This is a genomic window from Mesorhizobium sp. BR1-1-15 (assembly GCF_020165475.1).
Lineage (GTDB): Bacteria > Pseudomonadota > Alphaproteobacteria > Rhizobiales > Rhizobiaceae > Mesorhizobium.
This window is the reverse complement of sequence record NZ_JAIUIF010000005.1, coordinates 1-113,793: the sequence shown is the minus strand read 5'-3', so window position 1 is coordinate 113,793 and position 113,793 is coordinate 1. Positions and strand designations below refer to the sequence as shown.

Sequence of the window (113,793 nt, the reverse complement as noted above, 5' to 3'; positions counted from 1 at the left end):
CGCTCTACCTACAACTGCGCAAAAGCATTGAGGATGCCGTCAATCGCGGCCTGATCGGGCCCGGCGACGCGCTGCCTTCCGAGCGCGACATCGCCATCAAGGCCGATATTTCGCGCGTCACCGTGCGTAAGGCGGTGCAGGACCTCGTCAAGGGCGGCATCCTGGTCCAGCGCCACGGCTCCGGCACCTTCGTGGCGCCGCGCATGGAGCGGGTCGAGCAGTCGCTGTCGCGGCTGACCTCCTTCACCGAGGACATGGCGCGGCGTGGCATGGTTGTGCGCTCGGCCTGGCTCGACCGCGGCCTTTACGCGCCCTCGCCCGACGAGATGATGGTGCTCGGCCTTTCGTCGAACGAACTGGTGGCGCGCGTGGCGCGCCTGCGCATCGCCAACGACACGCCGCTGGCGATCGAGCGCGCCTCGCTGTCGGCCAGCGTGCTGCCGGACCCCGCTGGAATTGGCTCCTCGCTCTACGCAGCCCTGGAATTGACCGGCAACAGGCCGGTGCGCGCGGTGCAGCGCATCTCGGCCGCCAATCTCGGCGACGGCGACGCGCGCCTGCTCGAAGTGCCGCCGGGCATTGCCGGCCTGCACATCGAGCGTATTTCCTATCTGGCGAGCGGCAAGGTGATCGAGTTCACCCGCTCCATCTACAGGGGCGACGCTTATGATTTCGTCGCCGAACTGCGGCTGACAGGGCCGAGCGAAGAGGGCCGACCATGACGACCGAGCCGAACAAATCGACGGAGCCGACCCATATGCGGCGCGAGATCGAGGAGATCCCGCAAGCCGTCGCCCGCCTGCTCGACGGTTCCGGTGCCGTACTTTCCGAAGCCGGCCGCGGCATTCGCGAGCGCGACCCGCATTTCGTCGTCACCGTGGCGCGCGGCTCGTCCGACCATGCCGCTACTTTCATGAAATACGCGGTCGAACTCACCGCCGGTCTTGCGGTGGCTTCGGTCGGCCCTTCCATCGCTTCGATCTATGGCCGCAAGCTCAGGCTCGGCGGCTCCGCGTGCCTGGCCATCTCGCAGTCGGGCAAGAGCCCCGACATCGTCGCCATGGCCGAAACCGCACGGGCAGGTGGCGCGCTGACCATCGCCGTCACCAACACCGCCGATTCACCGCTGGCGCGCGCCTCGGACCATGCGATCGACATCCTGGCCGGGCCCGAGCGCAGCGTCGCGGCGACCAAGACCTTCGTCAATTCCGCCGTCGCCGGCCTTGCTCTGATGGCGCATTCCACCGGCGACGAAGCGCTTCTCAAGGCGCTTGCCCGCTTGCCCGAGCATTTCGGCAAGGCGATCGCTTGCGACTGGATGAGCGTGCTCGTCGAAACGATCGAAAAGCAGAAGTCGCTGTTCATCCTCGGCCGCGGCCCATCCGCGGCGATGGCTAACGAAGCGGCGCTGAAATTCAAGGAAACCTGCGGCATGCATGCCGAGGCCTACAGTGCTGCCGAAGTCATGCATGGCCCGCTGGCGCTGATCGGCCCCGATTTTCCGGTGCTGGCCCTGGCCGCGCGCGACGCATCCGAACCGTCCGTGGCCGAAGCCGCCGACAGCCTGGCGGCCAAGGGGGCGCCGGTCTTCGTCACCTCGATGCTGGCGAACAAGGCCACACGCCTGCCGCATGTCGCCACCGGCCATCCACTGACCGATCCGCTGACGCTGATCGTGTCCTTCTACGTGTTCGTCGAGGCCCTTGCGCGCCACCGCGGCCTCGACCCGGATACGCCGCGCAACCTTCGCAAGGTGACGGAGACCGTATGAGCGACCGTTTCGCCCTGACTGGCGCCCGTATCTTCGACGGCGACGACTGGCATGACGGTCATGCCCTCGTCGTGCGCGACAGCCTGGTCGAGGCCATCCTGCCCACCGGCGCGCTTGCCGCGGATATGCGCCGCGTCGACACCGGCGGCGGCATGCTGACGCCGGGCTTCGTCGACATCCAGGTCAATGGCGGCGGCGGCGTCATGCTCAACGATCACCCCGATGTCGCCTCGATCGAGACCATCTGCCGGGCGCATGCGCCGTTCGGCACCACGGCGCTGCTGCCGACGCTGATCACCGATACGGCTGATATCACCGCCGCGGCGATTGCCGCCGGCGAGGCGTCGGCACTGCGGAAAGTGCCGGGGTTCCTCGGACTGCATCTGGAAGGTCCGCATCTGTCGATCGCCCGCAAGGGCGCGCATGACCCGGCGCTGATCCGGCCGATGACGGACAAGGACGAGGCGATGCTGATCGCGGCGCGAGGCAAGCTCCCGGTGCTGCTCACCACGATCGCACCCGAATCCGTCGAGGCGGCCCGCGTGACGGCCTTGGCCAAGGCCGGCATCATCGTCAGCCTCGGCCATTCCGACACCGGCTACGCCACGGCCAAAGCCTTCGCCGAGGCCGGCGCCAGCGTGGTCACGCATCTGTTCAATGCCATGAGCCAGATCGGCAACCGGGAGCCGGGACTGGCGGGCGCCGCCATCGACATCGGCGGCCTGTCCGCGGGACTGATCGCCGACGGCATCCATGTCGATCCCGCCACCATCGCAATAGCGCTGCGGGCCAAAGAGGGGCCGGGCAGGATCGTGCTGGTCACCGACGCCATGGCGACGATCGGCACCGACATGACCTCCTTCACGCTCAACGGCCGCACCATCTACCGCAAGGACGGCAGCCTGCGGCTTGCCGATGGAACGCTGGCCGGCGCGGATCTCGACATGATCTCGGCTGTGCGTTTCACCCATCGCAGCGTGGGCGTGGAGCTTTCCGAGGCCTTGCGCATGGCCTCTCTCTATCCGGCGCAGGCGATCGGCCAGTCGCACCGGCTCGGCCGCTTCGCCAAGGGCACCGCCGCCGACATCGTTGCGCTTTCAGACGATCTCGACATCAAAAGGGTCTGGATCGGCGGCGACAAGGTTTTTTCGACCAGCGCCGGCGGGCAACGGTGAAAGCCGGCAATGCCTGACGTCGATTGCGTCGTCGCCGGAGCCGGCGTCGTCGGGCTCGCCATCGCCAGGGCGCTCGCCCTGTCGGGCCGCGAAGTGCTGGTGGTCGAAAAGGCCGCTTCGATCGGCACCGTCACCAGTTCGCGCAATTCGGAAGTCGTTCATGCCGGGCTCTATTACGCGCCCGGAAGCCTGAAGGCGCGTTTCTGCGTCGAAGGACGCGAACGGCTCTATACCTATTGCCGCGAGCGCGGCATCGGCCATCGACGCACCGGCAAGCTGATCGTCGCCGTCGGACCAGGCCAACTGCCTCGGCTCAATGCAATCCGGGCCAATGCGGAACAATGCGGCGTCGACGACCTCGATTTGCTGACCGCCGCGCAAGCAGAAAGCCTCGAACCGGCGCTGAGCTGCGCCGGGGCGCTGCTGTCGCCGTCGACGGGCATCGTCGACAGCCGGGGGCTGATGCTGTCGCTGCGCGGCGACGCGGAGGCGGCCGGTGCGTCGTTCGCCTTCCTGACCGCCGTCGCAGCGGCGACGGTCGAGGCCGACGGGATTCGTATCACCACGCGCGATGGCGACGGCGAGACGTTCGCGTTGAAAGCCGGCGCTTTCGTAAATGCCGCAGGGCTCGACGCGCAGGCGCTGGCCGGTAGCATCGAAGGGTTCCCGCCAGAGCTCGTGCCGCCGCTCTGGCTGGCGCGCGGCAACTACTTTTCGCTTTCGGACCGCTCGCCATTCTCGCGGCTGATCTATCCAGTGCCGGTCAATGGCGGCCTGGGCGTGCACCTGACCCTCGACCTCGGCGGCAGCGCCCGCTTCGGCCCTGACGTCGAATGGATCGGCCAGGCGGACTATACGGTCGATCCCGGCCGCAGCACGGTCTTCTATGACGAGATCCGGCGCTATTGGCCGGATCTGAGGGACGGCGCCCTGCTGCCGGCCTATGCCGGGATCAGGCCGAAACTGTCGGGCCCGAACCAGCCGGCGGCCGACTTCATGGTGCAGGGGCCGGCCGACCACGGCGCGGGCCGGATCGTCAACCTGTTCGGCATAGAGAGCCCGGGCCTGACGGCAAGCCTGGCGCTGGCCGAGCATGTCGTCGGTCTCTTGTTCCCCCGATAGTGCCCAGGCGACCGCACGAAACTGTCGCGATGCCTCCCGTCCAAACAAGCGGGATGAGGTATCCTTGCCTGGATCGACTTAGCTGGCGGGACTGCTTATGGAAAAAAGGTCCTTGTAGGTATCGCGCAGCAGATTCTTCTGCACCTTGCCCATGGTGTTGCGCGGCAATTCGTCGACGAAGACCACGCGCTTGGGATGCTTGTATTTCGCTACGCGCGCGGCAATGGCATTGAGTATCTCAGCAGCGGTGACGGTCGAAGCCGGCAAGCGAACCACGACGGCCGTTACGCCTTCGCCGAAATCGGGATGGGCAACGCCGATGACGGCACTTTCCAGGACGCCGTCAAGCGCGTCGATCTCGCTCTCGAGCTCCTTGGGATAGATGTTGTAGCCGCCCGAGATGATCAGGTCCTTGCCGCGGCCGACGATGTGGACATAACCGTCGGGGTCGATCATGCCGAGATCGCCCGTGATGAAGAAGCCGTCGGCGCGGAATTCCGCTTTGGTCTTTTCCGGCATGCGCCAGTAGCCGGAGAAGACATTCGGCCCCTTGACCTCGATCATGCCGACCTCGCTTTGGGCAAGCGGCCTGCCAGTGTCGGGGTCGGCGATGCGCAACGACACGCCGGGCAAGGGAAAGCCGACGGTGCCGGCGCGGCGCTCGCCATCATAGGGGTTCGAGGTGTTCATGTTGGTCTCGGTCATGCCGTAGCGCTCGAGAATGGCGTGGCCTGTGCGCTCGCGCCAGGCCCTGTGCGTCTCGGCCAGCAGCGGCGCCGAGCCGGAAACGAACAGGCGGATGTTTCTTGCCGCCTCGCGGGTCAGCCCGTCCTGCTGCAAGAGCCGGACATAGAAGGTCGGCACGCCCATCAGCGCCGTGGCGTCCGGCAAGAGCGCGACGACGCGCCCTGCGTCGAATTTCTGCTCGAACAGCATCGAGGCGCCGGCCATCAGGATGACGTTGGTGGCGACGAACAGCCCATGGGTGTGGAAGATGGGCAGTGCGTGGATCAGCACATCGTCCGATGTGAAGCGCCAATAGCCGACCAGCACGCGCGCATTCGAGGCGAGGTTCTCGTGGCTGAGCATGGCCCCTTTCGAGCGGCCGGTCGTTCCCGACGTGTAGAGGATCGCCGCAAGATCGTCGGGACCGCGCGCCACGTCGTGGAAGTCGGGCGATTGCCGCGACGCCTGGTCCGCCAGCGATCCTTCGCCCTTGCCGTCGAGGGTGGCGGCAAGGGCTCCGCATTTTTGCGCCAGGGCTTCGATGTCGGCTGCCCGTGCCGGATCGCAGACGACCAGCCGGGGCTCGGCGTCGCCGAAGAAATAGGCGAGTTCGGCCAGCGTATAGGCGGTGTTGAGCGGCAGGAAGACGGCGCCGGCACGCAGGCAGGCGAGGTACAGCAGCATAGCTTCCGGGCTCTTCTCGACCTGCACCGCGACCCGGTCGCCGGGCTCGACGCCAAGTTGCAAAAGCGCGTGCGCCAGTTGCGCCGAGCGCGCCAGCATGTCGCCATAGGTCAGCACGCGGCCGTCATCCGTTCGCATCAACAGGCGTCCGGGCTTCGGCATCCGGGACCGGAAAATGTCGAACAGATGATTGCTCATGAGGTCTTCCTGCGTCTGGCGGCCAAAGGCATGCATCCGACGGAGCCGGGCCTGTCTTCCGGTTCGGCCGCTTGCACGGCGCCAGACTGTTGGTGGTTCTTGCCGACCCGTCAAGCCCGCAAGGGCGGCTCCACGCGGCCGCCATGATCATGTCGCCGGCGAAAAGCGGAAGGCCTCGGCGGTGGGGGGCAAAGGCTTGGGGCGCGATGCGGCGCTACCGTGGGGTGCGCTCGGCCCTGGCGCTGGCCGGCTCTGATGCTTCGACCTGCTTGAAGCGCTCCATGCACATGGCTGCCGTCAGGCGATAGTGATTGAGCAGGGCTTCGACCGCGGCGTCGGCATTACCGTCCAGCGCATTTTCCGCGATCAGGCGGTGCTCCGCAAAATCGTCGCGCTGGATGCCTTCGCCGTTACTGGCCATTCGGCGGTAGCGGTAGGCGTGATCGGAAAGCTGGTCGCAAAACCCCACCAGCCATCGCGACCGGCAGGCCGAGATCAGCGCACGGTGGAAAGTGCGGTGCAGTCTCTCCCAGTCCGGATTGAGCGACGACAGATCCGTTGGCATGAGACGTGAGGTGCGCCCCAACCGATGCAACGCCAGAACCAGCTGTTCTTCCCATTCGGCGGTGCGGTGGGCGATGGATTCGCGAAGCGCCCGTTCCTCGAGCCAGCAACGGGTACGCGTCAATTCCTCGAGCTCTGCCGCGCTGACCGGCATGATGAAGAAGCCTCGCTGGTCATGCCGACCGAGAAGCCCTTCCGAGGCCAGGCGATTGAGAGCCTCACGAACCGGGGAAGCGCCGGCGCCATATTTGGAAACAACCCACTCAACCCGCAGCTTGCTCTCGGTTTCAAAGGCGCCCCGCAGAAGATCGGCACGGAGTTGATGATAGACGGTGCTGGCGAGCGTACTCTTCGAGCCTGTGCCGTCGTCATTCAGATTGGCAGCTGCGTATGTCAAAATCGGCTCCTTGTCCCCAAATCTTGTCCTGGGCAATTCGAGTCCGAGAAACAGTTCCCTTTCCGTACACGTACCCTACCGCGCGCGCCTCGACGCGCTCAAGCGGGAGATCGCGTCATTGTACTTTAGAACAAAGAAATATGCACGATCCTATATCTGGTCGAACGAAATCGTGTTCGGCTACAACCGGCGGAAATTTAACGTGTTTATATGCAGGATCACCTGTTCTTCCGTGCCTCCGCGCGAACCTCTTTTCCGTCGCGCGCAAAAGACACCGAACAGTGGGACCGAATCAGGCCTTTTATCCTGCCCATGGCTTTTGTCGCGGGGCCAGCCGCAGCGAAGCGCGCAGTGCAGGCCCCCGGGGTTGACCACGTGGGGAGATCCTGGCCTCCATCGGTTCCTTGTGCGGTGCTTTTAGCCGGCTGCCTTGTCGGCCGCCGTCCTGATCGCCCCGATATTTGCCCGGTACGCTTCCACGCTGCCGCCCTTGAAGATGGCGGCGCCGGCCACCAGCACATCGGCGCCGGCGGCGGTCACCAGCGGCGCGGTTTCGGGCGACACGCCGCCGTCGATCTCGATGCGGATCGGCCGGCCGCCGATCAGCGCCTTGACCCGCCTCACCTTGTCGACGATTGCCGGAATGAAGGCCTGGCCCCCGAAACCCGGGTTGACGGTCATGATCAGGATCAGGTCGAGCCTGTCGAGCACGTATTCGATCGCACTTTCCGGCGTTGCCGGATTGAGCGAAACGCCGGCCTTCTTGCCGAGATTCCTGATCGTCTGCAACGAGCGGTCGAGATGCGGCCCGGCCTCAGCATGCACCGTCATGCCGTCGCAACCGGCCTCGGCGAAGGCGGCCAGATAGGGATCGGCCGGCGCAATCATCAAATGGCAGTCGAAGAAAGCCTTGGTGCGATCGCGGATCGCCTTGATCACCGGCGGGCCGAAGGTGATGTTGGGGACGAAATGGCCGTCCATCACATCGAGATGGATCCAGTCGGCGCCGGCTGCCGTAACGGCTTCGACCTCGTCGCCCAGCTTCGAAAAGTCCGAAGCCAGCACCGAAGGTGCGATCAAGGTTTTTTTCGTCATGATGACGGGGCCTTTCCGAGCGCCTTTTTCATCTGATCACTGCCTAAAGCGCAGCCGCTGACTTGTCGAGGGTGCGAGCTTGGCGGTTCCACAGCTGGGGTAGTGCGGCGTCCTCTTCGTGTTGCAGCTTCAGCCTGCCCGGCCACGAAGAACCCCGCCGGATTGCTCCGGCGGGGCTTCCGATGTGCCTTCAGGCGATGGTTACTGCTGCTGGAGATTCAGGATTCTGTTTGGAGCCGTATCCTGCTGCTGTTCGGACTGCGGCCTGCGCCGTGGCAGAACCTGCTGCAGCAGCATGCCCGGGTTGAGTTCCAGCGAGGGCTGCCCGCGCACCGGCCTGCAGTTTGGATAACGGCCGATCATGCCTTCCGGGCAACGCCGCCTGAAGATCGGCTGGCACTGGCCGTTGACCATTTGCGAGCCCGGCGCGCATTCGCTCTCTTGCCTGGACCGGCGGCATGCGCCGTCGATCACCCGGGTTCCACGCGGACAGACACACTCGCCGCGCTTGTTGTGGATCTGGCCGCGAATGTCGCACTGCTCCACATCGGGCTGCTTGCGCCGGCACACTCCATTGCGCAGCTCGGTCCCCCTCGGGCAGACGCAGTCGCCGTCCGCGCCGTGGACCTGGCCACGGATGGTGCACTGCTCGGGCTTCGGCCTGTCGCGTACGCAGGCGTTGGCATCCCGATCGAGATGCGTGCCCTTGGGGCAGGTGCAGCCATCGCCGTTCGATGTCGGCACCGATCCCGGTATCGCGCAGCCCGGCCTGGATGTCTTGACGCAGGCGCCATTCTCCAGCTCGGTCCCGCGCGGACAGACGCAGCGTCCATCCTCTGTGCGGACCTGGCCCTCGAGCAGCACGCAACGCTTTGGCTCCTTCGGCGGGATGATGACGCCGCCGGACGAGCACTGGCCGTTGCGATAGGTGGTGCCTTGCGGGCAGACGCACCGGCCGGCGTCGTTCATGACGAAGCCTGCCGAGCATTCCTTCTTCGTCTCATGGCTGATGGCGAAGGGATGGCAGGCATAGGCCTTGCCGCGATCGGCTTGGGTGTTGGCCTGGTCGCGGGAAAGCACATCGCCCCCGCCCTGCACCCGCGTATGGGGAGAAAGCACGCCGACGCAGTTCTGGCCGTTGACGCTGCCTTGCAGATTGGCCAGGCGGCTGTCGTCGGGGATGACCACGGTAACCTTGTGGACACGGCTTTCGCCGGCGCCAAGCGTCAGGTCGGCGATGCAGGATGCAGGCAAGGCCGCCGGTTCCGGCGAGCAGCCGAAGGGCGGCTCGATCGAGGTGATCGCGACGCCTTCCAGCCGGCCGAGGCCTTCGACGCCGATCGCATCGCCGATGCGGACCGGGCCGGAAAATTCCGCCGGGCCGTCGTTGGTGATGGTGATCTCGAACGAGCAGGGTTCTCCGGGCCGGCACTCGCGGTCGCCGGTCTTCTCGACGCGGATGGACGAGACCCCGCCGCCCTTGGCGCAGGCCCGGCCGACCGGATGGACGACGTCCTCGCCCTGCGCCGGGCCGTAGGAGCCTCGCGCGCAATTCTCGAACTCGCCGTTGGCCGAAACCGTCACGTCGAAGTGCCTGCTGGTTCCGGGTGTCATGACGGCGCCTGGAATCTGGCACGCCAGCGTGTCGGCCGGAACCGGCCCGCATGCCCATTCCGCGCCGTCTGATGTGACGGTCTGGATCTGGACGGGCGCGCCGCCCGACACCAAAGTGGCGGCATCGTTGACCCGCACCGGACCGGTGGGGGCAGCCGTGCCGGCATTGCTGACGGTGATGCGGCAGGAGACGAAAGCGGCACCCGCCAGCGAACCGCCGCATGTCTTGGTGATACGCAGGACAGGCTGGCCGCCATTGGGACGAGGAATGCGTTGCTTGGCGCAGGCCCGGTTGTTGGTGAGGTCGGTTTCGCCGGGGATCGGTTTCACCTCGGCGCAATTCTCGACCGTGTCCGACCGGTAGCCGGCCGGCACCACCGCCTTGACGACGATCGCCGTCAAAGCGCCCGGCGGCAGCGAGATGCCGGCATTGTCGCAACGGAACTGGCCGGGCCCGTTCGGACCGCATGTCCAGGGTGGGCTCGGGCCAAAGGTCGAGGAGGCCGGCGCGCCGCTGGGATAGGTGTCGACCACGGTCAGCGGCCCGTTATAGGTCGAGGTGCCGTTGTTGATGATGTCGATGACGAAGCTGCACACGCCATCGGCGGTGCAGGCTTCCGCGCGGGTACGCTTTTTCAGGATCAGGTCGGCCTTCTTCTCGACCGGCGGCCGGCAGTCGCGATCGCGATCGCCACGCCGGCAGATCGGGATCGAGGCGCAGCCACGGTCGTTGGCCTGGCTGCCGAACAGCGGCTTGCCGCTGGCGGCATAGTTATAGGCGGCACAGTTGCGCAAGCTGCTGCCTTGCCAGCCGCCAGCCGGCTTGAAGCCGAACTCCAGGTCGATGAAAGCCCCCGGATTGAGCGTGGTCACCGGATGGGTGCACGTCATCGGGGTGGCGCCGGGCACACAGATCCAGGGCGGATTGGGTCCCGAATCGAGCGTCGAGCCCGCCGGCAGCGTCACCTCGTCGAGCACGATCTTGCCGTTATAGGGCGCGTCGCCGACATTGGTGACCCGGATGCTGAAGTCGCAGCCGCCGCCCATGGTGCAGCGCGTGACATCGGCGCGTTTCTCGACCTTCAGGTCCGGTTCCCTGTCCTTGGGCGGACATCTCTGGTCGCGCGGGATGACGATGTCGATGGTCTGCGTGCAGCAGAGCCCCCAACCCTCTTTCGGCCCGGCATAGATCTCGATGCCGGTGACGACGAGGTGGATGACGTCGCCGGGCGAGGCGCCGACGATCTTCCAGTTCAGCACACCGCCGCCGGCCGGCACCTTCTGTGTGTCGGGGACGATGGTGATGCCTGGCGTGGCGGTCGAAAGCTGCACCCACTTGCCGCCCATCTCGGGACCGACAGGCATATGGTAGATGAACGCGCCGCCGCCGGGCACGCAGTCGACCGTGCCGCGCTCCACCTTGAAGCATTCCTTGCCCGGAGGCGGCGGTGGCGGCGGATTGCACTTGGTCAGGTCGATCCGCATCGAGGTCTTTTCGCCGGTGAGAAAATTGCCGTCGTCCGGCTTGCCCGGATCCTGTGAGGGAATGATGGTTCCCGTGCCGGTGCCGACGGTGACTTTGACCAGGCCCTGATTGTCGACCGTCGCCGGCGCGGGGAACGCCGCGTGGTCGATCCTGGCGGTGATACGGAAAGTGATGACGCGTTCGCCCGGTGCGCCCGAGCCGTCGAGATCGGAAGCGGAAATCCGGAAATCCGAAACCGTTGCCGTGTCGTTGGGGCCGGCCGAATTGCTGATGACGGCGCCAGGCAGAGGTCCGCCCGACGCATCGGTGCCGTCACCGGAGACCTGCATGTCGACGATTTGCAAGCCATGCGGGAGCTGGTCCTTGAAGTCGAGCCGGGCCCTCTGCAGCGAAGCCGACAGCCCCGGACTGGAGAAGGCTTGCGGGGCGCCGCGCAGGCCGAAGCTCAACGTGTAGAAGACATAGTCGCAGCTTCGCTGGCCGCCGGTCTTGGTGAAGAACGGCACGGCTCGTCCGGGCTCCGGATTGATGATGCGCAGATTGTCGAGCTTGAATTCCTTATCCGGGCTGGCGGCCTGGACGGTCTTGGCCGGAGCCGTGTCTTCGGCAAGTGCCGGCAGCGCCGGCAGCATGGCGACCGCGATACCGGCCGCCACCAGCCAGCGCGCAGCGCGCCTGGCAAAAGACAGGCGCCTCGTGTTCTTGACCGTTGCCTTGTCGGCGACGCCAAGCAGGGAGAGTGCGAGATTGTTCATCGTCCCCTCCTCAACGGTCGCAGCTGACGGCTGGCGTTCTGAGCGGCAAGGTCATCTTGCAGCAAGGGTAGTAGCCGCCCTTGTCCTTGTCGGACTTCCTGTAGAAGCAGAGTCCGACATCGACCGTGTCGCCCGGATCGTGGCCGGTGATGCCGATCGTGTATGGCTTGCCAGGCACATGCGACATGGGCGAGGTCACCCCGACGCCTGGCGTCCTGGATTGGGCTTTGATCGAATCGCCCCCGAGGCCGGCATGGTCATGGAGATAAAGGTCCGCCTCGAGCCCGCGCGGTGTGCAGAAATACCTGACATCGTCGACATCGAGACAAGGGGGCAGGTTGCCGGGCGGTTGGAAGTCCGGCGGATAGAACGGTGGCAGATAGCCGCCCGGGATTTCCTCATAATAGCCGGCGCGGCCCTCGCAGGGATGCCAGACGGCGACGTCGCCGACATGGCCTTCCACTTCCGGGTCCTCGAAATAGCCGTCGAAGTCGACGAACCGGGAGCCGAAAGGCGGCACATTGGCCGGCTTGACCAGCTCCCTGGGCGTGATCTGCACGCCATGCACGGCGAGCGGCCCGCCAGCGGCGAGCCGCTCGGCAAGAGCCGGATTGTCGCGCAATTTATCGCCGGTGTTGACCAGCGTCCGGGTGCAGGCCGACGTGTCGAGATCGCCCTCGGCGTCGTAGCCATATTGCAGGTCCAGCCCGCCGGCCGACTGCCTGAAACCTTGCGGGAAGCCGACGGCATATTCCTGCGGCGCTTCCACCCAGACCGACTCCGTTGCCGGATCGTCCGGGTTTTCGCTGAAGTAGCGGATGACCTCGCCCTTGCCGGAATCGGCGAGCTGGCTGTAGTCGTAGCGGTTCTCGACCGGGCCGCGCTGGGCCAGGTACATGAAGCCGCTATCGTCGAAGGCGATGTCGGTGACGGCGTAGTCCTTGTCGGCCTTGACCGTCAGCTCCCAACGGGGATCGCCGGCGAAGCGGCCATCGCGGGCAATGCCCACCGACCAGATCTCGGCCTTCTCGCCGACGGAATAATAGAGCCGGCCGCCATGATAGGCGACGGCCCAGACACGGCGCTCGTCCTGGGTGTAGCCCCAGGTCTCGGGGTCTTCCGTGTCGAAGGCCGCGCCCTGTATGTCCATGACGGCGCCATCGTCGGCGACCGGAGCCAGGCCATGCGCCGGGCGCCCGGCGACGCCATGGTCGAACGTGTCGACCAGCGCGCCATTGGGGTCGATGCGATGGATCAGACCGGTATCGAGGTCGGAGGCGAAGACCTGGTGGTGGATGGGGTCGAAGGTGAGATTTCCGATGCCGGGCCCGCTGTTGGTGTCGATGTCGGCGAATTTGGCGACCTGGCCGGTGATGCCGTCGACCTTCCAGATGGTGCCCGGCCCGCCGCCGTTCTCGGTGCCGAACTGGCCCTCCATGAAGGCAGCGCCTGCCATGCCGCGGCGCTGCCGCTCCGGACGCCCGTCATCGTCGGCGTCAGGCGTGACGATGCGGATGCCGTGCAGCGAGGTGGCGCCGGCATAGAGATTGGGAATGCCTGACGGGACGCCACCGCGCATGCCGTCATCATAGGTGAGGCCGAACACCTGGCCGATCTGGCCTGATGTCACCTCGAAAGGCGGCGGCGTGTAGACGAGCTGGCCGGAGGCCGGCCCGCCCAGGCTTGAAACGTCGAAAACGCGCAAGGTGGCGCGCGCCGTGTCGATGAAGGTCTCGTCAATCGGATCGACGCCGGGCGGCAGGCCCCCCTTTTCGGAATCTGAAGAGTCGAAATCGGGAATGACGGTGCCGGAAAATCCGGTGACCGCCATCGAGCCGGGATAGATGATCCGGGTTTCCTGCGCCCGCGCGGGGCCGCCAAGCCACAGGCCGGCGATCAGCGCCAGGACAAGAAAGGCGCTGGCGGCCTTCGCCACGCCGCCCAAACGGCCGGCACGAGAGGGCGCGAACCGGCGGTGATCGCGAGACATGGAACTCCCCCCGAAGTCTAACGGAGAACCAACCGATCCTGCCGCGCAAACCAGCGCAAGGCGCGGCGTTCCAGCACGTTCGTCCCCGATCGAATTGTCTGCTTTCCTCATAATTACGATACGCCTGCTCCTGTGCAGGGTCAACGGAACCAGCGGAAAGCCAAGCGCATCGACCCTGTCGCGAAGACGATGGTCGCGCCGAGCTCCTGTTGGTCGGGGAGGCCATGGCGTCCCTGGGGTGCTGGTCATGGTGGCTCCCTTTCCCGTGGCCGCATCATGCGGCGCCTGAGCGTCAGTCGCACGCGGAGGCGGAAAGGTTCACTGTGGGGCCCGGCTATTCTTTCAGACGCCGCGAAGCGGGCGGACGCGATGCCTCGGGCGCAGGCGTAATCGGGCCGTTTCGCCATCCGCTGTCGAGGATGGTGGAAGCCTTGCGCAGAATGCTTGCGCCCGATGCCGCCTGTTCTTATATACGCGCCAAGCCGTCCAGCGCCGCAACAGCGGTTGCCGAACGGGATTTCTTGTGAACAGGGGCTTTCGTCGGAACGCCTTACGGGTCCTGAGAGCCTGCTTAGCGGAGAGACTAGAAAAATGGCAAAAGTAATCGGTATCGATCTCGGCACCACCAACTCCTGCATCGCCATCATGGACGGCAAGGAGCCGAAGGTGATCGAGAATGCGGAAGGCGCGCGCACGACGCCTTCCATCGTCGCCATCTCGGGCGACGGCGAACGTCTCGTCGGCCAGCCGGCCAAGCGCCAGGCGGTCACCAATCCTGAAAACACCATCTTCGCGGTCAAGCGCCTGATCGGCCGCCGCTATGACGATCCGGTGACGGAAAAGGACAAGAAGCTTGTCCCCTACAAGATCGTCAAGGGCGACAATGGCGATGCCTGGGTCGAGGCCGGCGGCAAGAAGCAGTCGCCCAGCCAGATCTCGGCCATGATCCTGCAGAAGATGAAGGAAACGGCGGAAGCCTATCTCGGCGAGAAGGTCGAGAAGGCGGTCATCACCGTTCCCGCCTATTTCAATGACGCCCAGCGCCAGGCGACCAAGGACGCCGGCAAGATCGCCGGCCTCGAAGTGCTGCGCATCATCAACGAGCCGACCGCGGCTGCCCTCGCCTACGGCCTCGACAAGAAGGACGGCAAGACCATCGCCGTCTATGACCTTGGCGGCGGCACGTTCGACATTTCGGTGCTCGAGATCGGTGACGGCGTGTTCGAGGTGAAGTCGACCAATGGCGACACCTTCCTCGGCGGCGAGGATTTCGACATGCGCCTGGTCGAATATCTGGCGGCCGAGTTCAAGAAGGAACAGGGCATCGACCTGAAGAACGACAAGCTTGCCTTGCAGCGCCTCAAGGAGGCTGCCGAGAAGGCCAAGATCGAGCTGTCGTCGACGACGCAGACCGAGATCAACCTGCCCTTCATCACCGCCGACGCCACCGGGCCCAAGCACCTGACGCTGAAGCTGACGCGCGCCAAGTTCGAAAGCCTGGTCGAAGACCTCGTCCAGCGCACCATCGATCCGTGCAAGGCGGCGCTCAAGGATGCCGGCCTGAAGGCTGGCGAGATCGACGAAGTGGTGCTGGTCGGCGGCATGACCCGCATGCCCAAGATCCAGGAGATCGTGAAGCAGTTCTTCGGCAAGGAGCCGCACAAGGGCGTCAACCCCGATGAGGTCGTCGCACTCGGCGCCGCCATCCAGGCCGGCGTGCTGCAGGGCGATGTCAAGGACGTGCTGCTGCTCGACGTGACCCCGCTGTCGCTCGGCATCGAGACGCTGGGCGGCGTGTTCACCCGGCTGATCGAGCGCAACACGACGATCCCGACGAAGAAGAGCCAGGTGTTCTCGACGGCTGAGGATTCGCAGTCGGCCGTGACCATCCGGGTCTTCCAGGGCGAGCGCGAAATGGCCGCCGACAACAAGGCGCTCGGCCAGTTCGACCTGGTCGGCATTCCGCCGGCCCCGCGCGGCGTGCCGCAGATCGAGGTCACCTTCGACATCGACGCCAACGGCATCGTCAATGTTTCGGCCAAGGACAAGGGCACCGGCAAGGAGCACCAGATCCGCATCCAGGCCTCGGGTGGCCTTTCGGACGCCGACATCGAGAAGATGGTGAAGGATGCCGAAGCCAATGCCGACGCCGACAAGAAGCGGCGCGCGCTGGTCGAGGCCCGCAACCAGGCCGAGGCGCTGGTGCATTCCTCGGAGAAGTCGCTGAAGGAATATGGCGACAAGGTCTCGGAAGCCGACCGCACGGCGATATCGGACGCGATCGCGGCGCTGAAGACCGCTACCGAGGGTGACGACGCAGCGGAAATCGAAGCCAAGAGCCAAGCGCTCGCGGAGGCTTCGATGAAGCTCGGCCAGGCCATGTACGAGGCCTCGCAGAAGGAAGCGGCGGAAGCCGATGCCAAGGCGGACGCCGCCAAGGACTCGGATGTGGTCGATGCCGATTTCGAGGAAATCGACGAGGACGACGACAAGAAGAAGTCGGCCTGAACCGGCTGACGGCAAGATAAAGCGGAAAGCCCGGCGCAAAGCCGGGCTTTTTTGCAACCCTGGCAGAAAAAGTGCGGAAAAAATCGTCGAAAAGCACGAACAGCTCCGCACCGGCCCTAGCATCCGGGCTGCGCCGATCCTAAATCGTGGCAACGTGCCGGCAAACGACGCAACACTGCATGAAGACGTTGAGCATCCGGACAGCGGGAAAAAATGAAAGCTGATTTCTACGAAACGCTGGGCGTGCACAAGGGTGCCGACGACAAGGAACTGAAGAGCGCTTTCCGCAAGCTCGCCATGCAGTTCCACCCCGACCGCAATCCGGGCGACCATGCCTGCGAGCACAAGTTCAAGGAAATCAACGAAGCCTACGAGACGCTGAAGGATCCGCAGAAGCGCGCGGCCTATGACCGTTTCGGTCACGCGGCCTTCGAGCAGGGCGGCATGAACGGCGGCGCACACGGCTTCGGCGCCGGCGGCTTCGCCGACATTTTCGAGGACATTTTCGGCGACATGATGGGTGGCCGCCAGCGCCGCTCTTCCGGCGGCCGCGAGCGCGGCGCCGACCTGCGCTACAACATGGAAATCTCACTGGAAGAGGCGTTTGCCGGCAAGACCGCGCAGATCCGCGTGCCGGCCTCGATCTCCTGTTCGGAATGTTCGGGAACCGGCGCCAAGCCCGGAACCCAGCCGGTCACGTGCTCGATGTGCAACGGCCACGGCAAGGTGCGCGCCACGCAAGGCTTCTTCTCCATCGAGCGCACCTGCCCGCAATGCCAGGGCCGCGGCCAGACGATCAAAGATCCGTGCCCGAAATGCGCCGGCCAGGGCCGCGTCACCGAGGAGCGGTCGCTGTCGGTCAACATCCCAGCCGGCATCGAGGACGGCACCCGCATCCGGCTTGCCAATGAGGGCGAAGCCGGCTTGCGCGGCGGGCCGTCGGGCGACCTCTACATCTTCCTCGCAGTCAAGCCGCACGAATTCTTCCAGCGCGACGGCGCCGACCTCTACTGCAAGGTGCCGATCTCGATGACGACTGCCGCCCTTGGCGGCTCGTTCGAGGTGACGACGCTGGACGGAACGCAGACCAAGGTGAAGGTGCCGGAGGGCACCCAGAACGGCCGCCAGTTCCGCCTCAAGGGCAAGGGCATGCCGGTGCTGCGCCAGCCCAATGTCGGCGACCTCTACATCCAGACGGCGGTCGAGACGCCGCAGAACCTGTCGCGCCGCCAACGCGAGCTGCTGGAGGAATTCGAACAGCTCTCCTCACAGGACAATTCCCCCCAGTCGAGCGGCTTTTTCGCCCGCATGAAGGACTTTTTCGAGTCGTTCGGCGAGCGTTGATCGACGGCCTGTGCGCGTGTGGCTTGCCTTGCCGGTGTCGGCGCTGCGCCTCACCTGCCGGGCGGCCGACACGCGCCGTGAAAACCGCAGTAGGCGCGCATTTTTAGACGCGACGAAAACTATCTTATCCACGACATAGGCATGACCCTGCCTTGCCTTGGGCGGCTTAGGTGTTAAGTAGCTCTCAGGGGAGCGCTGAGGAGAGCTTGCATGACACGTGGTCCGGGACTGCGGAAGGCGCTTGCCGAAAAGTTCGATGACGAGCTGAAGTTCTTCAAGGGCTGGATCGACAAGCCGAAGACGGTCGGCTCGATCGTGCCGACCAGCTCCATCACCGCCCGCAAGATGGCTTCGATCGTCGACCCGAAGTCCGGTCTGCCGGTGCTCGAGGTCGGGCCCGGCACCGGCGTCATCACCCGCGCCATCCTGGCCCAGGGCGTGAGGCCTGAAAACCTTTACGCGGTCGAATATTCCACCGACTTCGTGCGCCATCTGCGCCGGCTCTACCCCGGCGTCAACGTCATTGAGGGCGACGCCTTCAATCTCAACGCCACGCTTGGCGACAAGAGCGGGATGATGTTCGATTCGGTGGTCTCGGGCGTGCCGCTGCTCAACTTCCCGGTCGCCCAGCGCATCGCCTATATCGAAAGCCTGCTCGACCGCATTCCGGCCGGCCGCCCGATCGTGCAGCTGACCTACGGCCCGATGTCGCCGATCCCGCCCGGCCGCGGCGACTACACGGTCAAGCATTTCGACTTCATCATCCGCAACATCCCGCCGACGCAGCTGTGGATCTACCGGCGCGAGGCGCATTAGGGATTGCGAAGCCGACCGCGAATGTCTTCGAAAGTCGTCATCCTGCGGCTTGTCCCGAGGATCTGCCGCATAGCGGTATCAGATGCGGTGGGCATTGGGACGAAAATGTCTGACTTGGATGCGTTGGCAGATCCTCGGGGCAAGCCCGAGGATGACGCTTTGTCTGATCTGCATTGATTTGAGCGGGCTCTGGCTGTACCTGTCCGGGAACAAGGTTGGCCAATGGCAGTGATCCCAAAAATCCTCGTCTTTGCCGGCTCGGTCCGGGCCGGGGCCTTCAGTGGCAGGACCGCCGACGTGGCGCAGAAGGAACTTGCGGTGCAAGGCGCCGAGGTCACTCGCATCTCGCTTGGCGACTATCCCTTGCCGATCATGGATGAGGATCTGGAGAAGGAAAAAGGCGTTCCCGAAAACGCCCTGAAACTTGCCCGGATGATCATTGCCCATGACGGGCTGCTGATCGCCACGCCCGAGTATAACGGCTCCATTCCGCCGCTGCTCAAGAACACGATCGACTGGGTGAGCCGGGTGCGCAGGGATGGCGGCCGTGCGGTGAGGCCGTTTGCCGGCAAGGTCGCCGGCCTTAGTTCGTCTTCCAGCGGACACTTCGCCGGGATACGCTGCATCAATCATCTGCGCGCCGTGCTGGTGCGTTGCCAGATGGAGGTGGTGACGCCGGAATGCTCGGTGCCGGAAGGCGGCAACGCCTTCGACGAGGACGGGCGTTTCAAGGACGAACGACTGCACCGAACCATGGAGCACCTATGCCGCACGCTGATCGAAACCTCGCGCATGCTGTCGACCCGGGTCGAGCCGTGATCGCCAACGCCATGCAGACCGACACAATGCGCGAAAGGCTGATCGTCGGCCTCGACGTGCCGAGCTTGAAAGAGGCCGAGAAGGCGGTACGCGAACTCGATGGCGTCGTCTCCTTCTACAAGATCGGCTACCAGCTCGCCTTCGCCGGCGGGCTCGATTTCGCCAGGGAGCTCGCCAGCGCGGGCAAGAAGATCTTTCTCGACATGAAGCTGCTCGACATCGACAACACTGTGGCCAAGGGGGTCGAGAACATCGTCAAGATGGGCATGACCATGCTGACGCTGCATGCCTACCCGAAGACCATGCGGGCGGCGGTCGAGGCGGCGAGAGGCAGCGAGCTTTGCCTGCTTGCCGTCACCGTGCTGACCTCGATGGACGAACAGGACGTGATCGACGCGGGCTACGAATACGACCCGCACACGCTGGTGCTGCGGCGCGCGGAACAGGCGCTGCATGCCGGCATGGGCGGCATCGTCTGCTCGGCCGCGGAAACAGAGGCGGTGCGCCGCATCGTCGGGCCCGACATGGCGGTGGTAACGCCAGGCATACGCCCCGCCGGCAGCGACCATGGCGACCAGAAGCGCGTGATGACGCCGGCGGATGCCATCCGCAGCGGCTCCAGCCATCTGGTCGTCGGGCGCCCGATCGTCGCCGCGGCGGACAGACGCGCGGCGGCTGAAGCCATCCTCGACGAAATGCGCTCGGCATAATTTCCAACGAACGGCTTCGGAGAAGAAGGATGCCCAAGGGATACTGGATCGCCCGCGTCGATGTGCGCGACGCGGAAGGCTACAAGGATTATGTCGCCGCCGCCAAGCCGGCCTTCGAGCGCTTCGGCGCGAAATTCCTGGCGCGCGGCGGCGAGCATGAGAAGGCAGAAGGGGCCGGCCGCGCGCGCAACGTCGTCATCGAGTTCGAGACGCTTGCCGCCGCGCATGACTGCTACCATTCACCTGAATACCAGCGCGCCGCCGCCATTCGCCAGAAGGTCGCCGACGGCGAGATCGTGCTGGTCGAGGGCGTCTGAGGCTATCCCGGCCGGCATCAGTGCCGGCCGCGGCCTTTGCACGAGTCCTGAGGTTCACATCCCGCAGCCTGGCCCAGCAGGCGGCGCCCCGACCGGTTGTCTTTGAGCGACAACCGGCACAGTCGTTCGACAACGGCCACGACATGGCTGACGCATAATCCCTTTAGCAATCGCGTCCGAACAGCCCTTACACGGGGGTAATTTTGATGCCGGCCGATCGCGGGTTGACATGCAGGTATTTACCTGCATATTATGGCTTCACATCAGAGTGAACCCGATGGACGCGGACAAGGTTTTCAAGGCGCTGGGCGACCCGACACGCAGAAGGCTGCTTGATCTTCTGTGCGAGAAGAACGGGCAGACGCTGGGCCAGCTTTGCGAACATCTCGATATGGCCAGGCAATCCGCCACCCAACACATCGACCTGCTGGAGGCGGCCAATCTGGTGAGCACGGTCAAACGCGGCCGCGAGAAGCTGCATTTCATCAATCCCGTGCCGCTGCACGAGGTCTACGAGCGCTGGGTGCGCAAATTCGAACGCCAGCGGCTCAGCCTGCTGCATGACCTGAAACAGGAACTCGAAGGAGAAGACAAATGACCGCAGAGACGACCAGCTTTGTCTACGTGACCTACATCCGCTCGACGCCGCAAAAAGTGTTCGAGGCCATAACCAGGCCCGACATCGCACGGCGTTACTGGGGCCATGAGAACGTCTCGGACTGGAAGGCGGGATCGAAATGGGAACATATCCGCGCCAATGACGAGCGCACCGTCGAACTGGTCGGCAAGGTCGTCGAGATCTCGCCGCCGACCCGTCTCGTGATGACCTGGGCAAACGCTTCGCAGGCCGACGATGCGTCGAAACACAGCCGGGTGACGTTCGCCATCGAGGAATACGACACGATGGTGCGGCTGACCGTCAGCCATGACGAACTCGAAGCCGGCAGCGGCATGGCGAAGGGCGTCAGCCAGGGATGGCCGGCGGTGCTGTCCAGCATGAAATCCTTCCTGGAGACCGGCAGCGGCATCGATATTTTCGCCAAGCCGAAATCGGCTTGACCAGCAAATCCGACTGCGGGAAAACGACAATGACCAAACACTATAGCGGCGGATGCGCATGCGGTGCGATCCGCTATGAAACGAGCAGCGAGCCCATCTTCGAAAACCACTGCCAATGCCACGAATGCCAGAAGCGAAGCGGCACGGGCCACAGCTCCTACCTGACTTTCCCCCGGCGAGCCGATGTGATCATCACGGGCGAAGCGAGCACCTGGCGGGTGGCGGGCGACAGCGGCAACGAGAAGATCCATGCCTTCTGCCCGACCTGTGGAACACCGGTCTACCTGACGCAGGTCGCAATGCCGGAATTAATAGCGGTCCACGCGACCAGCCTTGACGATCCCGGCCAGTTCAATCCGCAGGTGGTCACATATGCCATCCGCGGCCGTGCCTGGGACAGGATAGATCCTTCCTTGCAGACATTCGAGCGAATGCCGCAGGGATAGCGTACGGCAGGCAATCTTGCCGCGCTTTAACGGGTCATCCGGTTCGCGGCGGTTTCGGCCATGGCGTCGGCAAGCCCCAAGCCCCATTGAGACCGGCAATAGGCGCGGAAATCGAAGCAAGGCAGGCCGGGGCAGACCTCGAACTCGATGAGGTGAACCGTGTCGTCGGGCTCGATCCGGAGATCGATGGAAAACACGTCGCGCAGGCCGATCCCGCTCATCAGCCGCTCGGCGATGGCGCGGACTTTTGCATCGGCGACCGGCTGGCTTTCGGCGACCGGAAGCAGAAGCGGCTCGGCGTAGTTGCCCGCCGCCTTCGCCGCCTCGCCGGTCTCGCCGTAAAGCGCCAGGCTGTCTTCCATGGTCTGGAAATCGCCGCCGGACTCGACGAAGGCGACGCCGAGCGCTTCGACGCCGGCGTCCGGCCTCAGGCCCAGGAAACTGGCGCGCGCGTTGCGGCCGCCGACATAGGGCTGGACGACGACGTCGTCGCGATAGGCGGTGAAAACACGCCGGCTAAGCTCCAGCGCGTGGTCGAGATCGCCGCAGCGCGAATCCGGCCAGATGCCGATCTTGGCGCCGAGCCGGTTCGGCTTGACGAACCAGCCGGCGGCGGAAACCGGCGGCTCGGCCAGCCATTGTCCGTTGCGCGCCAGGCCGGCCCGCGGCACAGGCAGGCCGAGCGCGCCGAGCACGGCGCCGGAGCGGAACTTGTCCTGGCAGAGCGCGAACAGCGAGTCCTCGGCGCCGATCGCCTTCAGGCCGTTCAGCCTGGCAAGCGCAGGCGCCGCGCCGCCCCGGAAATAGGCGATGCCGTCGGTCAGCGTCCAGACCAGCGTGGCGGCCGGATCGGCCTTGGCGAGCATATCGGCGGCATCGTCCAGCTCCACCGCCGCGAAGCCGAGATCGCGCCGTTTGAAGGCAGAAGCGAGCGCGTCGAACTCATGCGCGAGATCGGTCGATTGCGCCAGGTAAGAAGCGATTTCGGCGGCACGCTCCGGCGCGTGGCCATCGGCGAGGAGCCGCTCGAGGCAGGCCTTTTCCGGCTCATGGACGAGGATCAGCCTGGGGCTGGACATGATATGATTCCCAGTGATGCAATTCCACACCATCGCATGGCGAAGACGCCAGGCTTTCGCGAAACCGACGCGGGCCGGACGCCTGCGTGACAGCCGGCCGAATGATCCCGTCAGACGCGGTGCATCGGGGTACCGAGTCTCGCGTCAGGCCGAGCCGAAAAGGCCGGCATCACCTGAATATAGAGATGCCCTAGGCGATCAGCACGCGGGGCTCGAAGCGGCCATTGACCTCGATGTCGAGGAGGAAGGTCATGCCGGCCTGCGGGTCGAGATGGCGCTGCTTGTCGTCCTTGCCGTGCCATGCCGAGGTAACCGCCAGCCGGCTGGCGTTCTTGCCGACAAAGGCCGGGCAGGAAGGCTGCGTCACCGGCATGGCGATCGTGCGCACCAGCTTGCCGTCCGGGGCGTAGCCCTTAACCACCTTGCCGCCCCAGACGGCATTCCACAGGATGCCGTCGCGGTCGAGCACGGAGCCGTCGACGAAGCCCTTGGCCGACCGGTGATCAACGAACACTTTCGGCTCGCCCGCCGGCAGGCCGGTCGCCGGATCGCAAGCGACACGCATCAACAGGCCGGTCGAGGTGTCGGTGTAATAAGCGAGCGCGCCGTCCGCGGAAAAACAGATCGAGTTCGACACGGTGATGTCGGAGAACAGCTTGCGCAATTCGCCCTTGAAGAACCAGTAGATCGCGCCGGCGTCCTTCTCCTCGCTTTTGCCCATCGTGCCGGTCCAAAGGGCGCCGCAGGGATGGACGCGGGAATCGTTGGAACGGGTGACCGGATTGTCGGCCTCGACAGGCGTGTGCAGCGTCATCCTGCCGGTGGCGACGTCGCGGACAAAAAGCCCGGTTTCGGTGGCGATCAGCTGGCGTTTGTCGTCGATGATGGCGATAGCGCTGGCCATCCGGCCAAGCTCGTGCACCTGGGTCGCGCCGCCGGACAGGCGCTTTTCCAGGAGATGGCCCTTGACGATGTCGAACCAATAGAGCGTGTCGGTGGCGGGGTCGTAGCTCGGCCCCTCGCCGAGCTGGCAGACATGGTCGGAAAAAACCGAAACGATTGCTTCGCTCATCCTGCGTCTCCGCCGAACACCGCGTCCCAGGCCGTCACCGCCGCCTGGGCCCGCGCGGCCACGTCGTCGACGCTCATGCCCGGCTTGAACAGGCTGGAGCCGAGGCCGAAGACCGTCACGCCCACTGCCTTGTAGCCGGCAAAGTCCTTCTCCGAGACGCCGCCGACCGCGCCGATCAATGTCGAAGCCGGCAGCACCGCGCGGATGGCGGAAATGCCCGACGCGCCGAGCACGCTGGCCGGGAAGAATTTCAGCGCCGAGGCGCCGAGCCGGATCGCCAGGAAGGCCTCGGTGGGCGTGAACACGCCGGGCATGGTGACCATGCCGTATTGCAGCGCGCGTTCCATCACCTCGGCATCGATGTTGGGACTGACCAGCAGCCGGCCGCCGGCTTCGTGCAAGCCATCGACATCGGCCGGCGTCAGCACCGTGCCGGCGCCGACCAGCGCGGCCGGCGGCAGCGCCTTGAGGATGGCGGCGATGGACGCGAACGGATCGGGTGAATTGAGCGGCACCTCGATCGCCTCGATGCCGGCATCGAAGACCGCCTGGCCGATCGCCACCGCCTCGGCAGGCTTGAGGCCGCGCAGGATGGCGACCAGCCCGCGCTTGAGCTTCGGGAACGCAGCGGTCTGGTTCATCAGGCAACTCCGGTTCTGGCGATCATGCCGTTTTCGCGCGCCGCCTCGACCAGGCCGGCACGCACCGCCTCATCCGCGTCGACGGTCCGCACGCCAAGCCCGGCAAGGCCGAGCGCCTGCCGATAAAGCGCCGCAAGCGCGCCGGAGGCAATCAGCACCACCGATGTGGCGCCCGCGGCCTGGCGGCGCCTCGCCGAGGCGATCTCGCCGCCGATCAGCAGGCCCGACAGGCAGGCCGCGGCATCGTCGGCCTTCATGTCCTGGAGCAGACCGGCGGCGCGGATCGAGAACAGTTTTGCGGTGACGTCGCCACCTTCAGTCAACGCCGCACCACACCAGCGGCGGAAGAAAGGGTTCTGCGGGTCGACCGGCTTGGGATGCTCGCCGAGCGAATGGCGCAGGATCGAATGCGCGGCCAGCACCGAGAACAGCTCGCCGGTCGGCCAGGTGCCGAAACCGGCAACGGCGCCGTCCTCGACCAGAACCCATTTCGAATGGGTGCCCGGCATGCAGACGATTTCACGCCCCTTTGCCGGCAAACCGGCGCCGGCAAGCTGCGTCTCCTCGCCGCGCATGACGTCGGGCGCATCGGCCAGGCGTTGGGCAAGGCCCGGCACGATGCGAATGTCGCGGCTCTCCCCCGGGATGCGGGCCGCGCCGGCCAGGATGGCGCCGATCGGCGCCGGCACGGTGACATAGGGCGCTTCGAGCCAGCCCTGGCGCGAGCCTGCCATGCCGCAGATGATGACGGGCAGCGTTTCCGGCGCGCCCATGGCGGCGAGATGACCCTCGAGAACCCGGGAAAAGCCCTTCTCGCGCGCGGTGATCAGTCCGTCGTCGCCGCGACGCTCGGCAAGCACCTTGCCGCCGCCGTCGATCAGCCAGGCACGAAGCCGGGTCGTGCCCCAATCGAGCGCCGCGACCGCCGGCACATTGCCGACAAATCGGGGGCCGGCAACCCCGGGGCTGGCAACCCCGGGGCTGGCAACTCCGGGGCTCACAGGAAACCTCCGTCGACGATCAGCATTTGCGCGGTCAGCATGCGCGAGGCGTCCGAGGCCAGGAACAGCACGGTGCCGACCAAATCGTCCGGCCGCATGACGTCCTTGATGCACTGCTTGGCGACATGAGAGGCAAGCGCCTGCTCCGTCACCCAGCGTTCCTGCTGCCGTTCCGTGATGACCCAGCCGGGCGCGACGGCGTTGACGCGGATACGGTCGGGCCCGAGCTTGCCGGCCAAACCCTTGGTGAGGCCGAGTATGCCCGCCTTGGCGGCGGTGTAGGCCGGCATGTCGGGGTGGTTGATCAGGTAGGAGGTCGAGGTGAAATTGATGATCGAGCCGCCGCCGGCCCGCTTCATGCCCGGCGCCACCGCCTGCGCGGTGAAGAAATGCGGTCTGAGGTTGATCGCCTGGTTGTTGTCCCAAAACTCCACCGTCACGTCTTCGACGGCGTGGCGTTCGTCCCAGGCGGCATTGTTGACCAGCACGGTGACGTCGCCATGCGCTTCGGCCGCCTTCGCGGCAGACGCCCGGAGCGCTTCGATGTCGCGCAGATCGGACTTGAGGTAGAGCGGCCGGCGGCCGAGCTCTTTCTCGATGCGGTCGGCAAGCGCGGTGCTGGGCTTGTCGGCGATGTCGATGAAGGCGACCTTGGCGCCCTGGCGCATGAAACCCTCGGTCAATGCCGCGCCAATGCCGGAGCCGCCGCCGGTGATCAGCACCGAAGCGCCTTCGAGGTCGGCAAAACGTGCCGATGGCATCATGGTTTTCGTCTCCCGGGTTGACCGGCGCGCATCCTAGCCAGACCGATCCGGCGGGCAAGGGCGAAAAGACGGATTTTGAGGCTTATGTCTGACAAAAAGCCTGGAGACCACGCACAGGCACGGCCGGTCCTCGATCGAGGACCGGTCAATCGCCCGGTCAGATTGCCTTGGCGCGCAAGGCGCCGCGGAAGGAATCGCGGAGATAGCCGAGCGTGGCGTCGGCATCGGCCGGCTTGCCGAACAGATAGCCCTGCCCACCGGCGCAGCCGAACTGGACGAGGCGGTCGGCCTGCGCCTCTTCCTCGATGCCTTCGGCGACGACATCCATGCCGAGCCCTTCGCACATTGCGAGAATGGCGCGGATGATGTGCTCCGACGGGCGGTCATCGAGAATGGAGGAGACGAAGGCGCGGTCGATCTTCAACTTGTCGAAATGGAATTCGCGCAGCCGCCCGAGCGAGGACTGGCCGGTGCCGAAATCGTCGAGCGAGACGCGGATGCCGACGCGGCGCAGGTCCTCGACGATCTGCGCGGCCGAGGCCGGATCGTTCATCAGGCCGGTCTCGGTAATCTCGATCTCCAGCCGGCGCGGATCGAAGCCCGTACGGTCGAGGATCGCCAATATGTGCAGGCCGGTGTTCTGGTCGACGAGTTGCGAGGGCGACAGGTTGAAGGACAGGAACAGGTCCTTCGGCCAACTCCTCGCCGCCTCGGTCGCCTTGCGCAGCACTAGCTGCGACAGCGGGCCGATGATGCCGCGCTCCTCGGCGATCGGAATGAAGACGGTCGGCGGCACCGAGCCGAGATCGCGGTCGGTCCAGCGCGCCAGCGTCTCGAAGCCGATGGTGCGGCGCGTGGTGAGGTCGACGATCGGCTGGAAATGCGGCTCCACCTCGCCGGCCGAGACGGCGCGGCGCAGCGCCTGCTCGATGCGGGTGACGCGCTTGGCCGCCTCTTCCATTTCGCGGGTATAGACGACGACCCGGCCGCGGCCGGATCGCTTGGCATGGTAAAGCGCCGTTTCGGCCTTGTTGATGAGGATCTCGGTGGTCTCGTCGCCGGAATAGAACAGCGAACAGCCGACGGAGGCCGACAGCCTCGCCGTGCGTTCGCCGACATCATACGGGGCCGACAGGATTTCGATCAGCATGCGCGACTTTTCGGCGGCCGCCTCCTCGCTGAACACCAGCGGATAGAGGAAGGCGAATTCGTCGGCGCCGATGCGGCAGACGGTGGAATGGCCGTCCATCGAGGCGCGCAGGCGCATCGCCACCTGGATCAGGATGTCGTCGCCGGCCTTGTGGCCGAACAGATCGTTGATCGGCTTGAATCCATCAAGGTCGAGAATGCCGACGGTGAAGGGCGCGGGATCGTCGGCACGGTCGCTGATTAGGCGATCGACCTTGTCGAAGAAGCGGCGATGGTTGCCAAGCCCGGTCAACGGATCGGTGAATGCCAGATCCGTGCTCTCCCTGTTTGCCTGACCGGTGCCAAACGAAGTTTGCATCGGTGTCCCTGTTTCTCGAAGTCGGAATTTATTTCCGAGACTGGCAGCAAACCCTTTAGGAAACGTATCGGGAAAATCGATTTTTCGCCGCTAGAGCGCGTTGCCCTCCGCAAAGCCGCCCGGGCTCAAGGGCGCCGTCGCTCAGGCGGATTCTCAACCGGCGGTGCGAACGCGATAGAGCTCCAGCGGCGCGCCCTGGGTCTCCGCCACCGGTTCCAGCCAATCCGGCACGCTGCCATGCATCAGCCCGGCCAGAAAGCCGTCAGGCGCCTTGGTTGCGAGAAGCCTGGTTTCGGGATTGCCGCGGCAGAGCGCGACAATCCCGACGCGATGGTTTGCCACGACGGCTTTCGCGTCAGTGGCCGAGCCCAGCAAGGCATCGAATACGAGCAGGTTTCCGGCGACGTTGCGGTGGTAGGGCCCAGCGAGCGCGCGATGACCGGTAAAGGCCAGGATCGGCGAGCCGAGATTGGAGATGGCCAGCACCGTGGTGTCAGGCATGCGGGCGAGCGCGGCGAACGAGGCCTTGCTGTTGCAAGGTGCATCGATGCCGGCATTGGTGACGGCCGCACCGGTCTGGAAGGCGCTCGATGCCGCCTCGGCAGCGCTGGACCAAACCGCATTGACCGAGATCAGCCAGGCTGCGGCCATACGGAGCACGGAGCCACCGGACGGACTGTTTTCGGCGCGCTGCCGCCATTTGGCGATCCAGGCGCAAAGCGGGATCACCGCGAAGGCGATGGAGAAGGTCGAGCCGCGGACCTCCCAGGCGCTGACCAGGAAAGCCACCACCAGCAGCGCGCCGACGAGACTGTCCTGCCGCCGCCAGCCGCCCTTGCCGAGACGCAGCGCCATCAGGACGATCGCCACCAGCGGCGTCGCGAAGCGCGCCACCGCTCTGGCCGGATCGGCCGCGACGAGCTGGAATATCGACTGCGCTTCGTCGATATGACCGAGCCACATCTGCTGGAGGCGCGGGTCGAGGCCGGCATAGGGGGCAGCCAGGCATTGCGGGAACAGAAACATCACGACAAGGATAAGCACGAACGCCAGCAGGCCGAGCGAGACCAGGCGACGGCCGTACGTCGCATTGGCGGCGCCCCATGAGGCGATGACCGCAAGGCCGGCGCCGGCAAGCGCGGCAACCACGAAGTGCACGGTCGAGAAGGTGTCGCACTGCGTCTGCCCCCATGCCGACGCCGGTATGGTAGTGATGAAAACAAGGGCCGAGACGGCGGTGACGCCCAAGCCAAAATCCCTGGCGATCAGCCTTTCGCCGCCACCGCTGACGAGGAACAGCAGGGCGACGATGGCGCCCAGGGTTCCAGCATAGGGGGCGCTTTCCATGCCGATCGCCAATGCCAGGGTGGCGCACGCGCCGGCAAACAGGGCGGCGGTCCGGTGGCGAGGGGCTTCAAGCAGCAAAGCCAGGCCGGCCAAGGTCAGCATCAGCTGGACATTGTGGTGATCGAGCGCGCCGGGCGAGAAGATTCCGAGATAATACAAGGCCGCTCCGCCGACCACCGCGGCGGGCAGGACCGCGTGCTCGCCGGCGAAAGCGCGCGCGGCGCGCATGATGGAGAACAGCGCGAGCCAGAATTGCAGGAGAGGCCAAAGCACCTGCACGACCTGCTCGCCCAAAGCGGCACTGCCCGTCAGGGCCGACAGGGCAAGCATGCCGAGCGCCAGCGGGGCGTCGAGCAGCCGCGACCAGTGCATGACGAAGCCACCCTCCAGCCCCATCCTGTACTGGTGCAGGTCGAACCAGCCCTGGCCGGCCAGGAGGTCGCGAACCTCCACCAGTTGCAGCAGGCTGTCATTGTCGCCGGCCGGGTTGGCCAGTTGCGGGAATCCGGCATAGAGATCGAGCGCCAGCAGCAGCAAGGCGGCAAGCAACGCAAACGCTATGTCGGACTTCCAGGTGGAAGCGCCGTTGCTGGCTGTGCTCATCCCATCGCCCCTGGCAGGAATGCCGGGCTTTTTCGGCCAATCGACACTCGTAAAGTCGGCCTTAAACCTAGCCTTAACGGCTTCAATAAATAGTAAAACCGCCTGAACGCGCCTGACTTTCGGCGCGAACCGCGCGTGGCGGCGAGGCACCCGGAGAGGAAAATGCCGCAAGAGCTTCGCTACGAACCCGCCATCGCCGTGCTGCTGCCTTGCTACAACGAGGAATTGACGATCGCCGAGGTGGTGCGGCGCTTCCGCGAGACGCTGCCTTTGGCGACGGTCTATGTCTACGACAACAATTCGCGCGACCTGACCGCGCTCAGGGCCCGCGCCGCCGGCGCCATCGTGGTGCGCGAACCGCGCCAGGGCAAGGGCAATGTGGTGCGGCGCATGTTCGCCGACATCGACGCCGACATTTACCTGATGGCCGACGGCGACGGCACCTATGCGCCGGAAGACGCGCCGCAATTGATCAACACGCTTCTGACCGAGCGCTCCGACATGGCGGTGGGCACCCGGCGCGGCGTCACCGACGATGCCGGCAGGACCGGCCATGCCTTCGGCAACCGCGTCTTCAACAGCCTCTATAAAGGGCTGTTCGGCAGCGATTTCACCGACATCTTCTCGGGCTACCGCGTCTTCACCCGGCGCTTCGTCAAGAGCTTCCCGGCCGTCTCCGGCGGCTTCGAGATCGAGACCGAAATGTCGGTTCATGCTTCGCAGCTCAAATTGCCCGTCAGCGAGATCGCGCTCGATTACGGCAAGCGGCCGGACGGCTCGTCATCGAAGCTTTCGACCTTTCGCGACGGCGCCAGGATCCTGTGGATGTTCGCCATGCTGATGAAGGAAACGCAACCGCTACGTTTCTTCGGCGCCTTCGCCCTGGTCTTCCTGGTGTCGAGCCTGTTCCTGATGGCGCCTGTGCTGGTCGAATTCGCCGAGACCGGGCTGGTGCCGCGCATGCCGACATGGGTGCTGTCGGTCGGCCTGCTCTTGCTCTCGATGCTGGCTGGTGTGACTGGGGTGATCCTCGACTCGGTGTCGCGCGGCCGCGCCGAACAGAAGCGCATCTTCTACCTGTCGATGCCTTCGGGCCGCATAGAGCGGCGCGAGCGCGCCAACGAGCCGACTGCCGCGAAGGCCGGCCCAGGCAAGACGCCTCGCGCCGCATGAAGCGGTGAGCCGTCTCGTCCGCTTCGTCTTTGCCGGCGGCATCGGCTTCGTCGCCGACGCGGCCGCCCTCTGGTTGCTGCTTGCGGTCACGCCGCTCGGCCCTTTCAGCGCCCGCATGCTGTCCATCGGCTTTGCACTCTGTGTCACCTGGCAGACAAACCGGCATCTGACCTTCTCGCCGTCGAGCCGCGGCTTGGTGCGGGAAGGCGCGCGCTATGGCAGCGTCGGCATCGCCACCAGCATCGCCAACTATCTGGTCTACTGCGCCATCCTTGTCGTCCTGCCGACAACCCCGCCATTGGCCGCCCTTGCTTTCGCTTCGCTGGCCGCCATGGGGCTGTCCTTTCTCGGCTATTCCAGGCTGGTCTTCGACCGCTAGCGGCGTGGCCCGATTGGCAGAAGGCGCCGGGACCCCTATATCGCTCTCTCATCGACCGTGCTGGGGACCTGCCATGAAGCTGAAAATCGCCGTCCAGATGGACCACATCTCCACCGTGTCGATCGCCGGAGACACTTCGTTCGCGCTGTCGCTGGAGGCGCAGCGGCGCGGCCATCAGCTCTACCACTACACGCCCGACCGGCTGTCGCTGCGCGACGGCAAGGTGTTCGCCCGCATCGAGGAGATGCAGGTACGCGACGAGAAGGGCAGCCACTATTCGCTGGGGGAGAAGGTGCGCACCGACCTGTCGGAGATGGACGTGATCCTGCTGAGACAGGATCCGCCCTTCGACATGAACTACATCACCACCACGCACATACTGGAGCGCATCCACCCCAGGACGCTGGTGGTCAACGACCCGGCCTGGGTGCGCAACAGCCCGGAAAAGATCTTCGTCACCGAGTTTTCCGACCTGATGCCGGAAACGCTGATCACCAAGGATCCCCAGGAGGTCGCCGCCTTCCGCAAGGAATTCGGCGACATCATCGTCAAGCCGCTCTACGGCAATGGCGGCGCGGGTATCTTCCATCTGCTGGAGGCCGACCGCAACCTCGCCTCGCTGCTCGAAATGTTCGGCCAGTTGTTCCGTGAGCCCTACATCGTGCAGCGCTACCTGAAGGACGTGCGCAAGGGCGACAAGCGCATCATCCTGATCGACGGCGAACCGGTCGGGGCCATCAACCGGGTGCCGGCCGAGCACGATTCCCGCTCCAACATGCATGTCGGCGGCCGCGCCGAGAAGACCGAGCTGACCGAGCGCGAGCGCGAGATCTGCGCCCGCATCGGGCCGGCGTTGAGGGAACGCGGCTTCATCCTCGTCGGCATCGACGTCATCGGCGACTACATGACCGAGATCAACGTGACCTCGCCGACCGGCGTGCGCGAAGTCAAACGCTTCGGCGGCACCGACATCGCCAGCCTGTTCTGGGACGCGGTGGAGGCCAAGCGGAAATAGCCGTTTTCACTTTGTATTAACCATGTTCCGTTTTTGCAACCGGAGACAATCGCGCTGCAACTTCAGCGATTGCGCGTTCCTGTAATGTTCTTGATTTAGCCGAGGAATTGTGATTGTCTCCGGGCCAGGCCCTTCGCGGCCTGATTGCAAAAGGCTTGGGGCAAGCCCAGATCCGGGGGCAAAACATGGTGGCGCGGGTTCGCACGGTTGCTTTCCAGGGCATCGAGGCCGTTCCGGTCGACGTGCAGGTTATGATAGCGCCCGGCAAGGTCAACATGCACATCGTCGGCCTGGCCGACAAGGCGGTGGCCGAAAGCCGCGAACGGGTGCAGGCGGCACTCCATGCTTCCGGCCTGTCGATGCCGTCCAAGAAGGTCACTGTCAACCTAGCGCCCGCCGACCTGCCCAAGGAGGGCAGCCACTACGATTTGCCGATCGCGCTCGGCCTGATGGCGGCGCTTGGCGCCATTCCGGGCGACATGCTGGCCGGCTATGTCGTGCTTGGCGAACTATCGCTCGACGGCACTATCGCCGCCGTCGCCGGCGCCTTGCCGGCCGCGATTGGGGCCAATTCTGAAGGCAAGGGCCTGATCTGCCCCTTCGCCTGCGGCCCGGAAGCCGCCTGGGCCGGCAAGGACTTTGACATACTCGCGCCGCGCAGCCTGATTGCCATCGCCAATCATTTCCGCGGCACGCAGGTGCTGTCCCGGCCGGAGGCCGGCATCCATGCCGCGGCGCGCGACCTGCCCGATCTTGCCGATATCAAGGGCCAGGAAACCGCCAAACGAGCGCTGGAGGTGGCGGCGGCCGGTGGGCACAACCTGCTGATGGTCGGCCCGCCCGGATCGGGAAAATCGATGCTGGCGCAGCGGCTGCCGTCGATCCTACCGCCGCTGGCGCCGAAGGAATTGCTCGAAGTGTCGATGATCGCCTCCGTCGCCGGCGAGCTCGGCGAAGGCAAGCTGACCGACCGGCGGCCGTTCCGCGCGCCGCACCATTCGGCCTCGATGGCGGCGATGGTCGGCGGCGGCATCCGGGCGCGGCCGGGCGAAGTGTCGCTTGCGCACCACGGCGTGCTGTTCCTCGACGAATTTCCCGAATTCACGCCGCAGACGCTCGACGCGTTGCGCCAGCCATTGGAGACCGGCGACTGCATGATCGCGCGGGCCAATCACCGCGTCACCTATCCGGCGCGCATCCAGCTTGTGGCGGCGATGAACCCGTGCCGCTGCGGCATGGCCGGCGAGCCCGGCTATCGCTGCCTGCGCGGCGAACGCTGCCGCACCGATTACCAGGCGCGCATCTCGGGACCGCTGCTCGACCGCATCGATCTCAGGATCGAGGTGCCGGCGGTCTCGGCCAGCGACCTGATCCGGCCCGACCGGGCGGAGAAGAGCGCCGACGTGGCGCTGCGCGTGGCGCGTGCCCGCACCCTCCAGCGCGAGCGCTTCGAACGGCTCGGCGTCACCAGCGCCACCACAAACGCGCATTGCGCGCCGGCGGTCATCGAGGAGATCGCCATGCCCGACGCATCGGGCCTGTCGCTGCTCAAGGACGCCAGCGAAAAGCTCGGCTTCTCGGCGCGGGCCTATCACCGCGTGCTGAAGGTCGCGAGAACACTGGCCGACCTCGACGCCAGCGAGACCGTCGGCCGCATTCACTTGGCCGAAGCGATCTCCTACCGGATGAGTTCGGAGCGGGTGGCACAGGCGGCGTAGCGCGCTCTCGCTCGAGAGGAGGGGAACGGAACGCCGGCGGCTCCAAATCTCCGGTTCAGGCCGCTCCCTTCGCCTTCAGTTCCAGCCTCCGCGCGTGCAGCACCGGCTCGGTGTAGCCGTTGGGCTGGATGCGGCCCTTGAAGACGAGGTCGCAGGCGGCCTGGAAGGCGACGGAGGCGTCGAAATCGGCGCCCATCGGCCGGTAGAGCGGGTCGCCTTGGTTCTGCTGGTCGACGATATCAGCCATGCGCTTCATCGTTTCCATCACCTGGTCGGCCGTGCAGACGCCATGATGCAGCCAGTTGGCGATGTGTTGCGAGGAGATGCGCAGCGTGGCGCGGTCCTCCATCAGGCCGACATCGTTGATATCTGGCACTTTCGAGCAGCCGACGCCCTGGTCGATCCAGCGCACGACATAGCCCAGAATGCCTTGCGCATTGTTGTCGAGCTCCGCCTGGATGTCGGCCGGCGACCAGTTGGGCCGCACCGCGACCGGCACCGACAGGATGTCGTCGAGCTTGGCCTTCGGCCGGCTCTTCAGCGCCGCCTGGACGGCGTGGACATCGACCTTGTGATAATGGGTGGCGTGCAGCGTCGCCGCGGTCGGCGAAGGCACCCATGCGGTGTTGGCGCCGGCCTTGGGGTGGGCGATCTTCTCGGTGAGCATCGCCGCCATCAAATCGGGCATCGCCCACATGCCCTTGCCGATCTGGGCATGGCCGGCAAGCCCGCATTCTAGCCCAATGTCGACATTCCAAGCCTCGTAGGCGGAAATCCAGGCGGCCTGCTTCATGTCGCCCTTGCGGATCATCGGGCCGGCTTCCATCGAGGTGTGGATCTCGTCGCCGGTGCGGTCGAGGAAGCCTGTGTTGATGAACACGACGCGCTCCCTGGCGGCGCGGATCGCCTCCTTGAGGTTGACGGTGGTGCGCCGCTCCTCGTCCATGATGCCCATCTTGATGGTATTCTGGTCCATACCGAGCACGGCCTCGACGCGATCGAAAATCTCGACGGCGAAGGCGACTTCCTCGGGCCCATGCATCTTGGGTTTCACGACATACATCGAGCCGGCGCGGGAATTGGCGCGGCGGCCGTTCGGCCCGACATCGTGCAGCGCGATCAGCGCGGTCATCGCCGTGTCCATGATGCCTTCCGGCACCTCGTTGCCGTCGCGGTCCGTTATCGCCGGATTGGTCATGAGGTGGCCGACATTCCTGACCAGCATCAGCGAGCGGCCGGGCAGCGTCACCGTGCCACCATTGGGCGAGGTATAGGACCGATCGGGGTTGAGCTTGCGGACAAAGGTCCGGCCGCCCTTGGTGATCTCTTCGGCCAGGTCGCCCTTCATCAGGCCGAGCCAGTTGCGGTACACGACGACCTTGTCCTGCGCATCCACCGCCGCGACCGAATCCTCGCAGTCCTGGATGGTGGTCAGCGCCGATTCCAGGATGATGTCGGCGATGCCGGCCGGATCGGTGCGGCCGATCTGGTTGTCGCGGTCGATCAATATCTCGATATGCAGACCGTTGCTGACCAGCAGCACGGCTTGCGGGTTGGCGGCATCGCCGCGATAAGCGACGAACTGCCTGACATCGGCAAGCGTGGTCGAGCCGGCGCCGGCGCTGAGCCGCAGCGCGCCATTGGCCAGCGAAAGGCCGTTGACGCCGGCCCATTTGCCCGATGTGAGCGGCACCGACTGGTCGAGAAAGTCCTTGGCCCAGGCGACGACTTTCGCACCGCGCGCGGGGTTGAAGCCCTTGCCCTTCCCGGCGCCGTCCGTCTCGGGAATCGCGTCGGTGCCGTAAAGCGCATCATAGAGCGAGCCCCAGCGGGCATTGGCGGCGTTGAGCGCATAGCGCGCATTCATCACCGGCACCACAAGCTGCGGCCCGGCGACGACGGCGATCTCGGGATCGACCTTTTCGGTCGTCACCGAGAAGGACGGGCCTTCGGGGACGAGATAGCCGATCTCCTTCAGGAAGGTTTTGTAGGCTTCCATGTCGACCGGCGCGCCATTGGCGCGATACCAGTCATCGAGCTTTTCCTGGATAGCGTCGCGCTTTGCCAGCAGTGCCCGGTTCTTCGGCGCGAGGTCGTGGACGATGGCCGAAAAGCCGTTCCAGAATTTGTCCGGATCGATGCCGGTGCCCGGAGCGGCCTCGTTGACAACGAAGTCATGAAGTTCGCGGGCGATCCGCAATCCGGCGATTTCGACGCGATCGGTCATCAGGCTGCTCCAGATGAAAAGCTTTCGCGGGCCTTTGGCATGTTGGGAGTGCAGGGTCAATTCAGCTTAGGGTGAGGCAAGGCAGGTAGGCGCGGTTTTTAGGCTTGGTGCCAGCGGCGACGCTGCCAATCTCCCCCCAAGTGGGGGAGATGCCCGGCAGGGCAGAGGGGGGCGCGAAGGAATGCCGACCTCGGCAAGTTTCGGTATTTCGTGCAGTCGGTCGACGTCGAGTATGAGCGGGCGCTGCTCCGAGACGCTGGCGGGACAGCGCCCCCCTCTGGCCTGCCGGCCATCTCCCCCACAAGGGGGGAGATTACACCCTCCATCACACCGCGATCCGTGGCCTGCCCGAAGCCACCGCCACCACATGTGCCTCGATGAACATACGCTGGGCTTCGACGGTGGAGACGCGGAATTCGGTCGCGACATCGATCTCGGCGCTGTCAGTGCCGGCATCCCTGGCGCGCTGCGCAGCGATGCTGCGCACATCGGCCTCGGCGGCCGCGATCGCCGCCGCCTCGTCGAGGAAATCGCGCACGGTTTCGCCCGAGGCAAGACGGAACAGACCTTCCTTGGGCTGGCTGACGCGCGCCTCCGCCGATACCCGAACCTGGCCGACAACGGCGCCGAGCGCGTTGGCGACGTCGGTGTCATCAGGCACCACGCAGTCATTGCCGACCAATGGCGGGAGTCCGGCATAGTGCAGCGGCGCGGAGGCACCGAGGCCGACCACCGGCCGGTCGAGCGCGACGCTCAGGCGCGCAATGCCGGGATGCGCGTCGACGGCGCGCTGCACCAGCGCATGCGCCACGGTGGACGCACCGTCGAGCCCGTCCTCGGCGAAGGCGGTTTGAAGGATATATTCGGCCGACCAGCGCGTCAGCGCGGCCAGCACGCGCTCCGAAATCGCCTCGGGAGAGGCCGCGATCGCCTGGCCGCGGCCGTCGCGCTTGCGGGCAAACAGCTCTGCGCCGAGGCGGGCGGCCGCGGCATCCCAGTTCGCCTGCTTGCCAAGCACATGCGCCGCATCCGACGGGGTGAAACCTGAAATGTGCACCAGCCCGCGCGACACCAGGCGGTTCAGGGTAGCGTTCTGGGCATTCGAGGTCAAAAGCCTGTCGAGGGGCAAGGGCATTGCGCCGATCGCTTCATAGAGCCTTGCTTCCGGAGCAGTCAGCCCGGCGGCAAGACGGTCGGGCACGCCGGTGCGCACCGCGAAACGGCCGTCCATGCGGCCGGTGTTCGGCGCGCGCAGCTGGCGCTCGAGTTCCGCCAGAACGGCCTCGCGATGCACCATGCCGGCCAGCGCCAGTGGCACCAGCCGGCGCGGTCCAAGCAGGAGCCTGGGGTTGAGAGCGCCGTCTTCCAACGCCACTTCGGAATCGCCGCCGAGGCCGAAGGTGCGCATGGCGACGGCCTCGACCATGGTGCGAAAGCCGCCGACGGTGGCGCCTTCCGGATCGAGCCGCGGCCGTCCCTTGTCGAGCACGGCAACATCGGTGGTGGTGCCGCCGATGTCGGAAACCACCGCGTTTTCCAATCCGGTCATGTGGTGCGCGCCGACCAGGCTGGCGGCCGGGCCGGAGAGAATGGTCTCGATCGGCCGCTGGCGGGCGAACGCCGCCGACACCAGCGCACCGTCGCCGCGCACCACCATCAGGGGCGCCGCGATGCCGCGCGCCTCGAGAAAGCCTTCGGTCGCCGCCACCAGCCGGTCGATCATCGAGATCAGCCGGGCGTTGAGCAGCGTCGTCAGCGCCCGGCGCGGACCGCCTAGCTTGGCCGACAATTCATGGCTCGCGGTGACCGGCAGGCCGGTTTTCTCCCGGATCAGCTCGCGGGCGGCGATCTCGTGCGCCGGGTTGCGGGTGGCGAAATAGGCGCAGACGGCAAAGCCCGAGACCGAGCCGCCGAGTTCGGACAGCGCCGCCTCAAGGCCGGACAGGTCGAGCTTGGCGGTATTGCCGTGCACATCGTGGCCGCCGGGGCAGAACACGACCGGATCGGTGCCCAATGCCGCCTTCAGCCCATCGCGGGCAAGGTCCGCCTCGGAAAAGCCGATCATGATCAGCGCGACGCGGCCACCCTGGCCCTCGACCAGCGCGTTGGTGGCAAGCGTCGTCGACATGGAGACAAGCTTGATGGCGGCCGGATCGGTGACCGCTTTTTCCAGAACCGCGTCGACGGCGCCGGAAATGCCAACGGCGAGATCGTGCCTGGTGGTCAGAGCCTTGGCCTTGGCCAGCACCTTTCCCTTGTTCGGCCCGCTCTGCGGGCCTTCGGTTTCAGACCACAGCACGGCATCGGTGTAGGTGCCGCCGGTGTCGATGCCGAGGAAAAGAGGTTTTGGCTTGGTCTTGGTCATGTCTGATGATGGCCCGAGCAGATAGGAAAATGCTTCTCGCCCTTAACCTATAGCGGCCGGACGATAAAGCTGAGAGCGCTGGGCCACGGGAGGAGTTCGATCTCCCCCACGAGGGGGGAGATTGGCAGCTTCAATGGCAGGGTCAACCTACCCCACGAACCCAACCTTTTTATGCGACCCATCGCAATACGGCTTGTTCGCCGAATGGCCGCAGCGGCACAGGAAGGCGCGTTGCGTGCGGTCGACCGTGTGGCCGGTGCCGGTGACGATTTCGACATTGCCTTCGAGCTTGAGCGGCCCGTCTTTCGTCGGCGTAACCTTGAGTGGCCCGTCGCGCGCGTCCAGCGCCGGCGTGTCCTTCAGCGCCGGCTCGCCGGTGGCGGCAAAACCTGATTTGTTGTGGCTGCCGTCGCAGAACGGCTTGTTCTGCGACGCGCCGCAGCGGCAGAGCGTGGCGCGGTGTAACGTCTCGCCGTCGAGCATAATCTCGGCGTGGACGGCCAGCGGGCCATTTTCCCTGATGCGCACGGTGTTGACCACCGGCGGCCTTTCCTGCGGCCCGCCATCCTTCCTGACATAGGTAATGGCGCCTGACGGGCAGCTTTCGGCAATGGCGACGATCTTCTCGACGGTGGCCGCGTCGGGATGGATCCACTCTCCCGGCGCGTTCGGCACGAAGACATGCGGATCGCCCAGCACGCAATTGCGCGAATGGATGCAGCGCCGGCCGGCAAAGCCGACGTCTATCTTCTCGCCCTCGACCGGACCTGCCATCGCCTTGCTCCTGTTGCCTGACGCACGCCGCCTGGATGCGGCGTGCTTTGGGTGCTGTTCTTGCAGGCTATGCCCCAGGCAGGAAAAGCGTCAAGCTGGCAAGCCGGTCAGGGAACCAGTTCGATCTCCTCGGTCTCGCCGCCGCTGCAGGTATAGCAGCAATCGTCGCATTTTTCCTTGTCGCCGGGGCCGACGCCCCAATAGGTGCCTTCGTCGCCGTCGACCCAGGCGCCGTAGCAGATCGATTCGCCCTCGTCGCAAGAGACCGGCAGTTGCCTGGTCTCGCCGTCATCGAGGTAGAAATCCTTGCCGTTGCCCGGCCACACATAGTCGCGGTCCTGGCTGTAGAGCTCGAGGCGCATGGCATTGGGATGGCTGTTCTTGATGGCGAAGGTGACGTCGCCGGCATGGGCCGACGGCACCAGCAGCATGGCAAGAGACAGCGCGGCCAGCGAGCGGCGCGCATAGGCGTAGAACATGGTATCCCCCAAAAATAAACGGCCCACCCGGCCGCCCCGCGGGCATTGCACGGCGCGAGTGATCGCTAAAGGGGTCGACCGCGACAATCCCGGACTAATTTTGGGGAGATTGGCGCTACTCGACCAGGTCGACGGTCTCGGTCGAATGGTGCACGCAGATGAAACAGCAATCGTCGCAGGGCCGGTCGTTGTCCGGCCCGACGCCGGCCGAGACGGCGTCGTTGCCGTTGACCCACGCGCCGTAGCAGATGCGTTCGCCCTCATTGCACGAAATCGGCACCGATTTGCGTGAGCCGGGATCGATCAGGAACACCTTGTCGTCGCCCGGCCAGACCGTTTCGCGGTCGCGGCTGAACAGTTCGACCGCAACGGCCTGCCCGCGCTGGTTCTTGACGAAGAAAGCCATGTCGGCAGCCCCAGCCGAGGTGGTGAAGACCAATGCCGCGAGTGTGGCCGTGCAAAAGAGCGTCACGATTGGACCTTTCGAATCATGCCGGCAGACTCGCATGGCCGCCGCGAACTAGGAAGCCGGCTCCGCCGCGATCTGGCGTCCCAGCCGCAGCGTTTCCCGCACCAGCAGGTGAAGATCGTCGCGCCGGGTCCGGTGGTTGGTGATCGCCACGCGCAGGCAATGCTGGCCTTGCACCGTCGTGTCCGACAGTGCCGCAATGCCTTGTTCCTGCAAACGCAGCATGATCTCAGTGTTGAACCGCTTAAGCTCCTCGCCGGACGCCCCGGCAAGCCGATGCCGGAAGCAGACGATGTTGATCGTGGTCGGCGCCATCAGCACCAGCGACGGCTCGTCCTCGATCAGTCCGGCGAGATAGGCCGCTTGCGCGATGTTCTGGTCGATCAGGCGGCCGAATTTGTCGATGCCATGCTCCTTCAGCGCCATCCATACTTTGAGCGCGCGAAAGCCGCGCGACGTCTGCAAACCATAGTCGTGCAGCCATTCGCCGGAGGCGAGACCACGCGGCGTCGATTCCAGATATTCGGGCGTCACGGCGAAGGTACGGCGATGCGCGAGGGCGTCCCTGACCAGGGCGCAGCCGGCCTCGAACGGCGCGTGCAGCCATTTGTGCGGATCGAGCGCGATCGAATCGGCCCATTCGATGCCGGCGACGCGATGGGCGTTCTGCGGAGCGATGGCGACCAGGGCGCCGATGCAGCCATCGACATGGAACCAGAGCTCTTCCTCATGCGCCAGCTTGGCAAGCGCCCGCAGGTCGTCGATCGCTCCGGTGTTGACCGTGCCGGCATTGCCGATGACGCAGGCCGGTTTGAAGCCCGCCTGACGATCCTCGGCAATTGCCGCCCGCAAGGCGGCGATGTCGATGCGCAGCCCGGAATCGGTCGGTATTCGCCGCAAGGCCCGGTTGCCGAGGCCGAGCGCCTCCATGGCTTTGCGGTGACAGGAATGGAGCTGGTCCGAGCCATAATAGCGCAGGGGCTTCTCGATGGCGGCAACGCCGTGCTCGCGCACGTCGATGCCGGCCTTGACGTTGCGCGCCACCGTCAGCCCGATCATGTTGGCCATCGAACCGCCGCTGACCAGCGTGCCGCTGGCCGAGACGGGAAACCCCAGCATTTGCTTGCACCAGTTGACGACCTGGCAGTCCATCAGCCCGGCGGCATGGTTGCCGCCGCCGAGGTTGGAACCCTGGATCGCCGCCAGGAAATCGCCGAGCGCGCCGGTGAAGTTGCTCGAGCCCATGTACCAGGCCCAGAAGCGAGGATGGATGTTGCCCATCGGGTATGACATCACGGTGCGGGAGACCTCGCCATAGACGGCGGCCAGCCGCGCCGGCGTTCGCGGCAGGGGTGCGGCGAAGACCTCCCTCACGTCAGCCGGCACCTCCCGCCAGACCGGGCGGTCGCGCACGGCGCGCAGATAGTCGACGGCATCGTCGATGACCCGGTGCGACAGGGCCTGCACATCGGCCCAGTCCAGGGGGTCAAGCGTCTCCTCGGCCACAGTGCCAAGGGTTTCCTGCGCGACGTCCATGACAGCCTCCCGTCAAGTCGCCGGGAACTGGCAGCCGGGCGTCGAGCGCGACAGCGCCGTCTCGTCGGCGTCCATCTCGGCATCGATGCCGTCGAACAGCGGCGTCGTCATGTAGCGTTCGCCGGTGTCGGGCAGCATGCACAGGACCACCGATCCGGCCGGCGCCTTCTCGGCGACCTGCCGCGCCACGGCGAAGGTGGCGCCGCCGGAAATGCCGGTGAAGATGCCTTCCTTCCGCGCCAGCGCCTTGGCCCATTTGATGCCTTCGGGCCCGGCGATCGGCATCACCTCGTCATAGAGGCCGGCATCGACCGCTTCCTGCAGCACGTTGGGGATGAAATCAGGCGTCCAGCCCTGGATCGGATGCGGCTCGAAGGCCGGGTGGCTGGCGGCGGGCGCCCCGTCGGCACCGCGCTGCTGCGCCTTGCCGCTGCCGATGAGCTGGGCGTTGGCCGGCTCGGACAGGATGATACGGACATCCGGCCGCTCACGGCGCAGCACGCGCGCCACGCCGACGACGGTGCCGCCAGTGCCGTAGCCGGTGACGAAGCAATCGAGCCGCGAGCCGGCGAAATCATTGATGATCTCGCGCGCCGTCGTCGTCTCGTGGATGGCGGCGTTGGCCCTGGTTTCGAACTGTCGCGCCAGGAACCAGCCATTGGCCTCGGCCAGCTCCACGGCCTTCTTGTACATGCCGAACCCCTTTTCGGCGCGCGGCGTCAGCACCACCTTGGCACCCAGCATGCGCATCAGCTTGCGGCGCTCGACGGAAAAACTGTCGGCCATGGTGACGACCAGCGGATAGGCTTTCTGCGCGCAGACCATGGCGAGCCCGATGCCGGTGTTGCCGCTGGTGGCCTCGACGATGGTCTGGCCCGGCTTCAACGCGCCGCTGCGCTCGCCCTCCTCGATGATGTTGAGCGCCAGCCGGTCCTTCACCGAGGCAGCCGGGTTGAAGAACTCGGCCTTGACGTAGATCGTCGCGTGGGCCGGGCCAAGATTGTTGATGCGGATGACCGGCGTGTCGCCGACCGTGTCCAAAATGCTGTCGAACAGGCGGCCGCGGCCGGCCGTGGTTCTGATTCTTGCTTGCTGCAACATATCTGTCTCCTCGTCTGTGTTGGTACCTTACGGTCACGGGCCGGTTACAAACCGGCGGCTTGGGCGGCGAGGTTTCGAGACCTTGCCGCGCTAGGGTCGCTCGACGTGCCGGCAATGCGGCTGCCCGCATCCCGGCGCGCAACTCGCAACCGGGTGCGTTCATGCCGTGTTCGGTGATAAACGAGGGCCGACCGGCCAACGTGGGAGGAAGCGTGGGAGCAAGCGTGGAAATGCACGTGGAATCCGCTCGACCGAGCCTGGATCGCGGCAAGCCCGCTCTTGCCGTGCGCCTGCTCGGGCCGTTTGCGGTCGTGCGCGATGGCGTGCGGGCCGAATTGCCGGCATCGCGCAAGCTGCGCGCGCTGCTTGCCTATCTGGCGCTGGCGCCGCATCCGGTGGGACGCGCTCGGCTGTGCGAGCTCTTGTGGGATGTTCCGAACGATCCCAGGGGCGAGTTGCGTTGGTGCCTCAGCAAGCTTCGCGCCGTCCTCGACGAGCCGGGGCACCGTCGAGTCGAGACACAGGACGACACGGTCGAATTGCGCCTCGATGGCTGTTTCGTCGACGCGCTGGAGGTTAGCGCCGCCGCCGCGCAAGGGATCGCCTCGCTCGACGCCGAGCGCCTGCGATCGCTGTCGGAGCTGTTCGCCGGCGACTTTCTCGACGGTTTGGAGCTAGACCGCAGCCCGTTTTTCGAGAGCTGGCTGATCGCGCAGCGCCGCCGCTTCCAGTCGTGTCACGCCGCCCTGCTGGAGCACCTTGTCGCGGCGGCTCCGCCCGGTTCGGAGGCGGCAGCAGCCGGTCTTGACCGGTGGGTGGAGCTGGCGCCGTTCGACGGCCGCGCGCATCTGGCGCTGCTCACGCATCTGGCCGGGCGCGGCGCCATCGGCGCGGCCGAGCAGCACCTGACGGCGACGGCGCAATTGTTCCAATCGGAAGGGTTGGACTTCGGACCGGTGCGCGCGGCCTGGCAGGCGCTGCGCGACAAGCCGGCGGAAGATCGGCCAGCGGAAGATCGGCCGTCGATAGATCGGCCGGCGGTAGATCGGCTTGCGGCGCAGCCCGCCGGCATCGCGGCATCGCCGCCGTCGCCCGCTCCGGCGGGCGTGGAGCCCAGCCACGCCTCGCTGGCGGTGATGCCGTTCGTCGAGACTGCCGGCCCTTGCGGCACGCGCGGCGGGATCGCCGACGGCCTGACCCATGACATCATCACGCGTCTGGCCAAGCTCAGGGATTTCTTCGTCATCGCGCGCGGCTCGGTCTTCGCGCTCGCCGAGAAAAACATCGCGCCGCAGGAAGCGGGGCGGCAGCTGAATGTGGACTATGTCGCCACCGGCACGGTGGGCACCGTGGCCGGCCGCGTCATCATCGCCGTCGAGCTCATCGAGGTTCGCACGGCCAGGATCGTCTGGGCCGAGAGCTTCGAGCGCCGGGCCGACGACCTCTTCGGCGTGCTCGACGATATCGGCAACGCGATCGTCTCGTCTATCTCGGCCGAGATCGAGACGGTCGAGCGCAACCGCGCCATGCTGAAGGCGCCCAACTCGCTCAACGCCTGGGAGGCCTATCACCGCGGCCTCTGGCACATGTATCGCTTCACCCAGCCGGAAAACGAGTTGGCGCAGCATTTCTTCGGCGTGGCGACGGCGCTCGACCCGACCTTCGCCCGCGCCCATGCCGGCCTGTCCTTCACCCATTGGCAAAGCGCTTTCCAGCGCTGGGGCGACCGCGACCACGAAAGCGCGCTAGCCTACGAGACAGCGGGGCACAGTCTCCTGGTTGACGAACAGAACCCTGCCGCGCACTGGGCGATGGGCCGGGCGCTGTGGCTGCGCGGCGAACAGGACGGATCGCTCTTCGAATTGGAACGGGCAGTGGAGCTCAGCCCCAATTTCGCGCTCGGCCACTATGCGCTGTCCTTCGTCCACTCGCAGTCAGGCGATCCGCAGTCGGCGATCGGCTCCTCCGACCATTCGCGCCATCTCAGCCCTTTCGACCCGCTGCTGTTCGGCATGCTGGGCGCGCGCGCCATGTCGCATGTGCGGCTCGGCCAGTTCGAGGAAGCCGCGGAATGGGCGCTGAAGGCGGCGGCGCGGCCCAATGCCCACGCCATCATCCTGGCGATAGCAGCACACTGCCTGGCGCTGGCCGGGCGGCTCGACGAGGCACGCAATTTCGCCGCCGCCCTCCGCAAGGCGCTGCCGGACTACCGCGCCGACGATTTCATCGGCACGTTCCGTTTCGAGGCGGACGCGGAGGCATTGTTCCGGCAAGGCGCAAAGCGGATCGGATTGAACTGAACCCGCGCAATTCCCGCCGATTAACGATTTCGGAAGGGGTTGTTTAACCGTTCGTCGCTATGTCAGCGCCCGGGAGGGGCATGACAGAGAGTGTATGATGAGCGACAGCCCTGACAAGCGCAATGAATGGCGCGCCATTCTTTACGTGCAAGCCCGCGTGGCGGTCCTGTTCGTCCCGGTCGTCGCCAGCCTGCTGATCATCGCCGCACTTGCCGGCAACGACCGCAAATCCGTTCCCGCCGTCGACCGGACGGTGACAGGCTCCGTGCGATAAGGGCTCGGTCATCGACAGCGCACGTTTCCCGGCAGGCGTGCGCATGATGTCGGGCAAATCCCTGCGGCTTTCTGTTGGCGGGAATGACGATGCGATCGGTCGCACAGGCAACAAAAAAGCCCGGACGAGCCGGGCTTTTTCTGCGAGTCTCTGAACCGTCGAACGATTCAGAGACGGGAATTTGGTGCCCAGAAGAGGACTCGAACCTCCACTCCTTGCGGAACACGGACCTGAACCGTGCGCGTCTACCAATTCCGCCATCTGGGCTGGTGCGGGCTCAATAAGCGGGCAAGCGGTGCGTGTCAACGCGGTTTTTGGACCATGATCCCGAAAGGTGGAACCGGCTTTCGCAAAAGGCCATGCCCGGCAAGAGCCGCAGCCTCCGACTGCCGGCTCCGGAGCGGTCAGCCCTCCAACACTTCCTTCGACGCCACGGTGGAATCGGCGTTGAGCGTGTAGATGACCGGCACGCCGGTGCCGAGCTCCAGCTTGACGATCTCCTCGCCCGACTTGCCGTCCAGCGCCATGATCAGCGCACGCAGCGAATTTCCGTGGGCGGCGACCAGGACCGTGCCGCCGCGCAACACATGCGGCTGGAGGTCGTGCAGGTAATAAGGCCAGACGCGGGCGCCGGTGTCCTTCAGGCTTTCGCCACCGGGGGGCGGCACGTCGTAGGAGCGGCGCCAGACATGCACCTGCTCCTCGCCCCATTTCTTGCGCGCGTCGTCCTTGTTGAGGCCGGAGAGGTCGCCATAGTCGCGCTCGTTCAGCGCCTGGTCGCGGACGGTTTTCAGGTCGCTCTGGCCGACGGCGTCAAGAATGTGCTGGCAGGTTTTTTGCGCCCGGACCAGCGCCGAGGTGAAGGCGATGTCGAACTTCAGGCCGCGTGCCTTGAGCTTCTGCCCGGCTGCCTTGGCCTCGGCGTGGCCCTGTTCGGTCAGGTCGACGTCACGCCAGCCGGTGAACAGATTCTTCAAATTCCATTCGCTCTGGCCATGGCGCACGAGCACGAGGGTTCTCGACATTTTTGCTCCTCTGGGATCTGAGCAATTCCAGCAGAAGTGGGAAGCGGTTTTCTGTCCGGAATTGCATGGGGATGAAAACGGTCCAGGATCGTTTCAGGCAAGCCCGAGCACGTCCCGCATCGAGTAAAGGCCGGGCTTCCTGCCATGCGCCCACAGGGCTGCCTTGACGGCGCCGCGGGCGAAGATGGTGCGGTCCTCGGCATGATGGGCGAGCGTGATGCGTTCGCCGGTGCCGGCCAGGATGACGCTGTGGTCGCCGACCACCGAGCCGCCGCGCAGGGTTGCGAAGCCGATCGAGCCCGGCTTGCGCACGCCGGTGTGGCCGTCGCGGACGCGCACATCGTTGCCGGCAAGCGGCACGCCACGCCCCGCGGCGGCGGCTTCGCCCAGCAGCAGAGCGGTGCCGGACGGCGCGTCGACCTTGTGCCTGTGATGCATTTCGAGGATCTCGATGTCGAAATCCCCGGCGTCGAGGGCGCGCGCGGCCTGTTCGACCAGCACCGCCAGGAGATTGACGCCGAGGCTCATATTGCCCGACTTGACGATCGTCGCATGGCGCGCCGCGGCGGCGATTCTGGCATCGTCGTCGGCCGAGCAGCCGGTCGTGCCGATGACATGGACGATGCGCGCCTGCGCCGCATAGCCGGCGAATTCGACGGTTGCAGCCGGCGCGGTGAAATCGAGCACGCCGTCCGCCCCGGCGAAGGCCGGCAGCGGATCGTCCGATATCGGCACATTGATGATGCCGATGCCGGCAAGCTCGCCTGCATCCTTGCCGAGATAGGGCGATCCCTGCCGCTCGATCGCGCCGGCGACGCGTGCGCCCGGCATTGTGTGGATGGCGCGGATCAGCGTCTGGCCCATGCGGCCGGCGGCGCCCACCACCACCAGGCCCATATCGCCCGCGGGTCTGTCGGCTGTCGGCGTTTCACTCATCTCGCGCTCCCGGCGATGCCCTGCGTCTCGATAGGTTGCGTCGGCCCTGGCGCCGGAGTTTGGGGTGGCGCGCCGTCATCGACAAGCCCCAGGCCCTTCCTGCCCTGCACCCGGTGGAAGCGGGAATAGACGCTGTGCGGGTCGGCCATCAGCGAGGCATGGGTGCCCTGTTCGACCAGATGACCCTGTTCCAGCACGATGATGTGGTCGGCATTGACCACCGTCGACAGCCGGTGGGCGATGACGATGGTGGTGCGCCCCTCCATGACGTGGGTCAGCGCTTCCTGGACCTTGGCTTCCGCCTCATTGTCGAGCGCCGAGGTCGCCTCGTCGAGCAGCAGAATCGGCGCCTGGCGGACGATGGCGCGGGCGATCGACACACGCTGGCGCTGGCCACCCGACAGCGACGCGCCGTTTTCGCCGACGGGCGTGTCGTAGCCCAGCGGCTGCTGGCGGATGAAGCCGTCGGCCTGGGCCAGCCGCGCGGCCTGCTCGATCTCGGCGTCTGTGGCGGAGAGCCGGCCATAGCGGATGTTGTCGCGTATGGTGCCTTCGAACAGATAGGGCTGCTGCGAAACATAGGCGATGGAGCTGCGCAGCGACTGCTTGGTGATCTTCGAAATGTCCTGGCCGTCGATCTCGATCGTACCCGACTCGACGTCGTAGAAGCGCTGCAGCAGCGCCACCAGCGTCGTCTTGCCGGCGCCGGAGGCGCCGACGATGGCGGTCATCTTGCCGGCGGCGGCGACGAAGCTGAGGTCCTGCAGGACCGGTGCCTCCTCGACATAGCGGAAGCTCACATTGTTGAACCGCACTTCGCCCGTGGTGAAATTGGCCTCGGCGGCTCCCGGCGCATCGCCCTGCTGCGGCTCGAGATCGAGGATTTCGTAGATCATGCGCGCATTGACCAACGCGCGCTCCATGCCGACCTGCATGCGCGCCAGCCGCCTTGCCGGGTCGTAGGCCAGCATCAGCGCGGTGATGAAGGAGAAGACGGCGCCCGGCGGCTGCCCGAGGACGAGCGCACGATAGCCGGAGTAGGCGATGACGCCGGTGACGGCGAGACCGGCCAGCATGTCGGAAATCGGCGACAGCCGTTCCGAAACCCGGGCGATCTTGTTGCCGCGGTGCTCGGCGCTGTTGGCGAGCTGGCCGATGCGCCGCGACAGCTCGTCCTCCATGGTGAAGGCCTTGACGATGGCGATGCCTTGCGTGGCTTCCTGCATGGCGCCGATCAGCCGCGAGTTGATCTGCACCGATTCGCGGGTAATGCGGCGTACCCGGCGCATCAGATAGACAACGGTGTAGATGAGCGGCGGCCCGATCACCAGCGAGCTGAGCGACAGGACCGGATCCTGGTAGATCATGACGCCGAGCAGCCCGAACAGCGTCACCCCGTCGCGCGCGATCGACGTCAGCGTCATCGACAGCAGGTCGCGAATGCCGTTGACGTTCTCGTTGACCTGCGCCGCCAGCCGGCCGGATCTCGTGTCGTTGAAGAAACCGACGCCGAGCTTCATCAGGTGATCGAAGATGCGGCGCTGGTAGCGCGCAACCAGATTGTTGCCGACGGTCGCCAACGTCACCGCCTGGCCGTAGCCGGCGAAACCGCGCACGAGAAAGGCGCCCATGACGCCGGCGCAAATCCACACGATCAGATCGCCGCGCCGCTCGTAGAAGATCTGGTTGACGACAGGGCTCATGATCCAGGCGGTGAAAGCGGTCGTGGCGGATACCGCCAGCAGGCAGGCGCCGGCAAAGATGTAGGACCAAAGGTAGTCGCGGCCGTTCTCGGCGATGATACGGCGCAGCACCGCCCAGACCTCGCCGGGAGTGGCTTTCTGCTTATGTGGAGCTTGGAGTGTCAAATCGGCAGCGCTTCGTGGTTTCCGCTTGGCAAGACCGGGCTGCACACAGCATCCCTTCTGGCGCCCCTCTTAGCGCCAAGCGGCCGGCTTGCCTATGCCTGCGGCTGATTAACTTCGTCGCGGGGACCGGACGGACGCCTGGTCCGTCATGCGGCCCAGCCTAGGCCTGCCAGCGGCGGCCCGCGGTCTGCACGCCGAACAGCGAAGGGTTCCTGGCGTAGGCGGCGAGGCCCAGAAGTGCCGCCAGCGGATGGGTGATGACATAGACGGGCATGGTGCGCATCAGTTCGCTGTGCGGGGCCTTGTCCTCGAAGGCGGCGCGGAAATTGCCCTGTTTCAGCGCCGGCACGATCTTCTGCGCGATGCCGCCGGTGAGAAAGACGCCGCCGCGGCTCATGAACACCAAGGCGAGATCGCCGGCGGTGCGCCCAAGACAGGTGACGAATATCTCCAGCGCTTCCTGCGCGACCGGATCGGTCCTGGCAAGTGCCGCTGCGGTGATCTCGGCCGGCGTGGTGAAGGGCGACGGCTTGCCGTCCGCCTTGGCCACCGCCCGGTAGACGTTGACCAGACCGCGTCCGCACAGGATCTGTTCGCCCGAAATGCGGCCGTCGATCTTCTCGATATGCGGGAAAACCTCGAAATCCCTGCTAGAACGCGGGCCGATGTCCATATGGCCGCCCTCGCCGGGCACCGGGATCCAGTGGCGCAGCGCGTGCACCAGCCCGGCGACGCCGAGCCCGGTTCCGGGACCGAGCACCACGCGGCCGGCATTGGGCTCCGGCGCGCCGCCGCCGATCTTTTCCATGTGCTCTTCGCCGAGCGCCACGACGGCCAGCGCCTGCGCCTCGAAATCGTTGAGCACGACGATGTCGCTGAGGCCGAGGCTGGCGAACATCTGCCGGGGCTTGACGATCCACGGGCAATTGGTGAGCTCGATCTCGTCGCCGTCGACCGGGCCGGCCACCGCCAGCACCGCTGAATTGGGGCGGACCGAGGAGCGGTCGAGCACCGCCGCCTGGATCGCCTCGTCGATGGTGTTGTAGCTGGCGGTCTGGACGATCGCCGGCTCGCCGGCTTCCGAATTGGCGTCGAGCACGACCGAGAAGCGCGCATTGGTGCCGCCGATGTCGCCGATCAGGATCGGAAACCGCAGCGCCGTGTCGTCGTCGCCTGTGTTTGGCATGCTTTCTCGTCCGTCCCCGGCGCCCGACGGCCCATTGCCGTTCTCCCGTTGACTAGCGCATGAGTTTGAAAAGGGAAACGGTTTTCGAAACCGATGGTGCGCACGACCGATTTATGAGGTCGAACGGCCGCGACTAGGCTGCCGCCTTGTGCTCCTCGCGGGCAGCGGACCAGACCTCGCGGGCCGCATCGGCGTTCATGGCGGCAATTCCCAGGCCGACAATCAGGTCGGGCCACGCAGAATGCCAGATCACGGCGGTGAGAAGGCCCGCGGCGATTATAGCGACGTTGGCAAAGGCGTCGTTCCGCGCGGAGAGGAACGCGGCCTTTGTCAGGCTGCCGCTGTGATGGCGGAAGCGCGCCAGCATGAACGCGCAAGACAGGTTCACGGCCAAAGCCCCGGCGCCCGCAAGCGACAGTGGCAGCGGCGACGGCGCGACCGGCAGGTTGAACTTGACCCAAGCCGTCCAGAGCGTTGCCAAGGCAGGCACCAGAAGAATCGCCGCCAGAGCCATGCCGACCCTTGCGCGGCTGCGTGCGCCCCAGCCAAGGGCAACGAGAATAAGCAAATTGACCGAGGCATCTTCCAGGAAATCAACACTGTCCGCGAACAGCGACACGGAGCCGATCGCGGATGCCACGGCGAACTCGACGATGAAGTAGCCCAGGTTCAGAAGGGCCACCCACCGGACGACGCGGCGAAGGCCTATATCCTGCGTTTGCAATGCCGGCCCTCCTGCTCACGGGGTGACGAATGAACGGCGGCGAAGCGCCGGGGCGTCAACTGACGCGGTCAGTTTCCCGGCCGTGGCCGCGGCACCGGCACGCCGATCTCGGGCGTCGCGGTGAAGGCGTTCACCATGCCTGGCAGGCCGGCCGCGCCGCTGGCCGCGGTGGCGGGCAGCGACGGCGCCTCGGGTTCGGGCGCGGCGACCGCGACCGGCACGGCGCCGCCATGGTAGGTGGCTGCCTCGACCGAGGCCGGCCCGGGCGCGTCGAGCACGGCGCGGCATTCTCTCGGCAGGTTCGCCATCGTCATCAGATCGCGCGCCTTGGGCGCGTCCGGATTCTTGTTGGGCCGCCACGGTTCCTGCGTGAACCACCAGGCCAGCGGCTTGCCGCAGCCGTCGTCGGCCGGGGTCGCTTCCTGCGCCTTGCAGTTGGGCGAGCCCGGCTGGCAGCCGATGCGCATGTGGAAGTGATAGTCGTGGCCCCAGAACGGCCTGATCTTGCGCAGCCAGGAGCGGTCGCCCCTGACGGTGTCGCAGAGCTTCTTCTTGATGCCGGGATTGACCAGGATGCGCTCGACCTCGGGATAGCTGGCCGCGCGCTTCAAAAGCCGCGTATGCGCCGGCGTCCACAGCGCGTCCTTCACCAGATGCGTCTTTTCGTCGACCATCAAGGTGGCGCTCATGGTCTCGCGCCGCGCCATCGACAGCGGACGGCGGGGCATCGGCGTCAGCCAGATGTCGGCATCGAGCCCGATCTGGTGCGAGGCATGGCCGGTCAGCATCGGGCCGCCGCGCGGCTGCGCGATGTCGCCGATCAAAAGGCCCGGCCAGCCATCGGCGACGGCATCGCGCGACAGTTTCTCGACCAGCGCGATCATCGCCGGATGGCCCCAGCGGCGATTGCGCGACGGCCGCATCACCTGCCAGGTCGGGCCGTCCATGGGGATGGCGACGCCGCCGGCAAAGCAGCCCTTGGAGTAGAAGCCGAAGGATTGCGGGGCGGTCGCAGCCGGCAGTTTCATCGCGCCGAACAGGTCCTTTGCCCGTTCCTCGGCCATTGCCGGCCGCACGGCGAGACTTGTGAGGGCGAGCAGGCCAAAAGCCGCCGCCAGCTGTGAACGCTTGCCGAGCCGCATCGCTGTCTCCATGAACCCCCGCCGCAAACCCAAGCCCGAATCATAGCACGCAATGGACGTTGCTTCGATCGCCGGAGCGGTTCCGTTTTTCACAAACCGGTCAACCGCCCTGTTTTCTTTTCCGAGGCATTCCGACCGAACCGTGTCACGTGCTTCCCGGCATGCGTCAGCGCTTCATCGGGCTGCGCGGCGCGCCGTCGCGCCAGTCGCCGCTTGCCCACATATGGTCGAAGGCGGCGCGGTAATCCGGGAAGCGGAACCGGTAGCCCGCCGCCTTGAGCGCCGCGTTGGCGACGCGCTTGTTCTCGCCATAGAAGGACCGCGCCATGGGCGAAAGTTGGGCGGCCTCGAAGGGAATTTCGGGCGGCGGCGTGATGCCCATCAGCGCGGCGGCATAGGCCACCACGTCCTGCGGCGGCGCGGGCTCATCGTCGGTGACGTTGAAGATGCCGCCCGTATCATCCCCGATGAGATGCCACAGCGCGCCAGCTATATCGTCGCAGTGGATGCGGTTGAACACCTGACCGGGCTTGACCAGCCGCCGCGCGGTGCCGTTTTCCAGGTTGACCAGGGCGTTGCGGCCGGGGCCGTAGATGCCGGAGAGCCGCAGCACCGCCACCGGCCGGCCGATCTCGCGGCCAAGCCGCAGCCAATCCTGCTCGGCCGCCACCCGCATCGCCGAGCGTTTCGACACCGGCCGGCATTGCGCCGTCTCGTCGACCCAGGCGCCGCCATGGTCGCCATAGACGCCGACGGTGGAGAGATAGCCGATCCATTCGAGCGCAGGCATCCGCACGATCGCCTCGCGCGCGGCATTCAGCACGGGATCGCCGGCCTCCTCGGGCGCGATCGAGATCACCAGATGGGTTGTTGTCGCCAGCGCGTTGGTGAGTTCGCCGGTCAGCGCGCCATCGAACAGCAGCGGCGCGATGCCGGCCTGGCGGAGCGCCTCGAATTTTTCCACGGAGCGCGTCGTGCCGCCGACCGTCGTGGCGGCCTCCCTGTTGGCGCGCGCAAAAGCCTTGCCCGAATAGCCGGCGCCGAAGATGAATATCCGCTTTTCACTCATGCAGGCGCCCTGGCTGGAACCGGCCGCGCCCATTCCTCGCGCACGGCCGCGTCGCTCTCGGTTTTCAGGCCGGTCGCGGCGCGTTCGGCATATTCGGCCTCCGGCACCAGCCGCGCCAGCGCCCATATTGCCGCGCCCCGCACCAGCGGCGAGGCGTCGGCCAGCAAGGCACGCACCGCGCCGGCAAGCGCTGCATCGCGGGAATTGCCGGCGGCGATCAGCACGTTGCGGACAAAGCGGTCGCGGCCGATGCGCTTGACCGGCGAGCCGGAAAAGAAGGCGCGAAACGCCGTGTCGTCCAGCCGCAGGAGATCGGCCAGCGCCGGCTCGCGTAGATCGTCGCGCGCGGCGAGCTTGGCCTCGGACGCCACCTTGGCGAACTTGTTCCATGGGCAGGCGGCGAGACAGTCGTCGCAGCCATAGATGCGGTTGCCGATCGCCTCGCGGAATTCATGCGGGATCGGCTCCTTGTTCTCGATGGTGAGATAGGAGATGCAGCGCCGCGCATCGAGCCGGTAGGGCGCCGGGAAGGCATCGGTCGGGCAGGCGTCGAGGCAGGCGCGGCAGGAGCCGCAATGGTCCTCCTCCGGCAGGTCTGGAACCAGTTCGGCCGTCGTGAAGATGGTGCCGAGGAACAGCCAGGAACCATGCTGCCGGCTGACCAGATTGGTGTGCTTGCCTTGCCAGCCGAGCCCGGCGGCCTCGGCCAGCGGCTTTTCCATGACGGGCGCCGTATCGACGAAGACTTTGACGTCGCCTCCCGCCCGCGCCACGATCTTGCCGGCGATTTCCTTCAGCCGGCCCTTCATAACCTCGTGATAGTCGCGGTTTTGCGCATAGACCGAGATCGCGCCCCGGTCGCGCCTGGCCAACAGGTCGCGGGGATCGTGGTCCGGCCCGTAATTCATCGCCAGCACGACGATCGAACGCACCTGCGGCCACAGGCTTGATGGCTCGCTGCGGCGTTGCAGCGTCTCGGCGATCCAGCCCATGGAGCCGTGGAACCCGTCCGCGACGAAGGCGGCGAGCCGGGCCGGCGCCAGCGGGATCGCATCGGGGGTGGTGACGGCGACCGCCTCGAAACCGGCGCGCCGCGCCTGCGCGTCGATCAGCGCGCGCAGTTTTGCGGCGTCAGAAGTCGAGGTCCGCATAATGCGACACCGGCGACAGGCCGCGCACCCGGTCGGTCAACAGCGGCCGGAACGAAGGCCGCGACTTGACCCGCGTGTACCATTCGCGCGCGGCGGTGTGCTCGCGCCAGTCGATCTCGCCGAGATAGTCGAGCACCGAAAGGGTGGCGGCGGCGGCGAGGTCGGCATAGGTGACCCTCGAGCCGGCCAGCCAGTGGCGGGTGCCGGCCAGCCAGTTGGTGTATTTCATGTGCTGGCGGATGTTGGCCCGCGCCGCGCGGATGGCGGCCGAATCGGGCGAGCCGCCGCCGGCGGTTTCCGGCATGACCGGCTTCAGCACGCGCTCGCGCACCAGATGCCGGGTGACCTCGCTCTCGGCCTTGTGGAGATACCAGTCGGTGAGCCGGCGGATCTCGGCGCGCTGCATCGGGTCCTCGGCGAACAGGCGCTTGTCGCGCTTCAGGACGCCGCGCGTCTCGTCGAGATATTCCGAGATGACCGTGGCGCCGACGATCGGCACGTCGCCCTCGGCCAAAAGGATCGGCAGCGTGCCGGCCGGGTTCAGCGCCAGGAACTCCTTGCGCCGCGTCCACGGCTTCTCCTCGATCAGCGCCAGTTCCTCGCCATACTCGCCGAAAGCGAGGCGCACGAACCGGCAGGAGGCGAACATGGGATGATGGAAAAGCGTCAGCATGGTTCCGCGATGATAAAGCGCACTGGTGGTTTGGATTTGAAGTTCCTGTCCCTCAACGGCATCCGCGTTCAGGAACTTCAAATCCAAACCACACCAGAACTAAAGTTGGCAGTGTGGCTCAGAATCCGGAATTCGCGCATCGCGCTCCTCCCGGGTGTGGCGAATTCCGGATTGCCACACTGGCGAATCGCCGGGCGCACCGGTAAGTCTTGGCCGCCCGGTAAGCGGGCCGTCAGGGTGTTGCGACCTATAGGGGGAGTTCGGCGCCATGACAAGCAAGCCCTGTCAGCCCATCCAGCGAATGCCGAGGTAGCCAATGGAAAGCCAGACAATCGTCGAAGCCCTGCTGCTCGGTCTCTTGGAGGGATTGACCGAGTTCATTCCGGTGTCCTCGACCGGCCATATCCTGCTCGCCGGCCATTTTCTCGGCTTCCACTCGACCGGCAAGGCCTTCGAGATCCTGATCCAGCTCGGCGCCATCCTGGCCATTCTGAGCGTCTATTTCCGGCGCTTGTGGCAGATGCTGCTCGACCTGCCGCATGACCGGCTGACGCGGCATTTCGTCATCGGCATCCTCATCGCCTTCCTGCCGGCGGCCGTCATCGGCGCGCTGGCGCATGATTTCATCAAGACCATCCTGTTCGAATCGCCGCGGCTGATCTGCATCATGCTGATCATCGGCGGCGTGGTGCTGCTCGTCGTCGACCGCATGAAGCTGAAGCCGATGTACCGCGACGTCGAACGCTTCCCGACGCGGCTCTATTTGCAGATCGGGCTGTTCCAGTGCCTGTCGCTGATCCCCGGCACTTCACGCTCGGGCTCGACCATCGTCGGCGCCCTGCTGCTTGGCGTCGACAAGCGGGCGGCGGCGGAATTTTCCTTCTTCCTCGCCATCCCCACCATGGTCGGCGCCTTCGCCTTCGACCTGTTCAAGAACCGCAACGTGCTGACGTCGGCCGACCTGCCGATCATCGCCGTCGGCTTCGTCGCCGCCTTCGTCACCGCGCTGCTGGTGGTGCGCCTGCTGCTCGATTACGTTTCGCGCAAGGGCTATGCGCTGTTCGGCTGGTGGCGGCTGGTGGTCGGCATCGTCGGGCTCGCCGCGCTGATGATCTGGGGGTGACCTCGTCATCCACGGGCGAAGCAAGGAGCGCAGCGACGCCGCGCAGACCCGTGGATGACGAAGGTGAAGGCCTTCGCGCGCCCCCTTCATGCGAACCTCCTGCGGAGCAACGCACAAGTCCTGCGGATTCCAGAACACTCCGCTGCGTAAGCTCGCCCTATCATCCCTCAGGCAATGGCGTCCGGCGAGCCGCATCCGCCCCCGCGCACGCGGTCGGCCGGGCGCCCAACAAGAGGGAACGACGATGAAATTCATGCTGACCGGCAGGAAATTGCACCCGAAAGCCAAACCCGTCGCCGAGGATTTCAGGAGCGGCGCCATCAACCGGCGCGAATATTTTGCGCTGATGGCCGGGCTCGGCGTCAGCGCCGCCGGCGCTTTTGCCCTGGGCGGGCTGGCGCCCACGCCTGCCCGCGCGGCGGAGCCCAAGAAGGGCGGCGTGCTGCGCGTCGCCATGAACGTCAAGGGGTTCAAGGACCCGCGCACCTTCGACGGCGTCGAAATGTCCAACGTCGCCCGCCACTGCAACGAATATCTGGTGCGCTGGAACACCGACTTCTCGTTCGAGCCCTGGCTGCTCGAAAAATGGGAGATGAGCGACGACGCCAAGACGCTCACGCTGCATGTGCGCAAGGGCATCACCTGGTCGAACGGCGACGCCTTCAACGCCGAGGATGTCGTCCACAACCTCACCCGCTGGTGCGAAGCCGGTGTTGCCGGCAATTCGGTCGCCGCGCGCATGGGCGCGCTGGTCAATGCCGACACCAAGAAGGTGGTCGATGGCGGCATCGAGAAGGTCGACGACCACACCATCAAGCTCAACCTGCCCAAGCCCGACATTTCGCTGATCGCCGGCATGGCCGACTATCCCGCTTTGATCATGCACCGCTCCTATGATGGCGACGGCGATCCGCTGAAGGCACTTTCGATCACCACCGGCCCTTGCGAGCTGGTGAAGTGGGATGCCGAGACGGGAGCCGAGGTGAAGCGCAAGGACAAGCCCTGGTGGAAGGGCGAATTCCACCTGGATGGGATCCAGTGGATCGACTACGGCTCCGACCCCAACGCCATGCTGTCGGCGTTCGAATCCGGCGAGATCGACACCGACCACGAGACCGCGTCCGATGCCGTCTCGCAGACCGAGCAGATGGGCCTGAAGAATTCCGAGATCGCCACCGGCTCCACCATCGTCGCCCGCTTCAATGTCGCCAACGCGCCCTATGACGACGTGAAGGTGCGCCGCGCCGCCCAGCTCGCCGTCGACAACTCGGCCGTGCTGGCGCTCGGCCTCGGCGGCCGCGGCAAGCCCGCCGACAACCACCATGTCGGCCCCATGCACCCCGAATATGCCGATATCGGCCCGGCCACGCGCGACGTGGACGCCTCGAAGAAGCTGCTGGCCGAGTCCGGCAAGGCCGACCATGAATACGACCTCATCTCGGTTGACGTCGAATGGCAAAAAAGCACCGGCGACGCCATAGCGGCGCAGATGCGCGAGGCCGGCCTCAAGATCAAGCGCACCGTGCTGCCCGCCGCCACTTTCTGGAACGACTGGAGCAAATATCCCTTCTCCTGCACCGAATGGCTGGGCCGCCCGCTCGGCGTCCAGGTGCTGGCGCTGGCCTACAAATCCGGCGCCGCCTGGAACGAAAGCGCCTATGCCTCGAAGGAGTTCGACGAGCTGCTCGACAAGGCGCTCGCCACCCCCGACGCCGCCCAGCGCAAGGAGATCATGGCCGGCATCGAAAAGAATTTGCGGGACTCCGGCATAATCATCCAACCCTACTGGCGCTCGGTCTACCGGACCTATCGCAAGGGCGTCGAAGGCTGCGAGCAGCACCAGGCGCTGGAGCAGCACTTTGAGAAGGTTTGGATTGAGGGGTGAGAGGCGGTCCGCGTCAGCGGACGAAAAGCCAATTGCTTGGCTTTTCGAGCCTCGAACGCCCTGAGCCTGCGAAGGGCTGGGGACGCCGACGCTGGTCTTCCCTTCTCCCCTTGTGGGAGAAGGTGGCCTCGCGAAGCGAGGTCGGATGAGGGGTGCTCCAGCTTGGCGCCACGTCAACAGCGAACCGAACCAGAAAATCCCAACGCCTCACTCCGCTGGAACACCCCTCAACCGTCTCGGCGCTGCGCGCCGATCCACCTTCTCCCACAAGGGGAGAAGGTCAGCGGCGTCAGCGCCCCGCCCCCATGCAGCAACGAGTGCGGTGAGCCGCATCCATAAAGTGAAGGTTTTCTGCGCGCTGATCATGACCAGCCCCGCCGCCCAAAGCGTGATGCCGCCGGCATAGGAGGGCACGCTGGCCTCCAGCCCCGCCGCGCTGCCGGCCGTCAGCCGCGTCTCGCCGGTCAGGAAGGTCAGGAAGCCCGCGGCTACGCAATCATTGCCCAGCCGTTGGTACTTCATGGTCAGCAGTGCGGCGGCCACTACTAGCGCCGCGCCGTCCATCGTCCAGAGTGTTTCGCGCAGCGGAGCGCTGGCGACGAAGGTGCCGGCAGGCCGAAGGCACCGCCGATGGCGAGACCGAGAGAGGCTACTGTGTCTGAAGTGGTGCGCATGTGGTGTCTCCCCCAAGGCGGGAGGATACGCCAGGGTAGCAAGGTCTTGAAAGCGGAAGGTTGCGTGTCGACTGCCATCCTCATTATGACGGTGACGACACGTTAATGGGATACCTCTCCACTGGAGATTGTATAAGAGAGTCTCTGGAAAAATTCGGATAAGTCGGAGCCGGATGCGCCGTAAACTAGTTCGTCTATGTGCGTGGTAAACTCGATTCCTAGTAGCGGATTTAATATTGTTACGGCCTTATATACCTGCTTACCTTCGTAATATCGCAACGCGGAGTAGGTGATCACCTGACGCAAATCATGGCTGCGAAAGTGCCTATCGACGTACTTCATCTCTACTAATGTATCAGAAAACTCAAAGTCACCCTTGCAACTTTGGATGATGCCGTGTCCCTTGTAGGATGGCACACTTACCTGGTCTAGCGTGACACCCTGTCCTCTAAAGTAGTGACGGAGCCACTGAGCCAATCTATCAACTTCCTCAGCCTCCGGCGCGCTCAATTCATCTTTTTCTGTCGTAAACTCCACGATGTTGGCTCTAAGAAAATCCAACGCGCTTGCAACTGCTGCTAATCGCAAAACCTCTACCGATTCTTTCGGCCGTTGGATGGACTCAAAGAAAAGAAAATAGCCCGCTTCGCTGATTAAATCTCGCCGCGAAGGACTGCTCGTAGGATGAGCCGGCCCACTTACCCGATTGTAGGCCAGATTCACTGACCGTGTGACAGCTTCCAAGTTCGGAAGCGCTACGCCAGAAGTTCGAGTACTGTGAAGCAAACAACCTTTCGCTTATCATATCGCTAACGCTGCGTTTGGCTTCTCTGATCTCCATTCTCGAACAATCATTTCAAAGGCGTCAAATCTACTTTTCGTATGGTCTCGCCAGTGAGACCCCTCATCGACCATCGAATACGATGCCAATATGAGAGCTCTGCGTTGCCAACCTGACACTGCTCCAAAATTTGCCTTGAACATGGACAACCATGAGAAATTGCCCCAGTTCGAGAAAATCATGATTATGTCACGCCGTATTAACTCAGATACCTCTCTATCGAAGCATCTATGGAGGTAATTTCGGGTTTGAATGGAGTTATGCTTACCTACAACCCGGTTTGCGTAGGCGACGTGCATGTCTAAGGCCATAACTTCGTGACCGCTATCATAAAGATTTATTATTTTGTCGCAAATGCCGGCCTTTTCTCGCTCGCCAAGATCCTCGAAGATCTGATACACAGTTTGAAATACCGTTGGCGCGATAGGATAAAGAGCATCCATATTATCGAGCATTGACAGCACCGCTCCATACTTTGCGCCAGTGCCAACCATTTTCAACGCTTCGACAATTTTTCGTGTGGTGGGAATGTGCACTCGGGTTTGCGACAGCTGCTCATTCAGGAGCGCAACGACATCAATCTCTTCCAGCTCATCTTTGAGCTCGTCGTATTGCTTAGCCGCGTTGGGTGCGTATGGATCGAATCTTAGTGTTAGAGACATAAGCCGCTGTATCGGCGATCGGGTTTCCCTATCATCACCCCCTCGTATCTGCGACAAAACGTGCTTGAATTCAGACGAAGTCAGTATCCGTGTCTTTGATTTTTGAAGGGATAGCCCCTCATTATCAAGCGCCTTGTATATCTCGACAATAATTTCATGAGCTTCCTTTACTAGCACAGAAAACGTGATAGTCGTCTTCATAGCGGAGGAAGTGAACGCCAGAACTGAAAAGATATTGATCGGAGTTTGCGAGAGCCAGTTCTGCCAGAATTCGCGCAGCCGGACCACCGATTGGCAGACCAGCTGATCTTGTTCCCGTAAAATGCTTCAGATATTCGAGGATCGTCTTTCGAACATCCGAAAACACCCCGAGCATTCGAAGTGCGTTGTCGAGCTTGTGATGGCTTATCCTAGAATAACAATCAGCTATATCGCATATTACGACATGGCTTTTGTGTTCGCATTCAGAGATGGACCTATCGATAAAGTCCTTCCAGGAGATATCACGCCGAAAAAGATCTCCCGAGAGGTAATTGTCTTTGTTCAATCTGTAAGAGAAAACCCGATCCGGCCCAAGTCTGGCCGCCTCTATGGTTTCGGCGATTGAAAGAACATTTCCAAGCAGAAAGACGTTCCACAATGGGTCTAATTGAGACGCCCATCTAAACCCGGAATGATTTACGGCCACCAGAGAACGGATGTCATCCGGCGGTTCTTGCACAAACATTTTATCAAACTCAGAATATCGTTTTACCAATAAGCTGGCAACATCATCCCTCTTGTCGCTCATTATTCTATTTTCGATCGGAAATGGAAATATGTCAGTGTCACCGTGCTTATAGATATTATCTATAGCCGCGTAGAAAAATTTCTTCATAGAGCGCCGCCAACCCCGTGTCCCCTAGAAGTTGCAGAGTATCTAGGAATGCCGCGGGATCAAGCTGGCTGGAGCAGTATTCTCAATCGCCCATCTTCAGCGCCTGGATAAACGCCTCCTGCGGAATGTCCACCTTGCCGAACTGCCGCATCCGCTTCTTGCCCTCTTTCTGCTTGTCCAAGAGCTTGCGTTTGCGGCTCACGTCGCCGCCGTAGCACTTCGCGGTGACGTCCTTGCGCAGCGCCGAGATGGTTTCGCGGGCGATGACCTTGCCGCCGATCGCGGCCTGGATCGGGATCTTGAACAGATGGTGCGGGATCAGCTCCTTCAGCTTCTCGCACATCTGGCGGCCGCGCTTTTCCGCCGCGGTGCGGTGGACGAGCATGGAGAGCGCGTCGACCGGCTCCTCATTGACCAGGATCGACATCTTCACCAGGTCGCCCTCGCGATAGTCGGTGAGGTGATAGTCGAACGAGGCGTAGCCCTTGGAGATCGACTTCAGCCGGTCGTAGAAATCGAAGACGACTTCGTTGAGCGGCAGATCGTAGGTCAGCATGGCGCGCTTGCCGACATAGGAGAGGTCGGCCTGGATGCCGCGCCGGTCCTGGCAGAGTTTCAATATGCCGCCGAGATAGTCGTCAGGGGTGAGGATGGTGGCGCGGATCCACGGCTCCTCGATGGCCGAGATCTTGACCACGTCGGGCATGTCGGCCGGGTTGTGCAGTTCCTTCACCGAGCCGTCATTGAGCAGCAGCCGGTAGACGACCGATGGCGCGGTGGCGATCAGGTCGAGGTTGAACTCGCGCTCCAGCCGCTCCTGGATGATTTCCAGATGCAGCAAGCCGAGGAAGCCGCAGCGATAGCCGAAGCCGAGCGCCGCGCTGGTTTCCATTTCATAGGAGAAGGAGGCGTCGTTGAGGCGCAGCTTGCCGACGGCGGCGCGCAGATCCTCGAAATCGGCGGCGTCGACCGGGAACAGGCCGCAGAACACCACAGGCTGCGCCGGCTTGAAGCCGGGCAAAGCGTGCGCGGTCTGGCGCTTGTCCTCGGTGATGGTGTCGCCGACGCGGGTGTCGGCCACTTCCTTGATCGAGCCGGTGAAGAAGCCGAACTCGCCGGGGCCGAGTTCGTCGACATTGATGCGGGCGGGCGTGAACACGCCGGTGCGCTCGACCAGGTATTTGGCGCCGGTGCCCATCATGCGGATGGTCTGGCCCTTTTTCAGCACGCCGTCGATGACGCGCACCAGAACGATGACGCCGAGATAGGCGTCGTACCAGCTGTCGACCAGCATCGCCTTCAAGGGCGCGGTCGCGTCGCCCTCGCGCGGCGGCGGCAATTGGTGGACGATGGCTTCGAGCACATCGGGAATGCCAAGGCCGGTCTTGGCCGAGATCAGCACGGCGTTGGAAGCGTCGATGCCGATCACCTCCTCGACCTGCTCGCGGATGCGCTCGGGCTCGGCGGCCGGCAGGTCGACCTTGTTCAGCACCACGACGATCTCATGGTTGTTGTCGATGGCCTGGTAGACGTTGGCCAGCGTCTGGGCTTCGACGCCCTGAGAGGCGTCGACCACCAGCAGCGAGCCTTCGCAGGCGGCCAGCGAGCGCGACACTTCATAGGCGAAGTCGACATGGCCGGGCGTATCGATGAGGTTGAGGATATAGTCCTCGCCATTGTTGGCGCGGTACTTCAGCCGCACCGTCTGCGCCTTGATGGTGATGCCGCGCTCGCGCTCGATGTCCATCGAGTCCAGCACCTGCTCCTTCATGTCGCGCAGCTCCAGCCCGCCGGTGAGCTGGATCAGGCGGTCGGCAAGGGTGGATTTGCCATGGTCGATATGGGCGACGATGGAGAAATTCCTGATGTGGTCGAGGGGCGTGCTCATGCCGCGCGCTTTAGCAGGGGCGGCTTGCTGCGGCAAGGCTTGCGGCGCAAGGGGCGCCTTGGCCATCACAAAGCGGTGAGCCGGGCGGAAAAGCCCGAAACAGCGGGCGGGTGCGGCCGGATGCTTAAACTTTGAACGATCCTCTTAGACCCCGGTTTGCCGGCGCATGTTAGTTCCCCCGCAGGTAAACCGTTTTTTGGGGTAAGAAAAAATGCCGGGGCTTGCAGGAAGGTTCGCCCGCTCTCGCGGCGGCTCGATGATGCCGCTGTTCTTCATCAGCCTGGTGCCGCTGGTCACCGTGGTCGGCTTCTCGGTCGATTATACGTCGGCGGTCCAGACCCGGTCCAATATGCAGCAGGCGCTCGACGCGGCGACGCTGGCCATCACCACGCTGCCGAAGACGACGGCGCTGGCGGCCCGCCAGCAGATGCTACAGGACACCTTTGCCGCCAATGGCGGGCAAGGCACCGCCACGCTGGTGAGCTTCACCATCGCGGCCAACGGCACCGCCACGGCGCAGGCCTCGGCGAGCTTCGCCATGCCGACCGACTTCATGCAGATCGCCAGGATCAACACCGTGCCGGTCGGCGTCACCTCGGCGGTCAACAAGGCGGCGGCCCTGGTGCAGACCACCTTCAAGATCGAGAAGGCGTCGGGCTGGTGGGACAAGACGATGTATCTCTACGGCACGCGATTCGGCTCGACCACGAAGCAGAAGCTGATGCAGATCAGCTATGTCTACAACAAGGGCGGCGACCCCAAGGGCTATGGCACCACCACCGTCTCCACCGTGAGCGGCACCACGCTTACCCAGGTGCAGCAGCAGGTGTGCAACACCACGGCGGTCGCCAATTTCAACAACACGCCCTCCGGCGCCATCACCAGCACCGACGGCAACGGCGTCATGCGGCAGACCGTCTGCACCACCACGCCGGCCAACAGCACCGGCGCGGTCATCGACGTCAGCCAGATGGACCAGCTCTATCTCGAGATGGACGTGCCTTCCGCCGCGACGGCCAAACCGGCCCAGCCGACCACGCTCAGGTCGAACGACCCGAACACCTCGAACCGGCTCTATATCGGCACCAGCCCGACCGACATGCCCGAAATCGCCACGGGCCAGACCGTCGATATCTTCACCGCCGTGCCGTGCGGCCAGACAGGCTACCAGGCCTGGGAAGACGGCGGCTCCGCCGTGCCGGCGCCTGTCGTCAACGCCGACTTCTTCTACACCGTGATGGGCAAATGCGACTTCAACCAGCGCCCCTCGCAAACGGTGCTGACGCAGTGACACTGCGGCTTCTTCCTTCTCCCCTTGTGGGAGAAGGTGGCCTCGCGAAGCGAGGTCGGATGAGGGGTGTTCCAGGCAACGCCAACGCCTCACTCCGCTGGAACAGCCCTTTTGCGTCTCGGCCTCGTCCCGTCCGCCGGGGCTATAGACGGATCGCAGCGTTCGACTAGTCTGGCGCCATGCCGCATCAACCCGTCACCCCCGCCAAGCGCAACTTTGCTCGCTCACTCCGCCGTGACATGACGGAGGCGGAAGACAGGCTTTGGCAGGAACTGCGAGACCGCAGGCTGGACCGGATCAAATTCAGGCGCCAGGTTCCTTTCGGAAAATACATTGCCGATTTCGTTTGCCTCGAAGCCGGGCTGATTATCGAGATCGACGGCAGCCAACACGCGGACTCGGATGCTGACCGGATCCGCAAGGCCGAGCTGGAGGCGAGGGGTTTTCGCGTTCTGCGCTTCTGGAACGACGATGTCCTGAAAGAGATGAATGCCGTTTGCGACACGATCATCGCCTATGTGCGGGACAGAAGTCTGCAGCCCTGGAGATAGTGGCGCCGTCTTCCCTTCTCCCCTTGTGGGGTCCGAAGGACGGGGCGGGACGCGTGGCTCGCCCCCGGGCGGTGGCCTCGCGAAGCGAGGTCGGATGAGGGGTGTTCCAGGAAACGCCAACGTCTCACTCCGCTGGAACACCCCTCAACCGTCTCGGCGCTGCGCGCCGATCCACCTTCTCCCACAGGGGGAGAAGGAAGAACCCGCGCTGGCGCTCAATCACAAACCGGTGAGCGCTGTAACGAAGCGATAATTGGCGGCGAAGTGGGGACATGAGCGGCGCGTCGCGGCGCCGTCGCCCACGGAGCAATTCCATGTCGCAAGCCAAACGCAGCAGGTTCCTCGCAGTGTCCAGCCTGGGCGCGCTTGCGCTCGCGGCGTCGCTCGGTGCGGCCGCGGCGCAGCCGCTTACCGTTATCGAGCTGTTCACCAGCCAGGGCTGTTCGTCCTGCCCGCCGGCCAATGCCAATCTGATCAAGGTCAAGGACCAGCCCGGCGTGCTGGCGCTGTCCTTCAATGTCACCTACTGGGACTATCTCGGCTGGAAGGACATTTTCGGCCGGCAGGAGTTCACGCAACGTCAGGTGAGCTACGAGCCGCCGCTCGGCCGTGACGGGCCGTTCACGCCGCAGGTGGTGGTCAACGGCCGTGCCGATGCGGTCGGCGCCGCGCCCGGCGAGATCGAACGGCTGATTGCGGCGAGCGGACGCATCAAGGGACCGTCGCTGTCGCTCGATGGCGGCAAGGCCAGTATCGGCGCGGGGAGCGTGCCGGGCGGCAAAGCCGACATCTGGCTGGTGCGCTATGCCAGGGGCGTCGTCGAGGTGCCCGTGGCGCGCGGCGAGAACACCGGCCGCACCTTGCCGCACGGCAATGTCGTGCATGCGCTGAAGAAGCTCGGCAGCTGGACCGGAGAGGCGACGACGCTCGACGTGCCGGCGGCCGCCGATGGCCTCAGCACCGCCGTGCTGGTGCAGTCGCCCGGCGGCGGGCCGATCCTGGCCGCCGCCGCCGATTAGCTTACCTCCGGGAACTTCCCGTTTGCGGGGAGAGACCATCAGAAATTGCGCAACGCCGCGCCTGCGGCGCCGCAACAGCCGGCCGCCGCGAGGGCGCGCCACCCAACCAAGGAGACCATCATGACCGTTCTTTCCCGCCTGACGCTGCCGGCGCTTGCGCTCGCTTTGTGCTCGACGGCATTGCTGGCCGGCGGCATCGCCCGTGCCGACGAGGCCACCAACGCCATGAAACCCGCCGCGGACGCGATGAAACCGGCAACCGATGCGATGAAGCCGGCCGACCCGATGGCCACAAATGCCATGAAGCCCGCCGCCGATGCGATGAAACCGGCGGACGCCATGAAACCGGCGACTGACGCGATGAAGCCGGCGACTGACGCGATGAAGCCGGCGACGGATGCGATGAAGCCTGCCAACTAGGTCAAGCCGCGGCGGAGAGTTACGCACCCGCTGGGGCCGCACGAGAATGTGAGCCTCCGCCGCAACTCGCGCATCGCACCGGCTCCGCTAATTCAATAGACTGGACCCTATGCAAGCCATGAGGAGTGCAACCATGACCGACATCAAGAACCGTTCGAGCGGCTTCGTCCGCGGCGCGCTCGCAGCTTTCGCGCTCGCCGTCGCGGGCGCCGCCTTCTGGCTCACCCCAGCGGTTTCGGCGGAAGACGCCGTGGTGATCCCGCCACCGGCGCTGGATGAAAAGGCCGCGGGCGGCAGCGAGACGGCAGTGTTCGCCGGCGGCTGCTTCTGGGGCGTGCAGGGCGTGTTCCAGCACGTCAAGGGCGTCACCAAGGCTGTCTCGGGCTACACCGGCGGCACCAAGGACGACGCCGTCTATGAGACCGTGGGCACCGGCCGCACCGGCCATGCCGAATCCGTCGAGATCACCTACGATCCCTCCAAAGTCACCTATGGCCAGCTGCTGCAGGTGTATTTCTCGGTCGCCCACAATCCGACCCAGCTCAACTACCAGGGTCCGGACCAGGGCACGCAGTACCGCTCGACGATCTTCGCCGAAAACGACACGCAGAAGAAGATCGCGCAGAGCTACATCGCCCAGCTCGACCAGGCCAAGCTGTTCGGCAAACCCATCGTCACCACGATCGAAACCGGCAAGACCTTCTATCCGGCCGAGGAGTACCACCAGGATTTCCTGACGCTCAACCCGACCTATCCCTACATCGTCTACAACGACCTGCCCAAGGTGGCGAATTTGAAGACGCTGTTCCCGAAGCTTTACAGCGACAAGCCGGTGCTGGTGCTGTCGGCCAGCAATTGAGGTTCAGAACGGGAGGCGCCGGCGGGAAGCGCCTCTCCTGCTGCCCTGCCGGCCAGAGGGGGCGCGAGGGATCGCGGCCTCTCCTGCGAAGAAGGCTACACCCTCTTCCGCCACGGCAGGCTCCACCGCGCCTTCTCCAGCGAGGCCTTGGCTTCGACCATGGCCGGGGCGGCCTGGGCTTCGCGGTACTGCACCGAGCCCGGCGGCGGATAGGGCAGGCTGTCGTTGAGCTCCAGCCTGTCGAGCTGGCTGAAATCGGGGAAAGGCAGTTTTTCCTCCTCACGCCAGGCGCTGACCCGCTTTTCCGCGGCGATGCGCTTTTCCTGGTCGAGCGGCAGGTCGGCGGCGCTGTATTCCAACTGCGCCGGGAAGGCGAACTGGGCGCCGGCCTCGTCCATCACCGCGATCATCGACAGCAATATGTCCTCGCGGATGGCGAGAAACTCCGAGCCATCCGCGGTCGTGATGTAGGTGAAGACCTCGATGTCGAGTGAATAGGGGCCGAAGCCGACGAAGCGCACGCGGCACGGGTCGTCGATGACGCGCGGATGAGCGATCAGGAGCTTGCGCAGCGCCGCCAGCGTGTAGCGCAGCTGGTCGGGCGTCGTCTCGTAGCGCAGCTGCAGCGTGGTGGCGAAGCGGGTGCGGTCGCGATGGGCGTAGTTCTCGATCTGCATGCCGGCGAAGTCGGAATTGGGCACCGAGATCACCGTGCGGTCGACCGAGCGGATGCGGGTCGAGCGCATGCCGATATGCTCGATGGTGCCGGACTGGTTGCCGAATTTGCAGAAGTCGCCGACGCTGACCGGCCGGTCGGCATAGAGCGTCAGGCCGGAAAGAAAATTCTGCAGCGTCGGCTGCGCCGCCAGCGCCACCGCCAGGCCGCCAATGCCGAGGCCAGCCAGCACGCCCTGATAGGGGATCGCCAGCACCTCGGCCAGGAGCAGGAAGGCGACCACCAGGGCGGCGATGCGCGCCACGCCGGTCAGCAGCGAGATCAGCGTCTCGTGGTAGCCGGGCACGTTGAAGGTGGCGCGGTAGCGCTCGGCGATCTTGCCGATCAGGTGCCAGACGACGGGAACCGCGCCGATCAGGATCAGGCTCCAGGCCGCCGCCTTGGCGGATGCCGCGATCACCTGCGGCAAGCCGAGCGGCCGCAGCGCAAACAGCAGGAACAGACCGAGGAAGATCGAGCGCACCGCCCATTCGACGACGCGGAAGAAGCCGGCCCGCCCCGAACTCCTGCCGCGGCGGGCGAAGAACACGATGACGGCGTTGGCAAGGAAGCCGAAGGCGATGCCGGCAAGCACGGCAATGCCGAGCCCCAGCCATTGCCAGCGTTCGATCGGCCCGGCGCGGGTCAAAAGGGCAGGGCTGATCTCACGGGCAAGGCCCCTCGTGGCGAAGAAGGGATCGTTGCTGGCGAAGGCGGTGAATTCCGGCGCCACCGGCGCATCCTCGATATCGGCATAGAGCGTGCGGATGTTGGCCAGCGTTTCCGGCGTGAATTTCCACAGCTTGCCGCCTTTCTCAGTCCCCACCGGAGCGACGACGATGTTGCCGGCCGGGTGCTCGAAATACACATAGGGCGTGTTGCTTTGGGGATCGTCGGGAATTTCCTGCCAGTAGACGTAGCCGATGCGGTCGATGACTTTCTTGAGATAGCTCTCGAGCAGAACCGCCTCGTCGGACCGCACCGCCGGATTGTAACCGCGCATGTCGAGCGCCGTTTGCGTCGAACCGCCATTCTGGTCGGCGATGCCGCCGAGCAGCATCTTGAACGTGTCGCGCGGCGAGGCGAGCTTGGCCGGATCGTCGACCATGTCGGGGGCTTCGCCACGCGCCGCCTGGAACTCGGCGAGCTTGGCCTGCAGCACGGCGAGCTGCGGCCCGACGATGAACCATTCGCCGGCCTTGCGGCGGAAGGTGACGTCGAAGAAAACCTTGCTGCCATATTGCTGCAGCCTGGCTGTCACCTCGTCGCCGGGGATCGCATCATGCGGCAGGTTCCACAGGCGCAAGGTGGCGTTGTCGATCACCGAAAACAGGAGCTTGGTGTAATCGGGCATGTTGAGGCCGCCGCGATCGGCCTCCGTGACGTCGACGAGGCCGGCCGCCAGCGCGGCAAGGCCCATGCCGCCGCCGGTGGCGCGCGGCACATTGTCGGCGCCGCTCTCGTTCATGGTCTGCAGGAATGAGCGCATCGTCGTCATCGGGCTGGTCTGGTCGACCTTGAGGGTCTCGGCGGCGTCGACGCGCACGCCCGTCCACCATTCGGCGGTGGCGGATTCGAAACGGCCCATGAAGCTGGCGCCGTCCGGCGCCATGACGAAGCTGAACTCGCCCTGGCGACTGCCCTCGAACCAGCGGCCGAACAGCTTTTCGCCTTCGGTCTTGGCTTCGATGCGGCCGCCATACAGGGGATAGACGCCCTTCACCTCGGCGCCGTCCTGCTCGAAGGTGATCTGGGCGCCGCCGCCGCGCCATTTGGTGTCCCAGACACCGGCCCAGTTGGCCGTCTGCTGGGCATGAGCGGGCTGAATGACAGGCAGCAGGCCGGCCAGCGCAAGCGCGGCGATCAGCGTGACCAGGCGGATCAGGACCAGAGCAATTCCAGGAAAGCGGCGTAGCGATTTTCCCGGGAAAACTGCGTAGCGCTGCCGCGCCTGCGGATCGTGTTCTATCGAGGCAACCGGGACACCGCGCATTGCATTGCCCTTCTTCTCGGACCGCTGCCATCAGGCCGCAGCATGTCGCGGAAGGTTATTCCGCGTGAAGATGAATATTGTCTTTCCGGCAGGCGACAGGCGGCAGGCGGAGGCGATGATTTCGCGCCGTCGCCTGACCCCTCAGTCGTAGGTCAGGTCCCTCGCCTTGCCGCCGAACACGCGGTAGGCATAGAAGGAATAGAAGATGATGATCGGCAGCACGACCACGGTGCCGGCCAGGATAATGGCCAGGCTTTCGGGTGCGGAAGCCGCCTGCCAGATGGTCAGCCTGTCGGGCACCACGAACGGATAGAACGACCAGGCGAGCCCGGCAAAGCCCAGCGCGAAGATGGCGGCCAGCGTCAGGAACGGCGTCAGCGAATGGCGGTCGTCGGGCCTGGGCAGATGAGAGGTCTGCCGCCACAGCCACAGGAACAGCAGCGCCGACAGGATCGGCAGCGGCGACAGATAGAGCATTTCGGGCAGGACGAACCATTTGGCGAAGATGCGCGGGCTGGCGAAGGGCGTGGCCAGCGACACGGCAGCCATGCCGAGCGCGGTCAGCACCAATGTGGTGCGCAGCCAGCGCACCGCCTTCTTCTGCAAGTCGCCTTCGGCCTTGTAGATGACCCAGGCCGCCCCCATCGCGGCGTAGGCCGCCGCCAGGCAGAACGCCACCAGCACGCCGAACGCCATGCCGCCCAGGCCGAAGTCGAGGCCAAGCACATAGACGCCCAGCATATAGCCTTGCGCCAGCGAGGCGATGAGCGAGCCGAGGAAGAAGATGCGGTTCCAGCGATGCTTGCGCTCCGTCGCCACCTTGGCGCGGAAGTCGAAGGCGACACCGCGCAGGATGAGGCCGACCAGAAGCACGAACACCGGGATATAGAGCGCGCTGAGGATGACGCCATGCGCCATCGGAAAGGCGACCAGCAGAAGGCCGACGGCCAGCACCAGCCAGGTCTCGTTGGCATCCCAGAACGGGCCGATGGCGGCGATCATGGTGTCCTGCTCGGCGTCCTCGGCCGCCGCGAACAGGATGCCGATGCCGAGATCGAAGCCGTCGAGAATGACGTAGATCAGGATGGCGAGGCCCATCAGGCCGGCGAAGATGAGGGGGAGCAGGGTCGGCCAGTCATAGGTCATTTCTCTCTCTCCTACTCGCCAGCCGCGGGCTGCGACATCGGCTTGTTGAGCACGCCCGGCAGCGGCGAGGTGTCGCCGTCCTTGGCCGCCTTCAGCGCCAGGTGGACCAGAACGCCGAGATAGGCGATCAGCAACAGCACGTAGAGAGCGAGATAGACGGCCAGCGTCAGCGCCACATGGCTGCCGGCCACCGGGCCGACGGCGTCGGCGGTCCTCAGCACGCCCGTCACCAGCCAGGGCTGGCGGCCGATCTCCGTCGTATACCAGCCGGCGAGCGTCGCCACCCAACCGGAGATGGTCATCGGCACCATGAGCAGCGCCAGCGGCCTCGGCAAGCCATGACGGCGCTTGAGGAAGAAGGCGGCCGACCAGGAGACGGCGAGCATCAACAGGCCCGTGCCGACCATGACGCGAAAACCCCAGAACACCGGGAAGACGGGCGGATGGTTGCCGGGATAGTCGTTGAGCCCCGGCACCACACCGCCGGCGCTGTGCCGCAGGATCCAGCTCGCCCCGTCGGGAATGGTCACCTCGAACCTGTTTTCCCTGGCCGCTTCATCCGGAATGGCAAACAGCACCAGCGGCACGTTGGGGCCGGTGTTCCAGTTGGCCTCCATGGCGGCGATCTTCTGCGGCTGGTGCTCGAGCGTGTTCAGGCCGTGCTGGTCGCCGGCAAGGATCTGGATGGGGATGAGGATGGCGGCGGTGAAGACGCCGGTGCGCAGCGCCTTCCACATCGATTCCGAGCGGTCGCCCTTGAGGTAACGCAGCGCCGACAGGCCGGCGATGAGAAACGATACCGTAAGCCCGGAGGCGAGCAGCATATGGACGAGACGGTAGGGCATGGAGGGGTTGAAGAGGATCGCCCACCAGTCGACGGCGTGGGCGACGCCGTCGCGCATCTCGAAGCCGACCGGCGTCTGCATCCACGAGTTCAGCGCGATGATCCAGAAGGCCGACACGGTGGTGCCGCCGGCGACCAGCACGGTCGCCAGCGTGTGGATGCGGTTGGAAACGCGGCGGAAGCCAAACAGCATGATGCCGAGGAAGGCTGCCTCGAGGAAAAAGGCGGTGAGGATTTCGTAGGCCAGCAGCGGCCCGGCGATGTTGCCGACCGTTTCCATGTAGCCCGGCCAGTTGGTGCCGAACTGAAAGCTCATGGTGACGCCGGAAACCACGCCCATGGCGAAGGACAATGCGAACACCTTCACCCAGGTGAAATAGGCGCGCATCCAGGCCGAATCATTGGTCGCGTTGTAGCGGAGCTTGAAGAAAAGCAGCACCCAGCCGAGTGCGATGGTGATGGCTGGAAACAGAATATGAAACGAAATATTCGCACCGAACTGAATGCGCGAAAGGATGAGCGGGTCCATGGCGGGCTCCGGCTGCTTCTAATAAGCGGAGAATAGGCTTGTAGGGCCAGCCGGTCAAAGCGGCGTCCCGCCGCGAGGCGGAACGCCGCAGCGCCATGCGGCGGCAATGTCGAGAACTGTCAGCAACGGCATTGACTTGCGGTTGCATGCGGCGACATTCGTCCTATATCTGGGGTCCTCTTTCAAGCAGCCGTTTTCAGCCATGCAGCCTGTCATCTCCATTTCCGGGGTCACCAAGACCTACGCCACCGGCTTCAAGGCGCTGAAGGAAATCAATCTCGACATCGAGCGCGGCGAGATTTTCGCGCTGCTTGGCCCCAACGGCGCCGGCAAGACGACGCTGATCTCCATCGTCTGCGGCATCGTCAACCGTTCGTCTGGCAGCGTCACGGTGGATGGCCACGACATCACCAGAGACTATCGCGCCGCGCGCGGCCTGATCGGGCTGGTGCCGCAGGAACTGACCATCGATGCCTTCGAGAGCGTCTGGGCGACGGTCAACTACAGCCGCGGCCTGTTCGGCAAGCCGGCGAACCATGCCTTTGTCGAGAAGGTGCTGCGCGACCTGTCGCTGTGGGACAAGAAGGACGCCAAGGCGATCACGCTTTCGGGCGGCATGAAGCGGCGGCTGATGATCGCCAAGGCGCTGTCGCACGAACCGCGCGTGCTGTTCCTCGACGAGCCGACGGCCGGCGTCGACGTCGAACTGCGCCAGGACATGTGGGCGATGGTGCGGCGGCTGCGCGAGGACGGCGTCACCATCATTCTCACCACCCATTATATCGAGGAAGCCGAGGCGATGGCCGACCGCGTCGGCGTCATCAACCGCGGCGAGATCATCCTGGTCGAGGGCAAGGCCGAACTGATGCGCAAGCTCGGCCGCAAGCGCCTGGTGATGGAACTGCGCAGCCCGCTCGGCGCCATTCCGGACGCCTTCTCGCACTACGCCCTGGACTTGTCGCCGGATGGCGGGCAGATCACCTACACCTATGACAACCAGAGCGACCGGCCGGGCGTGGCGTCGCTGATCCGCGATCTCGAGGCCGCCGACATCCAGTTCCGCGACCTGGACACGCAGAACAGTTCGCTGGAGGAGATCTTCGTCAATCTTCTGAGGCAAGAGCCATGAACCTGCGCGCGGTATGGGCGATCTACCGGGTGGAGATGGCGCGCGCGCTGCGCACCGTCTTGCAGAGCATCGTCTCGCCCGTGCTGTCGACGTCGCTCTATTTCGTCGTCTTCGGCTCGGCCATCGGCTCGCGCATCACCGAGATCGACGGCATCAGCTACGGCGCCTTCATCGTGCCCGGGCTGATCATGCTGTCGCTTTTGACGCAGTCGATCTCCAACGCCTCCTTCGCCATCTACTTCCCGAAATTCGTCGGCTCGATCTACGAGCTGTTGTCGGCTCCGGTCTCCTATCTCGAGATCGTCCTCGCCTATGTCGGGGGTGCCGCCACAAAGTCGATCATCCTCGGCCTGATCATTCTGGCGACGGCCTCGCTGTTCGTGCCGCTCTCCATCCAGCATCCGTTCTGGATGCTGGCCTTCCTGGTGCTGACGGCGGTGACCTTCAGCCTGTTCGGCTTCATCATCGGAATCTGGGCCAGGAGCTTCGAGCAGTTGCAACTGGTGCCGCTGCTGATCATCACGCCGCTGACCTTCCTCGGTGGCAGCTTCTATTCCATCAACATGCTGCCGGGCGCCTGGCGCACGGTGACGCTGTTCAATCCGGTCGTCTACCTGATCAGCGGCTTCCGCTGGAGCTTTTTCGGAACATCGGACGTTTCGGTCGGCATCAGCCTCGGCATGACCGTGGTGTTTCTGCTGATCTGCGTGGCGATCGTCGCCTGGATATTCAAGACCGGCTACCGGCTGAGGAATTGAGGGGCGAAGCCACGCTGAGCCGCGGTCAGAGCTAGATCGCCTTCACCAGCCGCAGCAGGCCCAGCATCTCTACATAGGTTCCCTCGCGGAAGGCGACGTAGACCGGCTCCTCGATGCCGTGGAAACGGCGCTTGAACGCCGCCTGCCCCTGCAGGTTGAAGCGGCGGCGGTTGACCCAGGGCGAATCATAGGCGCGCTGGAAGGCGTTGCGCCAGAAATCGCTTTCGGCGAATCCGCTGGGGCCGACGTCGACCAGCGGCGACAGCCCGAGCGTGACGACCGAAATGCCTTCCTCGCGAAAGCGGTCGACGGCGAATTTGGTCAGGCCGACCTCGGCATGCGGCGAGGCGTCGATGTGCTTGCGCTTGAAGGCTGTGGTGTAGCCGATGACCTTGCCGCCGCGAAACAGCGGATCGAAGTCGAGCAGGGCGACCAGTTCGCCATCGGGGCCGTGCAGCACGAAGCGGCGCATGTCGACGCCCACATGATCGGCGAAGTGCCGGTTGAGGAAGCCCATTTCCCAACGCTTGACGATGCGGTCGCCGCGCCAGTTCGCCGAAAGTCGGGAGATCTCGTCGAGAAAGATCGTCCGCTTGTCCTCGGCGAACGAAAAGCCCTTCTTCAACAGCCAGCGCTCGGAGTAGCGCACGGTTTCGTTGCGCTTGCCGGAAAAATCGTGTTCGGGCAGCGGCAGACGGGTGTCGATGCCCAGCCGGTTGACCTTGTAGCCGAGCCCGGCCAGCACCCGCGCCGACTGTTCGCCGATCTGCACGAACCAGGGGCTGCCGGCGGTCTCGACGAAGCGCCTGATGTAGTCGGCCCGATGGGCCGGATCGGCGACCGGGTCACCGAGCGCGAAATGATGCTTCATCTTGGTGCCGAAAGCGATGTAGCCGTCGGCGTCGCCGAAATAGGAGAGCCTGCCTTGCACGGCGGAGGAGTAGGCGAGTGAGAAGTCGCCGTGGCGGCGCACCAGCGCCAGCCGTTCGGCATGGGTGAACGCCTGGCGCTCGACCTTTGGCGAGGCACGCTCGAGGATTTTGTCGAGATAGATCCGCAAGGAGGGCATGGGTCGAGATTCCGCGTGCATCTGCGGCGCGCACCCGGGTACGCTATACGCCGTGGCGCCTTGATTTTGCACAGGAAGCCGAAAAAAGCGTTTCGAGGACTTCGGATTCCTGTACCGGTAACAGAGATCCGCCAGCCCCCGGATCTCGAATCAATCACATTGCCGCGACCTGATTATCGCCGATCTCGCGTATATGCCATATAGGACGCAACCGCGGTGCGGCGCATGGCCTCGAAATCCGGGGCCGATCTGCTGTATGGATCATGCGCGGGAGGGCGTTCTGCCGGTGTCGGCGGAAGCGCCACAAGGGTGGAATGGGGTTCGTGAGCGAATGGCAGATACGACAATCAGACCGGCAGCGCACCAGACGGTAACCATCGAACCGGCGATCGTCATCGGCGCCGGCGCCGCCGGTCTCGCGGCAGCGCAGGCGCTGGTCAAGGCCGGCGTGGCGACGGCGATCCTGGAAAAGGAGAGCCGGTTGGCCGAGCCATGGCATCGGCGTCACCAGCAGCTGCGCCTCAATACTCACCGCGACCTTTCGGCACTTCCCGGCCTTGCCTATCCGAAGGGCACGCTCGCCTTCCCCCACAGAACCGCCGTCATCCGCTATCTGAACGATTTCAGCGAGGCGAACCGGCTGCCGGTGGAGCTCGGCGTCGCCGTCGAGGCGGTCCTGTTCAGGGGCGACCACTGGGCGATAGAGACCAGCGCCGGGATGCGCCTAGCGCGCCACGTCGTGATCGCCACCGGCCGCGACAGACAGCCGTTCATCCCCGACTGGAAAGGAATGCGGGATTTCGCCGGCCGCATCATCCATTCGGCGGATTTCGGCGACGCGAAGGACTATGCCGGCAAGAAGGTGCTGGTCGTCGGCGCCGGCAACTCGGGTATAGACGCGCTCAACCACCTGGCGCAGGCAGGCACCGCCTCGCTGTGGCTGTCGGCCCGCAACGGTCCGTCGGTCCTGCCCAAGCGCATCGGCAAGATTGCCGTGCACCGGCTGTCGCCGCTGATGGCGCGGTTGCCTTTGCGGGTCGCCGATGCGGTGATCGCCTTGACGCAGCGGCTGGTTTTCGGCGACCTGTCGAAATTCGGCGTGCCGCCGGCACCGGTGGGCGGCGCCAGCCGCCTGACCACCGACTACACAGCGATCGCCGCCGACGAGGGCGCGATCGACGCCATCCGCTCGGGCAGGATCACCGTCGTGCCGGGGGTGCGGGAATTCACCCGCGACGGCGTCATCCTGGCCAATGGCAGCCTGATCGATCCCGACATCGTCATTGCCGCGACGGGCTACCGCACCGGGCTTGAGCAGATGGTCGGCAATCTCGGCGTGCTCGACGGCAAGGGCGTTCCGCTCTTCAACGGCGGCAATGCGGATCCGAAACTGCCTGGCCTCTGGTTCACCGGCATGCGGCCGAGCATCCGCGGCTGCTTCGCCAATGCCGCCATCCAGGCCAAGGCGATCGCCGAGCGGATTGCCCGGCGGATCGCCAATTCCGGCCCCTGAACCGGGCTGGAGGTTCGTTTTACGCGTCGGACGGAACCCCACTTTCCTGGAATTGCCCTCTAAATCGCGATCTTGCCGCCGCCTTGCCTGGTAATGGCGACGACCGCCGGCCGCACCGGCATGTCCGGCTTGAAATCGGGCCAGCGCGTCGACGGATCCTCATAATAGGACGGGCGGCCGAACGCCTCCCAATCCTCGCCGCCGTCGCCTGGATGCTGGACGGCGACGAAGGCGGTCTGATCGTCGGGCGCAAACAGCGGCCCGCACATTTCAGCGCCGATCGGCACGCGGAAAAACAGTTTTGACGTCGCGCGCGCCGGCCCTTCGGTGTCGACCGCCCACAGGCCGTCGGTGCGGCCGGTGGTCTTCGGGCCCTGGCCGTCGGTGGCGACCCACAGGCGCCCGGCCGAATCGACCGCGCAATTGTCGGGCATGCCGAACCAGCCATTGGCCGTGGTGGCGGTGGAGAAGGTGGCGCCGACATCGGCAACCGCTGGATCGCCGCATTTCAGGAGCACCTCCCATTTGCCCCTGGTGCCGGCGAAATCGCCGCCATCCTCCGATATCTCGATGATATGGCCGAAGGCGTTATCGGCGCGCGGGTTGGCGGCGTCGACCTGGTCGGCTTTGCGCTTGGAATTGTTGGTCAGCATGACATAGACCTTGCCGTTGACACGATTGGGCTGGATGTCCTCGGGACGGTCCATCTTGGTGGCGCCGAGCAGGTCGGCGGCACGCCGCGTCTCGATCAACACGTCGGCCTGGCCGGCAAAGCCGTTCTCGGCCGTCAGCGGGCCCTGGCCGAAGACGATCGGCAGCCAGTCCACCGTACCGTCCGCAGCGAATTTGGCGACATGCAGCGTGCCGTCGTCGAGCAGGTTCATGTTGGCGGCGCGGTCGTCCGGATCGAAACGGCCCGCGGTGACGAATTTGTAGACGTACTCGAAGCGCTCGTCGTCGCCGAGATAGAAGACGACGCGGCCATCCTTGGCGACGATCGATTCGGCGCCTTCATGCTTGAAGCGGCCCATTGCGGTGCGCTTCCTCGGCGTGGATGTCGGATCGTTGACGTCGACCTCGACGATCCAGCCGAAACGGTTGGGCTCGTTCGGCTCCTTGGCGAGGTCGAAACGATCGTAATGCGCGCCCCATTCATAGGCGCCTTCCGGAATGCCGAGGCGCTTGTAATTGGCGGCTTCCTTATGGCCTTCCGGCAGTTCACCGGAGAAATAGCCGTGGATGTTCTCCTCGGCCATGACATAGGTGCCCCAAGGCGTGACGCCGCCGGCGCAGTTGTTGAATGTGCCGATGACCTTGGTGCCGGATGGGTCGGCATTGGTCTTGACGCGGTCATGACCGGCGACCGGGCCCGACAGCGCCATTTCGGTGTTGGAGGTGATGCGGCGGTTCAACTTGCCGTCGCGCACCACCTGCCACTTGCCGCCTTCCTTGCGGATCTCGACGATGGTGCCGCCATGTGCCGCCATCTCGACATCGACCTGCTCCTTCGAGAGCGGCGCGAGTTCGGCCGCCTTCTTGCCGTCCTTCTCGACGATCCTGACGATGCCCGGGAACATCAGATGCGGATTGGTGTATTCGTGGTTGACGACCAGCAGGCCGTGCTCGGCGGAGCCACCGATCCCGATATAGCCGACATAGTCATTGTTGTAGCCGAATTGTCTTGCCTGGGCCTCAGCCGACTGCCTGGCCGGGTCGAACTCCGGCGAATCGGCAAACAGCGGATCGCCCCAGCGCAACAGCACGTCGGCATCGTAGCCCGGCGCGACATGGTGCTTGTCGTCGATACCGGCTTCGAGTTCCTCGAACGAGAAGGCGGAGCCCTCGGCGGCACGCGCATCGTCGGCGGCCACGAGCGCCAGCGGGCTGACGGTGGCGGCGATGGCCGAGACGGCCAGCGAGCCCTTGAGGAAGGCGCGGCGGGAGAACCGCTCGGCAATGATTTCGCCCATGGTGCGGTTTTCGGTGGGGTTGGTCGCCGGACCGTCGTTTTCCTCAAGCAGGCTGGTGCGGAATCGGGCGTCGGGCGAGCGATGGTCGGTCATGGTCTGCCTCTGGCTGGATGGCTGGAGCGTGTCACGCGTTTCGACCCCTTATAGACGATCGGTCACACTTTCGTGACATTCGTGCACCCGCCAGCTTGACCGCGAACCTCGCGCCACATCCGGTTTGAAACTCGGACCAAGGTCCTAAACCGATCGGGGCGAAGGTCCGGATTGCCGCGGCATCGGTCGTGGGCCACTTACACGAACACGCCATGTCGCCGATGGTCGCGTACCTGCACGAGATGGCCTCTGAATTTTGCCGGTCCGATCAAGTGAGGGACTGATGCGCAGCTCGATCATGGCTCATTGTTGCTGGCTGGCCCTGAGAGCAGTGCCGGCACTGGCGCTGACCATAGCCCCCTATCACCTCGATTTTCACGGTTCCGCCGCAGGCATTGTCGCGTCCAGCGCCCAAGCCAAGCCTGGCGGGAACAGCGGCAATGGCGGTGGTGGCGGTAACGGCAATGGCGGCAATGGCGGCAATGGAAATAACGGCGGCGGCAACAATGGCAACGCTGGCGGCAACGGGAACAATGGCGGCGGCAACAACGGCAAGGGGAAGGGTGCCAACAGCTCCGGCAAGCATGTGAACGCAACAACCGGCGATCGTGTCGAAATAGACGACAACAAGATCGTGGTGCAGCACCCTAACGGCTTCGGGGAAGAGATCGAGAAGGGTCGCTTCAAAATGACCGACGCTCTGGGCCGCACGATCGTCGAGCGCCCTGCGACGGCGGCGGATATAAGCCGCCTCAAGGGGTTGTAGAGCGGGCAATAGGCATCGCCCGCTTTACGTGTCACCTCCGCCGCCCCCCGGCGGAGGTGACCTTGTCGCTCCGGCCCCGTATAGGGGCCGTCTTTTTTGCCCTGGAGCGTTCCGCTGCTGCACCGCGCTTCAGGTTTTCATTTATGCGTGTCGTTATCCCAAACCGGGGATCCCTTGCGGCCGACCAGGATTAGCTGCCGGCCCGATCCCGCGCTTCGCGCATCAGCAGCGCCGCCTCGGTGCGATTGCGGACGTTGAGCTTGGACAGCACACCGGTCATGTGATGCTTGACCGTTTTTTCCTGCAGTGCCAGCCGCAGCGCCACTTCCTTGTTGCTCAGCCCTTCCGCCACCAGCTGCAGGATCTCGGCCTCGCGTCCGGTGAGCTGACGCAGACGATCCGTCCTGCCGTTGGCCGGCTGCAGCGATTGCAGGTCCGAAAGCAGGCGGGCCGACAGGGTCGGCGACACATAGGTCTCGCCGGCCGCTACACCATTCAGGATTTCGGCCAGCATGCGCGAGCCGACCCCCTTCAGCACATAGCCGCGCACACCGGCGTTCAGCGCCCGCGCCACGTCGGCATTGGCCTCCGAGACCGTCAGCATGACGATCTTCTGTCCGGGATTGGCACCCAGTATGCCGGCCACCGACGCAAGGCCGTCACCCGGCATGCTGATGTCGAGCAGCAATATGTCGGGCTGCAAAGTCGAGGCGATGCGTTCGGCATCCTGCGCAGTGGCGCCCTGGGCCACCATTTCGAAGCCGCCGATCTCCGACAGGCTGCGGGTAACGCCTTCGCGAAACAGCGGGTGGTCGTCGACAATGGCGACACGGATGGTACCGATCATGGTTGATCCTCGACGGCTAGCGTAATCATCAATCGTGTTCCCTGTGGCCCGGTCGTGGTCTCGAACTGGCCACCAATGCTTTCGATACGTTCCCTGATGCCGGCGAGCCCCAGGCCCTCGGCTCGCCTTGGGTCGAATCCGGGCCCGCCATCCGACACTTCAACGAAGAACTTGCCGCCTGTCATCCCGGCCTTCACCTCCTGATCCTTGCCCTGCCCATGACGATAAGCGTTGTTCAGCCCCTCCTGGACGAAGCGATAGATGCTGATCTTCTCCGAAGCGCCCAGTTCGGGCAACTGCCTGGATAGGGTCAGCGCCACGGAACTGCGGGTCCTGCGTTGATGCTCGTCGACGGCAAGACGCAGAATGTCGCCGGTCGCGGCCGTTTCTATCTGCGGCAGGACGAGGCCGTTGCAGATGCCGCGGATTTCACGCATCGCGTCGTCCAGCGCCATGCGGATCATGGCGATCTCGGCGTTGCGGCTGTCGCTGGAGGCACCCTCGCCGGAAATGGCGGGGCTGTCCACACGCAGCGCCGCCAGCGCGACGAGCTGAGCCGGCCCGTCGTGAAGGTCGGCGCCGATGCGACGCAAGTATCGTTCATTGAGCGCCGTGGCACGGCGCGACGCCTGCTGGACGCGCAGGCGCAGCGCCCGGTTTTGCGAAACCAGCGCCTGCAGCTCGGAGACCTGGCCCTGCAGAACGCCGCGCTGCTTGTCGATGGTGCGGCTGCCACGTATGACGATCCCCGACAACAGCAGCAGCGCCGCCAGCGTGGCGCCGGCCACGATCAGCCAGCTCGACAGCAAGGCGGAAGCCAGAGCCGCCTGGAAATCGTCGGCGATCTCGTAGAATTCGGTGACGGCGACCACCTCGCCCGACCAGGGTTCGCGGACTGGATTGTAGATTTCCAGCAGCGGCACGCCCGCGGCCCTCTCCTCCTTGTCGTCCTCGTCGCCTAGCTCGTTGAACTCGGCGACGACATTACCGGCGAAGGCGGCACGCAGGTTGGCGCTCGGGCCGAACTGCCGGCCGATCAAGGCCGTGTCCTTCGAATACAGCACCGTGCCGTCCCGACGCCACAACTTGAAGGAAAACAGCCGTTTGCCGAGCGCGCCTTGGCCGAGGGTCTCGTCAAGCGCCCGTTTGACGGCGTCATCGAGCTGATGGTTCGTGCGCAGATCGGGGAGCAGCGGAGCGATCACGCTGTCGACATACAGGGCAGTCGTGGCCGCCGAATTGTGGAGCACGCTTTCGCGGATTTGCGCGGTGACCCAGAAGCCGACCACCAGCATCACCGCAAGCAGCCCGAAGCCGCCGGCAATGATGAACTGCAGCGCCAGCGTAAGCCCGTTCCAGCGCCGCGACAAGGTTTCGAGAAATCGCACGCCACGCTCCTCGCCCCCACCCGCAGGGGCAGGGTAGTGGCCGCGACTTTGGCGCTTCGGTCCTGCCGACACAAGAGCCTGGTCCCACGGCAGCTGCTTGACGTCCCGACGCGCTTGCGAAACAAGGCACGGACGACCGGCATCAATATCGAGGGCAGGGTGAGTTTTTCGGGGTTACTTCAGCTCGGTCTTTCGACCGTGATCTTTCTGCTGGCGGCGGCGGCCGCCAAGCAATGGGGGATGGCGCCCAGCCTGGGCAAGATCGTGCTGACGCTTGCGCTCTATTCGCTGGGCAACCTGATCATGCTGCGGCTGATTCGCGAGTTCGGCATGTCGGTGTCGTTCAGCCTGTCGGCCGTCATCCAGCTGGTATCGGTCAATCTGGTGGCGCTGATATTCTTCGGCGAGCGCATCAATACGCTGCAAGCGGCCGGCATCGTGCTGGCGATTGCCGCCGTGGCGCTGATCACGCTCGGGCCCTATGTGCAAGGGCGATGAACGGCAAACCATGGTTGCGAAACGAGGTTCGATGAAGACTGCGGCAAAGGCTCTGCTGAGCCGGGTCGAATTCCCGGTGCTGCTGGCCGGCCTTGTCGTCGCCGCCGGCCTGTGGGGCTTCGTGGAGTTGATGGAGGTGGCACGGGCCACCACGCCGCACGCCTTCGACGCTGAAATCATGCTTGCCTTCCGCCAGGCCGGCCAACCCGGTATCCCGATCGGCCCGCCATGGATGGAAGGGGCGATGCGCGACATCACGAGCCTCGGCAGCACCAGCGTGCTGGTGCTGATCACGGCGGCGACGATCATCTATCTGCTGTTGATCCGCAGGCCCGGGACCGCGCTTCTCATCTTCGTCGCCGTGGCGGGCGGCCAGATGCTGTCGAGCCTGCTGAAGCTCGGCGTCGACCGGCCGCGGCCCGAACTCGTCTCGCATCTGGTCAACGAGACCTCGCTTTCCTTCCCGAGCGGCCACGCGATGCTTTCGGCGGTGACCTATCTCACATTGGGCTCGCTTGCGGCGCGCTTCCTGCAGGGCCGGACGACGAAGATTTATGTTCTGGCGCTCGCCGTGCTGACGACGGTGCTGGTCGGCATCAGCCGCATCTATCTCGGCGTCCACTGGCCGTCGGACGTGCTGGCCGGCTGGTGCGCGGGCTTTGCCTGGGCCATGCTGTGCTGGTTGGCGGCAAGGGTCCTGCAACGGCGCAGGGTGGTGCGTAACGACGTCTGACGACGCTCGACCGGGAAGCGGTCAGATCAGCCGGTTGATCAAGTGTCCGCAGCCCGTTAGCAGAAGGACCACCGATACCAGGCATGCCGATGTCGTCAATGTCTTGAAAATGGTCAACCACGTTATCCCCTGCCCCAGATGGAACACCATAGCTCTCAATGCTCGGGAAGTATCCGAAAAATGCTCGATAGCGATGATGATCAAGGCTCAAGCGTACATCCTGATGCTTGAAACATCATAATGATCGTATTATACATCATATCCGCAGACTCAGACGGGGATCCCGGCCGATGATCACTGCCGCGCAGATGCGCGCCGCGAGGGCGCTGGCCGGCATCGATCAGAAGACGCTCGCCGAGCGCGCCGGCGTTTCGCTTCCCACCATCCAGCGCATGGAAGCGAGCGACGGCGTGGTCAGGGGTGTGGTCGATACGCTGATGAAGGTCATCCAGGCCCTCGACGAGGCCGGGGTGGAGCTGATCGGCGAGAATCAGCCCAGTGAGCGCGGCGGCCGGGGCGTGCGCCTCAAGCCTGCCGTGCCGCCCAACCCGAAAGCTGAGCCGGCATAAGTCGCGACGGCGACCGCCGACAGTCCTGCCGACGATCCCGCCGCCTTTCAGGTGCGGAAGGCAGTCCATGGACGAGATCGGGCAGACACTCAACGAAAGCGCGCGCAAACCGACCCATGGGCCGGCAAAGCCGACTTTTTCCGAACTGTTCACACCGAAACTGGTGACGGTCTGGCGCGAAGGCTACAGGCTCGAACATCTCAGGGCCGATGCCATTGCCGGGCTGACCGTCGCCATCGTCGCCTTGCCGCTGTCGATGGCAATCGCCATCGCATCAGGGGTGACGCCGGAGCGCGGGCTCTACACATCGATCATCGGCGGCTTCATCATCTCGGCGTTCGGCGGCAGCCGTTTCCAGATCGGCGGCCCCGCGGGCGCCTTCATCGTGCTGGTGGCGGCGACGGTCGCGCGGGTCGGCGTGGACGGGCTGTTGCTGGCGACGATGATGGCCGGCATCTTCCTCATCGCCATCGGCTATCTGCGGCTCGGCACCTACATAAAGTTCATTCCCTATCCGGTGACGGTCGGCTTTACCGCCGGTATCGCCGTCATCATCTTCTCGGGCCAGATCGTCGAACTGTTCGGGCTGAAGCTCGCCGGCAAGGAGCCAGGCCCGCTGGTGCCGAAGCTGACGGCGATCGGCGAGGCGGCCGGCACGATCAATCTCGCGGCGACCTTCGTGGCGGTGCTGACAATCGCAACCATCGCTTTCCTGAAGCGCTGGCGGCCGAAATGGCCGGCGATGTTGATCGCCATCGGTCTGGCGTCGCTCGCGGTGGCGCTGTTTGCGCTGCCGGCCGAGACGATCGGCACGCGCTTTGGCGGGATCCCGCGCAGCCTGCAATGGCCGGCGCTTCCCCCCGTCAGCCTCGACAGGATGATCGACGTGCTGCCGGACGCCATCGCCTTCGCGTTGCTGGGCGCCATCGAATCCTTGCTGTCGGCCGTCGTCGCCGACGGCATGACCGGCCGCCGGCACCGTTCCAACTGCGAACTGGTGGCGCAAGGCTTCGCCAACATCGCCTCGGCCCTGTTCGGCGGCATCTGCACCACCGGCACCATTGCCCGTACCGCCACCAATGTGCGGGCCGGCGCGCACGGGCCGGTTTCGGGCATGATCCACTCCATGATCCTGCTCGTCCTGATGCTGGCGGCAGCGCCGCTCGCCAGCTACATCCCGCTCTCCGCCCTCGCCGGCGTGCTGGCGGTGGTGTGCTGGAACATGTTCGAGAAGCAGGCTTTCGCCACGCTGCTGCGCGCCTCGCGCGGCGATGCGCTGGTGCTGATGGCCACCTTCCTGATCGTGGTCTTCCGTGACTTGACCGAAGGCATCGTTGTCGGCTTCGCGCTGGGCTCGATCCTGTTCATCGACCGCATGGCGAAATCCATCGCCGTCGAGGCCGACCAGACGCTGGTGCCTGAGGACGTCGCCGACCGCGAGAGCGTCTATGATTCCAGGGACGCGACCGACGCCGACACCGTCGTCTACCGCATCTCCGGCGCATTCTTCTTCGGCGCCGCTTCGACCGTCGGCGCGGTGCTCGACCGCATCGCCGACCAGCGCAAGAACTTCATCCTCGACTGCTCGGCGGTGCCGTTCTTCGATTCGACCGCGGCCAATGTCATCGAGGGTGCGGCGCACAAGGCCAGGCGCGCCGGCGTGCGCTTTGTCATATCTGGCGCTTCGCCGCAGACAAGACGCACGCTGATCAACCACGGCCTCAAGCGCCCGCTGGTGACCTACGCCGCCTCGATCCGGGCAGCGCAGGCGCAGTTGGAGGGAAAAAGGGCAGCGCAGTAGCTTGCATTCTTCTTCCTTTCAACGCGCCGGGAAGCAACTCTCATGGGTTGAGCGATCGTGAACCGCTGACAAACGGACTTCCCCGGACGTAAAATCGCAGCAGGCGGTCGGCATCCTTCGAAATGCCGATCCGAACGCCCTGCCCGATTTCGCCGGGGTCGCGGCCATCGCTTGCAAGCCATAGAGGGCCTTCCCGGCAAAGATCGAGCCCGTCGAGCGAACGGTCGATCCGCAACGCCATGGCGAGCCTTCCCGGTCCTCGCGCCAGGTCACGCAGGCGCTCGATGCCGCGATTGAGCTGCATGATCGGAATGCCGTCGAGCGGCTCCAGTGCCCTGATCAGGACGCCGGTTCCGATGCCGGGCATCTCGCTCGAGACATTCAGCATGTATGAGATGCCGTAGGCGAGATAGACATAGGCATGCCCGCGCTCGAGGAACAGCGAGCGATTGCGCGGGGTCATTCCCCTGAAGCCGTGCCCGGCAGCATCGCCGGCGACATACGCCTCGGTCTCGACGATGCAGCCGCTGGCAATGCCTTCGGGCAATTCCCGGACCACGATCTTGCCGATGAGATAGCGCGCGAGAGCGGCCGTATCGTGCGGCAGTTCCGAACGAGCGAGCGGGCGGCGGACGACCATCCTCATGGCGGCTGGTTTTAGATCCGCCCGCCCCATGTGGCAAAGGCTCTCGTGCGGCCGGCTCCGAAAATCTTCTCAATCCAGCTTCAGCGCCGCGACTTCGCCCTCGTTCATCAGCGGGATATAGAGGATCGACTTGCCGTCGGTACCGATGCCGGTGCGCGAATGAAGGGCCAGCCCCTCCCGGCGAGCCATACACGGCCAATGCCGGCATGACCGGCGATGAATGCCGTTGCGTCACCTCGCCGCCAATTCCTCCGCGGGCGGAGCGCCGGCAAGATCGTCGCGCGCCTTGCGGGCCAGCTTCTTCGTCGAGCGCCTGGGACTGTCGCCGAACAGTTCGGCCGCCTCGGCAAGGCAGGACTTCCTCAGGCTCTTTTCGGAATGCTTCAGGAGTTTGCCAAGGAGTTTCGTATCCCCGGGCGGCCCAAGCGGCTCGCCGCCGGCCTCCAGCATCGCGCGCATGACGAAGACGTCGTGCAGTTCGCCGAGTTGCTCTGCGAGCTTGTCGACCGCCTTGCGACGAGCCTTGATTGACGTCGGCCACAGGCGGCCGAGCAGCGACAGATGCATGCTGTGGGTCTTGGCCGCCTTGCGCAAGTCGTGGAAATCCTCGGCCCCGCCGCTCGAGGCCGCCTTGTCCAGCGCTTTGCGCGCGCGCCGCAATGTGGCGCGGGCGCCCTCCGCCAGAATGTCGGCGGCCTGCTCCGGCTGGTCCGGCAAGGACAGCCTGTCGACGCGTTCGAGGCCCTCCTGGCAGGCGGCGATGGCAGCTTTTATGGCCGCGTCGAGACCGGCGCCGGCATGAAGCGCGTGCTGGCGCATCACCAGGCGATCGCGGGCGGGGCCGAGGCCGTGACCGGCGCTTTGCCCCGGAAAGGTGTCGGCCAGGCGGTCGATCGTCTCGATCAAGGCGGTCGCCTCGCGCGGTCCGGCGAGCAATGCCGAGACCTGCCTGTAACATTCATTCTCCGTGCGGCAGAATGTTTCGTCACCGGAACGAACCAGACGCAACAAGGCACGCACGCTCTTCAGTCGTTTGCGGGATTTGTGCAGTCCCTGTTCCGGCCTGTCACGCGCCATGTCGAGATGAGCAAGCGCCTTGCCGATTTCCTCGGCCAGGATACGCCTGACCTCGCCGGTCAGCGGCAGGCGCGGATCGATGCGAAAGCTCATGCGGCGATCTCCGGAATCCCCCCGAGGGCGAGCGACGCGTTGTAGAATTTCTGTTCGCCAGTCACTTCGCGGCCGAGCCAGTCTGGCAGCATTTCATCCGGAACATCGTCCGGCGTTTCGAGTTCGGCCATCACAAGCCCCGCCAGCGCGCCGCCGAAGACATCGACTTCGTAGAGATAGCCGCCATGCCTAACATGATGACGTGTCTTCTCGATGACACGCCCGATGGCGAAGCCGAGCATCTCCACGGCGTCGGCCAGCGGAATGGGATATTCGAATTCGTCGCGCTCCCGCGCCGTGCTGCCGAATTTGAGCGTCAACCTGGCCGAGGCGCCGTTGCTGATGCGCACGCGCACCGTGCGTCCTGGCGCGGTGGCGAGATAGAACTGGAGGATGCGGATGTCCGCCTCGACCAGATCCCGCCATGCCGTGCCGGAGACCAGGAACTTGCGCTCGACTTCCTTGCCCATGGCCGCGCACTAAAGCCCGCGCGGGCCGGCATGGCAAGCCATGTCCGAACTCGGATTTGACTTTAATCAATCGATTGATTAAAGTATGCCACATGATCAAGCCGCCCGAAGCCCGAACTCCTCGCCGTGAGCCGCCCGCTGCGGAGATGACGCGTGAAGCGCTGGTCCGCGCGGCGCTCAAGCTGTTCGGACGACAAGGCTTCGACGGCACCTCCACGCGCGAGATCGCGGCGGAGGCCAAGGCCAATATCGGTTCCATCGCCTATCACTTCGGCAGCAAGGAGGGGCTGCGCCTCGCCGCCGCCGACCATATCGTGGACACCATACAATCGGTCGCCGGCCAGGCACTCGGCGAGGCGCGGGCGCCGGCAATCGCGAACCCCGAGGCGGCGCGCGCGCAGCTGTTCGCGGCGCTGGAGCGGATGGTGGCATTCGTCGTGGCGCAGCCGCAGGCCGGTGAGATCGTGCAGTTCGTGCTGCGCGAGCTCTCGCATCCGACCGCGGCGCTCGACCGCATCTATGACGGCGTGTTCGAGCCGACGCATCGGCGCCTCTGCCTGCTCTGGGAACAGGCGACCGGCGAGGCGGCCGAGAGCGAGGCGACCCGGCTCACCGTGTTCACGCTGATCGGACAGGTCATCTATTTCCGCATCGGCCGCGAGGCGGTCATGCGCCGCATGGGCTGGCGCGAGATCGGCGCCGCCGAGGCCGCCAAGGTGGCGGCCGTCACATCGGACAACCTCAGCGCCATACTGGCCGCCCGGAAGGGATCGAGACGATGAGCTTTCTTTGTTCGCTGCCGCTTGCCGCTCAACTCTTCGGCGCCTGCGCACCGGCTTCTCCGCTGGCCGTCGGCTATGTCGAAGGCGACTATGTGCTGCTGGCGCCGATCGAGGTGGCGCAGGTCGAGACCGTCGCGGTCAAGCGCGGCGATCGCGTCACATCGGGCACCACGATCGTGACGCTGGAAAACGCCGACGCGAAAATCGCGGTCGCACAGGCCACGGCAAGTCTCGCCCAGGCGCGGGCGCAGCTTGCCGATCTGCAGGTAGGCAAGCGGCCGGAAGAAATCGCGGCCCTCAAGGCCCAGGTCGACATGGCCAAGGCTCAGGCTGACGACGCCAGACGCAAATACGACCGCGCCGCCGACCTCTTCAAGCGCGGCACCGGCACGCAGGCCGACTACGACACCGCCTCGGCCACGCTGGAGACGGCCAACGCGCAGGTCGGACAGGCGCAGGCCAATCTCGCCGCCGGCGGCCTGCCGGCGCGTCCCGAGACGATCAAGGCCGCCGAAAGTCAGGTCAAGCAGGCACAGGCCGCGCTCGACCAAGCGGCGTGGCGGCTATCCAAGCGCACCCTGGCGGCCCCTTCTCCGGGCCGCGTCAGCGACGTCATTCGCAATCCGGGCGACACGGCAGGTCCGACCGCGCCCGTCATCTCCGTGCTGCCCGACGGCGCGGTGAAGCTCAGCGTCTATATACCGGAAGCCGCCTTCTCCTCGGTCAAGGTCGGCACTTTGCTCCGCGTCCATTGCGACGGCTGCGGCCCGGATGTGAAGGCGCGCGTCAGCTATGTCTCGCCCGATCCGGAATTCACCCCGCCGGTGATCTATTCGCTGGAGAACCGGCAGAAGCTGGTCTACCTCGTCGAGGCGCGGCCGGAGGGCAGCGCCGGCGCCTTGCAGCCGGGCCAGATCGTCGACGTCGAGCTGGCGGTTTCAGGGAAATGAACGTCATCGACGTGCACGGACTGGTCAAGCGCTTCGGCGACAAGACCGTCGTCGACAATGTCACGATGACGGTGGCGGAAGGCGAGATCGTCGGCTTCCTCGGCCCCAACGGCTCGGGCAAGACCACCACCATCCGCATCATGTGCGGCCTGCTGACCCCGGACGAGGGCGAAGGCACGGTGCTGGGTTTCGACATCCTCACCGACAGCCTGCGCATCAAGCGCGAGGTCGGCTACATGACGCAGAAATTCTCGTTCTACGAGGATCTGACGATCGGCGAGAACCTCGAATTCGTGGCGCGGCTCTACCGGTTGAAGCCGGTCGAGGAGCATGTCGCCAGGACCTTGGAGGAACTCGGTCTGACGACACGCCGCAACCAGCTCGCCGGGACGCTGTCGGGCGGCTGGAAGCAGCGGCTGGCGCTAGCCGCTTGCATCATGCACAAGCCCAAGCTGCTTCTGCTCGACGAGCCGACGGCCGGCGTCGACCCCAAGGCGCGGCGCGAGTTCTGGGACGAGATCCACCGGCTGGCGAGCGGCGGGCTGACCGTGCTGGTCTCCACCCACTACATGGACGAGGCCGAGCGCTGCCATCGCATCAGCTATATCTCCTACGGCAAGATGCTGGCGACGGGCACCGTCGCCGAGGTGGTCAGGAATGCCGGCCTGACCACTTTCGTCCTGCAGGGCCCGCGCCTCGACCAGGTGGCGCAAGCGCTCGAAGGCCGGCCGGGCGTCGACCAGGTGGCGCCGTTCGGCGCGACGCTGCATGTCGTGGGAGCCGACAGGAAGAAGCTGGAGACGGCGCTGGCCGATGTCGAGAAGGAACACAAGGGCGTGACGGTTGCGCCGGGCGAAACCAGCCTCGAGGACGTCTTCATTCAGTTCATGTCCGGCTCGAAGGACAACATGGCATGAACGCGGTCTTCTCCTTAGCCCGGCTCGGCGCGCTGCTGATCAAGGAGTTCATCCAGATGCGCCGCGACCGCATCACCTTCGCCATGATGCTGGGCGTGCCGCTGATCCAGCTGGTGCTGTTCGGCTACGCCATCAACAACGACCCGAAGAGCCTGCCGGCGGCACTCGTGGCGACGAGCAGCGATCCCTATACGCGCGCCATGGTCTCGGCGCTGCAGACCACCGGCTACTACCGTTTCGACCATGTGGCGCAAAGTGCCGAGGAGGCCGAATTCCTGATGGCGCGCGGCGACGTCGCCTTCGTCGTCACCATTCCGGCCGATTTCGCGCGGCGGGTGGAGCGCGGCGACAATCCGCAGATCCTGATCGAGGCCGACGCCACCGACCCGGCGGTTGCCAGCGGCGCCATCTCGACGCTCAGCACCGTCGCCGGCCAGGCGCTGCTCAGAGCGCAAGGCATGCAGGAGGCCGCCGCCGAGGCCGCCCGGGGCCAGCTCGATGTGGTCGTGCACCGGCGCTACAATCCGGAGGGCATCTCGCAATACAACATCGTCCCCGGCCTGCTCGGCGTCATCCTGCAGATGACGATGGTGATGATGACCTCGATCGCGCTGACGCGCGAGACAGAGCGCGGCACGATGGAGAACCTGCTCGCCATGCCGTCGAGCCCGCTCGAGATCATGCTGGGCAAGGTGCTGCCCTATCTGGCGGTCGGCGCGGTTCAGGTCGTGGTGGTGCTGGCGGCGTCGAAGCTTCTGTTCGCCATCCCCTTTACGGGGTCGATGACGCTGCTCTTGTCGGCGGTGCTGGTGTTCGTGCTGTCCCTGGTGCTGCTCGGCTACACGATCTCGACCGTCGCGCGCACGCAGATGCAGGCCTTGCAGCTCACCTTCTTCTTCTTCCTGCCGTCGATCATGCTTTCGGGTTTCATGTTTCCCTATCGCGGCATGCCGGGCTGGGCACAGATCTTTGGCGAGATCTTTCCACTCACGCATTTCCTGCGCATTACCCGTGCCGTCATGCTGAAGGGCGCGCAGCTGCCGGCGGTGGCCGTGGAGATCGGCTGGCTGGTGGTGTTCGTGGCGCTGTTTGCCGGCGTCGCCCTTGTCCGCTTCCGCCGCACGCTGGACTGAAAACAGCCGCTGGGGCGGTCCAGGGTTCCATCGAACCTGGACCCTCCCGTTGGAACCATGCTTCTGCCCCGGCGTTGTCGATCAGCCTCGCCGCTGCCACTTGCGGGCCAAGACGGCCCCCTCCGTGCAAGCGAAGCCTTTGGCATCTCGAGTCCGGCCGGATCATCTGGCGGGAGGCGGAATGCCATCAAAACAACGAGATAGAGCCGAGACTTGCAACTGTATTGCGCTCTATCGACCAGCAATGGAGGCAATGATGAGACTGTATCTTTCCGCCACCGCGGCCGGGCTTCTGCTTGCGGCCGGAATCGGTGCCGCCGCCGCTCAGGACGTGATCATCGAGCCGCAGCAGGAGACCGTCATCCGCGAATATGTGCACAAGAAGCCGATCGCCTCGGTCGACCTGCTGGGCGTCCAACTGGCCATCGGCTCGACCTTGCCGGACACTGTGGAGCTGCATGCGATCGATGTTCCTGATGTGCAGTACCGCTATGTCGTCGTCAACGGTCAGACCGTCCTCGTCGATCCCGGAACCCGTCGCATCGTGAAAGTCATCGACTGACGGCACCGTCATCAGCTGACGGGCACTGGGCAATTCCAGGAAAAGTGCGCAGCGGTTTCCATCCGGAATTGCGAAACAACAAAGGCTGCCCGCCCTGCCACGCGGGGCGGGCGTCAGGCGGCAGCAGCCATGATCTTGGCATAGGCGTCGAAATCGACATTGCCGCCAGAGAGCACCACGGCCACGCATTTGCCTGCCAAGTCGATCCTGCCCGACGAGAGCGCGGCGAGCCCGACGCAGCCGCCGGGCTCCACGACCAGCTTGAGATGGGCCATGGCGTCGCGCATGGCCTGCTTCGTCGCCTCCTCCGAGACGGCAATGCCGCCGGCCAGCGTCTTGCGATTGATCTCGAAGGTGAGCGCGCCCGGCTCGGCGACGAGAAGCGCGTCGCAGATCGAGGTGTGGCCGGGCTCGTTCGCTACCCTGGCGCCCTTGGCCAGCGACCGGCTGGTGTCGTCGAAAAATTCCGGCTCTGCCGCCCAGACGGCGGTGGCGGGCGAACCGTCCTTGACCGCCATCGAAATCCCGCTGCTCAGCCCGCCGCCGCCACAGGGAACGATGACGGCGTCGAGGCTCACGCCAAGCGCATTGGCCTGACGCAGCAGTTCGAGGCCGATCGTGCCCTGGCCGGCGATGATGGCGGGATCGTCATAGGGCGGCACCAGGACCATGCCCTTCTCCACGTAAGGCCGAACCACGGCCACGCGGTCTTCGCGGACGCGATCGAAGGCGACCACTTCGGCGCCCATCTTGCGGACATTGCCGATCTTCATGGCCGGTGCGTCCGACGGCATGGCGATGACCGCCCTGACGCCGAACATGGCGGCGGAAGCGGCAACGCCTTGCGCATGATTGCCCGAGGAAAAAGCGACCACGCCGCGGCCGCGCTCCTCGGCCGAGAGCGAGGACAGCTTGTTGTAGGCGCCGCGGAACTTGAACGAGCCGGTACGCTGCAGCGTTTCCGGCTTGAACAGGATGCGGCCGCCGAAGCGGCTGTTGAGCTCGGGCGATTCGATCAGCGGCGTCTCGACGATAAGGCCGGAGAGCCGGGCGGCGGCGGCGTGGATATCGGCGATGCCGGGAGGCGTGGTCATGGCGGGTCCTGTAAGATGTGGTCCGGCCATGGTGCACGCAAAGGGCCGCGCGAGGCCAACAAAAAAATGTAACCGTCACAAGGTTTGGGATCACGACGGCCGGCAGTGCTGGCAGTCACCTGCCTGCCGGTCCGTCCAGTTCAACCCTCACCCCAACAACGTCCGCTGCCGCTTGTTGCCGCCGGCCTTGCGCCAGGCGTTGAAGCGATGGGTGGCGGCGGCAAAGGAAATCTTCATCTGCTGGGAGACCGAATAGCGCGACTTGCCTTCGTCGAACATGCGGTAGCAGCACTCGACGCCTTCCTCGGTCAGCTTGCCGTCGAGGGTCTTGTTGTGCGGGTTGGCGGGATCGAACTTCTCGATCTGCTGCTCGACCAGACCTTTCAGGCGCTGCAGATCTGCCTCGATGCTGGCTATGAGGTCGAGGACGGGTTTCGGGTCGAAGTGATGGGCGTGCGGCTTTGCAGTCATCGGCGGCTTCCTCGGTTGTTGGCTTGGAGTTCCGTCATATAAGTGAACATTTGCCGATAATGAAGGGCCGGCGCCGAATGGCTGCTTCAACAAATCTTGACTGCCGCCCAGGCGCACGATTGACCGATGCGGCAGCAAACCTTAGTTTAGAACAATTCTAAACTAGGGTGATTTCCTCATGCTTTCCCGTGTTTTCGGCTTCGGCCGCCGCTCCTTCGATTCGCTCTCCGAACAGGAGATCCTGGCGCTTGCCATCTCGTCGGAAGAAGACGACGGTCGCATCTACCGCGCCTATGCGGATGGGCTGGCGGAGGATTTTCCGCAATCGGCCAAGATGTTCGAGGACATGGCCGAGGAGGAGGACGGTCATCGCGACGCGCTGATCGAGCTTTTCCGCCGGCGTTTCGGGGAGCGCATTCCGCTGATCCGGCGCGAGCATGTGAAGGGCTATTACGAGCGCAAGCCCGACTGGCTGGTCAAGCCGCTCGGCATCGAGCAGGTACGCCGCCAGGCCGAGGCGATGGAGCGGCAGGCCTATCTGTTCTATGTCGAGGCGGCCAGGCGCACCACCGATGCCTCGACCAGAAAGCTGCTCGACGAACTGGCGGCGGCGGAACAGAGCCATGAGAGCATGGCGCAGCGGCTGGAGCAGCAGCACGTGCCGGGCACCGTGAAGGTCGAGGAGGCGACGGCCGAGCAGCGCCAGTTCATCCTCACCTATGTGCAGCCGGGACTGGCCGGACTGATGGACGGCTCGGTATCGACGCTGGCGCCGATCTTCGCCGCCGCCTTTGCCACGCATGACACGTGGCAGACGCTTCTCGTCGGCCTCGCCGCCTCGATCGGCGCCGGCATCTCGATGGGCTTCACCGAGGTCGCCTCCGACGACGGCAAGCTGTCGGGTCGAGGTTCGCCGGTCAAGCGCGGCCTGACCGTGGGCATCATGACGACGCTCGGCGGCCTCGGCCATGCGCTGCCCTACCTGATCCCGCATTTCTGGACGGCGACAGCGGTTGCCGCCGTGGTGGTGTTCTTCGAACTCTGGGCCATCGCCTTCGTCCAGAACCGCTACATGCAGACACCCTTCCTGCGCGCGGCCTTCCAGGTGGTGCTCGGCGGCGCGCTGGTGTTCGCGGCGGGCGTGCTGATCGGGAACGCATAGGGTTCTTCCTTCTCCCCCTTTTGGGAGAAGGAAGGACCTGCCGATTACCCGTGCACCGCCCGGCTATCCACCGGCGCCTGTTGCCTTTCACTCAAGCCATAATCGCGCACGACGTGCGCGATGCGCAGGCGGTAGCCGGCAAAGATGCCGCCGCGCCCGGCCTGCTGCGCCTGCCGGTGTTCTTGCGTGTTGCGCCAGGCCTTCACCGCATCCTCGTCGCGCCAGAACGATAGTGACAGGATGCGGTCCGGATTGGCGAGGCTCTGGAAGCGCTCGACCGAGATGAAGCCATCGATGCCTTCAAGCAGCGGCCGCAACTGGGCGGCGATGCCCAGATAGGCGTCGCGCCTGCCCGCGGCCGGCTCGACCTCGAAGATGACGGCGATCACGGCAGCACCAGCTTCGCGTGCGGGCCGGACGCCAGTTTCAGGAACATGCGGTCCTCCTTGAGGATGAATTTTTCACGGCGGGCGAATTCGTAGTTTGCCTTGCCGGCCGGGTCGGCGGCAAGCCGGGCCCTATAGGCTTCATAGGCAGCCAGGCTTTCTATGTTGTAGGCCGCATAGGCGGTCGTGGCCGAGCCTTCATGCGGCGCGTAGTAGCCGATCAGGTCGGCGCCGCAGCGCGGAATGGCCTGGCCCCAGTTGCGGGCATATTCCTCGAACGCGGCCTTGCCGAACGGATCGATCTCGTAGCGGATGAAGCAGGTGATGGTCATTCCGGTCTCCCTGAGTTGACGCACAGATAATTCGATCTCTGTCGAAACGTCGCCTACGCCGGTGTGCTAAGCAGTTTCCTGTCAGGAGCATCGTCAGCGCTCCTTGAGCTCAGCGAAGGATAGTGATTATCTGGCGAGAATGCTTCGATAGGGATGAAACTATGCGCGAAGGACCCGACATTGCCCGCATCGCCGGCCTGATCGGCGACCCGGCCCGCGCCAACATGCTCAACGCATTGATGGGCGGCACGGCGCTGACGGCAAGCGAACTGGCGCTCGAGGCGGGCGTATCGATGCCGACCGCCTCCTCGCATCTGTCGAAACTGATGGGAGGCGGGCTGCTGACCGTGGCAAGCCAGGGCCGGCATCGCTATTACGGGCTCGCCGGGCCGCAGGTGGCTGAAATGATCGAAGCCATCGCCGGCGTCGCCGAAACCATCGGTCCCAGGCGCGTGCGGCCGGGCCCTCGCGACGGGGCGATGCGCGTGGCGCGCGTCTGCTACGATCATCTTGCCGGCGAGCAGGCGGTGGCGATGCTCGACCGCCTCATCGACCGGAGGCTGCTGCTGCGAGACCGCGGCGAAATCCGCTTGGCGCCTTCGGCCGCCTCGCATTTCGCGGCGATGGGCATCGATGTGGAGGCAAAGGCCCGGCGGCCGGTGTGCCGCGCCTGCCTCGACTGGAGCGTACGGCGCTCGCATCTCGCCGGCACGCTGGGCGCCGCCATCCTCGACAAGATCCTCACCGAGAAATGGGCGCGCCGGGAGAAGGACAGCCGCGCCGTGATTTTTTCGCCGCCCGGCAAACAGGCGTTCGAGAAGGTGTTTTTGGCTTGAGCTATCGGCGCTGTTGCCAGCATCGATTCGCCGGCGGGACAGGCGCGAAGGATCGCCGCGCTGCAAATGCGGGCAGGATTACCCCCGCTTCAACACCTTCCCCTTCTTGAAGAAATCCTTCCACGGATCGGCTTCCGCGAGTTGCTTCAGCGTCGTCTTGTCGCCGATGGGGAATGCGTTCGGCGGCAGGCCGGCTTCGATCTCGGCCCAGGTCACCGGCATCGACACCGTGGCACCCTTCTTGGCCCGCGACGAGTAGGGCGCCACCGTGGTCGCGCCGCTGCCATTGCGCAGATAGTCGACGAATATCTTGCCGGTGCGCGCCTTCTTGGACAGCGTCGCGGTGTAGCGGTCGGGCGCGCCCTGTTCCAGCGCGCGCGCGAAATCATGGGCGAAGCCTTTCACCTCCTCCCAGTTGGCCGACGGCTTCAGCGGCACGACGACATGAAAGCCCTTGCCACCCGACGTCTTGACGAAATTGGGCAGCGACAGCTCGTCAAGCTTGCCTCTTATGTCGAGTGCCGCCGCCCGCACCGCCTTCACGTCGACGCCTTCATCGGGGTCGAGATCGAAGACGATCTGGTCAGGTCGTTCGAGCTCGTCGATGGTGCAACCCCAGATGTGGATCTCGACCACGCCGAGCTGGACAAGTGCCGCGACGCCGTCGAAGTCACGGATAAACAGGATTTCCTCGCCATCCGTGGGATCCCTCGTTTTCTCGATCTTGTCATGCATGCCTGGCGAGGCATGCTTCTGGAAGAAGCGCTGGCCGCCGACCCCGTCGGGGGCCCTGACCAGGCTGAGCGGGCGGTTGACCACGAATTGTTTCATGCGCGGCCACACCAGCGCGTAATGATCGAGCAGCCCCTGCTTGGATATCTTTTCGTCGGGCCACAGCAGCTTTTCTGGGTGGGACAGCTTCACCGTGGTGGTTGCCGCCCTTGCCGGCGTTGCGCCGCTTGACGCCGGCTTGGCCCGGGCCGTGCTTTTGCCTGTCGGTGCCTTCGGCTTTTCCTGCACGACTTCCTCCGCCGGCTTGTCCTCGCGCAGCCCCTGGAACGAGGCGTGGCGTACTATACGGTCGGAGGTCCAACTGCGGAACTCCACTTCGCCGACAAGCTCCGGCTTCACCCAGACCAGGCCCTTGCCCCTCGGCACGGCCTTGTCGAAGGGCGACGACTTCGTTTGCAGCGCATCGAGCTTCTTCTTCAGGGCATTGGCGCCGCCGGTCGAGAAGCCGGTGCCGACGCGGCCGGCATAGTGCAGCTTGCCGGCCTCGAAATAGCCAAGCAGCAGCGAACGCAGCCCGCGCCCGGTCTTGTCTGACGGCAGGTAGCCGGCGATGACGAACTCCTGTCGCAGCGTGCATTTCGACTTCACCCAGGACGGCCCGCGCCCGCTTCGGTAGACCGCGTCGGCGCGCTTGGAGACGACGCCTTCCAGTCCCATGCGGCAGGCATGCTCGAGCATCACCTTGCCGGGCTCGGCGAAATGGTCGCTGAAGCGGACCGCCGAATCCTCCGGCTGGCTGGCCAGCAATTCCTGCAAGGCCTGCTTGCGCTCGACCAGCGGCTCGCGGCGCAGGTCCCGCCCATTCAGCCGCATCAGGTCGAAGACGTAGTAGATGAAGCGATCCGTGCGCTTCGCCGACAGGTCGGCCTGCAAAAGCGCGAAGGAAGAGACGCCGCTGTCGGCCAGCACGACGATCTCGCCGTCGATGATGGCGTCGCTGCATTTCAATCCGGCGAGCTCGGCGACGATCGCGTCGCCGAATTTCTTCGTCCAGTCGAGGCCGGTGCGGGTGAGCAGCCGCACGTCCGTGCCGGCGATCTGCGCCTGCATGCGATAGCCGTCGAACTTGACCTCATGCAGCCAGTCCTCGCCCGGCGGCGCTTCCCGCTCGAGCGTGGCCAGTTGCGGCTCGATGAAGTCGAGGCGCTTTGCGTGTCCGGCCTTCGCCTTTTCGGCGGCCGGTTTGTTGGAGTGCCAGACTTTCGCCTTCTCCCCTTTCGCGGCCTTGCCCGCCCCGACCTCCTCGATCGTCAGGCCCGACTTCACCGATTTCGGCGCTTCCTCCAGAATATCCTCGCCCGGCCGGGCCGCGCCATCGTCCGACTTGATCAGCAGCCAGTTGTCGCGCTTCTCGCCGGGGCGCGGTCTCAGCCGCACCAGGTGCCAGCGGCCGTGCAGCTTGTGGCCGTTGAGCTCGAAGTTGATATGGCCCTTCTTCATCGCCTTGGCCGGATCGCCCTCGGGCACCCATGTGCCCTCGTCCCAGACGATGACCGAGCCGGCGCCATATTCGCCCTTGGGAATGGTGCCCTCGAACGGCGCATAGTCGATCGGATGGTCCTCGACATGCACGGCGAGCCGTTTCTCGTGCGGATCGAGGCTGGGCCCGCGCGTCACCGCCCAGCTCCACAGCACACCGGCATGTTCGAGGCGCAGGTCGTAATGCAGCCTGGTCGCGGCGTGCTTGTGGATGACGAAGATGCCGCCGGCCTCGCTCTTCTTGCCGCGGGCGACCTTGCCGGGGGGTTCGGCGGTTTTCCTGAAATCGCGCTTGGCGTGATATTGTTCGAGGCTAGCCATCCCTTGATGTCCTCACGCCGATTTGCGCTTGGGCGCGGCTTCTTTCGGCTTGCCGCGTTTGGCCGCCGGTTTGGCTTTCGCGGAGGCCTTGCCGCGACGTTCGCCCGATCCGCCATCCGACGAAAGGCTCTTCTTCAGAGCGTCGAAAAGATTGACGACATTGGACGGCTTGGGCGCCGCCTTGGCCTTCGGCGCCTTGCGGCCCGCCTTCTTGGCGCGGATCAGTTCGAGCAGCGCATCCTCGTACTTGTCCTCGAATTTGGAGGGATCGAACTTCGCCTTCTTCTTGTCGATGATGAGCTCGGCCAGATCGGTCATCTCCTGATCCGTCTTCACCGATTCGATGTCGCCGAAGACGGTGTCCGGCTGGCGCACTGTGTTGTCGTATCGCAACGTCGTCAGCACCATGCCCTTGCCGAGCGGTTCGATGACCACGGGACGTTCGCGCCGATAGAGCACGATGCGCGCCAGGCCCGCCATCTTCTTGCCGGCCATCGCGTCGCGGATGACGGCGAAAGCGTCCTGCGAGACCTTGTCGGCCGGCGCGACGTAATAGGGCGTATCGAGATAGATCTGCTCGATGGAGGATTTGTCGACGAAGCCGTCGAGGCTCATCGTGTGCGAGGACTCGATCTGGATGGCCTCGATCTCGTCCTCTTCGATGTGGATGAACTTGCCATCGTCGTCCTCGTAGCCCTTTATCTCGTCGCCATCCTCAAGCGGCTTGCCGGTTTCGGCGTCGACATAGACCCGCTTCACCGTGTTGCCGGTCTCGCGGTTGAGGATGCGAAAAGAGACCTTCTCGGCATGAGTGACGACATTGGTCAGTTCGATGGCGCAGGTGACCAGCGAAAGCTTCAGATAGCCTCTCCAGGCGGGACGCGGCGCCATGATGATTTCCTGTAGAGAAAGACCTGGCTGGAACGGACGACGACCCCAACGGTTCCAATCCGGTCGAGCCAAGGCCGGCGCGATTGCCACCGGCCCCGGCTCTTTCAGCCCCTATTCGGCGGCCTGCAGGTTGATCTTGCTTTCCGCTATTTCGGTCAGCTTGCGATCCGTCGCCTGCTCTTCCTTGAGGTTCTTGGCCAGAACGTTGGCGCAGTCGCTGCGGCCAAGCTGCTTGGCCCAGGCGATCAAGGTGCCATAGCGGGTCATCTCATAGTGCTCGACCGCTTGCGCCGAGGCGATCAGCGCCGCGTCCAGCACCTCCTTGTCGTCGACGTCGCCGCTGACGTCGTCGGCTTCCTCGAGGATGCCGTCTATGGCCGGGCAGTTGACCTCCTTGGCCTTGACGCCGTGCAGTTCGAACACCTGCTCGACGCGCTCGACATGGCCCCTGGTCTGCTCGAGATGTTTCTCGAAGCCGGCCTTCAGCTGAGGATCCGTCGCCTTGTCGATCATCTTCGGCAATGCCTTCTCGATCTGCTTTTCGGCATAATAGATGTCGCGCAGCGTGTGCACGAAGAGGTCGTCCAGGGTTTTGATGTCCTTCGAAAAGAAGCCCATGATTGCGGCCCTTCCTTTGCTCTTGCGGTTGCGGGTTAGCGTGGGGCCGCAGGTCGGCGGCCCCATGGGCCGGCCATGCCGGCTCTAGGAATCAACGTCTCGTCCCGGGCCGGGTTCCGGACTTGCGGCGGCGAGCAAGGAAATTCTCCCGCCAGGGCGAAAGCTGAAACGCAACCGCACCCAGGCGACATTCAAACGAAACATATGTGATGCAAAAGTCACACACGCCGAAATGGCGACAAAAGGCGTGGAAAGACCCCGAATCAGCCGCATTCCGGCCATGAAGCGACGGGTTTTCGACCAGAAATTAACATCGCGTTCACCGACTATTCACGCCTCGACGCTATGATTTCCGCAATTCGGAAGGGACACCCGAAAGTCGGGACAGGGACAGGTAAAATGAACTTCCTTACGCACCTCATCGGCTATGCCGCAGCCATCCGCGAATTCGTCGCGCCGACCTATCGGCCCGAGCGCTATTACATGCGCGGACCAGGCCCGGCCTGCGCTCGTCGCGGCACCTCGCTGGGCGCGCACTGACCATGACTTTCGAGAGCCGACACAACAGCCGCATCTGCAGGCCTGACGCCGAGTCGCGCGCCACCACCTATCGCGCCGAGCGCCCGGCTTTCGCCGATCGGCGGCGTGCGACATCGCCGCGGCTTTGAGACCGCCTTCGCCGGCTTAATGTCTCAGGACACGAGCCGCCGAGGCCCGCGTAAGCGACCTTCTCCAGTCCAGTCGGCCCCAGTCCAGTCGGCCCCAGTCCAGTCGGGTCCAGTCCAAGCCGTCCTTCTGAATACCCTTCGATGCAACCCAGCCGCTGACCGTCTTCGACGGCGTCGGCTCCAGCCGGGATGATCGTGCGCTACCGGGGCCGGCTCGTGCCGTCCGGAGCACACGGCTCCAGCACAATCGTGCCGCCGGCCACCTTGCCGAGTTCTCGGCAACCCTGATCTGTGCACAGTGTCCAACCATCACCGGTCGCGCCGGAGGCGGCGAGCATAAGGCTTCGCTGCGGCCCGGCCTTCGGCGCATAGGCCCACCAGCCGTCTCGCAGCACCGCGCCCTCGGGTGGTTCCATGCCGGCGCCCGAGCCCTTTATGCGCGCCTCGGTGACTTGCAGGCCGGAAGGCATCACCTTCCAGTGTTCCTCCCAGCGCGTGCGCTCCACCGAGTGCGTCCAGGACAGGGTGAAGGCGGCGGCCGCGAGCGTCACCGTCTTGCCGGCGGCAAGGATACACAGGCTCATGCTTTGGCCGTCGCCCGCCGCGCGCGCCAGAAATGCCAGCCGATCCAGGCGAAAGACAGTGCCCAGCCCGTCTCGTCGGTGAGCGGGATCGCCGCGACCAGCAGCACGCCGGCACAGAAGGCGACGAGCCGTTCCCACCACGCCATGCGCCTGGCAAGGAAGCCGACGGCGGCGGCACCCCACAGCACGATGCCCATGCACGCCTTGACGACGATGTAGGCGACCTCGACGGGGTAGCCGAACTGGGCGGCGATCGGGCCTGGATCCTGCAGCATGAGCGCCGGCGTGTAGACCGCCATGAACGGCACGACGAAACCGGCAATGGCAAGCTTGGTCGCCTGGATGCCGATCTTGAGGCCGCTTTCCCTGGCCATCGGGGCGGCCGCGAAGGCGGCCAGCGCCACCGGTGGCGTAAGATCGGCCATGATGCCGAAGTAGAAGACGAACATATGGCTGACCACCAGCGGCACGCCGAGCGACAGCAGCGCCGGGCCGGCCAGCGAGGAGGTGATGATGTAGTTGGGAATGGTCGGGATGCCCATGCCAAGCACCAGGCAGGTGAGCATGGTCAGCACCAGGGACAGGAACAGATTGTCCTGGCCGATGGAGATGATCCAGCCGATGAAGGTCGAGGCGATGCCGGTGAGCGTCAGCGTGCCGATGACGATGCCGACGATGGCGCAGGCGATGCCGACCGGCAGCGCGTTCTTGGCCCCTTCGGCGAGTGAATCCACGCAGATCCGCAGCGTTTCGCGCCCGCCCTTGAAGGCGAAGCAGGCGACGACGAGCGCGGCGATGACGAGGCCGAGTATGTTGACGCCGAAGCGCATGAACGAGGCGGCGGCGAGCCCGAGCGCCAGCCAGAAGACGACGCGGAAGGCGAGCGGTCCGATCAGGGCCGCCAGCGGCGTGCCGAGGATGAGCACGATGGTCAGCGCCAGGCCCATCGTGCCGGCGAAGATCGGTGTGTAGCCGGCAAACAGAAGGTAGATGAGGGCCGCCAGCGGCAGCACCAGCGGCCAGTGCTGGCGCACGGCATCCCAGGGATTGGGCAGTTCGGCCTTGGCCATGCCGTGCAGGCCGGCCTTGCCGGCTTCCAGATGCACCTGCCAGAAACAGGCGCCGAAATAGAGCAGCGCCGGGATGATCGCCGCCTTGACCACTTCGGCATAGGGGATGTTCAGCGTCTCGGCCATGATGAAGGCGACCGCGCCCATCACCGGCGGCATGATCTGGCCGCCCATCGAGGAGGTCGCCTCGACGGCACCGGCGAAAGCCGAGCGGAAGCCGAAGCGCTTCATCAACGGGATGGTGAACTGGCCGCTGGCCACGACATTGGCAACGCCGGAGCCGGAGATGGTGCCCATCAGCGCCGAGGACAAAACGCAGACCTGCGCCGGGCCGCCGCGCCACGAGCCGACCAGGCCGAGCGCGAAATCGTTGAACAGCGCGATCATGCCGGCGCGTTCGAGGAAGGCGGCGAAGACCACGAAGATGAAAATATAGGCGGCCGAGACATAGACCGGCGTGCCGTATATGCCTTCGGTGCCATAGGCGAAAGTGTCGACGAGCTGGGCGAAATCGTAGCCGCGATGGATGAAGGGCGGCGGCAGATGGTTGCCGACGAAACAATAGGCGAGAAAGATGAAAGCGATGATCGCCAGCGGCAGTCCCATCAGCCGCCGGGCCGCCTCGAAGACCAGCACCACCAGCACCGCGCCGACGACAAGATCCGGCGTGGTGAGGAAACCGGAGCGGCGGATGAGGTCGGTGTAGAACACCCAATTGTAGAGACCGGTGCCGAAGCCGAGCACGCCGAACGCCCAGAACACGGCCTTGGCCGGCAGGCTTCGGGCGCGCAGGTTGGCGATCAGGCCAAAGCCGAGCAGCAGCAGGAAACCGACATGCATGGCCCGCACCACCTGGCTCGGGATGCTGCCATAGGCGGCGACGTAGATCTGGAACACGGAAAAGGCGACGGCGATGAGGAAGGCAGCCTTGCCGGCGATGCCGTCGCCAAAGCCCGGCGGCAAGCCTTCGACCTGCTCTTCGGCGACGGGGAGATGGAAGGTGGAGGATTTGCCGTCGGCTGTCGTTCCATGCGTTGTTTCGCTCATCCGATGCACTCCAAAATGAGCGAATGACAGTGCGAAGACATCTCAGAAAGTCCTCGCCCTATTTCAACAACCCCTTCTCCTTGTAGTACCGCTCAGCGCCCGGATGCAGCGGCACCGGCATGCCGTCGAGCGCCTTGGCAGGATCGATCGCCTTGGCGGCGGCGTGGGCGGCGGCTAGCTGGTCGAGATGCTCGAACATCAGCTTGGTCATCTGGTAGGCCGTCTCGTCGGAAACGTCGGCGCGGGTGATGAGGAAATTGCCGACGGCCGCGGTCGCGACGTCCTCGGCCTGGCCCTCATAGGTGCCCTTGGGGATAACCACCGACAGATAGGGGGCGCCGATCTTGGCGACATCCTCGGCCGGCACGGCGACGACGTTGATCGGCACCGAGGTGGCGAGATCGCGGATCGAGGCGACCCCGAGGCCGGCCGACTGCAGCGTGGCATCGAGCTGGCGGTTCTTGATCAGCTCGACCGATTCGGCGAAGGGCAGGTATTCGACCCGGCCGAGATCCTCGTATTTCAGCCCGGCGGCGGCAAAGATGGCACGCGCATTGAGCTCGGTACCGGAGGCCGGCGCGCCGACCGACAGGCTCTTGCCCTTGAGGTCGGCCAGCGTCTTGATGCCGGATTCCTGGCTGGCGACGATCTGGATGTAGTTGGGATAGATGGCGGCGATGCCGCGCAATTTGTCGAGCTTGCCGGGGAAGCCGGCCTCGGCATTGCCTTCGGCGGCCATCTTGACGGAATCGCCGAGCGCGAAGGCGATCTCGCCCTTGCCCTGCTGCAGCAGATTGAGGTTCTCGACCGAAGCCTTGGTGGCCTGCACCTGGGTGCGGGCGCCTGCGATGCCCTTGCTGTAGATTTCCGACAGCGCCACGCCGAGCGGGTAGTAGACGCCCGACGTGCCGCCGGTCAGCACGTTGATGAATTCCTGTGCCCTGGCCGAGGCAATGCCAAGCCCAAGCGATAGCGCCATTGCGCCGGCTGCAACGAACTTCGTTCTGAAATGGAACATCCGGTTTCCTCCCTGAAATATTGGCTGCCGCACCACCTCCTCGATGCGAACCGGCCGAGTTTAGACGGCGGGCCGCAAATGCCAACCCGCAATTGCATTCATTAGACGAACGGTTGAATGGATGCGGAAACAGCTCCCGGCTTGCGCGGGACGCGACCGTGGCCGAAAGATTTTTTCCGGCACCTGTCGAAATCGGCCCTTGTCGCGCGACATATGTCCGGCTCGCAAGGACGCGGCCTATGAAACCACGGGAGAAGACCCATGCGATACATGCTTTTGATCAACAACGACGAAGCCGCACTGGCGAACACGCCGATCGAGAAGGCCCAACAGATGAGCGCGGCCTATGGCGCCTATACCGAAGCGTTGAAGAAATCCGGCGCGTGGCTGGCCGGAGAAAGGCTGCGCCCGACTCAGGCAACCACCTCGGTGCGGATCACCGACGGCAAGACCAACGTGATCGACGGCCCCTATGCAGACACCAAGGAGCAGCTTGCCGGCTTCTACATGATCGAAGCGGCCGACATCGATACCGCCATCGAATGGGCGGCGCGCTGCCCGGCGGCCAGCACAGGCACGGTCGAGTTGCGGCCGATTTGGGAAATGGCCGAATACATGCCCAAGAAATGACGATGTGATGGACAGCAGCTCGCAGATTGCCCGGGCAGCCGCCGAGGCCGCCGCCCGGCAAAGCTACGGCAAGCTGGTCGCCTGGCTCGCGGCGCCCACGCGCGACGTGGCCGCCGCCGAGGACGCGCTGGCCGACGCCTTTGCCGCGGCGCTCGAACGCTGGCCACGAACCGGCGTGCCCGAAAAGCCGGAGGCCTGGCTGCTTGCCGTGGCAAGGCGGCGGCGTGTCGACGCGGTGCGGCGGCGGCTCACCAGCGAAGCCGGCCGCGACCATCTCAAGCTGATTGCCGAGGAGGCGGAGGCGTGCATGACCGACCAGGACCTGCCCGACGAGCGGCTGCGGCTGATGTTCGCCTGCGCGCATCCGGCGATCGAACCTGGCGTGCGCGCGCCATTGATCCTGCAGGCCGTGCTTGGCTTCGACGCCGCGACGATCGCCTCCGCCTTCCTGGTCCCGCCGGCGACAATGGGCCAGCGCCTGGTGCGGGCCAAGGCCCGCATCCGTGAAGCCGGCATTCCGTTCCGCGTACCGGAGCGAGCCGAACTCGGCGAGCGCCTGGATACCGTGCTGGAGGCCATATACGCGACCTTCGCCGAGGGCTGGTCCGACCCGGCGGGCAGCGAGACGCGGCGCCGGAACCTGGCCACCGAAGGGATCTGGCTCGGCAGGCTGGTGGCCTCGCTGCTGCCGGACGAACCGGAGGCGCTGGGCCTGCTTGCGCTGATGCTGTTCGCCGAAGCGCGCCGCACCGCGCGCCGCAATGGGTCCGGAGATTATGTGCCGCTCGCCGAGCAGGATCATGCGCTTTGGGATCATGCCCTGATCGACGAGGCGGAAACCCTGCTCGGCCGCGCCGCCTCCATGGGCGCCATCGGCCGCTACCAGCTCGAAGCGGCCGTGCAGTCCGTTCACGCGGCGCGGCGGCTGAGCGGCGAGACCGACTGGGTGGCGATCCGCGAATTCTACGACGCGTTGCTTTCGATCGCACGATCGCCCGTGGTGGCGATCAACCGCGCGGTGGCGATCGCCGAAGCCGAGGGCGCCGTGGCGGGGCTGGCGGCGCTGTACGTGCTTGGCGACGACAAGCGGCTCAATGATTACCAGCCCTATTGGGCCGCCCGCGCCGGCCTTCTGGCCAGGTTCGGCCAGGTGCCGCAGGCGGTCGAGGCCTATGACCGCGCGATCGGCCTCGAAAGCGATCCGGCGGTACGCCGCTTCCTGCAGGTAAAACGCGCGACGCTCAGGCATTGAAATGCCCGACGGCGGTGCTTTGCCGGCGACCCGTTCAGCCCGGCCACATTTCGTGCGAGGCGTTGAGCGTCTTCATCAGCGGGTGCTCGCGAAGCCTGGCCCACAGGCGTTCGATGTCGGGCCAGGCGGTGCGTGCCTTGCCGCTGTCGGGATGCCAGGCCACCAGCATGGCCAGATAGATATCGGCCACCGACATCGCCTCGCCTGCCAGCCAGTCGCGGCCGCGCAAGGCGGCGTCGATGACGGCAAAGCCGCGGTCCATCTCGGCCACGGCCGCCTGCTTGACGGCCTTGGCGCCGTCGGCGTCGGCCGTGTAGCGCGGCGCGTAGTAGAAACGCAGCACCGCCGGATAGAGGGCGGACGACATGAACGCCATCCAGCGCAGGAAGTCGGCGCGGGCCGGTTCATCGGCCGCCGGCGCCAGTCCGGCCCGCGGATGGCGTTCGGCGAGCAGGATGCAGATGGCCGCCGATTCGGTCAGCGAGCGGCCGTCCGGCAAGGTCAGCACCGGCACCTGGTTCAGCGGGCTAATGTGGAGGAAAGCGGGATCGGGCCGGTCGGATTTCGGTACGTCGATCTGCTCGAACGGCGCCTTGGCCAGCGCCAGGGCCGCCTCGACAACGAAGCCGCCGCTGCCGGGACGGGTGTAGAGCTTGTACATGAGGTCCTCCGCCGGCCCTGCGGGGGCCGGGGGCGATATGAACCGGAAGCAGGGCGCTGCTCAAGCCCGTGGCAGCCGCCACCGCGGGTTTTTTCAGCGGGCCAGGCTAAGCGCCTTTTGTGTTAAGCGCCCGGCAGGGCAGAAGAGAGCGTGTCGAACTCGACAGGCGACGCGCCGTATCGCTTCGCCCAACGAAGACCCTACGCCCCCAAGCCCTCGAACAGGATGGTCGACAAGTAGCGTTCGGCGAAGGACGGGATGATCACCACCAGGTTCTTGCCCTTGTTCTCCGGCCGCGAGCCGACGACGATCGCCGCCTGCAAAGCGGCGCCCGAGGAGATGCCGACCGGCACGCCTTCCAGCCGGGCGACGAGGCGGGCATTGGCGACCGAATCCTCGTTCGAGACCGTGACGATTTCGTCATAGATGGTGGTGTCGAGGATTTTTGGCGCGAAGCCGGCGCCGATGCCCTGGATCTTGTGCGGACCGGGCTGGCCGCCCGACAGCACCGGCGAGGTTTCCGGTTCGACCGCGACGACATGCAGCGAAGGCTTGCGCTTCTTCAGCACCTGGCCGACGCCGGTGATGGTGCCGCCGGTGCCGATGCCGGAGACGATGATGTCGACCTCGCCATGGGTGTCGTTCCAGATCTCCTCGGCAGTCGTCGTGCGATGGATCTCGGGATTGGCCGGGTTCTCGAACTGCTGCGGGATGATGGCGTTGGGGATGGTGGCCGCCAGTTCGTCGGCCTTGGCGATGGCGCCCTTCATGCCTTTCGGCCCTTCGGTCAGCACCAGTTCGGCGCCGAGCAGCGCCAGCATCTTGCGGCGCTCGACCGACATGGTTTCGGGCATGGTGAGGATCAGCTTGTAGCCCTTGGCGGCGGCGGCGAAGGCAAGCGCGATGCCGGTATTGCCCGAAGTCGGCTCGATCAGCGTCGTCTTGCCGGGAGCGATCTTGCCCGATGCCTCGAGCGCCTCGATCATCGCCACGCCAATACGGTCCTTGACCGAGGCGATCGGGTTGAAGAATTCGAGCTTGGCAAGGAGATGGGCAACGATGCCCTTCTCCTTGGCGAATTTGTCGAGCCGCACCAGTGGCGTGTCGCCGATCGTATCGGTGATGGAATTGTAGATGCGGCCACGGCCGGGAACACGAGCGGAGGCGGCGGACTTGTTCATTGGTTTGGCTCCCAGAATGTCAGGCGGATGAACTGATCTCAGACGGATGGCCGCCAAGATAGGCCTTCCACGGACGCAAGATAGACCGTCGCCCGAAAATATCCGAGTGGGGCCCGTGTCTAAAACGCCTCGGCCTCGGAAAAGCGTTCCCGCAAAAGCCGGCCCGGCGGAATGCCTTGGCAAAAATGGCCCTATTGGCGGGCGGCGATCGCCGCCGCCGCGCCGACCATGAAACCGGCCGCGGTGCGGTTCAGCGCCTTCAGGGCGCGCGGCGAGCGCAGGAACCAGCGCGCCTTGGCCGCCAGCGCCAGATAAGGCACCAGCACCACGAACAGGACGAGGACGGTGAGTGCGGCGAGGACGCCGTAATCGGCCAGCGTGATGGTCTTGAGGTCGACGATGGTCGGCGTGATGGCGAGATAGAAGATCATCGTCTTCGGATTGCCGAGCGTCACCGTCAGGCCGGCGAGGAAGCTCGACGCCAGCCCGCCCTTGCCTTTCCTGGCCTCGACCGTCTCGGGCGTGATGCCGGCGGTCCAGAAGCGCCAGCCGAGGAAGGCGAGATAGGCGACGCCGGCCCATTTGACGGCGAGGAACACCAGGCCGAAGGTCTGCGCGACAAAGGCAAGCCCAAGCACCACGGCGGTGAGATAAAGAAGGTCGCCGAGCATCAGGCCGAAGGACATGGCCAGCGACGAGCGGAAGCCGGAGCCGAGCGCGCGCGCCACAAGCGCGGTGACGCCGGGGCCGGGAATGGCCGCGGCCAAGCCGAGGGCGGCGCTGTAGGCGAGGAAGCCGGTGAGGGTCATGGATTGAGCCTTGCGTCCGCGAAACTGCTGGGACGGCGCCTTGTCGCACAGAGTTTCGCGGGCGGGAATTGCCTGGAGCCGGATTTGGTTGCACCAGGCATGCCCCGTGCTCGAGGCCTCCCAGCGGATCAGGACCGGCCGTCGCCGTAGGTCACGCGCCAGATGGTGCCGTTGCCGTCCTCGGTGACGATCAGCGCGCCGTCGCTCGCCACCGCCACGCCGACCGGCCGGCCCCAGACCTCGCCGCCGGAGGTGACGAAGCCGGTCATGAAATCCTCATATTCGCCGGTCGGCTTGCCGTCCTTGAACTTGAGCCGCACCACCTTGTAGCCAGTCCTGTTGCCGCGATTCCACGAACCGTGCAGGGCGACGAAGGCGTCGCCCCTGTATTCGGCCGGAAAACCGGATCCTGCGCGGACATTCCTGCCGTCGTAGAAGGCGATGTTGAGCGGCGCCGAATGCGCCTGCATCAGAATGTCGGGGACGGTGACCTTGCCGGCAAGGTCGGGACGCGCGCCCTTGTGGCGCGGATCCTCATTGTCGCCGATATAGTACCAGGGCCAGCCGTAGAAGGCGCCTTCCTTCACTTCGGTCGCATATTCGAACGGCACGTTGTCGCCGAGCGCGTCGCGCTCGTTGACCACGCACCACAGCGCGCCCGCCGCCGGCTGGATGGCCATGCCCGAACAGTTGCGCAGGCCGGTGGCGACGATGCGCCCATTCCTACCGTCCGGGTCGAAAGCCCTGACGTCGGCGCGGCCTTCCTCCGCGCCCCAGGTGGCGCCGAGCGGCTTCGACCTGGCCCAGGCGTCGAGCCCGCCCCGCGGTTTCCTTGCCATGTCCTGGGCGGCGTTCGAGCCGGAGCCGACCGAGAGATACAGCGTCTTGCCGTCCGGCGAGAAGGCGATGTCGCGGGTCCAGTGATGAGTGGCCGGAATATCGCGGACGATGGTTTCCGGCTCGCCGGAGGCCTCCAGGTCGCCATCGCGGTAGGGAAAGCGCACGATGCTGTCGCTGTTGGCGACATAGACCCATTGCGGGTTGTCCCCTGGCGGGTAGAAGGCGATGCCGTAGGGCTGGTTGAGATTGCGGGCGAAGATGCCGTCCCTGACAGGTTTCGCGCTGCCCTCGCCGAGACGGTAGACGCGGATCTGGTTGGCCTCGCTGTCGGCGACGAACAGGTCGCCATTGGGCGCGACGCGCACGACGCGCGGATTGTCGATGCCCGAAGCGATCAGTTCCGCCGAAAAGCCCGCCGGCAGCCGCGGCTCGGCGCCTTGCGGCCTTTGCACCGGACCGGCGCCGTTCGAGGCGGATCTGGTGACATAGGGCCTGGGCTGGTCTTGCGGGCTGATCAACCGGCGCACGCCCGGCGCATCGGCCCGCCAGTCACCGAATGCGGCCGCGCCCTTCAGCACCGGCTCTTCCTGCTGGGCCAATGCCGTCGCGGCGAAGAGCAAGGCAGCAGCGATTACCACGGCGCCGGCAAGTCGGATCATCCCAGTCTCCAGCTTCTCGCTTCTTCATGCATGTCGTTGTCCCAAGACCGAAGTCACATGCATCAAGGGAACGGGCGGGCTCGGCAGTCGTTCCGGACGACACGGGGAGTTGAAGGAATTCGGGTCAGCTATCCGCGTCGAGATCGAGATCGGCGTCGAGGTTCTTTTCCAGTTCGACGAGATCGGCCGGCAGCGGCATGCCCATGGCGCGGATTTCGCGCAGCTTCTCGCGCAATTGCTCCTGCACTTCGCGCACATCCTCAGGCTGGTTGACCATCTCCTCCAGCAGCAGGCTGATCTGGGCCTTGAACGATTCCAGCGCCATCTTTTCTCTCCTCGGCCGTCTGGATCGATCCCAGCTCTCAGCGCAGCATGCGCGATATCAGCTGCGCCGTATAGTCGACCATCGGGACAATGCGGGCATAGTTGAGCCGGGTCGGGCCGATGACTCCGAGCGCGCCGACGACGCGGGCGTCCTTGTCGCGGTAAGGCGCCACGACCAGCGACGAGCCGGAGAGCGAGAAAAGCTTATTTTCCGAGCCGATGAAGATGCGCACGCCCGGTCCCGCCTCGGCGAGGTCGAGCAGCTGGATCAGCCCGTCCTGCGTCTCCATGTCCTCGAACAGGTGGCGCAGGAGTTCGATGTCGGCCTGGGCGGTGACGTTTTCGAGCAGATTGGCGCGGCCGCGCACGATCAGGCGCGCCGGCAGGCCGCTTTCCGCGCCGGCCCACACCGCCAGCCCTTTCTCCACCAGGTCCTGCGACAGCGTGTCGAGCGCTGCCCTTGTCTCTTCCTTGATACGCTCGACCTCCGCCCGCGCCTCGGCCAGCGTACGGCCGCGAATATGGGCGTTGAGAAAATTCGAGGCCTCGTGCAATTGCGAGACGGTGATGCCGGCCGGCAGATCGATGACCCGGTTCTCGACGTCGCCGTTCTGCGACACCATCACGGTCAGCGCCTTGGTGGGCTCGAGCTGGATGAACTCGATGTGCTTGAGCGCCACCTCGTTCTTGGCGGCCAGCACCAGGCCGGCGCCGCGCGACATGCCCGACAGCATCTGGCTGGCCTCGGTCAGCATGTGTTCCAGCGTGGCGCCCGAGCCGGAGGCGCGCACCTGCGCCTCGATGCTGCGCCGCTCCTCGTCGGAGAGGTCGCCCAATTCCATGAAGGCGTCGACGAAGAAGCGCAGGCCGGCCTGCGTCGGCAGGCGGCCGGCCGAGATGTGCGGCGCGTAGATCAGGCCGAGATGTTCGAGGTCGCTCATCACGTTGCGGATGGTGGCGGGCGACAGCGAGGACGGCAGGATGCGCGACAGGCTGCGCGATCCCACGGGCTCGCCGTCCCTCAGATAGGAATCGACGATACGCCGGAAGATGTCGCGCGAACGCATGTCGAGCGCCTGAAGTGCCGGCGCGTGAAGAGCGAGCGACTGCGAAGCGGGATCGACTGCCTTGGTCATTTCGGCCATAACCTCCGGTTCAAGGATATAGACTTCGCGGCGCTGCGCGCAACCCGGTGTCGCACTTGCGATCACCCGGTGTCGCGTTGCGCGATCAGCCGGTGTCGCACTTGCGATCACCCGGTGTCGCCGTTTGCGATCACCCGGTGTCGCGTTGCGCGATCGCCCCGGTGCCGCCGCGTTTGCGGCCGCCGGTCCATTTTCCTTTACGCCGTGCCCCGCATGCGTCTAAAAGCCGGCCAAGATTCAAAAAAGCTGACAAGAAAGCAGGCCGAATGCGCCCCTCCAAACGCCAGTTCGACGAAATGCGCGCCATCTCCTTCGAGCGCGGCGTCTCCAAACATGCCGAAGGCTCGTGCCTGGTGAAGTTCGGCGACACGCATGTCTTGTGCACGGCAAGCCTGGAAGAAAAGGTGCCGGGCTGGATGCGCAATTCCGGGAAGGGCTGGGTGACGGCCGAATACGGCATGCTGCCGCGCTCGACAGGCGAGCGCATGCGCCGCGAGGCCTCCGCCGGCAAGCAGGGCGGGCGCACGCTGGAGATCCAGCGGCTGATCGGCCGCTCGCTGCGCGCCGTGGTCGACCTGCAGGCGCTGGGCGAGCAGCAGATCACCGTCGACTGCGACGTCATCCAGGCCGATGGCGGCACCCGCACCGCCTCCATCACCGGCGGCTGGGTGGCGCTCTACGATTGCCTGCGCTGGATGGAAGCGCGGCAGATGGTGAGCCTCGCCAAGGTGCTGAAGGACCATGTCGCGGCGATTTCCTGCGGCATCCATGACGGCCAGCCGGTCATCGACCTCGACTATCTCGAGGATTCCTCCGCCGGCACCGACGCCAATTTCGTCATGACCGGCAAGGGCGGCATCGTCGAGATCCAGGGCACGGCCGAGGGCGAGCCCTTTTCGGAAGGGCAGTTCGCCGAGCTGATGGGCCTGGCCAAGAAAGGTATACAGCGACTGGTGAGTTTGCAGCAGATGGCGGTGGTTTAGGCTTTCAATGTCGAGCCCAGGCGCCCCCCTCTGGCCTGCCGGCCATCTCCCCCTCAAGGGGGGAGATCGGTTGTCACCTCTGCCTTCGCCAATCTCCGGCATTGCAGGACGAGCGCTTTCGGCAACGCCGCCAATCTCCCCCCTTGCGGGGGAGATGGCCGGCAGGCCAGAGGGGGGTGCCTCGTGATCCCCTCTGCAATTCTTGAATCCGCTCTTTACGTCACCGACCTCGCCGCTGCCGAAGCCTTCTACACCGACATCCTCG

Annotated in this window: 104 protein-coding genes and 1 tRNA gene (1 of these 105 only partly in view); 45 read left to right on the top strand and 60 right to left on the bottom strand. The window is 65.2% G+C overall.

Translation table 11 applies throughout. The features are described from left to right. The 4 genes in view from LB541_RS11235 to LB541_RS11220 are tightly spaced (at most 9 nt apart) and all read left to right on the top strand, a layout consistent with a single transcriptional unit that may run on beyond the window. Window positions 1-722: the 3' portion of a GntR family transcriptional regulator gene (locus LB541_RS11235; RefSeq protein ID WP_140491609.1), read on the top strand. Its footprint begins 61 nt before the window's first position; the window shows 722 of its 783 coding nt (coding positions 62-783); its start codon lies off the left edge, out of view; it ends in the stop codon at window positions 720-722. Further along, window positions 719-1,771: an SIS domain-containing protein gene (locus LB541_RS11230; protein WP_140491611.1), complete on the top strand. Its 1,053-nt coding sequence runs from the start codon at window positions 719-721 to the stop codon at window positions 1,769-1,771. The genes LB541_RS11235 and LB541_RS11230 overlap by 4 nt, the downstream gene beginning before the upstream one ends. Next, entirely contained in the window at window positions 1,768-2,946 is a 1,179-nt protein-coding gene (gene nagA, locus LB541_RS11225) for an N-acetylglucosamine-6-phosphate deacetylase (RefSeq protein WP_140897818.1), read from the top strand. Before LB541_RS11230 ends, nagA begins: the two co-directional genes overlap by 4 nt. Window positions 2,947-2,955: 9 nt before the next feature. After that, window positions 2,956-4,068 carry an NAD(P)/FAD-dependent oxidoreductase gene (locus LB541_RS11220; RefSeq protein WP_224618426.1) on the top strand — a complete coding sequence of 371 codons (1,113 nt, stop codon included), beginning with the start codon at window positions 2,956-2,958 and terminating at the stop codon, window positions 4,066-4,068. Between the two features lie 78 nt (window positions 4,069-4,146). Here the strand turns inward: LB541_RS11220 and LB541_RS11215 are convergent, their stop codons facing one another. From LB541_RS11215 to LB541_RS11195, 5 genes are all read right to left on the bottom strand, one after another. Further along, window positions 4,147-5,676 carry a malonate--CoA ligase gene (locus tag LB541_RS11215; RefSeq protein WP_224618424.1) on the bottom strand — a complete coding sequence of 510 codons (1,530 nt, stop codon included), beginning with the start codon at window positions 5,674-5,676 and terminating at the stop codon, window positions 4,147-4,149. A gap of 214 nt (window positions 5,677-5,890) precedes the next feature. Beyond that, a complete protein-coding gene (locus LB541_RS11210; RefSeq protein WP_140514205.1) occupies window positions 5,891-6,637 on the bottom strand; it encodes a GntR family transcriptional regulator in 747 nt (248 codons plus the stop codon). A 417-nt stretch (window positions 6,638-7,054) separates the two neighbouring features. Next, window positions 7,055-7,732, bottom strand: coding sequence for a ribulose-phosphate 3-epimerase (gene rpe, locus LB541_RS11205; protein WP_140582735.1), 678 nt, complete (start codon window positions 7,730-7,732; stop codon window positions 7,055-7,057). 201 nt (window positions 7,733-7,933) lie between these two features. Next, a complete protein-coding gene (locus tag LB541_RS11200) occupies window positions 7,934-11,587 on the bottom strand; it encodes a DUF11 domain-containing protein (RefSeq protein WP_224618421.1) in 3,654 nt (1,217 codons plus the stop codon). A 10-nt stretch (window positions 11,588-11,597) separates the two neighbouring features. Then, window positions 11,598-13,577: a hypothetical protein gene (locus tag LB541_RS11195; RefSeq protein ID WP_411969778.1), complete on the bottom strand. Its 1,980-nt coding sequence runs from the start codon at window positions 13,575-13,577 to the stop codon at window positions 11,598-11,600. Between the two features lie 591 nt (window positions 13,578-14,168). On the opposite strand from LB541_RS11195, the gene dnaK reads away from it, so the two are divergent. From dnaK to LB541_RS11150, 9 genes are all read left to right on the top strand, one after another. Then, complete coding sequence (gene dnaK, locus LB541_RS11190; protein WP_140514198.1) at window positions 14,169-16,085, top strand: molecular chaperone DnaK; 1,917 nt, start codon at window positions 14,169-14,171, stop codon at window positions 16,083-16,085. A gap of 213 nt (window positions 16,086-16,298) precedes the next feature. Next, on the top strand, window positions 16,299-17,429 hold the full coding sequence (gene dnaJ / locus LB541_RS11185; RefSeq protein ID WP_140491627.1) for a molecular chaperone DnaJ: 1,131 nt from the start codon (window positions 16,299-16,301) through the stop codon (window positions 17,427-17,429). Window positions 17,430-17,639: 210 nt separating this feature from the next. Further along, window positions 17,640-18,245, top strand: a complete 606-nt coding sequence (gene pmtA, locus LB541_RS11180; protein WP_140625262.1) for a phospholipid N-methyltransferase PmtA — start codon at window positions 17,640-17,642, stop codon at window positions 18,243-18,245. 222 nt (window positions 18,246-18,467) lie between these two features. Continuing rightward, window positions 18,468-19,064, top strand: a complete 597-nt coding sequence (locus LB541_RS11175; RefSeq protein WP_140582725.1) for an NADPH-dependent FMN reductase — start codon at window positions 18,468-18,470, stop codon at window positions 19,062-19,064. Between the two features lie 11 nt (window positions 19,065-19,075). Next, window positions 19,076-19,774: an orotidine-5'-phosphate decarboxylase gene (gene pyrF, locus LB541_RS11170; protein WP_140491636.1), complete on the top strand. Its 699-nt coding sequence runs from the start codon at window positions 19,076-19,078 to the stop codon at window positions 19,772-19,774. A 29-nt stretch (window positions 19,775-19,803) separates the two neighbouring features. Then, the gene (locus LB541_RS11165) at window positions 19,804-20,091 is read left to right on the top strand and encodes a DUF1330 domain-containing protein (protein ID WP_140491638.1); all 288 of its coding nucleotides are present in this window, start codon (window positions 19,804-19,806) and stop codon (window positions 20,089-20,091) included. A 277-nt stretch (window positions 20,092-20,368) separates the two neighbouring features. After that, window positions 20,369-20,689 (top strand): ArsR/SmtB family transcription factor, encoded by a 321-nt coding sequence (locus LB541_RS11160; RefSeq protein WP_140491640.1) that lies wholly within the window; start codon window positions 20,369-20,371, stop codon window positions 20,687-20,689. Beyond that, complete coding sequence (locus LB541_RS11155; protein WP_224618419.1) at window positions 20,686-21,150, top strand: SRPBCC family protein; 465 nt, start codon at window positions 20,686-20,688, stop codon at window positions 21,148-21,150. Before LB541_RS11160 ends, LB541_RS11155 begins: the two co-directional genes overlap by 4 nt. 29 nt (window positions 21,151-21,179) lie before the next feature. After that, window positions 21,180-21,596: a GFA family protein gene (locus tag LB541_RS11150; protein ID WP_224618417.1), complete on the top strand. Its 417-nt coding sequence runs from the start codon at window positions 21,180-21,182 to the stop codon at window positions 21,594-21,596. 26 nt (window positions 21,597-21,622) lie between these two features. Here LB541_RS11150 and LB541_RS11145 read toward each other — a convergent pair whose 3' ends face one another. The 7 genes from LB541_RS11145 to LB541_RS11115 form a co-directional block, all read right to left on the bottom strand. Further along, window positions 21,623-22,675, bottom strand: coding sequence for a D-alanine:D-lactate ligase-like protein (locus LB541_RS11145; protein ID WP_224618416.1), 1,053 nt, complete (start codon window positions 22,673-22,675; stop codon window positions 21,623-21,625). Between the two features lie 190 nt (window positions 22,676-22,865). Further along, the gene (locus LB541_RS11140) at window positions 22,866-23,747 is read right to left on the bottom strand and encodes an SMP-30/gluconolactonase/LRE family protein (protein ID WP_224618405.1); all 882 of its coding nucleotides are present in this window, start codon (window positions 23,745-23,747) and stop codon (window positions 22,866-22,868) included. Then, window positions 23,744-24,388: a 2-dehydro-3-deoxy-6-phosphogalactonate aldolase gene (locus tag LB541_RS11135; protein WP_224618403.1), complete on the bottom strand. Its 645-nt coding sequence runs from the start codon at window positions 24,386-24,388 to the stop codon at window positions 23,744-23,746. The genes LB541_RS11140 and LB541_RS11135 overlap by 4 nt, the downstream gene beginning before the upstream one ends. Then, the gene (locus LB541_RS11130) at window positions 24,388-25,320 is read right to left on the bottom strand and encodes a 2-dehydro-3-deoxygalactonokinase (RefSeq protein WP_224618548.1); all 933 of its coding nucleotides are present in this window, start codon (window positions 25,318-25,320) and stop codon (window positions 24,388-24,390) included. Before LB541_RS11130 ends, LB541_RS11135 begins: the two co-directional genes overlap by 1 nt. Before the next feature lie 65 nt (window positions 25,321-25,385). Then, window positions 25,386-26,153, bottom strand: coding sequence for an SDR family NAD(P)-dependent oxidoreductase (locus LB541_RS11125; protein WP_140491653.1), 768 nt, complete (start codon window positions 26,151-26,153; stop codon window positions 25,386-25,388). Between the two features lie 157 nt (window positions 26,154-26,310). After that, window positions 26,311-27,660, bottom strand: a complete 1,350-nt coding sequence (locus tag LB541_RS11120; protein WP_140491655.1) for a putative bifunctional diguanylate cyclase/phosphodiesterase — start codon at window positions 27,658-27,660, stop codon at window positions 26,311-26,313. Between the two features lie 153 nt (window positions 27,661-27,813). Further along, on the bottom strand, window positions 27,814-29,610 hold the full coding sequence (locus LB541_RS11115) for a GtrA family protein (RefSeq protein ID WP_140582715.1): 1,797 nt from the start codon (window positions 29,608-29,610) through the stop codon (window positions 27,814-27,816). Between the two features lie 162 nt (window positions 29,611-29,772). Here LB541_RS11115 and LB541_RS11110 point away from each other — a divergent pair, with 162 nt between their 5' ends. The 4 genes from LB541_RS11110 (at window position 29,773) to LB541_RS11095 (ending at window position 33,895) form a co-directional block, all read left to right on the top strand. Then, window positions 29,773-30,783: a glycosyltransferase gene (locus LB541_RS11110; RefSeq protein ID WP_140563762.1), complete on the top strand. Its 1,011-nt coding sequence runs from the start codon at window positions 29,773-29,775 to the stop codon at window positions 30,781-30,783. 4 nt (window positions 30,784-30,787) lie between these two features. Beyond that, window positions 30,788-31,162 (top strand): GtrA family protein, encoded by a 375-nt coding sequence (locus LB541_RS11105; RefSeq protein WP_140563764.1) that lies wholly within the window; start codon window positions 30,788-30,790, stop codon window positions 31,160-31,162. A gap of 73 nt (window positions 31,163-31,235) precedes the next feature. Continuing rightward, a complete protein-coding gene (gene gshB, locus LB541_RS11100; protein WP_224618401.1) occupies window positions 31,236-32,177 on the top strand; it encodes a glutathione synthase in 942 nt (313 codons plus the stop codon). A 185-nt stretch (window positions 32,178-32,362) separates the two neighbouring features. Further along, window positions 32,363-33,895: a YifB family Mg chelatase-like AAA ATPase gene (locus tag LB541_RS11095; protein ID WP_140514180.1), complete on the top strand. Its 1,533-nt coding sequence runs from the start codon at window positions 32,363-32,365 to the stop codon at window positions 33,893-33,895. 55 nt (window positions 33,896-33,950) lie between these two features. On the opposite strand, the gene LB541_RS11090 is transcribed toward LB541_RS11095, so the two are convergent. From LB541_RS11090 to LB541_RS11060, 7 genes are all read right to left on the bottom strand, one after another. Then, a complete protein-coding gene (locus tag LB541_RS11090) occupies window positions 33,951-36,122 on the bottom strand; it encodes a malate synthase G (protein WP_224618399.1) in 2,172 nt (723 codons plus the stop codon). A 325-nt stretch (window positions 36,123-36,447) separates the two neighbouring features. Next, window positions 36,448-38,487, bottom strand: a complete 2,040-nt coding sequence (locus LB541_RS11085; RefSeq protein WP_224618397.1) for a hydantoinase/oxoprolinase family protein — start codon at window positions 38,485-38,487, stop codon at window positions 36,448-36,450. A 147-nt stretch (window positions 38,488-38,634) separates the two neighbouring features. Beyond that, window positions 38,635-39,261, bottom strand: a complete 627-nt coding sequence (locus tag LB541_RS11080; protein ID WP_224618395.1) for a CDGSH iron-sulfur domain-containing protein — start codon at window positions 39,259-39,261, stop codon at window positions 38,635-38,637. 107 nt (window positions 39,262-39,368) lie between these two features. Next, window positions 39,369-39,740 carry a hypothetical protein gene (locus LB541_RS11075; RefSeq protein ID WP_140491675.1) on the bottom strand — a complete coding sequence of 124 codons (372 nt, stop codon included), beginning with the start codon at window positions 39,738-39,740 and terminating at the stop codon, window positions 39,369-39,371. Between the two features lie 115 nt (window positions 39,741-39,855). Then, window positions 39,856-40,212, bottom strand: a complete 357-nt coding sequence (locus LB541_RS11070; protein WP_224618394.1) for a hypothetical protein — start codon at window positions 40,210-40,212, stop codon at window positions 39,856-39,858. A gap of 48 nt (window positions 40,213-40,260) precedes the next feature. Then, window positions 40,261-41,745 (bottom strand): pyridoxal phosphate-dependent decarboxylase family protein, encoded by a 1,485-nt coding sequence (locus LB541_RS11065; RefSeq protein WP_224618391.1) that lies wholly within the window; start codon window positions 41,743-41,745, stop codon window positions 40,261-40,263. A gap of 12 nt (window positions 41,746-41,757) precedes the next feature. Then, window positions 41,758-42,846, bottom strand: a complete 1,089-nt coding sequence (locus LB541_RS11060) for a PLP-dependent cysteine synthase family protein (RefSeq protein WP_224618389.1) — start codon at window positions 42,844-42,846, stop codon at window positions 41,758-41,760. A gap of 230 nt (window positions 42,847-43,076) precedes the next feature. Here LB541_RS11060 and LB541_RS11055 point away from each other — a divergent pair, with 230 nt between their 5' ends. After that, window positions 43,077-45,146 carry a transcriptional regulator gene (locus LB541_RS11055; protein WP_140728758.1) on the top strand — a complete coding sequence of 690 codons (2,070 nt, stop codon included), beginning with the start codon at window positions 43,077-43,079 and terminating at the stop codon, window positions 45,144-45,146. Window positions 45,147-45,243: 97 nt separating this feature from the next. Beyond that, window positions 45,244-45,420, top strand: coding sequence for a hypothetical protein (locus LB541_RS11050; RefSeq protein ID WP_181165187.1), 177 nt, complete (start codon window positions 45,244-45,246; stop codon window positions 45,418-45,420). A 182-nt stretch (window positions 45,421-45,602) separates the two neighbouring features. On the opposite strand, the gene LB541_RS11045 is transcribed toward LB541_RS11050, so the two are convergent. The 10 genes from LB541_RS11045 to LB541_RS11000 all read right to left on the bottom strand — a co-directional run bounded on the left by LB541_RS11045 (window position 45,603) and on the right by LB541_RS11000 (window position 55,194). Next, a tRNA-Leu gene (locus LB541_RS11045) sits at window positions 45,603-45,687 on the bottom strand. Between the two features lie 137 nt (window positions 45,688-45,824). Then, window positions 45,825-46,445 carry a 2,3-bisphosphoglycerate-dependent phosphoglycerate mutase gene (locus LB541_RS11040; RefSeq protein WP_140514169.1) on the bottom strand — a complete coding sequence of 207 codons (621 nt, stop codon included), beginning with the start codon at window positions 46,443-46,445 and terminating at the stop codon, window positions 45,825-45,827. A gap of 93 nt (window positions 46,446-46,538) precedes the next feature. Further along, on the bottom strand, window positions 46,539-47,381 hold the full coding sequence (dapB, locus tag LB541_RS11035) for a 4-hydroxy-tetrahydrodipicolinate reductase (RefSeq protein ID WP_140514168.1): 843 nt from the start codon (window positions 47,379-47,381) through the stop codon (window positions 46,539-46,541). Next, window positions 47,378-49,249 carry an ABC transporter ATP-binding protein gene (locus tag LB541_RS11030; protein ID WP_140514167.1) on the bottom strand — a complete coding sequence of 624 codons (1,872 nt, stop codon included), beginning with the start codon at window positions 49,247-49,249 and terminating at the stop codon, window positions 47,378-47,380. The genes dapB and LB541_RS11030 overlap by 4 nt, the downstream gene beginning before the upstream one ends. Before the next feature lie 160 nt (window positions 49,250-49,409). Then, window positions 49,410-50,435: a glucokinase gene (locus tag LB541_RS11025; protein WP_140514166.1), complete on the bottom strand. Its 1,026-nt coding sequence runs from the start codon at window positions 50,433-50,435 to the stop codon at window positions 49,410-49,412. A 133-nt stretch (window positions 50,436-50,568) separates the two neighbouring features. Continuing rightward, entirely contained in the window at window positions 50,569-51,159 is a 591-nt protein-coding gene (locus LB541_RS11020) for a cation transporter (RefSeq protein ID WP_224618386.1), read from the bottom strand. 68 nt (window positions 51,160-51,227) lie between these two features. Continuing rightward, window positions 51,228-52,313: a penicillin-insensitive murein endopeptidase gene (gene mepA, locus LB541_RS11015; protein ID WP_224618383.1), complete on the bottom strand. Its 1,086-nt coding sequence runs from the start codon at window positions 52,311-52,313 to the stop codon at window positions 51,228-51,230. Window positions 52,314-52,467: 154 nt separating this feature from the next. Further along, window positions 52,468-53,370: an SDR family oxidoreductase gene (locus LB541_RS11010; RefSeq protein WP_224618381.1), complete on the bottom strand. Its 903-nt coding sequence runs from the start codon at window positions 53,368-53,370 to the stop codon at window positions 52,468-52,470. Continuing rightward, window positions 53,367-54,521 carry a tRNA epoxyqueuosine(34) reductase QueG gene (queG, locus tag LB541_RS11005; RefSeq protein WP_224618379.1) on the bottom strand — a complete coding sequence of 385 codons (1,155 nt, stop codon included), beginning with the start codon at window positions 54,519-54,521 and terminating at the stop codon, window positions 53,367-53,369. The genes LB541_RS11010 and queG overlap by 4 nt, the downstream gene beginning before the upstream one ends. Continuing rightward, window positions 54,502-55,194: a glutathione S-transferase family protein gene (locus tag LB541_RS11000; protein WP_140491712.1), complete on the bottom strand. Its 693-nt coding sequence runs from the start codon at window positions 55,192-55,194 to the stop codon at window positions 54,502-54,504. The genes queG and LB541_RS11000 overlap by 20 nt, the downstream gene beginning before the upstream one ends. A gap of 316 nt (window positions 55,195-55,510) precedes the next feature. On the opposite strand from LB541_RS11000, the gene LB541_RS10995 reads away from it, so the two are divergent. Then, on the top strand, window positions 55,511-56,317 hold the full coding sequence (locus tag LB541_RS10995; RefSeq protein ID WP_224618374.1) for an undecaprenyl-diphosphate phosphatase: 807 nt from the start codon (window positions 55,511-55,513) through the stop codon (window positions 56,315-56,317). 244 nt (window positions 56,318-56,561) lie between these two features. Then, window positions 56,562-58,202, top strand: a complete 1,641-nt coding sequence (locus LB541_RS10990) for an ABC transporter substrate-binding protein (protein WP_140649543.1) — start codon at window positions 56,562-56,564, stop codon at window positions 58,200-58,202. Window positions 58,203-58,409: 207 nt separating this feature from the next. Here the strand turns inward: LB541_RS10990 and LB541_RS10985 are convergent, their stop codons facing one another. From LB541_RS10985 to lepA, 5 genes are all read right to left on the bottom strand, one after another. Then, window positions 58,410-58,766, bottom strand: a complete 357-nt coding sequence (locus LB541_RS10985) for a hypothetical protein (protein WP_224618373.1) — start codon at window positions 58,764-58,766, stop codon at window positions 58,410-58,412. Window positions 58,767-58,978: 212 nt separating this feature from the next. Continuing rightward, a complete protein-coding gene (locus LB541_RS10980; protein ID WP_140895725.1) occupies window positions 58,979-59,599 on the bottom strand; it encodes a hypothetical protein in 621 nt (206 codons plus the stop codon). A gap of 78 nt (window positions 59,600-59,677) precedes the next feature. Then, window positions 59,678-60,580, bottom strand: coding sequence for a hypothetical protein (locus LB541_RS10975; protein ID WP_224618372.1), 903 nt, complete (start codon window positions 60,578-60,580; stop codon window positions 59,678-59,680). Continuing rightward, the gene (locus tag LB541_RS10970; RefSeq protein WP_224618371.1) at window positions 60,534-61,256 is read right to left on the bottom strand and encodes an RNA-directed DNA polymerase; all 723 of its coding nucleotides are present in this window, start codon (window positions 61,254-61,256) and stop codon (window positions 60,534-60,536) included. Before LB541_RS10970 ends, LB541_RS10975 begins: the two co-directional genes overlap by 47 nt. An 82-nt stretch (window positions 61,257-61,338) precedes the next feature. Further along, window positions 61,339-63,144 (bottom strand): translation elongation factor 4, encoded by a 1,806-nt coding sequence (gene lepA, locus LB541_RS10965; protein ID WP_140551741.1) that lies wholly within the window; start codon window positions 63,142-63,144, stop codon window positions 61,339-61,341. Window positions 63,145-63,355: 211 nt separating this feature from the next. Between lepA and LB541_RS10960 the strand changes: the two genes are divergently transcribed. The 5 genes from LB541_RS10960 to msrA all read left to right on the top strand — a co-directional run bounded on the left by LB541_RS10960 (window position 63,356) and on the right by msrA (window position 67,284). After that, window positions 63,356-64,435 carry a TadE/TadG family type IV pilus assembly protein gene (locus tag LB541_RS10960; RefSeq protein ID WP_140759022.1) on the top strand — a complete coding sequence of 360 codons (1,080 nt, stop codon included), beginning with the start codon at window positions 63,356-63,358 and terminating at the stop codon, window positions 64,433-64,435. A gap of 179 nt (window positions 64,436-64,614) precedes the next feature. Continuing rightward, entirely contained in the window at window positions 64,615-64,986 is a 372-nt protein-coding gene (locus LB541_RS10955; RefSeq protein WP_140491726.1) for an endonuclease domain-containing protein, read from the top strand. A gap of 314 nt (window positions 64,987-65,300) precedes the next feature. Further along, window positions 65,301-66,005 (top strand): DUF1223 domain-containing protein, encoded by a 705-nt coding sequence (locus LB541_RS10950; RefSeq protein WP_224618370.1) that lies wholly within the window; start codon window positions 65,301-65,303, stop codon window positions 66,003-66,005. A gap of 120 nt (window positions 66,006-66,125) precedes the next feature. Continuing rightward, window positions 66,126-66,425 carry a hypothetical protein gene (locus tag LB541_RS10945; RefSeq protein WP_224618369.1) on the top strand — a complete coding sequence of 100 codons (300 nt, stop codon included), beginning with the start codon at window positions 66,126-66,128 and terminating at the stop codon, window positions 66,423-66,425. Between the two features lie 133 nt (window positions 66,426-66,558). After that, window positions 66,559-67,284 carry a peptide-methionine (S)-S-oxide reductase MsrA gene (msrA, locus tag LB541_RS10940; protein WP_140816536.1) on the top strand — a complete coding sequence of 242 codons (726 nt, stop codon included), beginning with the start codon at window positions 66,559-66,561 and terminating at the stop codon, window positions 67,282-67,284. Between the two features lie 95 nt (window positions 67,285-67,379). On the opposite strand, the gene LB541_RS10935 is transcribed toward msrA, so the two are convergent. The 3 genes from LB541_RS10935 to LB541_RS10925 form a co-directional block, all read right to left on the bottom strand. Beyond that, window positions 67,380-69,992 carry a mechanosensitive ion channel family protein gene (locus LB541_RS10935; protein ID WP_224618368.1) on the bottom strand — a complete coding sequence of 871 codons (2,613 nt, stop codon included), beginning with the start codon at window positions 69,990-69,992 and terminating at the stop codon, window positions 67,380-67,382. Between the two features lie 141 nt (window positions 69,993-70,133). Continuing rightward, window positions 70,134-71,138: a cytochrome d ubiquinol oxidase subunit II gene (locus LB541_RS10930; RefSeq protein WP_140524385.1), complete on the bottom strand. Its 1,005-nt coding sequence runs from the start codon at window positions 71,136-71,138 to the stop codon at window positions 70,134-70,136. An 11-nt stretch (window positions 71,139-71,149) separates the two neighbouring features. Continuing rightward, window positions 71,150-72,511: a cytochrome ubiquinol oxidase subunit I gene (locus tag LB541_RS10925; protein WP_140672357.1), complete on the bottom strand. Its 1,362-nt coding sequence runs from the start codon at window positions 72,509-72,511 to the stop codon at window positions 71,150-71,152. 202 nt (window positions 72,512-72,713) lie between these two features. On the opposite strand from LB541_RS10925, the gene LB541_RS10920 reads away from it, so the two are divergent. After that, entirely contained in the window at window positions 72,714-73,640 is a 927-nt protein-coding gene (locus LB541_RS10920) for an ABC transporter ATP-binding protein (protein WP_140554703.1), read from the top strand. Then, entirely contained in the window at window positions 73,637-74,398 is a 762-nt protein-coding gene (locus LB541_RS10915; protein WP_140639426.1) for an ABC transporter permease, read from the top strand. The genes LB541_RS10920 and LB541_RS10915 overlap by 4 nt, the downstream gene beginning before the upstream one ends. A 31-nt stretch (window positions 74,399-74,429) precedes the next feature. Here LB541_RS10915 and LB541_RS10910 read toward each other — a convergent pair whose 3' ends face one another. Then, window positions 74,430-75,467, bottom strand: a complete 1,038-nt coding sequence (locus tag LB541_RS10910; protein ID WP_140559137.1) for a phosphatidylglycerol lysyltransferase domain-containing protein — start codon at window positions 75,465-75,467, stop codon at window positions 74,430-74,432. 331 nt (window positions 75,468-75,798) lie between these two features. Between LB541_RS10910 and LB541_RS10905 the strand changes: the two genes are divergently transcribed. Continuing rightward, on the top strand, window positions 75,799-76,980 hold the full coding sequence (locus LB541_RS10905; RefSeq protein WP_224618367.1) for a flavin-containing monooxygenase: 1,182 nt from the start codon (window positions 75,799-75,801) through the stop codon (window positions 76,978-76,980). A 59-nt stretch (window positions 76,981-77,039) separates the two neighbouring features. On the opposite strand, the gene LB541_RS10900 is transcribed toward LB541_RS10905, so the two are convergent. Next, window positions 77,040-79,043 (bottom strand): PhoX family protein, encoded by a 2,004-nt coding sequence (locus LB541_RS10900; RefSeq protein ID WP_140625290.1) that lies wholly within the window; start codon window positions 79,041-79,043, stop codon window positions 77,040-77,042. A gap of 283 nt (window positions 79,044-79,326) precedes the next feature. On the opposite strand from LB541_RS10900, the gene LB541_RS10895 reads away from it, so the two are divergent. Next, window positions 79,327-79,809 (top strand): hypothetical protein, encoded by a 483-nt coding sequence (locus tag LB541_RS10895; RefSeq protein WP_181171607.1) that lies wholly within the window; start codon window positions 79,327-79,329, stop codon window positions 79,807-79,809. Window positions 79,810-79,999: 190 nt separating this feature from the next. Here LB541_RS10895 and LB541_RS10890 read toward each other — a convergent pair whose 3' ends face one another. Further along, entirely contained in the window at window positions 80,000-80,656 is a 657-nt protein-coding gene (locus LB541_RS10890; RefSeq protein WP_140524397.1) for a response regulator, read from the bottom strand. Continuing rightward, window positions 80,653-82,044: a sensor histidine kinase gene (locus LB541_RS10885; RefSeq protein WP_140649535.1), complete on the bottom strand. Its 1,392-nt coding sequence runs from the start codon at window positions 82,042-82,044 to the stop codon at window positions 80,653-80,655. Before LB541_RS10885 ends, LB541_RS10890 begins: the two co-directional genes overlap by 4 nt. 159 nt (window positions 82,045-82,203) lie before the next feature. Here LB541_RS10885 and LB541_RS10880 point away from each other — a divergent pair, with 159 nt between their 5' ends. The 4 genes from LB541_RS10880 to LB541_RS10865 all read left to right on the top strand — a co-directional run bounded on the left by LB541_RS10880 (window position 82,204) and on the right by LB541_RS10865 (window position 85,645). Beyond that, complete coding sequence (locus tag LB541_RS10880) at window positions 82,204-82,542, top strand: hypothetical protein (protein ID WP_140493450.1); 339 nt, start codon at window positions 82,204-82,206, stop codon at window positions 82,540-82,542. Between the two features lie 31 nt (window positions 82,543-82,573). Then, on the top strand, window positions 82,574-83,275 hold the full coding sequence (locus tag LB541_RS10875; RefSeq protein ID WP_140649533.1) for a phosphatase PAP2 family protein: 702 nt from the start codon (window positions 82,574-82,576) through the stop codon (window positions 83,273-83,275). Window positions 83,276-83,565: 290 nt separating this feature from the next. Beyond that, window positions 83,566-83,844, top strand: a complete 279-nt coding sequence (locus tag LB541_RS10870; RefSeq protein WP_140491757.1) for a helix-turn-helix domain-containing protein — start codon at window positions 83,566-83,568, stop codon at window positions 83,842-83,844. A 67-nt stretch (window positions 83,845-83,911) separates the two neighbouring features. Further along, on the top strand, window positions 83,912-85,645 hold the full coding sequence (locus LB541_RS10865; protein WP_140673799.1) for a SulP family inorganic anion transporter: 1,734 nt from the start codon (window positions 83,912-83,914) through the stop codon (window positions 85,643-85,645). Window positions 85,646-85,685: 40 nt separating this feature from the next. Here the strand turns inward: LB541_RS10865 and LB541_RS10860 are convergent, their stop codons facing one another. From LB541_RS10860 to LB541_RS10850, 3 genes are all read right to left on the bottom strand, one after another. Continuing rightward, window positions 85,686-86,291, bottom strand: coding sequence for a DNA-3-methyladenine glycosylase (locus tag LB541_RS10860; protein WP_411969776.1), 606 nt, complete (start codon window positions 86,289-86,291; stop codon window positions 85,686-85,688). A gap of 231 nt (window positions 86,292-86,522) precedes the next feature. Further along, a complete protein-coding gene (locus LB541_RS10855) occupies window positions 86,523-87,461 on the bottom strand; it encodes a CHAD domain-containing protein (RefSeq protein WP_224618366.1) in 939 nt (312 codons plus the stop codon). Continuing rightward, the gene (locus tag LB541_RS10850; protein ID WP_224618365.1) at window positions 87,458-87,931 is read right to left on the bottom strand and encodes a CYTH domain-containing protein; all 474 of its coding nucleotides are present in this window, start codon (window positions 87,929-87,931) and stop codon (window positions 87,458-87,460) included. Before LB541_RS10850 ends, LB541_RS10855 begins: the two co-directional genes overlap by 4 nt. Window positions 87,932-88,023: 92 nt before the next feature. Here LB541_RS10850 and LB541_RS10845 point away from each other — a divergent pair, with 92 nt between their 5' ends. The 5 genes from LB541_RS10845 (at window position 88,024) to LB541_RS10825 (ending at window position 92,275) form a co-directional block, all read left to right on the top strand. Beyond that, complete coding sequence (locus tag LB541_RS10845) at window positions 88,024-88,713, top strand: CerR family C-terminal domain-containing protein (RefSeq protein WP_224618363.1); 690 nt, start codon at window positions 88,024-88,026, stop codon at window positions 88,711-88,713. Continuing rightward, entirely contained in the window at window positions 88,710-89,663 is a 954-nt protein-coding gene (locus LB541_RS10840; RefSeq protein ID WP_140728742.1) for an HlyD family secretion protein, read from the top strand. Before LB541_RS10845 ends, LB541_RS10840 begins: the two co-directional genes overlap by 4 nt. Continuing rightward, a complete protein-coding gene (locus LB541_RS10835) occupies window positions 89,660-90,580 on the top strand; it encodes an ABC transporter ATP-binding protein (RefSeq protein WP_140625297.1) in 921 nt (306 codons plus the stop codon). The genes LB541_RS10840 and LB541_RS10835 overlap by 4 nt, the downstream gene beginning before the upstream one ends. Then, window positions 90,577-91,713, top strand: a complete 1,137-nt coding sequence (locus tag LB541_RS10830) for an ABC transporter permease (RefSeq protein WP_140649526.1) — start codon at window positions 90,577-90,579, stop codon at window positions 91,711-91,713. Before LB541_RS10835 ends, LB541_RS10830 begins: the two co-directional genes overlap by 4 nt. 256 nt (window positions 91,714-91,969) lie before the next feature. Next, window positions 91,970-92,275, top strand: coding sequence for a DUF1236 domain-containing protein (locus tag LB541_RS10825; RefSeq protein ID WP_140491773.1), 306 nt, complete (start codon window positions 91,970-91,972; stop codon window positions 92,273-92,275). A gap of 113 nt (window positions 92,276-92,388) precedes the next feature. Here the strand turns inward: LB541_RS10825 and LB541_RS10820 are convergent, their stop codons facing one another. Both LB541_RS10820 and LB541_RS10815 read right to left on the bottom strand, forming a co-directional pair. After that, window positions 92,389-93,369 (bottom strand): threonine/serine dehydratase, encoded by a 981-nt coding sequence (locus LB541_RS10820; RefSeq protein ID WP_224618361.1) that lies wholly within the window; start codon window positions 93,367-93,369, stop codon window positions 92,389-92,391. Window positions 93,370-93,516: 147 nt separating this feature from the next. Next, window positions 93,517-93,840: a hypothetical protein gene (locus LB541_RS10815; RefSeq protein WP_140491777.1), complete on the bottom strand. Its 324-nt coding sequence runs from the start codon at window positions 93,838-93,840 to the stop codon at window positions 93,517-93,519. A gap of 178 nt (window positions 93,841-94,018) precedes the next feature. On the opposite strand from LB541_RS10815, the gene mbfA reads away from it, so the two are divergent. Next, window positions 94,019-95,002 (top strand): iron exporter MbfA, encoded by a 984-nt coding sequence (gene mbfA, locus LB541_RS10810; protein WP_140491779.1) that lies wholly within the window; start codon window positions 94,019-94,021, stop codon window positions 95,000-95,002. Window positions 95,003-95,046: 44 nt separating this feature from the next. Here the strand turns inward: mbfA and LB541_RS10805 are convergent, their stop codons facing one another. Beyond that, window positions 95,047-95,391 (bottom strand): antibiotic biosynthesis monooxygenase family protein, encoded by a 345-nt coding sequence (locus LB541_RS10805; RefSeq protein WP_140895707.1) that lies wholly within the window; start codon window positions 95,389-95,391, stop codon window positions 95,047-95,049. Continuing rightward, on the bottom strand, window positions 95,388-95,720 hold the full coding sequence (locus LB541_RS10800; protein WP_140491782.1) for an NIPSNAP family protein: 333 nt from the start codon (window positions 95,718-95,720) through the stop codon (window positions 95,388-95,390). Before LB541_RS10800 ends, LB541_RS10805 begins: the two co-directional genes overlap by 4 nt. Before the next feature lie 161 nt (window positions 95,721-95,881). Here LB541_RS10800 and LB541_RS10795 point away from each other — a divergent pair, with 161 nt between their 5' ends. Further along, a complete protein-coding gene (locus tag LB541_RS10795) occupies window positions 95,882-96,556 on the top strand; it encodes an ArsR/SmtB family transcription factor (RefSeq protein ID WP_224618359.1) in 675 nt (224 codons plus the stop codon). A gap of 78 nt (window positions 96,557-96,634) precedes the next feature. Here LB541_RS10795 and ligD read toward each other — a convergent pair whose 3' ends face one another. From ligD to LB541_RS10780, 3 genes are all read right to left on the bottom strand, one after another. Continuing rightward, on the bottom strand, window positions 96,635-99,148 hold the full coding sequence (gene ligD / locus LB541_RS10790; protein ID WP_140554712.1) for a DNA ligase D: 2,514 nt from the start codon (window positions 99,146-99,148) through the stop codon (window positions 96,635-96,637). Window positions 99,149-99,160: 12 nt separating this feature from the next. Next, on the bottom strand, window positions 99,161-100,039 hold the full coding sequence (locus LB541_RS10785) for a Ku protein (protein WP_224618356.1): 879 nt from the start codon (window positions 100,037-100,039) through the stop codon (window positions 99,161-99,163). Between the two features lie 111 nt (window positions 100,040-100,150). Beyond that, a complete protein-coding gene (locus LB541_RS10780; protein ID WP_140491790.1) occupies window positions 100,151-100,657 on the bottom strand; it encodes a ferritin-like domain-containing protein in 507 nt (168 codons plus the stop codon). 399 nt (window positions 100,658-101,056) lie between these two features. Between LB541_RS10780 and LB541_RS10775 the strand changes: the two genes are divergently transcribed. Then, the gene (locus LB541_RS10775) at window positions 101,057-101,197 is read left to right on the top strand and encodes a hypothetical protein (RefSeq protein ID WP_013892047.1); all 141 of its coding nucleotides are present in this window, start codon (window positions 101,057-101,059) and stop codon (window positions 101,195-101,197) included. A gap of 328 nt (window positions 101,198-101,525) precedes the next feature. Here the strand turns inward: LB541_RS10775 and LB541_RS10770 are convergent, their stop codons facing one another. Genes LB541_RS10770 through LB541_RS10760 form a run of 3 tightly spaced genes read right to left on the bottom strand, consistent with a single transcriptional unit; the run spans window position 101,526 to window position 105,044 of the window. Continuing rightward, window positions 101,526-101,909 carry a DUF1850 domain-containing protein gene (locus LB541_RS10770; RefSeq protein ID WP_140491792.1) on the bottom strand — a complete coding sequence of 128 codons (384 nt, stop codon included), beginning with the start codon at window positions 101,907-101,909 and terminating at the stop codon, window positions 101,526-101,528. Continuing rightward, on the bottom strand, window positions 101,906-104,026 hold the full coding sequence (locus LB541_RS10765) for a TRAP transporter permease (protein ID WP_140491794.1): 2,121 nt from the start codon (window positions 104,024-104,026) through the stop codon (window positions 101,906-101,908). Before LB541_RS10765 ends, LB541_RS10770 begins: the two co-directional genes overlap by 4 nt. 58 nt (window positions 104,027-104,084) lie before the next feature. Further along, the gene (locus LB541_RS10760; protein WP_140781622.1) at window positions 104,085-105,044 is read right to left on the bottom strand and encodes a TAXI family TRAP transporter solute-binding subunit; all 960 of its coding nucleotides are present in this window, start codon (window positions 105,042-105,044) and stop codon (window positions 104,085-104,087) included. Window positions 105,045-105,305: 261 nt separating this feature from the next. On the opposite strand from LB541_RS10760, the gene LB541_RS10755 reads away from it, so the two are divergent. Beyond that, on the top strand, window positions 105,306-105,674 hold the full coding sequence (locus LB541_RS10755; protein ID WP_140491798.1) for a YciI family protein: 369 nt from the start codon (window positions 105,306-105,308) through the stop codon (window positions 105,672-105,674). Window positions 105,675-105,681: 7 nt separating this feature from the next. Then, a complete protein-coding gene (locus LB541_RS10750; RefSeq protein ID WP_140491800.1) occupies window positions 105,682-106,926 on the top strand; it encodes an RNA polymerase sigma factor in 1,245 nt (414 codons plus the stop codon). A 34-nt stretch (window positions 106,927-106,960) separates the two neighbouring features. On the opposite strand, the gene LB541_RS10745 is transcribed toward LB541_RS10750, so the two are convergent. The 6 genes from LB541_RS10745 to hrcA all read right to left on the bottom strand — a co-directional run bounded on the left by LB541_RS10745 (window position 106,961) and on the right by hrcA (window position 112,536). Beyond that, window positions 106,961-107,587, bottom strand: coding sequence for a glutathione S-transferase family protein (locus LB541_RS10745; RefSeq protein ID WP_140491802.1), 627 nt, complete (start codon window positions 107,585-107,587; stop codon window positions 106,961-106,963). 200 nt (window positions 107,588-107,787) lie between these two features. After that, on the bottom strand, window positions 107,788-108,768 hold the full coding sequence (gene cysK / locus LB541_RS10740; protein ID WP_140491804.1) for a cysteine synthase A: 981 nt from the start codon (window positions 108,766-108,768) through the stop codon (window positions 107,788-107,790). Window positions 108,769-108,959: 191 nt separating this feature from the next. Then, entirely contained in the window at window positions 108,960-109,577 is a 618-nt protein-coding gene (locus LB541_RS10735; protein WP_140491806.1) for a LysE family translocator, read from the bottom strand. A 128-nt stretch (window positions 109,578-109,705) separates the two neighbouring features. Continuing rightward, window positions 109,706-111,076 carry a PQQ-dependent sugar dehydrogenase gene (locus tag LB541_RS10730; RefSeq protein WP_140491808.1) on the bottom strand — a complete coding sequence of 457 codons (1,371 nt, stop codon included), beginning with the start codon at window positions 111,074-111,076 and terminating at the stop codon, window positions 109,706-109,708. A 124-nt stretch (window positions 111,077-111,200) separates the two neighbouring features. Then, window positions 111,201-111,401, bottom strand: coding sequence for a hypothetical protein (locus LB541_RS10725; protein WP_140491810.1), 201 nt, complete (start codon window positions 111,399-111,401; stop codon window positions 111,201-111,203). Window positions 111,402-111,438: 37 nt separating this feature from the next. Then, the gene (hrcA, locus tag LB541_RS10720; RefSeq protein ID WP_140514128.1) at window positions 111,439-112,536 is read right to left on the bottom strand and encodes a heat-inducible transcriptional repressor HrcA; all 1,098 of its coding nucleotides are present in this window, start codon (window positions 112,534-112,536) and stop codon (window positions 111,439-111,441) included. 275 nt (window positions 112,537-112,811) lie between these two features. Here hrcA and rph point away from each other — a divergent pair, with 275 nt between their 5' ends. After that, a complete protein-coding gene (gene rph, locus LB541_RS10715) occupies window positions 112,812-113,528 on the top strand; it encodes a ribonuclease PH (protein WP_224618354.1) in 717 nt (238 codons plus the stop codon). Window positions 113,529-113,793: the final 265 nt, after the last annotated feature.

Coding starts and splice junctions, on each gene's coding strand:
- LB541_RS11230 (WP_140491611.1), top strand. CDS start 719: ATGACGACCGAGCCGAACAAATCGACGGAGCCGACCCATATGCGGCGC.
- nagA (WP_140897818.1), top strand. CDS start 1,768: ATGAGCGACCGTTTCGCCCTGACTGGCGCCCGTATCTTCGACGGCGAC.
- LB541_RS11220 (WP_224618426.1), top strand. CDS start 2,956: ATGCCTGACGTCGATTGCGTCGTCGCCGGAGCCGGCGTCGTCGGGCTC.
- LB541_RS11215 (WP_224618424.1), bottom strand. CDS start 5,676: ATGAGCAATCATCTGTTCGACATTTTCCGGTCCCGGATGCCGAAGCCC.
- rpe (WP_140582735.1), bottom strand. CDS start 7,732: ATGACGAAAAAAACCTTGATCGCACCTTCGGTGCTGGCTTCGGACTTT.
- LB541_RS11200 (WP_224618421.1), bottom strand. CDS start 11,587: ATGAACAATCTCGCACTCTCCCTGCTTGGCGTCGCCGACAAGGCAACG.
- LB541_RS11195 (WP_411969778.1), bottom strand. CDS start 13,577: ATGTCTCGCGATCACCGCCGGTTCGCGCCCTCTCGTGCCGGCCGTTTG.
- dnaK (WP_140514198.1), top strand. CDS start 14,169: ATGGCAAAAGTAATCGGTATCGATCTCGGCACCACCAACTCCTGCATC.
- dnaJ (WP_140491627.1), top strand. CDS start 16,299: ATGAAAGCTGATTTCTACGAAACGCTGGGCGTGCACAAGGGTGCCGAC.
- pmtA (WP_140625262.1), top strand. CDS start 17,640: ATGACACGTGGTCCGGGACTGCGGAAGGCGCTTGCCGAAAAGTTCGAT.
- LB541_RS11175 (WP_140582725.1), top strand. CDS start 18,468: ATGGCAGTGATCCCAAAAATCCTCGTCTTTGCCGGCTCGGTCCGGGCC.
- pyrF (WP_140491636.1), top strand. CDS start 19,076: ATGCAGACCGACACAATGCGCGAAAGGCTGATCGTCGGCCTCGACGTG.
- LB541_RS11165 (WP_140491638.1), top strand. CDS start 19,804: ATGCCCAAGGGATACTGGATCGCCCGCGTCGATGTGCGCGACGCGGAA.
- LB541_RS11160 (WP_140491640.1), top strand. CDS start 20,369: ATGGACGCGGACAAGGTTTTCAAGGCGCTGGGCGACCCGACACGCAGA.
- LB541_RS11155 (WP_224618419.1), top strand. CDS start 20,686: ATGACCGCAGAGACGACCAGCTTTGTCTACGTGACCTACATCCGCTCG.
- LB541_RS11150 (WP_224618417.1), top strand. CDS start 21,180: ATGACCAAACACTATAGCGGCGGATGCGCATGCGGTGCGATCCGCTAT.
- LB541_RS11145 (WP_224618416.1), bottom strand. CDS start 22,675: ATGTCCAGCCCCAGGCTGATCCTCGTCCATGAGCCGGAAAAGGCCTGC.
- LB541_RS11140 (WP_224618405.1), bottom strand. CDS start 23,747: ATGAGCGAAGCAATCGTTTCGGTTTTTTCCGACCATGTCTGCCAGCTC.
- LB541_RS11135 (WP_224618403.1), bottom strand. CDS start 24,388: ATGAACCAGACCGCTGCGTTCCCGAAGCTCAAGCGCGGGCTGGTCGCC.
- LB541_RS11125 (WP_140491653.1), bottom strand. CDS start 26,153: ATGATGCCATCGGCACGTTTTGCCGACCTCGAAGGCGCTTCGGTGCTG.
- LB541_RS11120 (WP_140491655.1), bottom strand. CDS start 27,660: ATGCAAACTTCGTTTGGCACCGGTCAGGCAAACAGGGAGAGCACGGAT.
- LB541_RS11115 (WP_140582715.1), bottom strand. CDS start 29,610: ATGAGCACAGCCAGCAACGGCGCTTCCACCTGGAAGTCCGACATAGCG.
- LB541_RS11110 (WP_140563762.1), top strand. CDS start 29,773: ATGCCGCAAGAGCTTCGCTACGAACCCGCCATCGCCGTGCTGCTGCCT.
- gshB (WP_224618401.1), top strand. CDS start 31,236: ATGAAGCTGAAAATCGCCGTCCAGATGGACCACATCTCCACCGTGTCG.
- LB541_RS11095 (WP_140514180.1), top strand. CDS start 32,363: ATGGTGGCGCGGGTTCGCACGGTTGCTTTCCAGGGCATCGAGGCCGTT.
- LB541_RS11090 (WP_224618399.1), bottom strand. CDS start 36,122: ATGACCGATCGCGTCGAAATCGCCGGATTGCGGATCGCCCGCGAACTT.
- LB541_RS11085 (WP_224618397.1), bottom strand. CDS start 38,487: ATGACCAAGACCAAGCCAAAACCTCTTTTCCTCGGCATCGACACCGGC.
- LB541_RS11080 (WP_224618395.1), bottom strand. CDS start 39,261: ATGGCAGGTCCGGTCGAGGGCGAGAAGATAGACGTCGGCTTTGCCGGC.
- LB541_RS11075 (WP_140491675.1), bottom strand. CDS start 39,740: ATGTTCTACGCCTATGCGCGCCGCTCGCTGGCCGCGCTGTCTCTTGCC.
- LB541_RS11065 (WP_224618391.1), bottom strand. CDS start 41,745: ATGGACGTCGCGCAGGAAACCCTTGGCACTGTGGCCGAGGAGACGCTT.
- LB541_RS11060 (WP_224618389.1), bottom strand. CDS start 42,846: ATGTTGCAGCAAGCAAGAATCAGAACCACGGCCGGCCGCGGCCGCCTG.
- LB541_RS11055 (WP_140728758.1), top strand. CDS start 43,077: ATGCACGTGGAATCCGCTCGACCGAGCCTGGATCGCGGCAAGCCCGCT.
- LB541_RS11050 (WP_181165187.1), top strand. CDS start 45,244: ATGAGCGACAGCCCTGACAAGCGCAATGAATGGCGCGCCATTCTTTAC.
- LB541_RS11040 (WP_140514169.1), bottom strand. CDS start 46,445: ATGTCGAGAACCCTCGTGCTCGTGCGCCATGGCCAGAGCGAATGGAAT.
- dapB (WP_140514168.1), bottom strand. CDS start 47,381: ATGAGTGAAACGCCGACAGCCGACAGACCCGCGGGCGATATGGGCCTG.
- LB541_RS11025 (WP_140514166.1), bottom strand. CDS start 50,435: ATGCCAAACACAGGCGACGACGACACGGCGCTGCGGTTTCCGATCCTG.
- mepA (WP_224618383.1), bottom strand. CDS start 52,313: ATGGAGACAGCGATGCGGCTCGGCAAGCGTTCACAGCTGGCGGCGGCT.
- LB541_RS11010 (WP_224618381.1), bottom strand. CDS start 53,370: ATGAGTGAAAAGCGGATATTCATCTTCGGCGCCGGCTATTCGGGCAAG.
- queG (WP_224618379.1), bottom strand. CDS start 54,521: ATGCGGACCTCGACTTCTGACGCCGCAAAACTGCGCGCGCTGATCGAC.
- LB541_RS11000 (WP_140491712.1), bottom strand. CDS start 55,194: ATGCTGACGCTTTTCCATCATCCCATGTTCGCCTCCTGCCGGTTCGTG.
- LB541_RS10995 (WP_224618374.1), top strand. CDS start 55,511: ATGGAAAGCCAGACAATCGTCGAAGCCCTGCTGCTCGGTCTCTTGGAG.
- LB541_RS10990 (WP_140649543.1), top strand. CDS start 56,562: ATGAAATTCATGCTGACCGGCAGGAAATTGCACCCGAAAGCCAAACCC.
- LB541_RS10985 (WP_224618373.1), bottom strand. CDS start 58,766: ATGGACGGCGCGGCGCTAGTAGTGGCCGCCGCACTGCTGACCATGAAG.
- LB541_RS10975 (WP_224618372.1), bottom strand. CDS start 60,580: ATGAAGACGACTATCACGTTTTCTGTGCTAGTAAAGGAAGCTCATGAA.
- LB541_RS10970 (WP_224618371.1), bottom strand. CDS start 61,256: ATGAAGAAATTTTTCTACGCGGCTATAGATAATATCTATAAGCACGGT.
- lepA (WP_140551741.1), bottom strand. CDS start 63,144: ATGAGCACGCCCCTCGACCACATCAGGAATTTCTCCATCGTCGCCCAT.
- LB541_RS10960 (WP_140759022.1), top strand. CDS start 63,356: ATGCCGGGGCTTGCAGGAAGGTTCGCCCGCTCTCGCGGCGGCTCGATG.
- LB541_RS10955 (WP_140491726.1), top strand. CDS start 64,615: ATGCCGCATCAACCCGTCACCCCCGCCAAGCGCAACTTTGCTCGCTCA.
- LB541_RS10950 (WP_224618370.1), top strand. CDS start 65,301: ATGTCGCAAGCCAAACGCAGCAGGTTCCTCGCAGTGTCCAGCCTGGGC.
- LB541_RS10945 (WP_224618369.1), top strand. CDS start 66,126: ATGACCGTTCTTTCCCGCCTGACGCTGCCGGCGCTTGCGCTCGCTTTG.
- msrA (WP_140816536.1), top strand. CDS start 66,559: ATGACCGACATCAAGAACCGTTCGAGCGGCTTCGTCCGCGGCGCGCTC.
- LB541_RS10935 (WP_224618368.1), bottom strand. CDS start 69,992: ATGCGCGGTGTCCCGGTTGCCTCGATAGAACACGATCCGCAGGCGCGG.
- LB541_RS10930 (WP_140524385.1), bottom strand. CDS start 71,138: ATGACCTATGACTGGCCGACCCTGCTCCCCCTCATCTTCGCCGGCCTG.
- LB541_RS10925 (WP_140672357.1), bottom strand. CDS start 72,511: ATGGACCCGCTCATCCTTTCGCGCATTCAGTTCGGTGCGAATATTTCG.
- LB541_RS10920 (WP_140554703.1), top strand. CDS start 72,714: ATGCAGCCTGTCATCTCCATTTCCGGGGTCACCAAGACCTACGCCACC.
- LB541_RS10915 (WP_140639426.1), top strand. CDS start 73,637: ATGAACCTGCGCGCGGTATGGGCGATCTACCGGGTGGAGATGGCGCGC.
- LB541_RS10910 (WP_140559137.1), bottom strand. CDS start 75,467: ATGCCCTCCTTGCGGATCTATCTCGACAAAATCCTCGAGCGTGCCTCG.
- LB541_RS10905 (WP_224618367.1), top strand. CDS start 75,799: ATGGCAGATACGACAATCAGACCGGCAGCGCACCAGACGGTAACCATC.
- LB541_RS10900 (WP_140625290.1), bottom strand. CDS start 79,043: ATGACCGACCATCGCTCGCCCGACGCCCGATTCCGCACCAGCCTGCTT.
- LB541_RS10895 (WP_181171607.1), top strand. CDS start 79,327: ATGCGCAGCTCGATCATGGCTCATTGTTGCTGGCTGGCCCTGAGAGCA.
- LB541_RS10890 (WP_140524397.1), bottom strand. CDS start 80,656: ATGATCGGTACCATCCGTGTCGCCATTGTCGACGACCACCCGCTGTTT.
- LB541_RS10875 (WP_140649533.1), top strand. CDS start 82,574: ATGAAGACTGCGGCAAAGGCTCTGCTGAGCCGGGTCGAATTCCCGGTG.
- LB541_RS10870 (WP_140491757.1), top strand. CDS start 83,566: ATGATCACTGCCGCGCAGATGCGCGCCGCGAGGGCGCTGGCCGGCATC.
- LB541_RS10865 (WP_140673799.1), top strand. CDS start 83,912: ATGGACGAGATCGGGCAGACACTCAACGAAAGCGCGCGCAAACCGACC.
- LB541_RS10860 (WP_411969776.1), bottom strand. CDS start 86,291: ATGAGGATGGTCGTCCGCCGCCCGCTCGCTCGTTCGGAACTGCCGCAC.
- LB541_RS10855 (WP_224618366.1), bottom strand. CDS start 87,461: ATGAGCTTTCGCATCGATCCGCGCCTGCCGCTGACCGGCGAGGTCAGG.
- LB541_RS10850 (WP_224618365.1), bottom strand. CDS start 87,931: ATGGGCAAGGAAGTCGAGCGCAAGTTCCTGGTCTCCGGCACGGCATGG.
- LB541_RS10845 (WP_224618363.1), top strand. CDS start 88,024: ATGATCAAGCCGCCCGAAGCCCGAACTCCTCGCCGTGAGCCGCCCGCT.
- LB541_RS10840 (WP_140728742.1), top strand. CDS start 88,710: ATGAGCTTTCTTTGTTCGCTGCCGCTTGCCGCTCAACTCTTCGGCGCC.
- LB541_RS10835 (WP_140625297.1), top strand. CDS start 89,660: ATGAACGTCATCGACGTGCACGGACTGGTCAAGCGCTTCGGCGACAAG.
- LB541_RS10830 (WP_140649526.1), top strand. CDS start 90,577: ATGAACGCGGTCTTCTCCTTAGCCCGGCTCGGCGCGCTGCTGATCAAG.
- LB541_RS10825 (WP_140491773.1), top strand. CDS start 91,970: ATGAGACTGTATCTTTCCGCCACCGCGGCCGGGCTTCTGCTTGCGGCC.
- LB541_RS10820 (WP_224618361.1), bottom strand. CDS start 93,369: ATGACCACGCCTCCCGGCATCGCCGATATCCACGCCGCCGCCGCCCGG.
- LB541_RS10815 (WP_140491777.1), bottom strand. CDS start 93,840: ATGACTGCAAAGCCGCACGCCCATCACTTCGACCCGAAACCCGTCCTC.
- mbfA (WP_140491779.1), top strand. CDS start 94,019: ATGCTTTCCCGTGTTTTCGGCTTCGGCCGCCGCTCCTTCGATTCGCTC.
- LB541_RS10800 (WP_140491782.1), bottom strand. CDS start 95,720: ATGACCATCACCTGCTTCATCCGCTACGAGATCGATCCGTTCGGCAAG.
- LB541_RS10795 (WP_224618359.1), top strand. CDS start 95,882: ATGCGCGAAGGACCCGACATTGCCCGCATCGCCGGCCTGATCGGCGAC.
- ligD (WP_140554712.1), bottom strand. CDS start 99,148: ATGGCTAGCCTCGAACAATATCACGCCAAGCGCGATTTCAGGAAAACC.
- LB541_RS10785 (WP_224618356.1), bottom strand. CDS start 100,039: ATGGCGCCGCGTCCCGCCTGGAGAGGCTATCTGAAGCTTTCGCTGGTC.
- LB541_RS10780 (WP_140491790.1), bottom strand. CDS start 100,657: ATGGGCTTCTTTTCGAAGGACATCAAAACCCTGGACGACCTCTTCGTG.
- LB541_RS10775 (WP_013892047.1), top strand. CDS start 101,057: ATGAACTTCCTTACGCACCTCATCGGCTATGCCGCAGCCATCCGCGAA.
- LB541_RS10770 (WP_140491792.1), bottom strand. CDS start 101,909: ATGAGCCTGTGTATCCTTGCCGCCGGCAAGACGGTGACGCTCGCGGCC.
- LB541_RS10765 (WP_140491794.1), bottom strand. CDS start 104,026: ATGAGCGAAACAACGCATGGAACGACAGCCGACGGCAAATCCTCCACC.
- LB541_RS10760 (WP_140781622.1), bottom strand. CDS start 105,044: ATGTTCCATTTCAGAACGAAGTTCGTTGCAGCCGGCGCAATGGCGCTA.
- LB541_RS10755 (WP_140491798.1), top strand. CDS start 105,306: ATGCGATACATGCTTTTGATCAACAACGACGAAGCCGCACTGGCGAAC.
- LB541_RS10750 (WP_140491800.1), top strand. CDS start 105,682: ATGGACAGCAGCTCGCAGATTGCCCGGGCAGCCGCCGAGGCCGCCGCC.
- LB541_RS10745 (WP_140491802.1), bottom strand. CDS start 107,587: ATGTACAAGCTCTACACCCGTCCCGGCAGCGGCGGCTTCGTTGTCGAG.
- cysK (WP_140491804.1), bottom strand. CDS start 108,768: ATGAACAAGTCCGCCGCCTCCGCTCGTGTTCCCGGCCGTGGCCGCATC.
- LB541_RS10735 (WP_140491806.1), bottom strand. CDS start 109,577: ATGACCCTCACCGGCTTCCTCGCCTACAGCGCCGCCCTCGGCTTGGCC.
- LB541_RS10730 (WP_140491808.1), bottom strand. CDS start 111,076: ATGATCCGACTTGCCGGCGCCGTGGTAATCGCTGCTGCCTTGCTCTTC.
- LB541_RS10725 (WP_140491810.1), bottom strand. CDS start 111,401: ATGGCGCTGGAATCGTTCAAGGCCCAGATCAGCCTGCTGCTGGAGGAG.
- hrcA (WP_140514128.1), bottom strand. CDS start 112,536: ATGACCAAGGCAGTCGATCCCGCTTCGCAGTCGCTCGCTCTTCACGCG.
- rph (WP_224618354.1), top strand. CDS start 112,812: ATGCGCCCCTCCAAACGCCAGTTCGACGAAATGCGCGCCATCTCCTTC.